The 102464-nt window shown below is 74.2% G+C and carries 103 protein-coding genes, 1 pseudogene and 1 riboswitch; of the genes and pseudogenes, 52 read left to right on the forward strand and 52 right to left on the reverse strand.

The window, feature by feature from the left end; genetic code table 11:
• Together RF647_RS15305 and RF647_RS15310 are read left to right on the forward strand one after the other, a co-directional pair.
• A partial coding sequence (locus tag RF647_RS15305; RefSeq protein WP_368812471.1) for a hypothetical protein occupies positions 1-361 on the forward strand: 361 nt, incomplete at its 5' end.
• 260 nt (positions 362-621) lie between these two features.
• Positions 622-960 carry a hypothetical protein gene (locus RF647_RS15310; protein ID WP_368812472.1) on the forward strand — a complete coding sequence of 113 codons (339 nt, stop codon included), beginning with the start codon at positions 622-624 and terminating at the stop codon, positions 958-960.
• Between the two features lie 75 nt (positions 961-1035).
• Here the strand turns inward: RF647_RS15310 and RF647_RS15315 are convergent, their stop codons facing one another.
• Complete coding sequence (locus RF647_RS15315; protein ID WP_368812473.1) at positions 1036-2274, reverse strand: acyl-CoA dehydrogenase family protein; 1239 nt, start codon at positions 2272-2274, stop codon at positions 1036-1038.
• Positions 2275-2324: 50 nt separating this feature from the next.
• Positions 2325-4451 (reverse strand): 3-hydroxyacyl-CoA dehydrogenase NAD-binding domain-containing protein, encoded by a 2127-nt coding sequence (locus RF647_RS15320; protein ID WP_368812474.1) that lies wholly within the window; start codon positions 4449-4451, stop codon positions 2325-2327.
• Positions 4452-4582: 131 nt separating this feature from the next.
• Between RF647_RS15320 and RF647_RS15325 the strand changes: the two genes are divergently transcribed.
• The gene (locus RF647_RS15325) at positions 4583-5128 is read left to right on the forward strand and encodes a GNAT family N-acetyltransferase (protein ID WP_368812475.1); all 546 of its coding nucleotides are present in this window, start codon (positions 4583-4585) and stop codon (positions 5126-5128) included.
• A gap of 1 nt (position 5129) precedes the next feature.
• Here RF647_RS15325 and RF647_RS15330 read toward each other — a convergent pair whose 3' ends face one another.
• From RF647_RS15330 to RF647_RS15365, 8 genes are all read right to left on the reverse strand, one after another.
• Positions 5130-5834, reverse strand: coding sequence for a TetR/AcrR family transcriptional regulator (locus tag RF647_RS15330; RefSeq protein ID WP_368812476.1), 705 nt, complete (start codon positions 5832-5834; stop codon positions 5130-5132).
• Positions 5835-5908: 74 nt separating this feature from the next.
• A complete protein-coding gene (locus RF647_RS15335; RefSeq protein WP_368812477.1) occupies positions 5909-6703 on the reverse strand; it encodes a MerR family transcriptional regulator in 795 nt (264 codons plus the stop codon).
• A 43-nt stretch (positions 6704-6746) separates the two neighbouring features.
• A complete protein-coding gene (locus tag RF647_RS15340; protein WP_368812478.1) occupies positions 6747-6920 on the reverse strand; it encodes a hypothetical protein in 174 nt (57 codons plus the stop codon).
• A gap of 5 nt (positions 6921-6925) precedes the next feature.
• Complete coding sequence (locus RF647_RS15345) at positions 6926-7795, reverse strand: SMP-30/gluconolactonase/LRE family protein (RefSeq protein WP_368812479.1); 870 nt, start codon at positions 7793-7795, stop codon at positions 6926-6928.
• Between the two features lies 1 nt (position 7796).
• The gene (locus RF647_RS15350) at positions 7797-8234 is read right to left on the reverse strand and encodes an acyl-CoA thioesterase (protein WP_368812480.1); all 438 of its coding nucleotides are present in this window, start codon (positions 8232-8234) and stop codon (positions 7797-7799) included.
• Between the two features lie 37 nt (positions 8235-8271).
• A complete protein-coding gene (locus tag RF647_RS15355; protein ID WP_368812481.1) occupies positions 8272-9105 on the reverse strand; it encodes a PhzF family phenazine biosynthesis protein in 834 nt (277 codons plus the stop codon).
• A 4-nt stretch (positions 9106-9109) separates the two neighbouring features.
• Positions 9110-9319, reverse strand: a complete 210-nt coding sequence (locus RF647_RS15360; protein WP_133410930.1) for a hypothetical protein — start codon at positions 9317-9319, stop codon at positions 9110-9112.
• Between the two features lie 58 nt (positions 9320-9377).
• Positions 9378-10016, reverse strand: coding sequence for a DNA-3-methyladenine glycosylase I (locus RF647_RS15365; RefSeq protein ID WP_368812482.1), 639 nt, complete (start codon positions 10014-10016; stop codon positions 9378-9380).
• A gap of 56 nt (positions 10017-10072) precedes the next feature.
• On the opposite strand from RF647_RS15365, the gene RF647_RS15370 reads away from it, so the two are divergent.
• A complete protein-coding gene (locus tag RF647_RS15370; protein ID WP_368812483.1) occupies positions 10073-11359 on the forward strand; it encodes an MFS transporter in 1287 nt (428 codons plus the stop codon).
• Here the strand turns inward: RF647_RS15370 and RF647_RS15375 are convergent.
• Positions 11288-12505: a sensor histidine kinase gene (locus RF647_RS15375; RefSeq protein WP_368812484.1), complete on the reverse strand. Its 1218-nt coding sequence runs from the start codon at positions 12503-12505 to the stop codon at positions 11288-11290. The two genes, RF647_RS15370 and RF647_RS15375, sit on opposite strands and share 72 nt — an antisense overlap.
• An 86-nt stretch (positions 12506-12591) precedes the next feature.
• Positions 12592-12777, reverse strand: a complete 186-nt coding sequence (locus tag RF647_RS15380) for a hypothetical protein (protein ID WP_368812485.1) — start codon at positions 12775-12777, stop codon at positions 12592-12594.
• Positions 12778-12958: 181 nt separating this feature from the next.
• Between RF647_RS15380 and RF647_RS15385 the strand changes: the two genes are divergently transcribed.
• Positions 12959-13654, forward strand: coding sequence for a response regulator (locus tag RF647_RS15385; RefSeq protein WP_368812486.1), 696 nt, complete (start codon positions 12959-12961; stop codon positions 13652-13654).
• On the opposite strand, the gene RF647_RS15390 is transcribed toward RF647_RS15385, so the two are convergent.
• From RF647_RS15390 to RF647_RS15420, 7 genes are all read right to left on the reverse strand, one after another.
• Positions 13618-14301 (reverse strand): ATP-binding cassette domain-containing protein, encoded by a 684-nt coding sequence (locus tag RF647_RS15390; RefSeq protein WP_368812487.1) that lies wholly within the window; start codon positions 14299-14301, stop codon positions 13618-13620. The two genes, RF647_RS15385 and RF647_RS15390, sit on opposite strands and share 37 nt — an antisense overlap.
• A complete protein-coding gene (locus tag RF647_RS15395) occupies positions 14271-15839 on the reverse strand; it encodes a hypothetical protein (protein WP_368812488.1) in 1569 nt (522 codons plus the stop codon). Before RF647_RS15395 ends, RF647_RS15390 begins: the two co-directional genes overlap by 31 nt.
• Positions 15836-16240: a hypothetical protein gene (locus RF647_RS15400; RefSeq protein ID WP_368812489.1), complete on the reverse strand. Its 405-nt coding sequence runs from the start codon at positions 16238-16240 to the stop codon at positions 15836-15838. The genes RF647_RS15395 and RF647_RS15400 overlap by 4 nt, the downstream gene beginning before the upstream one ends.
• An 87-nt stretch (positions 16241-16327) precedes the next feature.
• A complete protein-coding gene (locus RF647_RS15405; protein WP_368812490.1) occupies positions 16328-16900 on the reverse strand; it encodes a hypothetical protein in 573 nt (190 codons plus the stop codon).
• Between the two features lie 35 nt (positions 16901-16935).
• Positions 16936-17508, reverse strand: a complete 573-nt coding sequence (locus RF647_RS15410; protein WP_368812491.1) for a hypothetical protein — start codon at positions 17506-17508, stop codon at positions 16936-16938.
• Between the two features lie 39 nt (positions 17509-17547).
• Entirely contained in the window at positions 17548-17832 is a 285-nt protein-coding gene (locus tag RF647_RS15415; protein WP_368812492.1) for a hypothetical protein, read from the reverse strand.
• Between the two features lie 161 nt (positions 17833-17993).
• Complete coding sequence (locus RF647_RS15420) at positions 17994-18392, reverse strand: DUF4870 domain-containing protein (RefSeq protein WP_017834851.1); 399 nt, start codon at positions 18390-18392, stop codon at positions 17994-17996.
• Positions 18393-18640: 248 nt separating this feature from the next.
• On the opposite strand from RF647_RS15420, the gene RF647_RS15425 reads away from it, so the two are divergent.
• On the forward strand, positions 18641-19456 hold the full coding sequence (locus RF647_RS15425; RefSeq protein ID WP_368812493.1) for a lysophospholipid acyltransferase family protein: 816 nt from the start codon (positions 18641-18643) through the stop codon (positions 19454-19456).
• A 19-nt stretch (positions 19457-19475) separates the two neighbouring features.
• On the opposite strand, the gene RF647_RS15430 is transcribed toward RF647_RS15425, so the two are convergent.
• Positions 19476-20684 carry a PucR family transcriptional regulator gene (locus RF647_RS15430; RefSeq protein ID WP_368812494.1) on the reverse strand — a complete coding sequence of 403 codons (1209 nt, stop codon included), beginning with the start codon at positions 20682-20684 and terminating at the stop codon, positions 19476-19478.
• A 103-nt stretch (positions 20685-20787) separates the two neighbouring features.
• Between RF647_RS15430 and RF647_RS15435 the strand changes: the two genes are divergently transcribed.
• The 3 genes from RF647_RS15435 (at position 20788) to RF647_RS15445 (ending at position 24762) form a co-directional block, all read left to right on the forward strand.
• A complete protein-coding gene (locus RF647_RS15435) occupies positions 20788-21840 on the forward strand; it encodes a ferredoxin reductase (RefSeq protein ID WP_017834848.1) in 1053 nt (350 codons plus the stop codon).
• 53 nt (positions 21841-21893) lie between these two features.
• Entirely contained in the window at positions 21894-23009 is a 1116-nt protein-coding gene (locus RF647_RS15440; RefSeq protein ID WP_368812495.1) for a fatty acid desaturase, read from the forward strand.
• A 190-nt stretch (positions 23010-23199) separates the two neighbouring features.
• Positions 23200-24762, forward strand: coding sequence for an SDR family oxidoreductase (locus tag RF647_RS15445; protein WP_368812496.1), 1563 nt, complete (start codon positions 23200-23202; stop codon positions 24760-24762).
• On the opposite strand, the gene RF647_RS15450 is transcribed toward RF647_RS15445, so the two are convergent.
• The 4 genes from RF647_RS15450 to RF647_RS15465 form a co-directional block, all read right to left on the reverse strand.
• Positions 24728-25651 (reverse strand): sulfurtransferase, encoded by a 924-nt coding sequence (locus RF647_RS15450; protein ID WP_368812497.1) that lies wholly within the window; start codon positions 25649-25651, stop codon positions 24728-24730. The two genes, RF647_RS15445 and RF647_RS15450, sit on opposite strands and share 35 nt — an antisense overlap.
• Before the next feature lie 38 nt (positions 25652-25689).
• A complete protein-coding gene (locus RF647_RS15455; RefSeq protein WP_368812498.1) occupies positions 25690-26883 on the reverse strand; it encodes a cystathionine gamma-synthase in 1194 nt (397 codons plus the stop codon).
• Positions 26884-26891: 8 nt separating this feature from the next.
• Entirely contained in the window at positions 26892-28220 is a 1329-nt protein-coding gene (locus RF647_RS15460) for an O-acetylhomoserine aminocarboxypropyltransferase/cysteine synthase family protein (protein WP_368812499.1), read from the reverse strand.
• Between the two features lie 37 nt (positions 28221-28257).
• A riboswitch (SAM riboswitch) is annotated at positions 28258-28379 on the reverse strand.
• A 112-nt stretch (positions 28380-28491) separates the two neighbouring features.
• A complete protein-coding gene (locus RF647_RS15465; RefSeq protein WP_017834841.1) occupies positions 28492-28944 on the reverse strand; it encodes an Lrp/AsnC family transcriptional regulator in 453 nt (150 codons plus the stop codon).
• Between the two features lie 241 nt (positions 28945-29185).
• Here RF647_RS15465 and RF647_RS15470 point away from each other — a divergent pair, with 241 nt between their 5' ends.
• Genes RF647_RS15470 through RF647_RS15480 form a run of 3 tightly spaced genes read left to right on the forward strand, consistent with a single transcriptional unit; the run spans position 29186 to position 32942 of the window.
• Positions 29186-30361 (forward strand): thiamine pyrophosphate-dependent enzyme, encoded by a 1176-nt coding sequence (locus RF647_RS15470; RefSeq protein ID WP_368812500.1) that lies wholly within the window; start codon positions 29186-29188, stop codon positions 30359-30361.
• A complete protein-coding gene (locus RF647_RS15475) occupies positions 30358-31413 on the forward strand; it encodes an alpha-ketoacid dehydrogenase subunit beta (protein WP_368812501.1) in 1056 nt (351 codons plus the stop codon). The genes RF647_RS15470 and RF647_RS15475 overlap by 4 nt, the downstream gene beginning before the upstream one ends.
• Complete coding sequence (locus tag RF647_RS15480) at positions 31410-32942, forward strand: dihydrolipoamide acetyltransferase family protein (RefSeq protein ID WP_368812502.1); 1533 nt, start codon at positions 31410-31412, stop codon at positions 32940-32942. Before RF647_RS15475 ends, RF647_RS15480 begins: the two co-directional genes overlap by 4 nt.
• A 158-nt stretch (positions 32943-33100) precedes the next feature.
• Here RF647_RS15480 and RF647_RS15485 read toward each other — a convergent pair whose 3' ends face one another.
• The 3 genes from RF647_RS15485 to RF647_RS15495 form a co-directional block, all read right to left on the reverse strand.
• Complete coding sequence (locus tag RF647_RS15485; RefSeq protein WP_368812503.1) at positions 33101-34354, reverse strand: alpha-hydroxy acid oxidase; 1254 nt, start codon at positions 34352-34354, stop codon at positions 33101-33103.
• 78 nt (positions 34355-34432) lie between these two features.
• The gene (locus RF647_RS15490; RefSeq protein WP_368812504.1) at positions 34433-34594 is read right to left on the reverse strand and encodes a hypothetical protein; all 162 of its coding nucleotides are present in this window, start codon (positions 34592-34594) and stop codon (positions 34433-34435) included.
• A gap of 197 nt (positions 34595-34791) precedes the next feature.
• On the reverse strand, positions 34792-35985 hold the full coding sequence (locus RF647_RS15495; protein ID WP_368812505.1) for a glycosyltransferase: 1194 nt from the start codon (positions 35983-35985) through the stop codon (positions 34792-34794).
• 159 nt (positions 35986-36144) lie between these two features.
• Here RF647_RS15495 and RF647_RS15500 point away from each other — a divergent pair, with 159 nt between their 5' ends.
• Positions 36145-37011, forward strand: a complete 867-nt coding sequence (locus RF647_RS15500) for a UbiA family prenyltransferase (protein WP_368812506.1) — start codon at positions 36145-36147, stop codon at positions 37009-37011.
• The gene (locus RF647_RS15505) at positions 37008-38465 is read left to right on the forward strand and encodes a phytoene desaturase family protein (protein ID WP_368812507.1); all 1458 of its coding nucleotides are present in this window, start codon (positions 37008-37010) and stop codon (positions 38463-38465) included. Before RF647_RS15500 ends, RF647_RS15505 begins: the two co-directional genes overlap by 4 nt.
• Positions 38466-38472: 7 nt before the next feature.
• Here the strand turns inward: RF647_RS15505 and RF647_RS15510 are convergent, their stop codons facing one another.
• Genes RF647_RS15510 through RF647_RS15530 form a run of 5 tightly spaced genes read right to left on the reverse strand, consistent with a single transcriptional unit; the run spans position 38473 to position 44258 of the window.
• Positions 38473-39654, reverse strand: a complete 1182-nt coding sequence (locus RF647_RS15510; RefSeq protein WP_368812508.1) for a prenyltransferase — start codon at positions 39652-39654, stop codon at positions 38473-38475.
• Positions 39651-40007: a lycopene cyclase domain-containing protein gene (locus RF647_RS15515; protein WP_017834831.1), complete on the reverse strand. Its 357-nt coding sequence runs from the start codon at positions 40005-40007 to the stop codon at positions 39651-39653. The genes RF647_RS15510 and RF647_RS15515 overlap by 4 nt, the downstream gene beginning before the upstream one ends.
• A complete protein-coding gene (gene crtI, locus RF647_RS15520) occupies positions 40004-42490 on the reverse strand; it encodes a phytoene desaturase family protein (RefSeq protein WP_368812509.1) in 2487 nt (828 codons plus the stop codon). Before crtI ends, RF647_RS15515 begins: the two co-directional genes overlap by 4 nt.
• Complete coding sequence (locus RF647_RS15525; RefSeq protein WP_368812510.1) at positions 42487-43605, reverse strand: polyprenyl synthetase family protein; 1119 nt, start codon at positions 43603-43605, stop codon at positions 42487-42489. The genes crtI and RF647_RS15525 overlap by 4 nt, the downstream gene beginning before the upstream one ends.
• Before the next feature lie 47 nt (positions 43606-43652).
• A complete protein-coding gene (locus tag RF647_RS15530; RefSeq protein ID WP_368812511.1) occupies positions 43653-44258 on the reverse strand; it encodes a MarR family winged helix-turn-helix transcriptional regulator in 606 nt (201 codons plus the stop codon).
• Positions 44259-44296: 38 nt separating this feature from the next.
• On the opposite strand from RF647_RS15530, the gene RF647_RS15535 reads away from it, so the two are divergent.
• The 3 genes from RF647_RS15535 to RF647_RS15545 are packed head-to-tail and all read left to right on the forward strand — an operon-like array spanning position 44297 to position 46290.
• Complete coding sequence (locus RF647_RS15535; protein WP_368812512.1) at positions 44297-45100, forward strand: glycosyltransferase family A protein; 804 nt, start codon at positions 44297-44299, stop codon at positions 45098-45100.
• A complete protein-coding gene (locus RF647_RS15540) occupies positions 45097-45738 on the forward strand; it encodes a hypothetical protein (protein ID WP_368812513.1) in 642 nt (213 codons plus the stop codon). Before RF647_RS15535 ends, RF647_RS15540 begins: the two co-directional genes overlap by 4 nt.
• A 3-nt stretch (positions 45739-45741) precedes the next feature.
• Positions 45742-46290 (forward strand): TspO/MBR family protein, encoded by a 549-nt coding sequence (locus RF647_RS15545; protein WP_368812514.1) that lies wholly within the window; start codon positions 45742-45744, stop codon positions 46288-46290.
• Positions 46291-46315: 25 nt separating this feature from the next.
• Here RF647_RS15545 and RF647_RS15550 read toward each other — a convergent pair whose 3' ends face one another.
• The 3 genes from RF647_RS15550 to RF647_RS15560 form a co-directional block, all read right to left on the reverse strand.
• Positions 46316-48442 (reverse strand): S8 family serine peptidase, encoded by a 2127-nt coding sequence (locus RF647_RS15550; protein WP_368812515.1) that lies wholly within the window; start codon positions 48440-48442, stop codon positions 46316-46318.
• 238 nt (positions 48443-48680) lie between these two features.
• Positions 48681-50348: a S8 family serine peptidase gene (locus RF647_RS15555; RefSeq protein WP_368812516.1), complete on the reverse strand. Its 1668-nt coding sequence runs from the start codon at positions 50346-50348 to the stop codon at positions 48681-48683.
• A gap of 202 nt (positions 50349-50550) precedes the next feature.
• Positions 50551-50973: a hypothetical protein gene (locus tag RF647_RS15560; protein ID WP_368812517.1), complete on the reverse strand. Its 423-nt coding sequence runs from the start codon at positions 50971-50973 to the stop codon at positions 50551-50553.
• Between the two features lie 126 nt (positions 50974-51099).
• On the opposite strand from RF647_RS15560, the gene RF647_RS15565 reads away from it, so the two are divergent.
• From RF647_RS15565 to RF647_RS15575, 3 genes are all read left to right on the forward strand, one after another.
• Positions 51100-51711 (forward strand): malonic semialdehyde reductase, encoded by a 612-nt coding sequence (locus RF647_RS15565; protein WP_207307521.1) that lies wholly within the window; start codon positions 51100-51102, stop codon positions 51709-51711.
• Between the two features lie 93 nt (positions 51712-51804).
• On the forward strand, positions 51805-52977 hold the full coding sequence (locus tag RF647_RS15570; RefSeq protein ID WP_368812518.1) for a type III polyketide synthase: 1173 nt from the start codon (positions 51805-51807) through the stop codon (positions 52975-52977).
• A gap of 9 nt (positions 52978-52986) precedes the next feature.
• Positions 52987-54213, forward strand: a complete 1227-nt coding sequence (locus RF647_RS15575; protein ID WP_368812519.1) for an NAD(P)/FAD-dependent oxidoreductase — start codon at positions 52987-52989, stop codon at positions 54211-54213.
• Between the two features lie 114 nt (positions 54214-54327).
• On the opposite strand, the gene RF647_RS15580 is transcribed toward RF647_RS15575, so the two are convergent.
• The 10 genes from RF647_RS15580 to RF647_RS15625 all read right to left on the reverse strand — a co-directional run bounded on the left by RF647_RS15580 (position 54328) and on the right by RF647_RS15625 (position 64979).
• A complete protein-coding gene (locus RF647_RS15580; protein WP_368812520.1) occupies positions 54328-54642 on the reverse strand; it encodes a hypothetical protein in 315 nt (104 codons plus the stop codon).
• A gap of 200 nt (positions 54643-54842) precedes the next feature.
• On the reverse strand, positions 54843-56165 hold the full coding sequence (locus RF647_RS15585; RefSeq protein ID WP_368812521.1) for an MFS transporter: 1323 nt from the start codon (positions 56163-56165) through the stop codon (positions 54843-54845).
• Positions 56152-57786: an ATP-binding cassette domain-containing protein gene (locus RF647_RS15590; RefSeq protein WP_368812522.1), complete on the reverse strand. Its 1635-nt coding sequence runs from the start codon at positions 57784-57786 to the stop codon at positions 56152-56154. Before RF647_RS15590 ends, RF647_RS15585 begins: the two co-directional genes overlap by 14 nt.
• Positions 57779-58621 carry an ABC transporter permease gene (locus tag RF647_RS15595; protein ID WP_368812523.1) on the reverse strand — a complete coding sequence of 281 codons (843 nt, stop codon included), beginning with the start codon at positions 58619-58621 and terminating at the stop codon, positions 57779-57781. The genes RF647_RS15590 and RF647_RS15595 overlap by 8 nt, the downstream gene beginning before the upstream one ends.
• The gene (locus RF647_RS15600; RefSeq protein ID WP_368812524.1) at positions 58614-59555 is read right to left on the reverse strand and encodes an ABC transporter permease; all 942 of its coding nucleotides are present in this window, start codon (positions 59553-59555) and stop codon (positions 58614-58616) included. Before RF647_RS15600 ends, RF647_RS15595 begins: the two co-directional genes overlap by 8 nt.
• 43 nt (positions 59556-59598) lie before the next feature.
• Positions 59599-61146, reverse strand: coding sequence for an ABC transporter substrate-binding protein (locus RF647_RS15605; protein ID WP_368812525.1), 1548 nt, complete (start codon positions 61144-61146; stop codon positions 59599-59601).
• Between the two features lie 221 nt (positions 61147-61367).
• Positions 61368-62021, reverse strand: coding sequence for an alpha/beta fold hydrolase (locus RF647_RS15610; protein ID WP_368812565.1), 654 nt, complete (start codon positions 62019-62021; stop codon positions 61368-61370).
• 33 nt (positions 62022-62054) lie between these two features.
• Positions 62055-63278: a PLP-dependent aminotransferase family protein gene (locus RF647_RS15615; RefSeq protein ID WP_109243083.1), complete on the reverse strand. Its 1224-nt coding sequence runs from the start codon at positions 63276-63278 to the stop codon at positions 62055-62057.
• On the reverse strand, positions 63275-64342 hold the full coding sequence (speB, locus tag RF647_RS15620) for an agmatinase (protein WP_368812526.1): 1068 nt from the start codon (positions 64340-64342) through the stop codon (positions 63275-63277). Before speB ends, RF647_RS15615 begins: the two co-directional genes overlap by 4 nt.
• A gap of 70 nt (positions 64343-64412) precedes the next feature.
• Entirely contained in the window at positions 64413-64979 is a 567-nt protein-coding gene (locus RF647_RS15625) for a helix-turn-helix domain-containing protein (RefSeq protein ID WP_368812527.1), read from the reverse strand.
• Positions 64980-65155: 176 nt separating this feature from the next.
• On the opposite strand from RF647_RS15625, the gene RF647_RS15630 reads away from it, so the two are divergent.
• From RF647_RS15630 to RF647_RS15655, 6 genes are all read left to right on the forward strand, one after another.
• Positions 65156-66616, forward strand: coding sequence for a sodium:solute symporter (locus RF647_RS15630; protein WP_368812528.1), 1461 nt, complete (start codon positions 65156-65158; stop codon positions 66614-66616).
• Positions 66613-68109 (forward strand): cytosine permease, encoded by a 1497-nt coding sequence (locus tag RF647_RS15635; protein ID WP_368812529.1) that lies wholly within the window; start codon positions 66613-66615, stop codon positions 68107-68109. The genes RF647_RS15630 and RF647_RS15635 overlap by 4 nt, the downstream gene beginning before the upstream one ends.
• Positions 68096-68752: a cyclase family protein gene (locus RF647_RS15640; protein ID WP_368812530.1), complete on the forward strand. Its 657-nt coding sequence runs from the start codon at positions 68096-68098 to the stop codon at positions 68750-68752. The genes RF647_RS15635 and RF647_RS15640 overlap by 14 nt, the downstream gene beginning before the upstream one ends.
• 98 nt (positions 68753-68850) lie before the next feature.
• The gene (locus RF647_RS15645) at positions 68851-70272 is read left to right on the forward strand and encodes an NAD-dependent succinate-semialdehyde dehydrogenase (RefSeq protein ID WP_368812531.1); all 1422 of its coding nucleotides are present in this window, start codon (positions 68851-68853) and stop codon (positions 70270-70272) included.
• A 67-nt stretch (positions 70273-70339) separates the two neighbouring features.
• Positions 70340-71923: a thiamine pyrophosphate-binding protein gene (locus tag RF647_RS15650; protein ID WP_368812532.1), complete on the forward strand. Its 1584-nt coding sequence runs from the start codon at positions 70340-70342 to the stop codon at positions 71921-71923.
• 203 nt (positions 71924-72126) lie between these two features.
• Positions 72127-72669: a hypothetical protein gene (locus RF647_RS15655; protein ID WP_368812533.1), complete on the forward strand. Its 543-nt coding sequence runs from the start codon at positions 72127-72129 to the stop codon at positions 72667-72669.
• A 118-nt stretch (positions 72670-72787) separates the two neighbouring features.
• Here the strand turns inward: RF647_RS15655 and RF647_RS15660 are convergent, their stop codons facing one another.
• The gene (locus RF647_RS15660) at positions 72788-73606 is read right to left on the reverse strand and encodes a transporter substrate-binding domain-containing protein (protein WP_368812534.1); all 819 of its coding nucleotides are present in this window, start codon (positions 73604-73606) and stop codon (positions 72788-72790) included.
• Positions 73607-73887: 281 nt separating this feature from the next.
• Between RF647_RS15660 and urtA the strand changes: the two genes are divergently transcribed.
• From urtA to RF647_RS15755, 19 genes are all read left to right on the forward strand, one after another.
• Complete coding sequence (gene urtA, locus RF647_RS15665; RefSeq protein ID WP_368812535.1) at positions 73888-75144, forward strand: urea ABC transporter substrate-binding protein; 1257 nt, start codon at positions 73888-73890, stop codon at positions 75142-75144.
• A gap of 60 nt (positions 75145-75204) precedes the next feature.
• Positions 75205-76089 (forward strand): urea ABC transporter permease subunit UrtB, encoded by an 885-nt coding sequence (urtB, locus tag RF647_RS15670; RefSeq protein WP_368812536.1) that lies wholly within the window; start codon positions 75205-75207, stop codon positions 76087-76089.
• Complete coding sequence (gene urtC / locus RF647_RS15675) at positions 76086-77279, forward strand: urea ABC transporter permease subunit UrtC (protein ID WP_368812538.1); 1194 nt, start codon at positions 76086-76088, stop codon at positions 77277-77279. Before urtB ends, urtC begins: the two co-directional genes overlap by 4 nt.
• Positions 77276-78154: an urea ABC transporter ATP-binding protein UrtD gene (gene urtD, locus RF647_RS15680; protein ID WP_368812539.1), complete on the forward strand. Its 879-nt coding sequence runs from the start codon at positions 77276-77278 to the stop codon at positions 78152-78154. The genes urtC and urtD overlap by 4 nt, the downstream gene beginning before the upstream one ends.
• On the forward strand, positions 78154-78846 hold the full coding sequence (locus RF647_RS15685) for an ATP-binding cassette domain-containing protein (protein WP_368812540.1): 693 nt from the start codon (positions 78154-78156) through the stop codon (positions 78844-78846). The genes urtD and RF647_RS15685 overlap by 1 nt, the downstream gene beginning before the upstream one ends.
• Positions 78847-78988: 142 nt before the next feature.
• Positions 78989-79291, forward strand: a complete 303-nt coding sequence (locus RF647_RS15690; RefSeq protein WP_368812541.1) for an urease subunit gamma — start codon at positions 78989-78991, stop codon at positions 79289-79291.
• A gap of 31 nt (positions 79292-79322) precedes the next feature.
• A complete protein-coding gene (locus RF647_RS15695; protein WP_368812542.1) occupies positions 79323-79667 on the forward strand; it encodes an urease subunit beta in 345 nt (114 codons plus the stop codon).
• A complete protein-coding gene (gene ureC, locus RF647_RS15700) occupies positions 79664-81376 on the forward strand; it encodes an urease subunit alpha (protein WP_368812543.1) in 1713 nt (570 codons plus the stop codon). The genes RF647_RS15695 and ureC overlap by 4 nt, the downstream gene beginning before the upstream one ends.
• 62 nt (positions 81377-81438) lie before the next feature.
• Positions 81439-81927 (forward strand): urease accessory protein UreE, encoded by a 489-nt coding sequence (gene ureE / locus RF647_RS15705; protein WP_368812544.1) that lies wholly within the window; start codon positions 81439-81441, stop codon positions 81925-81927.
• Complete coding sequence (locus RF647_RS15710) at positions 81908-82630, forward strand: urease accessory protein UreF (protein ID WP_368812545.1); 723 nt, start codon at positions 81908-81910, stop codon at positions 82628-82630. Before ureE ends, RF647_RS15710 begins: the two co-directional genes overlap by 20 nt.
• Before the next feature lie 66 nt (positions 82631-82696).
• Positions 82697-83350 (forward strand): urease accessory protein UreG, encoded by a 654-nt coding sequence (gene ureG / locus RF647_RS15715; protein ID WP_368812546.1) that lies wholly within the window; start codon positions 82697-82699, stop codon positions 83348-83350.
• Positions 83347-84198: an urease accessory protein UreD gene (locus RF647_RS15720; RefSeq protein WP_368812547.1), complete on the forward strand. Its 852-nt coding sequence runs from the start codon at positions 83347-83349 to the stop codon at positions 84196-84198. Before ureG ends, RF647_RS15720 begins: the two co-directional genes overlap by 4 nt.
• A gap of 141 nt (positions 84199-84339) precedes the next feature.
• Positions 84340-84561 (forward strand): hypothetical protein, encoded by a 222-nt coding sequence (locus tag RF647_RS15725; protein ID WP_368812548.1) that lies wholly within the window; start codon positions 84340-84342, stop codon positions 84559-84561.
• 91 nt (positions 84562-84652) lie between these two features.
• Positions 84653-85600 (forward strand): alpha/beta hydrolase, encoded by a 948-nt coding sequence (locus RF647_RS15730; protein WP_368812549.1) that lies wholly within the window; start codon positions 84653-84655, stop codon positions 85598-85600.
• Positions 85601-85735: 135 nt separating this feature from the next.
• Complete coding sequence (locus RF647_RS15735) at positions 85736-86209, forward strand: hypothetical protein (protein WP_017834789.1); 474 nt, start codon at positions 85736-85738, stop codon at positions 86207-86209.
• Positions 86210-86314: 105 nt separating this feature from the next.
• Positions 86315-87757, forward strand: a complete 1443-nt coding sequence (locus RF647_RS15740; protein ID WP_368812550.1) for a histidine kinase — start codon at positions 86315-86317, stop codon at positions 87755-87757.
• Positions 87757-88461, forward strand: a complete 705-nt coding sequence (locus tag RF647_RS15745) for a LuxR C-terminal-related transcriptional regulator (RefSeq protein WP_368812551.1) — start codon at positions 87757-87759, stop codon at positions 88459-88461. Before RF647_RS15740 ends, RF647_RS15745 begins: the two co-directional genes overlap by 1 nt.
• On the forward strand, positions 88458-89348 hold the full coding sequence (locus RF647_RS15750) for a hypothetical protein (protein ID WP_368812552.1): 891 nt from the start codon (positions 88458-88460) through the stop codon (positions 89346-89348). The genes RF647_RS15745 and RF647_RS15750 overlap by 4 nt, the downstream gene beginning before the upstream one ends.
• A 69-nt stretch (positions 89349-89417) precedes the next feature.
• The gene (locus tag RF647_RS15755; RefSeq protein ID WP_368812553.1) at positions 89418-90758 is read left to right on the forward strand and encodes an MFS transporter; all 1341 of its coding nucleotides are present in this window, start codon (positions 89418-89420) and stop codon (positions 90756-90758) included.
• Positions 90759-90806: 48 nt separating this feature from the next.
• Here RF647_RS15755 and RF647_RS15760 read toward each other — a convergent pair whose 3' ends face one another.
• Positions 90807-91838: an NAD-dependent epimerase/dehydratase family protein gene (locus tag RF647_RS15760; protein ID WP_368812554.1), complete on the reverse strand. Its 1032-nt coding sequence runs from the start codon at positions 91836-91838 to the stop codon at positions 90807-90809.
• A gap of 27 nt (positions 91839-91865) precedes the next feature.
• A complete protein-coding gene (locus RF647_RS15765; RefSeq protein WP_368812555.1) occupies positions 91866-92129 on the reverse strand; it encodes a DUF3072 domain-containing protein in 264 nt (87 codons plus the stop codon).
• Between the two features lie 169 nt (positions 92130-92298).
• On the opposite strand from RF647_RS15765, the gene RF647_RS15770 reads away from it, so the two are divergent.
• On the forward strand, positions 92299-92835 hold the full coding sequence (locus RF647_RS15770) for a hypothetical protein (RefSeq protein WP_368812556.1): 537 nt from the start codon (positions 92299-92301) through the stop codon (positions 92833-92835).
• 4 nt (positions 92836-92839) lie between these two features.
• Positions 92840-93664, forward strand: coding sequence for a RibD family protein (locus RF647_RS15775; protein WP_368812557.1), 825 nt, complete (start codon positions 92840-92842; stop codon positions 93662-93664).
• Between the two features lie 13 nt (positions 93665-93677).
• Here the strand turns inward: RF647_RS15775 and pyk are convergent, their stop codons facing one another.
• The 4 genes from pyk to RF647_RS15795 all read right to left on the reverse strand — a co-directional run bounded on the left by pyk (position 93678) and on the right by RF647_RS15795 (position 96875).
• The gene (gene pyk / locus RF647_RS15780; protein ID WP_368812558.1) at positions 93678-95123 is read right to left on the reverse strand and encodes a pyruvate kinase; all 1446 of its coding nucleotides are present in this window, start codon (positions 95121-95123) and stop codon (positions 93678-93680) included.
• A 92-nt stretch (positions 95124-95215) separates the two neighbouring features.
• On the reverse strand, positions 95216-95683 hold the full coding sequence (locus RF647_RS15785) for a peroxiredoxin (protein WP_368812559.1): 468 nt from the start codon (positions 95681-95683) through the stop codon (positions 95216-95218).
• A gap of 72 nt (positions 95684-95755) precedes the next feature.
• A complete protein-coding gene (locus tag RF647_RS15790; RefSeq protein ID WP_368797222.1) occupies positions 95756-95941 on the reverse strand; it encodes a hypothetical protein in 186 nt (61 codons plus the stop codon).
• A gap of 151 nt (positions 95942-96092) precedes the next feature.
• Positions 96093-96875 carry an SDR family oxidoreductase gene (locus RF647_RS15795; protein ID WP_368812560.1) on the reverse strand — a complete coding sequence of 261 codons (783 nt, stop codon included), beginning with the start codon at positions 96873-96875 and terminating at the stop codon, positions 96093-96095.
• Positions 96876-97077: 202 nt separating this feature from the next.
• Between RF647_RS15795 and uraD the strand changes: the two genes are divergently transcribed.
• From uraD to RF647_RS15820, 5 genes and pseudogenes are all read left to right on the forward strand, one after another.
• Entirely contained in the window at positions 97078-97575 is a 498-nt protein-coding gene (uraD, locus tag RF647_RS15800; protein WP_368812561.1) for a 2-oxo-4-hydroxy-4-carboxy-5-ureidoimidazoline decarboxylase, read from the forward strand.
• Positions 97572-97898 carry a hydroxyisourate hydrolase gene (uraH, locus tag RF647_RS15805; RefSeq protein WP_368812562.1) on the forward strand — a complete coding sequence of 109 codons (327 nt, stop codon included), beginning with the start codon at positions 97572-97574 and terminating at the stop codon, positions 97896-97898. The genes uraD and uraH overlap by 4 nt, the downstream gene beginning before the upstream one ends.
• A gap of 79 nt (positions 97899-97977) precedes the next feature.
• Complete coding sequence (gene pucL, locus RF647_RS15810) at positions 97978-98889, forward strand: factor-independent urate hydroxylase (RefSeq protein ID WP_368812563.1); 912 nt, start codon at positions 97978-97980, stop codon at positions 98887-98889.
• A gap of 244 nt (positions 98890-99133) precedes the next feature.
• Positions 99134-100696: a nucleobase:cation symporter-2 family protein gene (locus RF647_RS15815; protein WP_368812564.1), complete on the forward strand. Its 1563-nt coding sequence runs from the start codon at positions 99134-99136 to the stop codon at positions 100694-100696.
• A 140-nt stretch (positions 100697-100836) separates the two neighbouring features.
• Positions 100837-102464 (forward strand): annotated as a pseudogene (locus tag RF647_RS15820) (pyruvate dehydrogenase (acetyl-transferring), homodimeric type); the annotation flags it as partial.

The raw sequence follows: 102464 nt of genomic DNA on the forward strand, positions 1-102464 counted from the left end.
AACCAATCAACCGAATAAAACATCCGGTATCAACAAACATGGCACACTATTGAGTTCTCAAACAACAGACCAGCAACCAGGCACCACACCCGGAAACCGTGTTGGAATTCTTTTTCGCTCGGTTCTCGCGATCTTTCGCTCTCCCCGCGGCGACCTCCTCAGCTTATCCCGATCTTCTCCGCTTTCCCAAATCGCTTTTCCGTCGCTCAGCGGCGTAAAAGTCCTTCGGGAGGAAAATTCGTGGATCTGCCGTATTCGGCGCCGTGGGCCGCAGCGATTTCTCGCTGCTGCCCGAAACAGCTCCACCAGCGTACCCGACCCGATCCCGGCCCACAAGCTGTCGGCCACCGCGCAGCGGTGATCGGCTTGATGGTTCGAGGGGGTTCGGTCCGCCGGATTCGGCGTTGCCGTCCGAGGCGATCTCTCGCGTCCCTTGCGGCGACTCGGAATACATTACACACGCCCCGCAGGACCGTCAAAACTCCGGAGGGCCGGGCGGATGCCTCCTCGTCACCGCTCCCAGCGCTCCCCCGTCCACCGGACGAGCCGGTGGCCGGAGCGGCGGGGACGCCAGTGCGTAGGCTGATGGCACATCGATGCCACGACCCGAAAGGACAGCAGATGAGCACCTCACCGGAAGAGCTGCCGGAGACCCCCGACACCTACGAGGGCGCCGCCGAGGTCGACCCCGAGCACTGGCGCGAGGATCCGCTGATCGAGGGTGCCGAGGCCGGCGCGCAGGACGAGCGCGTGGACCCCGAGCACCCCGAGGTCCCCTCGGAGCAGGAGCTCCGGGACGAGACGGCGGAGGCCCGCTACGAGGCGGGCGACGAGCAGGTCCCGCCCGAGGAGCCCCGCATGGGCGAGGCCATCGCGGACCTCGACGTCCCTGAGGACCCCGCGTTCGAGGACGAGGTCGACCCGAGCAACGACTCGTTCCACGGCGGCGCGGACCTCTGAGCCCCGCCGGACCGAGCACGACGGCGCCCCGGCCTCGACGGCCGGGGCGCCGTCGTCGGACGGAGCGCCGGGAGGTCAGGCGAACGCGGAGATGCCGGTGATCCCGCGTCCGATAATGAGGGCCTGCACGGTCTCGGTGCCCTCGTAGGTGTGCAGCGCCTCGATGTCCGCGAAGTGGCGGGCCACGCGGTTCTCGATGAGGATGCCGTTGCCGCCCAGGAGGTCACGGGCGTAGGCCGCGATCGAGCGGGCCGTGCGCGTGGAGGTGTACTTCGCCAGCGACGCCTGCTCGGCGGTGAGCCGGCCGGCCTCCTCCCGCTCGGTCATCCGTGCCACGAGGAGCTGGATCTGGGTGAGCTCGCTCAGCATCCGGGCCAGCCGCTCCTGCACGATCTGCGAGGCGGCCAGCGGGCGGCCGAACTGCACGCGCTGGGCCGCGTACTGCACGGCGGTCTCGTAGCAGGCCTGGGCGTGCCCCACCGCGCCCCACGCCACGCTGATGCGGGTCGCGAACAGCACGTCGGCGGTGTTCCTGAAGGACCGTGCCGCCGGCAGCGCGTTCTCCTCGGGCACGAAGACGTTCTCGAACCGGAGGTGCGCCTGGTGGATGGCCCGCAGGGCGAGCTTTCCGCGGATGGTCGTGCCGGTGTAGCCCTCGCTCTCCTGCGGGACCACGAAACCCCTGACCTGGCCGTCCTCGTCGGCGCGGGCCCACACCACGGTGATCCCGCCCATCGAACCGTTGCCGATCCACTTCTTCTCCCCGTTGAGCACCCAGCCGCCGTCCACCGGGGTGGCACGGGTCTCTAGGCTGACGGAGTCGGAGCCGTGGGTGGGCTCCGTGAGGGCGAACGCGCCGAGGAGCTCGCCCGTGGCCATCCGCGGCAGCCAGCGCTGCCGCTGCTCCTCGGAGCCGCACATGGCGATCGAGCGCATCGCGAGTCCGCCCTGGACGCCGGAGACGGTCGCGATGGACCCGTCGCCGCGGGAGAGCTCCATGCTGATCAATCCCGCGGCGGTCTTGGACATCTGCTCGTAGCCGTCGACGGCCACGCCGTCGCGCAGCAGGTCGAGCTCCCCGAGCCGGCGGACGAGGTCGAGGGAGTACTCCGAGCGGTCCCAGTGCTCGCCGATGACGGGCAGCAGGTCCTCCTGGACGAACCGGCGGGCGCGCATCCAGTGCCCCCGGTCGGTGTCGGAGACCGCGTCGAACGCGCCGGCGGCGTCGGTGTCGAGGGCCTTGTCGAGGACGTAGTCGGGCTCCACGGTGCCGGCGGGGAACAGGGTCGCGCCGGTCTCGGGGGTGGCGGTCATGGCTGGGTCCTTCGTTCTGTGGGCAGGTGGGAGGTCGGTCGGGGCCAGGGTCAGTCCTGGTGGAAGGGGCGGCCGAGGACGCGCTCGGAGGCGCCCGTGCGGTCGAGGTACGGGGTAATCCCGCCCAGGTGGAAGGGATAGTTGGCGCCGAGGACCATGCACAGGTCCACGTCCTCGGGCCCGGCGACGACGCCCTCGGCCAGCATCGCGCCGATCTCCTCGGCCAGGGCGTCCTGCACCCGCACGAGGAGCTCCTCCGCCGGGACGGGAGCGCCGGCGGGGTGCTCCGCCCGGGTCCGCTCGAGCAGCCGGGCGGCGTCGGCGGCGAGGTAGCCGTCGGCGCCCGTCTCCGGGGCCTGCTCGGTGGGGAGCACGTGGGTGAGGCCCGCCCCGACCACCGCGTCCATCCACGGGGACCGCGCGTAGCGCTCGGGGTAGGCCCGGTGCATGGTCTCGTCCACGTGGTGCAGCACTGCCGGACCCACGAAGTCGAGCAGCCGCAGCGGGGTCATGGGCAGGCCCATCGGATCGGGGGCGTGGTCGGCGGCCGCCACGTCCGTGCCCGCGTCGATCGCCTGGACGATCACGTCGAACAGCCGGGTCAGCACCCGGTTGACCACGAAGCCGGGGGCGTCCTGGACGCGCACCGCTGTGCGGCGCAGCGCCGCGGCGAGCTCGAAGGCGGTCGCGAGGGCCGCGTCGCCGGTCCGCCGCCCGGCGACGATCTCGAGGAGCGGGGTGACCTCCACGGGGTTGAAGACGTGGAAGCCGACCACCCGGTCGGGGTGCCGGAGGCCCTCCGCCATGGCGGTGACGGACAGGGAGCTCGTGTTGGTCGCGAGGATCGCGTCCGGGCGCACCACCTGCTCCCACTGGGCGAACACCTTCTTCTTCACGTCGAGGTCCTCGAAGACGGCCTCGATCACGAAGTCCGCGTCGGCGAGGTCCTCCGGCCCGCTCGCCCCCGTGACGAGGGCGCCGAGCTGCTCGGCCTGCTCCGCGCTGATCCGGCCCCTGGCCGCCTGGGCGGCGAAGCGCTCCCGGGTCCGGGCCACGCCGGCGGCGAGCCGCTCGTCGTCGAGGTCGGTCATGACCACGGGGATCCGGGCGCCGCTCGCGATGAGCGAGGCGAGCTGGCCGGCCATCAGGCCGGCGCCGATCACGGCGGCCTTGCGCAGGGGCACGGGTTCGGCGGCGGGCACGTCGGCGGCCTGCCGGGAGCGGGCCGAGACGAGCTCGAACGCGTAGAGGGAGGCCTTGGCCACGTCCCCGCGGACGAGCTCGGCGAAGGCGGCCACGGCCTTCGTCCCGTTCTCGGTGCGGGACTCCGTCCGGGCGTCGGCCACGAGGTCGATCGCCACGAGCGGTGCCGGCGCCGCGCCGTGCCAAGTGCGCTCGGCGCGGTCCCGGGCCTGGTCCACGGCGTCCTGCCACTCCTGCTCCCCGGTGCCGCCGGGTGTGCCCGCGCGGCGGCGGGTCCCCCCCGCGTCGAGCGCGTCGAGCGTGCCGGCCACCCACCGCTGCCAGGCGGTGTCCCACTCCCCGGTCCCCGGGGCGGCGTCGAGCACCACGTCCACGAGGCCGAGCTCGAGGGCCTCCGCCGCCCTGGTGTTCCGGCCCCGCAGGGAGTCGAACACGATGACGCGCAGCGCCGCGGCCGGGCCGATCAGGTGCGGGAGCAGGTGCACGCCGCCCCAGCCGGGGAAGAAGCCGAGCCGGCACTCCGGCAGTCCGAGCGGGCCGGTGCGGGGGTGGGCCGCACGGTAGTCCGTGTGCAGGGCGAGCTCGAGCCCGCCGCCCAGGGCCTGTCCCGTGAGCAGGGAGAAGGTGGGCACGCTCGCGTCGGCCAGGACGCCGAAGGCCTCGTGGCCGAGCCCCACGTACCGGTCGGAGACGCCGCTGAGCTGGGCGTGGCGGATCTCCTTGAGGTTGGCCCCCGCGCCGAAGGACCGGGCGTTGCCGGTGACCACGATGGCCTCGACCGCCGACTGGTCGATCGAGCCCAGGACGTCCCGGAGCTGCTCCAGGGCCGCGGAGCCCCAGATGATCAGCCCGCCCGGCGGGGTGGAGTCCAGCCGCACCAGGGCAACGGGGGCGGAGCGTCCGGGCAGAACCAGCTGCTCGACGTCCACCGCGACGGTGGACGGGAAGGACGGGGCGGGCGCGGCGGGTGCCATGGGCGGACTCCTGTCGAGTGGTGTGATCGTCACCACTCTGGCTGATACCGAGTCTCAGGTCAAGGGATTGAGTCTCAGTGCCGTGGTGCGGCGTGCGGTTCCGGGGCGTTCAGGCCGTATTCTGGCTGGTGATGATCGACGTGCTGCCCCCAGAGACCGAGCGCCTCGCGTTCCGCCGCTTCGACGGCGCGGACCTCGAGCCCATGCACTCCTACCAGAGCCGCGAGGACTACGCGCAGTACGCGTGGCGGGGCCCGCGCACGCGCGAGGAGTGCGAGCGCACCCTGGCCGAGAACAGCGGCCTGCGGCCGTGGGGGCGGGACGGCGACTCCGTCCGCTTCGCCGTCTCCCCCCGGGGCTCGCGGGAGCTCGTGGGCGAGATCGTGCTGACCCTCACGGACGCGGCGGCCGGGCAGGTCGAGATCGGCTGGGTGGTCCACCCCGACCACGCGGGCCGGGGCATCGCCTCCGAGGCAGCTCGCGCCGCGATCGAGTTCGCGTTCGCCGAGCTGGGCGCCCACCGGGTCTGCGCGAGCCTGGACGCCCTCAACGTGAGCTCCGCCAAGGTCTGCGAGCGCATCGGCATGCGCCTGGAGGCGACCCTGCGCGAGAGCCACCGCCAGCTGGGCGAGTGGCGCGACGAGCTGATCTACGCGATCCTCGCCGACGAGGTCTGAGTCACCGGCGCAGGGCGTCCCGCACGGACGCCAGGATCTCCTCCGTGTCCGCGCCGGGGTCCAGGACGGTGACGACGACGGCGGGGCGGGCCCCGGGCGCGGCGGCCGGCCGCGCCGCGCTGTCCTCGTAGCCGGAGACGAGCGTGTGCGCGAGGCGCTCGAGCTGCCCGGCCAGCTCGGCCGAGGGGTCGGTGTCCGGTGCGCGCAGCCAGGCCCGCAGGGCGGCGTTGTGCACCGCCACCGCGGCGGCGGACAGCGCCGTGGCCAGCGTGCTCCGCCCCGGCGAGTCGGGCAGCGCGGAGCGCAGGTAGCGCTGCAGGACCCGCTCGTAGCGGTGGGACGTGATGAGCTCCCGGTCCCGCAGCTGCGGGACCTGCCGGAGCAGAGCGTTGCGGGCCAGTGCCCGCTCGCGGTGGTCGAGGTGGTGGCGGAAGACCAGCAGCACGCCGTCCCGCAGCGCGACGGCCGGATCGGTGCCCGGCTCCTCCCCCGCCCGGGCCAGCTGCTGCTCGAGGCGCTCGAGGTTCGCGGCGTGGTCCGCGAAGACGATGTCCTCCTTGGACCCGTACTTGCGGAAGAACGTGGCCCGGCTGATGCCCGCGGCGAGCGCGAGCCGGTCCACGGTCGTGGCGTCCCAGCCCTGCTCCGCGAGCAGGCGGATCGAGCCGGTGACGACGTCCGGGGCCGCCCGGGGGGTCTCGGTCATGGGTGCCTCCTCGCTGACGATGGTAGTCCGGCGGCCTGCCGGACCGCCCGCACGCCCCGGGCGGCGAGGGGACCTCAGCCCGTGGCGCGGTCGGCGTTGGCGTGGATGGCGTCGCGGACGTACTGCGCCAGCCCGGGTTCCAGGTCCTCGTAGGTCTTCGTGAACCGCGGGTCGGCCACGTACATGTCCCCCAGGGCCCGGTGTAACTCGGGCGAGAGGTCGTAGAAGCGTTCGTGGATCCGGCGCCGGGCGGCCTCCGCGGCATCCATCGCCTCGGCCGAGTCCGCGGGGAGCCCCGCGCGCTTGACCGCGACGAAGCGCTCGTTGATCGCTGTGGTCTCGGCGGCGATCCGCCGCCAGTCCTCCCGGTCGTATCCGGCCGCGCGCCGACGGGACTGCGCCCACGCGTCGGTGCCGCCCCACCGGCGCTCGGCCTCGGCCGCGTACTCGTCGCTGAAGCCCTCGCCGAAGAGCTCGCGGCGCTCCTCCGGGGTCAGATCGATTCCGGTCATTTCCTTCTCCAGTGCTCGGTCGATCGCGGTGACGAGGTCGGCCAGCTCGGCCTGTCTCGCCAGGACGGACTCGCGCTGCCGGCGCAGGTGGACCAGCACGGAATCGGCGTCCGCCGCGGCCAGGAGCTCCTCGATGCGCCCGAGGGGGAAGCCGAGCCGGCGGTAGACCACCACGTGCCGCAGCCGGAGCAGGTCGTCCTCCGTGTAGAGGCGGTATCCGCCCGCGGAGCGTTCGCTCGGGCGCAGCAGGCCGACGTCGTCGTAGTGGTGCAGCGTGCGCACGGTGACGCCGAAGCGCTCCGCGACCTGTCCCACGCTGAGCTTCTCGTCCGCCGTCACGGGGCGCTGTCCGTCCATGTCCTCCACTCTGGGCCCTCCCTCCGCGTGAGGGTCAAGCCCGTCAGCGGCCGGCCCGGCCGCCGAAGAACGCGGCCCCGGCGGCGCACAGCACGGCGAGCACGGCGAAGGAGAGCGCCGAGGAGGTGCCCCCGCTGAGCAGGGAGCCCACGAGGGCCACGACCCACACGAGCACGAGCAGCCACAGCAGTCCGGCGGCGCGCCGGGGGTTCTCCACCGCGCTCAGTCCCCGAACGGCAGGACGGGCAGGCCGGGGACGTCGACCCGGACCGCGAACAGGGAGCCGGCGGCGGGGTCCTCGTCCGGGGCGAGGTTCTCCCGGGACGTGGTGATGTAGAGGATGCGCAGGTCTTCCCCGCCCAGGCAGCACGCGGTGGTCTGGCGCGCGCCGACCTCCACGACGGTGTCCAGGGCGCCGTCGGCCGTGTAGCGGTGCACCTGCCCGGCGCCGTGCAGCGCCACCCAGACCGCGCCCTCGGCGTCGACGGTCAGCCCGTCGGGGTGGACGTCCCCCTCCGCGAGCTCGGGCACCACGAAGGTGCGGCGCCCGCGCAGACCCCCGTCCGGGGACCAGTCGAAGACGTCGACCTTCCCGGTGGGCGTGTCGTTGTAGTAGGCCAGGGCGCCGTCCGGGGACCAGGCGATGCCGTTGGAGACGGTGACGCCCTCCAGGACAGACTCCCAGCGCAGGTCCGGGTGCACGCGCCAGAGCGTGGCCGCGCCCTCCGTCTGGTCCCAGGCCATGGAGCCGACGTAGAAGGAGCCGTCCGGGCCGGCCCCGCCCTCGTTCATCCGGACCGCCCCGGGCTCCCAGAGCTGCTCGGCCGGGTGGACGGTGCCGTCCGGGTCCTCGAGGGCCACGCCGGTCTCCAGCGCCAGCACCGCTCCCCCGGTCGCGCGCGGGCGCACGCAGGCCACGACGTCCCCGACGTGCTTGCGGAGCACCTCGCCGTCCGCGCCGAGGGACAGCACGTCCCCCGCGAGCATGTCGACCCACCGCAGCCCGCCCCAGGACTCCGACCAGCACGGCCCCTCGCCGTGGTAGGTGACTGAGTCGGTGATCCGCTCGGCGCGCAGCCGCCGCGCCCCCATCTCAGCGGCCCTTCCCGTGCACCGCGGGCAGCGCCGTGGTGGGGATCCGGTCCCGGTCGTAGGTGATCTCGGTGTAGCCGTGCGGGGCGGGCCGCCCCTCCCGGTCGAGGTTCACGAAGACGATCTTGTCGATGCTCAGGATGAGGTCCCGGGTGATCATGTTGCGCACCTGGGCGCGCATGGTCAGGGACGTGCGGCCGAACCCGGTGGCGGTCAGGCCCATCTCGATGATGTCGCCCTGCTCGGCGGAGCTCACGAAGTTGATCTCCGACATGTACTTCGTCACCGCCCGCTGGTTGCCGAGCTGGACGATGGCGTAGATCGCCGCCTCCTCGTCGATCCAGCGGAGCAGGCTGCCGCCGAACAGGGTGCCGTTGGCGTTGAGGTCCTCCGGCTTGACCCACTTGCGGGTGCGGAAGGTGATGTCCTGGGTGGTCATGCCCCCACGATACCGAGGGCGACCCCCGCACCGTCGGCTACAGCTCCACGGTCCCGCGGACCACCGGGCTGACCTGGCCGCCGACCCAGATGGTGTCCGCGTCCCGCTCCAGCAGCACGCGCCCGGTGCGCCCGAGCACGGTGCCCTGGGCGGCGACGTAGCGCTCCGGGGCCCACCCGTTGTCCGTCAGCCACCGGGCCAGGCCCGCGTTGAGGCTGCCCGTGACCGGGTCCTCCACGACCCAGTCCCCCACGAACGCCCGCACCTCGACCGCGCACTCGGTGCCCTCGGGGTGGGGGCCCACCACGCCGAGCTTGAGCCCGGCCATGGCGGACCAGTCCGCACGCACGCCCAGCACGGTCCCGGCGTCGGACACGCGCACCCCGATCCAGCCGGGGCCGTTGTCCAGCCAGGACACGTCGAGCAGCGCGGACGGGTCCAGCCGCAGGGACCGCGCCACGCGGTCCAGCAGCGCGGGCTCCGCCACGGGCTCGTAGCGCGTCAGCGGCGGGGCGGCGAACGAGAGCCGGCCCTCGCGGCGCCGGACGGTCACCAGCCCGACCCCGCACTCCTGGACGACGTCCGCTCCCGCGGGCTCCCCGCCGAGGGCGAGCCAGGCGGACGCCGTCCCGAGCGTGGGGTGACCCGCGAAGGGCAGCTCCCCGCCGGGGGTGAAGATCCGCACCCGGTAGTCGGCGCCGGGGACCGTGGGCTCGAGCAGGAACGTGGTCTCGGAGAGGTTGGTCCAGCGGGCGAAGCGCGCCATCGTGTCCTCGTCGAGGGCGTCGGCCCCGTGCACGACGGCGAGCGGGTTGCCGCCCAGCGGCGCCGGCGAGAAGACGTCCACCCAGCTGATCGCGTGGCTCGTCATGGTCTCAGAGCACCGGCCCGCGCGTGTTCCTCCGGGCGGGCCGGGACCGTCCCGTCCGCCGGGCGTCCCGGCCGGCGGGCCCGCCGGCGGTCCCGCCACGGGCCGCCGCCCGGTCCTCCCGCAGCCTCCGGACCACCAGGCCGACCAGGACGGAGCCCACGGTGCTCAGCACCAGGGGCAGCACCGCGCTGCGCTGCTCGCTGTTGTCGTACATGGCCGGGCCTCCTGCCGGAAGGCGACGCGGGGCGTCGTCGGGTTCGGTGCCAGGAATCCTACGCACCCTCCGGCGCCTCCGGCCACACCCCGGAGCTGCCCCGGCGGTGGCTGCCGAGCAGGTGGGTGTCGACGATCCCGACCGCCTCCATGAGCGCGTGCATCGTGGTTGGCCCCACGAAGCGGAAGCCGTGCGCCCGCAGGGCCCGGGACAGGGCCTCGGACTCCGGCGAGCGGGTCGGGACCTCCTCCGCCGTGCGCGGACGCGGGGTCCGTGCCGGGCGGAACGACCACACGAGCTCGGTCAGCCCGCCCTCGGCGCGCAGGGCCACGGTGGCGCGGGCGTTGCCGACGGCGGCCTCGATCTTGCCCCGGTGGCGCACGATCCCGGCGTCGCCCAGCAGGCGGTCGACGTCGGCCGGGCCGAAGCCCGCGACCGTGTCCGGGTCGAAGTCCGCGAAGGCCGCCCGGAAGGCGGGTCGCTTGCGCAGGATCGTGGCCCAGGACAGCCCGGACTGGAAGCCCTCGAGGCAGATCCGCTCGTAGAGCCCCCGCTCGTCCCGCACGGGGACGCCCCACTCGGTGTCGTAGTACTCGCGCAGGAGCGGGTCCGTGGCGGCCCAGACGGGGCGGGCGAGCCCGTCCTCGCCGAGGACGAGTCCGGTCGCGGGATCGGGCAGGGAGCTCATGCCGAGCATCGAACCACACCGAGGGGCTCCGACACACCCGGGACGAGTACCCCCAGGGGTATAGGATGGCGGTCATGCACCCGACGAACCCCGCCGTGGACCGGCGCGCCCTGCAGCGGAAGGTCGTCCGCGTCCTCGCCCTCGGCCAGATACTCGGCGGGCTGGGCGTCGGCGCCACCCTGGCCCTCGGCGCCCTCCTCGTCACCGAGGTCTCCGGCTCCTCCGCCTGGTCCGGCATGGCCGCGACCATGAACACCCTCGGCGCGGCCCTGCTCGCCGTCCCCCTCGCGCGGCTCGCCCAGGCCCGCGGCCGGCGGATCTCGCTGAGCACCGGGGCGTTCACCGCCATGGCGGGCGCGTCGATCACGATCGGCGCCGCCGTCCTCTCGAGCTTCCCCGTCCTGCTGCTGGGCCTGGCCCTGCTCGGCGCCGGCTCGGCGCTCAACCTCCAGTCCCGGTTCGCGGCGACCGACCTGGCCGCGGACGACACCCGCGCCCGGGACCTCTCCCTGGTCGTCTGGTCCACGACGATCGGCGCGGTGCTCGGCCCCAACCTCTTCGAGCCGGGTGAGCTGATCGGGCGGGCCCTGGGCCTGCCGGCGCTGACGGGCGGCTTCGTCATCGCCCTCGTGGCGCAGGCCTTCGGGGCCCTGGTCTACCTCACGGCGCTGCGGCCGGACCCCCTGCTGCTGGCCGTGGCCGACGGCGAGGCCGCGGGCAGGGGCAAGCCCTCCCCCGCGGGCGGGCTGGCGGTGCTGCGGTCCTCGTCGCCCGCCCGCCGTGCCGTGCTCACCGTGGCGCTGAGCCACGCCGTCATGGTGGCGCTCATGTCCATGACGCCCGTGCACCTGACCCTCCACGGGGCGTCGCTGAGCGTCGTGGGCCTGACCATCAGCCTGCACGTGGCCGGGATGTACGCCCTCGCCCCCGTGTTCGGCTGGCTCGCGGACCGGGCCGGGCGCCGCCCCACCGTCCTGCTCGGCCAGGCCCTGTTCGTGGCGTCCCTCGTGCTGTCCTGGTTCGGCTCGACGTCCACCGTGCTGGTGACGGTCAGCCTGGTCCTGCTCGGGCTCGGCTGGTCCGCCTCCACGGTCGCGGGCTCCACGCTCGTGGCCGAGGCCGTCCCGCCGGCCGAGCGGCCGAAGCTGCAGGGCGTCTCGGACCTGTTCATGAACCTCGCCGGCGCGACCGGCGGGGCGCTCGCCGGACCGGTGCTGGCGCTGATCGGCTTCGACGGGCTCAGCGCCGCCCTGCTCGTCCTCGTGGCGGTCGTGGTGGTCTCACACGGCGGCCGGGCCCAGCGGGATGCGGGCGCCGACGCGCCAGCCGCCGTCCGCCGGTCCCGCCGCTAGCTCCCCGCCGAGCAGATGGACGCGCTCGCGCAGACCGAGCAGCCCGTACCCCGAGGCCGGGAGGCCGGGCCCGGCGCCCGGCCCCGCGGCGTTGTGCACCTCGACCACGACGTCGGCCTCGTCGACCTGCACGGCCAGCACGCAGCTCGTCCGGGCGGGCGCGTGCTTCATGATGTTCGTCGCCCCCTCCTGGAGGACCCGCTGGACCGTGGGCCGCACCCCTTCCGGGATCCGCGCGAGGTCGCCCCGCGCCCGGGTGTCCGTGCGGAAGCCGACCTCCCGCAGCGCGGCCGCGACCTCCTCGAGGCCCCGGTCCGTGTCGACGGCCGCGGCGGCGCTGGAGTCCTGTGCGAGCCCGGCGCCCGGCTCCACGCGCATGATCCCCAGCAGCCGGCGCAGGTCCTTGAGGGCCGCGCGGGAGGAGTCGCCCACCACGTCCAGGGCCTCCTTCATGGTCTCCGGGTCCCGTGAGTAGGCCCCCGAGCGCGCCTGCATCGCGATGAGCGTGAGGTCGTGGGCGACGATGTCGTGCAGCTCCCGGGCCAGCTCGAGGCGCTGCTGCTCGAGGGCGTGCGCCGTGCGCTCCTGGCCCGCGGCGATCTCGACGCGGTCCAGCTCCTGCTGCGCGCTCAGGGCCCGCAGGACGAGACCGGGCAGGAGGAGGACCAGGGTCAGCGGCACGTAGCTCCAGAGGAACTGCGGGCCCACGACCGAGACGTTGACGGCCCACGAGGTCTGCCACACGAGGAAGGCCCCGACGGCCGCGGCCAGTCCGGGCAGGGCCGCCCCGTACGCGGTGAAGGCCAGGACCAGCGGGATCACGACCATGTAGCTGCCCGGGTTGGTCTGGGGGTGGAGCAGGACCAGCAGCGCGGCGAGCGGCAGCCACGTCCAGCTGGAGCGCAGCGCCAGGACGGCGACCGTGGCGGCTTCGAGGACCACGAGCAGCAGCTCGTAGTCCCGGCCCCCGAACCCCAGGCCCGGACCGGTCAGCACGAGCCGGACGGCGTCCAGGGCGCTCACCGTGATGAACAGCAGCAAGGCCACCCGCACCCACCGGTGCAGGGGGCGGGCCCGGGCGATCCCCTGCGGCAGGAGCGTGCCCAGGCCGGGCCGGCGGTCCTGCTGCGCTGCGCGGCGTGCCATGCGGTCCTTCCGATGCGGTGGCCCGGTGCTCCGGTCCACCTCGGAGGATAGCCGCGGGCGCCGGGCCCGTCCGGGAGCGCGCCGGATCAGCACCAGCGCAGGAAGAGGAACGAGCACCCGCGGCTCGTGTGCCCGTCCGGGCTGTCGGTGCCGGGATCGACCTTCAGGACCGGCGCCAGGGCGACCGGCGGCTCCGGGGCCGCGGCGGTGGGAACACCACCGGCGGTCAGCAGCACGGCGGCGAGCAGCGAGGCGGCGGAGAGCGTGTTCACGGGGGTCCTTCCGGCAGGGCGCCGCACCCGATCGGTGTGCGGTCGTGAACCATGGTCGCCGACGGGTGGGGTCCGCGGGGTCATCCGGGAGGATGGCCGGGGGTCATCCCTTGGGCGGACCCGTGCGCCGGGCGGCCCCGTCCCGCCGGCGCCGTGGCCCCTCTCCGCTACGGTGAGAGCCATGAACGAGCACGCGCCGGCGGCGAGCCCCGTCAAGGTCCTGATCGTCGACGACCAGCAGCTCATGCTCCGCGCCCTGCGCGTGTTCATCGACGCCGAGGAGGACCTCGTGGTCGTGGGCGAGGCCCGCAACGGCCGGGCGGCGGTCGAGCAGTGCCGCGCCCTGCGCCCGGACGTGGTGGTCATGGACCTGCAGATGCCGGTCCTGGACGGCATCGAGGCCACCCGTGCGATCACGCACGAGCACCCGGAGGTGAAGGTGCTGGCCGTGACCACGTTCCACTCGGAGGACTGGGTGATCCCCGCGCTCCGGGCCGGGGCGAGCGGCTACGTGGTCAAGGACTCCGAGCCCCACGAGATCGTGGGCGCCGTGCGCAGCGTGCTGGCCGGGGAGGCCGCGATCTCCCGGCGGGTGGCCGCCACCCTCGTCCGCAGCGTCGTCGCGGACCCGGAGCCGGCGGTGCCGCAGCCGGAGGACGTCGCCGCGGTGGAGGGGCTCTCGGCGCGGGAGCGCGAGGTCGTGGCCCTGCTCTGCGAGGGCCTCAGCAACCGCGAGATCGCCGCCGCGCTCTTCGTGTCCGAGCCGACCGTCAAGTCCCACCTCAGCCACATCCTCACGAAGATGGAGGTGCGGGACCGGGTGCAGGTCGTGATCAAGGCCTACCGCACCGGGCTGGTGACGATCCCCTCGTCCTGAGCCGCCCGCGGGTCCGCGCCGCCGGGGAGGGTCAGCACCGCGTCCGGCGCCAGCTGCGCGGGCGGGCGGTGGGCCACCACCAGGACCGCGCGCCGCGCCGCCCACTCCGTGAGCTCCTCGCAGAGCACCGTCGTGGACGCGCCGTCCAGTCCGTTGAACGGCTCGTCCAGGACGACGACGTCGAAGTCGCCGCTGGTGCACACGATCGTCCACAGCTTGCGCCGGTTGCCCGTGGACAGGTGCTCGGCGGCCTCGTCCAGCCACGGTCCGAGCCCGTGGCGCTCCGCGCGGCGCAGCCCCTCCTGCGGATCGGCGCCGCACCAGCCGCTCGCGAACACCACGTGGTCCCGTGCGGTCATCGTGGGGTAGAGCGCCGGTTCGGTGCGGCAGATCCGGCGCACCCGGGAGGCCTCCGGCGAGCGTGCGTCCACTCCGGCGAGCGTGACCGTGCCCGCGGTCTGCGGCAGGTGCCCGCTGAGGACCTCGACGAGCGTCGACTTGCCGGAGCCGTTGGGGCCCTGCAGCAGCGTCAGCCCGGGGGCTTCGATCCGCAGCGTGAGCCCCCGGTGGACAGGGCGCCCGGCGTCGAAGCCGGCGCTCACCGCCTCGACGTGGATCAGCGGTGGGTGAGGGAGCGGTGCAGGCATGTGAGGGCACCTCCGGCGAGGGTCAGGGCGAGCAGGGGGACGATCCACGGGTCGGTGGCGGGGAAGGTCAGCGGGACGGCCACGGGCGCGGCGGCGAGGACGACGGTGAGGACCCCCGTGAACGGGCTGTCCCCGCCCGTCCCCTCGACCGTGCGCGGCGGCGGCAGCAGGTGCTCCGCGACGGTCGCGGCCCACACCGCGCCCAGCACCACGGCCGCGGGCGCCGCGGACAGGGTCCCCGTCAGCACCCGGGCCGCGACGACGAGCAGCAGGGCCGGCAGCAGCAGCGGCAGGGTGAGCGCGGTGAGGTGCCCCAGCGCCACAGAGGAGCGGGACGCCCCGGACTCCACGGCGGTGCGCAGGTGGCGGCCGTAGCGGAAGGCGCCGATGTCCGAGCTCACGAGCTCCGCGAGAGCGAGGCCCGTCATGAGGGCGGCGAAGCCCAGGGTGGGCCGCAGCGCCGCCTCCCACACCGCGTCCGGCAGGGCGGGCAGCGGCGGCATCCGGAGACCGGCGGAGGTCGCCCCGAGCAGCGCCGCGGTCGCGGCGGCGACCGCGACGGTGATCCGCTGCTGGGCCCGCAGACGCCACCCGTGCGCCCGCTGGACGCCCAGCACCCGGGCGAACTGCAGGACCGCGGGACCGCTCAGGCGCGGCCGGCGCACCGGGGGCGCGGCGCGCCGGGCCGGGAAGGACACCGCCGCGAGGGCGCGGCGGCCGGCGACGGCACCGACCGCGCCGACGGCCGCGACCGCCGTGAGGCCTGCGAGGAGGACGGGTTCCGGCAGCCCCGGCGCGGGACCGGGTGCCGCGCCGGCCACCGGGGCGAGGGTGCCGGGGACGAGGGGGGTCAGCAGCAGCACCGCCCCGTGCGCCCCGGCCCCGGCCAGGACGGACGCCGCCGCGAGCACCGCGGGGAAGTGCCGGCGCCCGTTCTCGGGGCGGGCGGCGGAGCGCAGCGCCCCGGCGGCCGTCAGCGCGCCGAAGGCCACGGGCGTCCCCAGCAGCAGTGCCGTCCCCTCGGCCCCGGGCCCGTGCCCGGCCAGGACGGACCCGGCGAGCACCCCCAGGCCCGCGGCGCCCCACACGGCGCTCGCCACGGCCACGCGCGGGAGGGCGTGGACGACGAACACGTCCGCGGCCCGGACGTCGAGGCCCACGAAGAAGTCCCGCTGCGGGTGGTCGCTGACGCAGCTGCGGAACCGGCCGAGGGTCTCGCCCGCGAGGGCGCCGAGCCCGGCGTAGGCGCAGACCAGCACGAAGAGCCCGACCACGTCCGCGCCCGGCGCCAGCACCGCGGCCGCGCGCCCCGCGACGATCCCGGCCGCGAACGCCAGGAGCACGGCCCCTGCCGCGGCCCCGACCACGATGCGGCGGGCGGTGTCCACCGGCACGGACGTGCCCAGCGCCTGCAGCAGGTCCGCGATCCGCAGGTCCGCCAGGAGCCGGAGCCGGCGGCGGGCCGGCGGGGCGGGCGTCCGCCGCCGCACCGGGCCGGCCGACCCGCTCGTGGGGCTCGCGGTCGCGCTGGTCGTCACGAGAGCCTGCTGCGCGTCCCGGACCGCTCCCGGCGCAGCCCAAGCGCGTTGAACAGGAGCACGACCGTGCCCGCGAGGGCGACGACCACGCCCATGGTGCACAGCCAGCCCACGGGGAACCCGCTCAGCTGCTCGTCGAGGAAGGTCGCGTGGGCCGTCATGGCCAGGAACAGCAGCACGGCCGGCGCCACGGAGCGCGGGCGGGACAGCGGGGTCGCGGCGGCCACGAGCGGCAGGAGCACCCCGGCGACCGCCAGCCCGCCCACGAGGAGGGACCACAGTCCGACCGGGACGGTGCTGGTGCCCCGGCCCTGGAGGAGGATCGCGGTCAGGGCGGCGGCGCTCAGGACGGCCACGGTGACGAGGACCAGTCGGACGTGGTTCTGGGTGAGGGTCGGCACGGTGGGCACTCCTGGTGGTCGAGGATCTGATGAGCGGTGGGGGCGGGGCCGGCGGCGGGCTGGGGGGCGGCGGGAACGGCGGCCGGGTCACACCATGGCGACGAGCGCGGCGGTCGCGACGGCGACGACGACCACGAGCACCTGGCGGCCGGCGGCGCAGGACCTCCACCGGCCGCGGTAGAGCAGCGCCGCGGCGAGGGCGAGGACCAGCACCGCGGCGGCCTCCACGGGTCCCTCCGCCATCCGCCCGGTGGCCAGGGCCCAGCCCTGGGACAGCACCGTGAGGCCGCCGACCACCAGCGTGTAGAGCCCGATCCGCTGCCCGCCGCCGAGCGGCAGGCCCTGCGGGAGGAGTCTGCTCTCGAGGAGCCCGGCGAACCAGAGGTACAGGGCGAGGACCACGGCGAAGACCAGGACGCCGACGAGCACGGCGACGTTGACGGAGAGCCCGATCAGGGACGGGTCGACCCCCTGCAGCTCGTCGGTCACGGCCGCCGCGGCCTGGTCCTGCATCTGGTCGGTGGTCGCCGGCAGCCGCAGCAGCAGCAGCCCGAGCCCCACCGCCCAGAGGAGGGTCCGGACGGGCCGGGTGGTCGCTGGCAGCGGACGGGTGGCAGAGGTTTCGGCCCCGGGGTGGGCGGAGACGTGGAGGGTGGACATCGGGGTCCTTCCGGTAGCGGGGGGAACGGCGGTGCTCACCGCCGGGCGATGAGTGCCGCCTCGATCCCCGCGGCGGCGAGCAGGAGGGCGACGGCGAGGGCGAGGACGCCGAGGGAGGCCGGCAGCGCCGTGAGGTAGGGGCGCACCAGGCCGTTCCGGCGGGCGGTGAGGGCGGCGGTGAGGGGCAGCAGGCCCGCGGCCGCGGCCACGAGGCAGCCCAGGAACTCGAGCCCCGCGTACCACCCGGCCGCACCGGCGAGGGCGGCGGCGCCGACGTTGAGCACGCCGATCTTCGCCGTGGCCCCCACGTAGACCGACAGCAGCGCCAGGGACGTGCCGGTCAGCAGGCCGCCCGTGAGCACGCCGCTGTAGAGCAGGGCGGCGGCGCCGAGGTTGCGGACCACGATGGAGCCGAAGGACCCGTCGTGGTCCTGACCGGCGCCGGCCGTGTCCTGCAGGGTCGCGGGGACGCGGGAGATGCTCTCGTAGCCCACCAGGAACCCCGCCACGAAGAGCGCCGTGGCGGCCGCCGCCGCCCACCCGAGGGCGCGGCGCGCGGCGCGGGCGTCGCGGGGAGCAGTGCGGAGGTCCGTGGGCACGGTCTTCATGGCGGGGGTCCCGGCAGGGTCAGCGGAGCGGGCGGCGGCTCAGGCGATGGCCAGGTTGCGGGCCTTCTTGGACAGGTACCAGCGGATGGTGCCGACGACCGCGCCGCCGATGCCGAAGCCGAACATCGCGGCCACGAGGGTCAGTGCCCAGCCGCCGGCCTCGACCGCGGCCACGATCTGGCTCGCGGACGCGGCGGAGATGCCGAGGGAGCCGGCGACCCAGGCGATGCCGACACCGCCGAGGACGAGGCCGAGGGCGGCGATGGAGGCGGCGGCCGAGACGGGCAGGACCGTGCGGACGGAGGGGGTGCGGGGGGTGGTCATGAAGAGCTCCTCTGTTCCCGAGGTTTCTGTGGGGGGTGCATCATCCGGCGGGTTCCCCGGGTGATGGCTCAGAATCTACGAGAGCCGGGAGGCCTCGGCCATCGGCCGAAGGAATGGTTCCGGACCGGCCGAAGGATGCCGCCGGCCGGTCCGGAAGGACGTCACTGCAGCACCGGCAGCTGGAGCGGGTAGCGGTACACCTCGCCCTTGTTGGCCTTGAGCACGGCCAGGACGTGGCACACCACGAGCAGCACCGCGGCGAGGATCCACAGCACGATCGCCACGGGGATCAGGATCACGGTGAACAGGCACACCCACGCCACCACGTTGAGCAGCCACATGGACAGGTTGAAGTTGAACGACCCGGCGGAGGTGGCGCGCAGGAACGCGTTCTTGTCCCGGTGGACGAGCCAGACGACGAGGGGACCCACGAAGCCGAGCCACCCGACGGAGACCAGCGCGCCGATCAGTCCGGACAGGTGGGTGAGGACCGCGATGGTGCGGTCGTCCCCCTGCGCCCGGTACTGCGGACGGGGTGCTGACGGTGGAAGGTAGGACATGGGGTTCTCCTGGTGGGCAGTGGCGGAACCGGTCGCGGCACCCGGTGCCGCGGACGCCGGACCGGCGCGGTGCAGCCAGCGTATCGGGGCCGGGCCCGCGCCCGGTATGGGGGAAGACCGCACATGACGGCGGCGGATCCCCGCCGTCACGCACGTCAGCGACGACGACGCCGCGCCGCGCGCTGGTCTACGATTCTCGGCAGACCGTTCCCGGCCCGCCCCCGCGGGCCTCTTCCCGAGGGAGGCCCGTGGCTCCGCAGCTGCGCCCCAACAAGTACGCCTACCGGGCCATCGTGCTCGCCGGCCTCACCGCGGTGAAGCTCTTCCGCGTGCCCCTGCTGGCCTCGGGCGAGGAGCACCTGCCCACCGACCAGGTGGTGCGCGGCCTGCACCGGGAGGTCCGCCCGGGCCGGGGCGCCGTCGTGGCGGTGACCCACTTCGGCTACCTCGACTTCGTCTTCGCGCAGCTGGTGGTCTGGCGCCGGCTGCGGGCCCACTCCCGCTTCCTCATCACCCGCAAGCACACCGGCAGCGCCTTCGTCACGGCGGTGTGCCGGCTGTGCGACCACGTCGTCGTCGACCGCGCCGACGGCGCCCCGGCCTACGCCGAGGCCGTGGCGAAGCTGGCGCGCGGTGAGTTCCTCGCGGTGTTCCCGGAGGGCGGGGTCAGCCGCAGCTGGACCGTGCGCCCGCTGCGCACCGGCGCCGTGCGCATGGCCGCCGAGACCGGCGCCCCCGTCATCCCGGTGTCCGTGTGGGGCGGCCACCGGATGCTCACCCGGGGGCGCGGCCGGATCCGGCTGCGCGACGTGTGGCGCACGCCGGTGCGCGTGCACGTCGGCCCGGTGCTGCGCGTGGACCCCGACGAGGACGTCCGCGCCGCGAGCGCCCGGCTGCGCACGGTGCTGCAGGAGGGCATCGACCGGTGCATCGACAGCTACCCCGTGACCCCGGAGCCGGGTGCGTGGTGGATGCCGGCGCACCGGGGCGGGAGCGCGATCACGGTCCAGGAGCAGAGCGACGCCGACGCCCGGGAGCGGGAGGCCTACAAGCGCACCGGCTGAGCCCTGCCGGGGCACCGTCTCACCGGAAGCCGGCGCGCAGCACCAGCTCGAGCTGGAACCGGCTCCTGGGGTCGTTGAGGCGGTCCCCGAAGACCTCCCGGAGCTGGTTCACCCGGTAGCCCACCGTCTGCTCGTGGATGTTCAGCTCGGCGGCCATCGCCGCGCGCTGCCCGTGGTGCTCGAGCCAGCACAGCAGGGTCGCGGCCAGCCGCTCCCGCTGCCCGGCCTTGAGCTCGTCCAGCGGGGCCAGGCACTGCGCGGCGAGGTCCGCGACCACGCTTCGCTCGCTGTGCAGGACGAGTTCCATGAGGTGCTCCGAGACCCACAGCGGCCCGGCGTCGGCCGGCTCCTCCCGCTGCAGCAGGTCCCGGGTCAGCACGGCCAGGCGCAGGGACTCGGGGGCCGCGTACCAGGGCCGGCCCGGGCCGATCACCGCACCCCGCCCGGTGAGCGCACGCTCCAGCTCCCGGCGGCCGGTCGGCGAGGAGGGCTCGGGGACCACCGCCACCACGTCGCCGGGGCGGGACGTGAGCAGCGCCCGCTCCCCGAGGCGCGAGCGCAGCCCCACCCGCCGGTCGGCGGCCAGCGTCACCACGACCACCCGGTCGGGCACCGGCCACCCCGCGGCGGCGGCGGCCGTGCGGACCGCGTCCTCCACCACGTGGCCGCGGACGAGCATGTCCGCGAGCGCGTCCAGCAGACGATCCCGCTCCCCGGCACGCTCGGACTGCTCCATGGCATAGCCCTCGGCGCTGGCCGCGGAGAGCTCCTCGATGTAGGCGAAGACCGACTCCGCGAGGCCGATCAGCACGGACGCCTCGAACCCCGCGTCCATGGCCACGCGGGAGAGCGAGCGCAGCGTGGTGCGCGCCCCGGAGCGGTAGGCCGCGAAGAGGGCGTCCATCGGCCGGCCCTCCCGCACCTCGCCGCGGCCGAGCCCCTCGTAGACCCGCCGGTCGTCGCCCATCAGCGCCGGCTGCTGGGTGCCGGGCAGCTGCAGGAACCGGGTCAGGGCCACCTCGACCCCGCGCCGGATGCTGTCGCCGAACAGGCCCTCCAGCGGCCGGGCGTAGACCGGGACGTCGAGCCGCACGGCGTCCAGCAGCTCCTCCGTCACCGCGGGCAGGTGCGGGACCAAGAGGGGGGTCAGCGCCGGCGGCAGGGAGGTCCACGGCAGCTCCCGGTCCGCCCGCCGCCCCGGCTGCGCGTGCTCCGTCGTGTGGTCCACCCGCTCCACGATCCCCCGCTTTCATTCCGACACCACAATTTCTCTGCTGAAAGAGTACGCGACGGGACGAGAACTGCCGTCGGATTTGGGGCACAGTTATTACGTGCCCCAACTGCGACTGTTCACCCGCCTGGCCTCGGCCTTCACCACGCCCCGCTCCCCCGAGGACTTCCTGCGGCTCATCGACCCCCTGGCCAGCGCCCGCCAGCTGCGCGGCCTGGTGACCGCCGTGGTGCCCGAGACCGCGGACTCGGTGACGATCCGCTTCCGCCCCGGCCGCGGCTGGAACGCGCACGAGGCCGGCCAGTGGGCCCGCATCGGCGTGGAGATCGACGGCGTGCGGCACTGGCGCTCCTACTCCCTCAGCACGGGCGCCGGCCAGGACCCGGCGATCACGGTGACGGCGATGGGCAAGGTCTCCACCGCCCTCGTCCGCGGCACCCGGCCCGGCGACGTCCTGTTCCTCGCCCCGCCCGAGGGCGACTTCGTCCTCCCCGAGAGCCCGCGCCCGCTGCTGATGCTCACCGCCGGCAGCGGCCTGACGCCGGTCATGTCCATGATCCGCACCCTCGTGCCCCGCCGCCCGGACGCCGACCTCGTGCTCGTGCACTCCTCGCGCTCCCCGGAGGAGTCCCTGTTCCGCGAGGAGCTGCTGGAGCTCACCGACCAGTTCCCCGGCTTCCGTCTGGTCCAGTGGTTCACCGGGGAGCGCGGCCGCCGCCTCGACCTCGCGGCCACCGCCGACCTCGACACCGCGTGCCCCGACTGGCGCGACCGCGCCGCCTACGCCTGCGGCCCCGCCGACTTCCTCGACGCCGCCGAGGCGCTCTGGCAGCGGGAGGAGGGCGAGCTGCGGGTCGAGCGCTTCGCCGCCGTGGTCGCCCCCGGCTCCGGCGGGGAGGGCGGGCGCGTGACCTTCGAGAAGTCCGACAAGGAGGTCGAGGCCGACAGCGCCACGACGCTCCTGGCCGCCGGCGAGGACGCCGGTCTGATGATGCGCAGCGGCTGCCGCATGGGCATCTGCCACGCGTGCGTGACCCCGTTGCTCTCCGGGCAGGTCCGTGACACCCGCACCGGCGAGGTCCACGGCGAGCCCGGCCACCTCGTCCAGACCTGCGTGTCCACGGCCGCCGGTCCCGTCAGCCTCGACGCCTGACCCCGAAGCCTCCAGCACTCATTCCCCGACCCCGTTCCGAAAGGACCGACACCATGACGATCGTCACCCCCTTCCTGCTCGACTCGGGCCGCCCTACCGAGTCGGCCAAGCCCTCCGCCGCCGCCCACCTCTCCGACGAGCAGGTCGAGGAGCTGGGCCGCGAGCTCGACGCCCTCCGGGAGTCCGTGATCGCCACCCGCGGGGCGAAGGACGCGGCCTACATCCGCCGCGTCATCGCCACGCAGCGCTCCCTCGAGCTGGCCGGGCGCGCCACGCTGCTGTTCGCCAAGCACAAGCCCGCCTGGTTCGCCGGCACCGGCATGCTGACCGTCGCCAAGATCCTGGAGAACATGGAGATCGGCCACAACGTGCTGCACGGGCAGTGGGACTGGATGCGCGATCCCGACATCCACTCCACCACCTGGGAGTGGGACTTCGTGACCCCGTCCCGGGCGTGGCAGCACACCCACAACGACCTGCACCACACCTGGACCAACGTGGTCGGCAAGGACCGGGACGTCGGGTACACCATCCTGCGCATGGACGAGGACCAGGAGTGGAAGCCCTGGAACCTCGGCAACCCGGTGTACAACGCGCTGCTCGCCCCGGTCTTCGAGTGGGGGATCGCGATCTACGACCTCGAGCTCGACGAGTACCGCGAGGGCCGCAAGCCGAAGTCGGAGCTCCGGCGCAGCCTGAAGGCCCTCGGCGCGAAGTTCCTGAAGCAGGCCGCGAAGGACTACGTGGCCACCCCCGCCGCCGCGGCCCTGGCCGGCTCCGGGAAGCAGGCCCTGACCGCGACCCTGACCGCCAACGCCGTCCGCAACGTCTGGGCGCACGCCGTGATCTTCTGCGGCCACTTCCCCGCCGGGGCGGACACGTTCACCGAGGAGCAGATCGAGGGCGAGACCCGCGGCGACTGGTACGTGCGGCAGATGATCGGCTCGGCCAACATCTCCGGGTCGAGGCTGATGCACCTCATGACCGGCAACCTGTCCTTCCAGATCGAGCACCACCTGTTCCCGGACCTGCCCTCGAACCGCTACGCCGAGGTCGCCGTGAAGGTCCGCGAGATCTGCGCCCGCTACGAGCTGCCTTACACCACCGGCCCGCTGCCGAAGCAGGTCGCCTCCGCGTGGGCGAAGGTGTTCCGCCTGGCCCTGCCCTGATCCGTCCCCGCACGACGACGCGCGGAACGGCCGCGATGCTCCGGCACGCGGCCGTTCCGCGTGCCGGGACCCGGGCGGGAGCGCGTGCCGGGACGGAGCCCGCGGCACGGCCGGGACCGGGACCGGGGCCGGGCCGGGCTCCTGTCGGGCGGCGTTGGTAGGCTCGCCGGACCCGCACGAAAGGCAGGCCATGAGCTCTCCCCAGCGCGTCCTCATCACCGGTGCCACCGGTTACATCGGCGGGCGCCTGGTGCCCAGGATGCTGGAGGCCGGGCACACCGTGCGCGTCGCCGTCCGGTCCCCCGGCAAGCTGCGCGCCGTGCCGTGGCGGGACCGGGTGGAGGTCGCTGAGACGGACCTCAACGACCTCGACGGGATGACCGCCGCGTGCCAGGACGTGCACACCCTCTACTACCTGGTGCACTCCATGGGCGGCTCCCGGGAGTTCGAGGAGGAGGAGGCCGAGATGGCCCGGACCGTGGCCCGGGCCGCGGAGCGGGCCGGGGTGCGGCGCATCGTCTACCTCTCGGGGCTGCACCCCCAGGGCGTGGAGCTGTCCCAGCACATGCGCTCCCGGGTCCGGGTGGGCGAGATCCTGCTCGAGAGCTCCGTCCCGGCGGTGGTCCTCCAGGCCGGCGTGGTCATCGGCTCCGGCTCGGCGTCCTTCGAGATGATCCGCCACCTCGGCGACACCCTCCCGGTCATGCCGGCGCCGTCCTGGGTGACCAACAGCATCGAGCCCATCGCCGTCCGTGACGTGCTGTACTACCTGATCCACGCGATGGACCTGCCGGAGGGCCTCAACCGCACCTTCGACATCGGCTCCCGCGACGTCATGACCTACGCGGACGCCATGCGCCGCTACGCCCGGGTGGCCGGGCTGCGCCGGCGGGTGGTCTTCCACTTCCCCCTCCCCGCGCCCCGGCTGTCCGGGTTCTGGGTGGGCATGGTCACCCCGATCCCCCTGGGCCTGGCCGTGCCGCTCGTGCAGTCGCTGCAGCACGACGCCGTGTCGGGCGAGCACGACATCGACGACCACATCCCGCCGCCCCCCGAGGGGCTGGCCGGCTACCGCCGCGCCGTGGCGCTCGCGCTGAAGAGGATCGAGGACAACTCCGTGGAGACCACGTGGGACGTCCACTACAGCTCCTCCGAGGCGGCCGCGGACCCGCTGCCCTCGGACCCGGACTGGGCGGGGCGCACGGTGTTCGTGGACGAGCGCAGCCGCACGGGCCCGGCGCGGCCCGGGCAGGTGTGGCGGGTCGTCGAGTCCATCGGCGGGCGCAACGGCTGGTACTCGCTGCCCCTGGCGTGGCAGGTCCGCGGCGTCATGGACAAGCTCGTGGGCGGGGCCGGCCTGAACCGCGGCCGCCGCGACGCCACGGACCTGCAGGTGGGCGAGTACGTGGACTGGTGGCGCGTCGAGGCCATGGAGGAGGGGCACAAGCTGCTCCTGCACGCCGAGATGCGCGCCCCCGGCCGGGCGTGGCTCGAGCTGTCCGTGGAGCCCGAGGGCGAGGGCAGCCGGTACACGCAGCGGGCCATCTTCTTCCCGCGGGGCCTGCCGGGCCGGCTCTACTGGTGGGGCGTGTGGCCCTTCCACGGCTTCATCTTCCCGTCCATGGCCCGCAACATCCTCGCCACCGCCGCCGCGCTGGACGACCCCGCCCCCGGCGCCCCGGGAGAGTCGGACCAGGCCGACGAGGCCGCGGCGCGGGTCAGTCCTGCGGGGGAGACCCCGGCCCGCGGCTGACCCCCTCGGGGCCCGCCACGGGCCGGGGACCGGGGCGGCCCCACTCGCTCCAGGAGCCGTCGTAGACCGCGACGTCCTCGCGGCCGGCGAGGTGGGCGCCGAGCGCCAGGACGCACGCCGTGAGGCCCGAGCCGCAGCTGGTGACGATCCGCCGCCCCTCGGGCGCGGCCGCCGCGATCCGCTCCCGCAGCTGCGGCAGCGGCAGCAGCCGCCCCTGCCCGTCCTGCAGGTCGGTGTAGGGCAGGTTGACCGCCCCCGGCATGTGCCCGGGACGCAGGCCCGGCCGCGGCTCGGGCTCGGTGCCCGCGAACCGGCCGGTGGAGCGGGCGTCCAGGACGGTGGCGTCCGGGTCGGCCAGGGCGCGGGCGACGTCCTCCGCCCCGACGAAGCCGCCCGGACGGGGCGCGAGCTCGACGTCGCCGGGCTCGGCCGGCGGCGCGGCGTGCGCCCCCGTGGGCCGGCCCTCCGCGGCCCACGCCGGGAGACCGCCGTCGAGGACGGCGACCCGGTCGAAGCCCGCGGTCCGGAGCAGCCACCAGACGCGGGCGGACGCGAAGACGCCCTTGGCGTCGTAGGCCACGACCGTGCTCGTGCGCGAGATGCCGAGCGCCCGGGCCGCCGCGCTCAGCTGCTCCGCCGGGGGCGCCGTGTGCGGCAGGTCCGAGGACGGGTCCGAGAAGGCCCCGTCCAGGTCCAGGAGCACCGCCCCGGGGAGGGCCTCCTCGGTCCGGTTGAGCGTGGAGCTCGCGTCCACGAGCACCAGCCGGGGGTCCTGGAGATGCTCGGCCAGCCAGTGGGTGCTCACCACGGGCCCGGGGAGCGCGAGCGGGGCGTCGTCGTGCGGGGTGCTGCTGTGCGGGGTGCTGTGCTGCGGGGTGCCGGTGCTCATGCGCCCCAGGCTAGTGCGGTGGACCCCGGGACGCCGGGTCAGGAGGCGCCGGCGAGCGCGCGCTCGAGGTCCTCCAGCTGGTCCTCGACGTCCTCGATGCCCACCGAGAGCCGCACCAGGTCCACGGGCACGGCCAGCGCGGTGCCCTTCACGGAGGCGTGCGTCATCTCCGAGGGGTAGCAGATCAGGGACTCCACCCCGCCCAGGCTCACCGACAGCGAGTACAGCCGGGTGCCCGCCGCCACCGCCCGGGCGGCGGCCTCCCCGCCGGTCAGTCGGAAGGAGACCATGCCGCCGAACCCGCGCATCTGCGCGGCGGCGAGCGCGTGGCCGGGGTGTCCGGGCAGCCCGGGGTAGAGCACCTGCTCGACCTCGGGGCGCTCCAGGAGCCACTCGGCGATCCGCTGCGCGTTGTCCTGGTGGCGCTCCATCCGCAGGCTGAGGGTCTTGAGCCCGCGGGCGGCCAGGTAGCTGTCCTGGGGGCCCGCCACGGCGCCGGCGGCGAACTGCTGGAAGCCGACCGCCTCGGCGAGCGGGGCCTCGCGCCACTGGGCCGTGCCCACGACCACGGCGCCGCCGAGCACGTCGGAGTGCCCCCCGATGTACTTCGTGGTGGAGTGCACCACGGCGTGCGCGCCGAGCTCGAGGGGGGTCTGCAGGTACGGGGACGCGAAGGTGTTGTCGACGACGAGCAGCGCCCCGGCGTCCCGGGCCAGCTGCGCCCACGCCGCTACGTCGGCGATGCCGAGCAGCGGGTTGGACGGCGTCTCGAGCCACAGCACCTTCGTGGTGCCGGGGCGCACGGCCGCCCGGACGGCGTCGAGGTCCGTGATCTCCACGGGGGTGTGCCCGATGTCCCACGGGGCGAGGACCCGGGTGATCAGCCGGTTGGTGCCGCCGTAGCCGTCGGCGCCGAGCACGATGTGGTCGCCCGGGCGCAGCACGGCGCGCAGCAGGGCGTCCTCGGCGGCGATCCCCGAGGCGAACGCGAACCCCCGCTCGCCGCGCTCCAGGGCCGCGAGCTGCTCCTCGAAGCCGCTGCGGGTGGGGTTGGAGCCGCGGCTGTACTCGTGCCCGGCGCGCAGCACGTTGATCCCGTCCTGGGCGAACGTGGAGGTCTGGTAGATCGGCGGGATGACCGCCCCGGTCAGCGGGTCGGGCTCCTGGCCGGCGTGGACGGCGGTGGTCGTGAAGCCCCGGTGGCGGGTGCGGGTCTCGGTGGGGGACGTCATGGCGGGGCTCACTTCCGGGTGGTCTGGACGGCGGTGACGACGGTGTCGAGGGCCTGGCCGAGGTCGGCCACGAGGTCCTGGGGGGACTCGAGGCCGATGGACAGCCGGATCGTGGTCTCGGCGATCCCGCCGGCCCGGCGCTGCTCGGGGGTCAGGCGGCAGTGCGTCATGGCCGCCGGGTGGGCGACGAGGCTGCGGGTGTCCCCGATGTTGGCGACCAGCTTGAACAGCCGGAGTGCGTCGATGAACGGGCCCACGGCGCCGTCCGGGGCGGCGAGGTCGAAGGAGAACACGGAGCCGGTCCCGCGCGGGAAGTCCCGGGCCGCGATCCCGGCGCCGGGGTCCCCGGGCACGCCGGGGTGGTGGACGCGGGCGACGGCGGGGTGCCCGGCCAGGAACTCGGCCACCGCCAGCGCCGAGGCCGTGTGGCGGGCCACGCGCAGGTCGAGGGTCTCGGTGCCCTGCAGGATCTGGCTGGCGTTGAACGGGGAGAGCGTGGTGCCGAGGTCGTGCACGTACTTCGCCCGGACCAGGTGCAGGTAGGGGCTGGCGGCGGCGCACTTGTCGACGAGGCTGAGCCCGCCCCAGCGGGCGCGGGCCTGGGTGAACTGCGGCCACTTGTCCGGCCGGGCGGACCAGTCGAAGGTCCCGCCGTCCACGACCGCCCCGGCGAGCGCGTTGCCGTGCCCGCCCAGGAACTTGGTGGCCGAGTGCACCACGATGTCCGCGCCCTTCTCCAGCGGCCGGTACAGGGCCGGGGACGCGAGGGTGTTGTCGACGACGACGGGCACCCCGGCGGCCCGGGCGACGTCGGCGATCCCGGGCAGGTCCGGGAGGGTGGCCAGCGGGTTGCCGATGGACTCGAGCAGGAACGCGCGGGTGTCGGGGCGCACGGCCGCGGCCCACGCCCCCGGGGCGGTGGGGTCCACGAAGGAGACCTCGATGCCGTAGTCAGCGAAGGAGTCGGTGAGCAGGTCCACCGTGCCCCCGTAGAGCTTCTCGGATGCCACGAGGTGCTTCCCGGCGCCCTGGCCGAGCAGGGCCAGCAGTGCGACGGCCACGGCGGACTGGCCCGAGCCGGTCGCCACGGCGCCCGCGGCGCCCTCGAGGTCGCTGATCCGCTGCTCGAGCACGGCCACCGTGGGGTTGCCGGTGCGCGTGTAGGTGAAGCCCGCCCGGGTCTGGGCGAACATCTGCCGGGCCGCCTCGTAGTCCGGGAACTCGAAGGCCGCGGTCTGGTAGATCGGCACCGTCAGGGTGCGCTGGGTGACCTGGTCGTGGGTGCCGGCGTGGATCTGCCGGGTCGCGAGGTCGTGGTCGGTCACGGGGATGGACATGGCGCTGCTCCTGTGCCTTGCTCTTACCCGCACCGGTCATCCGCGCGGGCCCGGTGGGCACGTCGCGGAAGATGCAGGCCGCTTCCTCATCCGAACCACCCAATGAGCATGGGGTTGGTGCGTGACCAAGTCGGAGCTTGGCGGTCACGTCTCGTGAAGCTGGAACAACACTATGCGCAGAGGTAGTGGGTGTCCCTCCGCGACGGAAGATGACGACCGTGACGGTTCGTGACGCCGGCCGTGCGCGCCGGGCCCGGCGCGGGCCCTCGCGTCAGGCCCGGGTGTCGATGTCCTCGAAGATCAGGAACGTCTGGGTGTCCACCACACCGGGCAGCTGCTGGACGTGCTCGAAGATCACCTGCCGCAGGTGCACGGTGTCCACGGCCCGCACGAGGAGCATGACGTCGAAGTTCCCGCCCACCAGGGCGATGTGGTGCACGGCGGGGATCGCCTGGAGCTGGGCGCACAGCTCCCGCCAGGTGTTCTGCTGGAGCTTGAGCGTCACGTACGCGGAGGCCTGCAGACCCGCCCGGACCGGGTCGATCACGGTGCTGAAGCGCAGGATCACCCCCTCGTCCCGGAGCCGGTTGATCCGGGCGTAGGCGTGGGCGCGGGAGACGTGCACGGCCGCGGCGATCGCCGTCACGGACTGCCTCGCGTCCCGGGACAGCTCCGCGAGGATCTTCCGGTCGGTCTCGTCCAGCGGCACGGGGGTCGAGGGCACGGCGGGCTCCTTCGGGGCGGGTCGGGCGCGGGGCCCGGAACGTGTCGGACGAATGCGTGTGCTCCACGCCACACTAGAACATTTCGTCCACGCGCGGTGCACTGTCCGTCTCAGACTTCTGCATTTTCCCCGCTCTGTGGATACGAACCATGCCCGGTTCCCATACTGGGGAGACAGAGCCGCACCACCTTCCTGCCCTCCCCGGACCGCGGCCGCACCGGGGACCGACCGAGGGGACACCATGAGCCAGACCGTCGAGACCCCCGAGGACCCGATCCTCCGGGCCTCCCAGAGCTTCGGCATCACGCCGGAGCAGTACATGCTCCCGGCCCGCGGCGAGATCCGCATGGTCGACCCGGGCGGGCGGCTGCTCGCCCCAGAGGAGCAGGGCACCGGCCCCGGCCACGAGTACCCGCTGCCGGCCCCGGACGTCCTGCTGCGCGCCTACGAGAAGCTGGTGGTCGGGCGGCGGGTCAACGACCAGAACTCCGCGCTGGTCCGCCAGGGCCGGATGGCCGTCTACCCGTCCAGCCACGGCCAGGAGGCCTGCCAGGTGGCGGCCGCCCTGTGCCTCGGGGAGGGCGACTGGCTGTTCCCCACCTACCGGGACACCGTGGCGGTCATGACCAAGGGCGTGGACCCGATGCAGGTCATGGCGATCTTCCGCGGCGAGTGGCACAGCGGCTACGACCCGTACGAGCACTGCGTGGGCATCCAGTCGACCCCGCTCACCACCCAGCTGCTGCACGCGGTGGGCGTGGCCCACGCCGCCAAGCTGCGCGGCGAGAACACCGTGGTCCTGGCGATGTGCGGGGACGGCGCCACCAGCGAGGGCGACTTCCACGAGGCCCTGAACTTCGCGGCCGTGTTCAAGCTGCCGGTCGTGTTCTTCGTGCAGAACAACGGCTACGCGATCTCCGTGCCCCTGTCCCAGCAGTCCGCGGCCCCGAGCCTCGCCCACAAGGCGGTGGGCTACGGCATGGCCGGCGAGCGCGTGGACGGCAACGACCTCGTGGCGCTGCTCGCCACCCTGCGGCGCGCCGTGGACCTGGCCCGCTCCGAGTCCGAGCCCCTCCTCGTGGAGGCGCACACCTACCGCATGCAGGCGCACACCAACGCCGACGACGCCACCCGCTACCGGGACGACGCCGAGGTGCAGGAGTGGATCGCCAAGGACCCGGTGACCCGGATGCGCGCCTACCTCGGCGCCGATGGCGTGCTCGACGACGCGGCGGAGCAGCGCATCGCCGCCGCCGCCGAGGACGTCGCCACGGCCCTGCGCGACGGCATGAACGCCGACGTGGAGATCGACCCGCTCGAGCTGTTCCGCCACGTCCACACCGAGCAGACCCCGCAGCTCGCCGAGCAGGAGCAGTTCCTGGCCGCCGAGCTCGCCCGAGAGGAGACCGGACAGTGAGCACCCTGCACGCCCCCGCCCCGGCCGGCGAGGCCCCGGCGGCCAAGCCCGCCACCTTCGCCCAGGCGCTCAACACCGCCCTGGCCGACGCGCTGGCCGCCGACCCCGCCGTCGTCGTCTTCGGCGAGGACGTCGGCACCCTCGGCGGCGTCTTCCGCATCACCGACGGGCTGACGAAGCGCTTCGGCCGCACCCGGTGCTTCGACACCCCGCTGGCCGAGTCCGGGATCGCCGGCATGGCCGTGGGCATGGCGATGAACCGGATGCGCCCCGTCATCGAGATGCAGTTCGACGCCTTCGCCTACCCGGCCTTCGAGCAGGTCGCCTCGCACATCGCGAAGATGCACAACCGCACCCGCGGCGCCGTGCGCCTGCCGATCGTCATCCGGATCCCCTACGCCGGCGGCATCGGCGGCGTGGAGCACCACTGCGACTCCTCCGAGGCCTACTACGCCCACACCCCGGGCCTGAAGGTGTTCACCCCCGCCACGGTCGAGGACGCCTACCTCATGCTGCGCGAGGCGATCGACTCGGACGACCCCGTCGTGTTCTTCGAGCCCAAGAAGCTCTACTGGTCCAAGGCCCCCGTGGACCTGGCCGAGCTGAGGGAGCGCTACGAGAACGGGGCACCCGAGCGCCGGGAGGGCCGCGCCGTCGTCGCCCGCGCCGGCGAGGACGCCACGCTGCTGGCCTACGGGCCGTCCGTGCCGACCGCCGTGGCGGCCGCCGCGGCCGCCGCCGCCGAGGGGCGCTCGCTCGAGGTCGTGGACCTGCGCAGCATCGTCCCGTTCGACGACGAGACGGTCGCCGCGTCGGTGCGGAAGACCGGGCGCGTGGTGGTCGTGGCCGAGGCGCCGGGCTTCGCGTCCGTCGCGGCCGAGATCGTGGCCCGCGTCCAGGAGCGCTGCTTCCACTCCCTGGCCGCGCCCGTGCGTCGCGTGACCGGGTTCGACATCCCGTACCCGGCGCCCAAGCTCGAGGAGCACTACCTGCCCAGCGTCGACCGCATCCTCGACGCCGTGGACGACCTGCAGTGGGAGGACCGACCATGACCGTGAAGACGTTCACCCTGCCGGATCTCGGCGAGGGACTGACCGAGGCCGAGCTCGTGAGCTGGCTCGTCCAGGTGGGCGACACCGTCGCCGTGGACCAGCCGATCGCCGAGGTGGAGACCGCCAAGTCCGCCGTGGAGGTGCCCTGCCCCTTCGCCGGGACCGTGCACCAGCTGCACGGCGCCTCGGGGCAGACCCTCGACGTCGGCGCACCGCTGATCTCCGTCGACACCGGGGACCGGGCCGGGACGCCCGCCCCGCAGGGCGGCGGCCCCAAGGGCGGGCAGTCCTACCGGGAGGAGGAGCGCGCCGGGGCGGACCCCGCGGCGGCCGCCGAGGCCTCCGCGGTCGCCGCGGCCTCCGACGACGAGGCCGGATCGGGCAGCGTGCTCATCGGCTACGGCACGCCCGCCGGCGGCACGGCCGGACGCCGGCGCCGGCCGAAGCGGACCGGTGCCACCGGCCCGGCCGCCGGCTCCGCCGCCCGGCCGGTCCCCGAGCCCGCGCAGGCGGCGGAGCAGACCGCGGCCCAGGCGGCGCAGGCCGCGGGCGCCGCCCACGACGCGATGGCCTCGGCCCCGCGCCTGGCGCCCACGGTCGTCTCGCCGATCGTGCGCAAGCTGGCCAAGGACCGCGGGGTCGACATCTCCACCGTGCGCGGCTCGGGCCCCGGCGGGCTCATCCTGCGCCGGGACGTGGTGACCGCGGCGGCCGCCACCGCCGCACCGGCCGCGCGGGAGAGCACGGCCCCGTCGTCGTCGGCCCCCGCCCCGGTGCCGTCCACCACCGCGGCCCCGTCCGCCGTGGACGCCCGCACGGGGCTCGGGGTCGCGGAGCGGGTCCCGGTCTCCGGGATCCGCAAGGTCATCGGGCAGGCCATGACCCGCTCCCGCGCCGAGATCCCCGAGGCCACCGTCTGGGTGGACGTGGACGCCACGAGGCTCGTGGAGCTGCGCGCCGAGCTCAAGGCCCAGGACCCCGCGACCGCCCCGGGGCTCATGGCCCTGATCGCGCGGTTCGTGCTCGCCGGCCTGGCCCGCCACCCCGAGCTCGCCACCCGGATCGAGACCCGCGAGGACGGCAGCCAGGAGATCGTGCGCTTCGACGGCGTGAACCTCGGCTTCGCGGCGCAGACCGACCGCGGGCTCGTGGTGCCGAACATCCGCGGCGCGCACACCCTGAGCGCCCGCGGGCTCGACGCCGAGCTCCGGCGACTCACCGAGCTCGCCCGCTCCGGCAAGGCCGGGCCCGCCGAGCTGTCCGGCTCCACGTTCACCCTCAACAACTACGGGGTGTTCGGCACGGACGGGGCCGCGGCGATCATCAACCACCCGGAGGTCGCGATCCTCGGGATCGGCCGGATCATCGACCGCCCATGGGTGGTCGACGGGCAGCTGGCCGTCCGCAAGGTCACCCAGCTCTCCCTCGCCTTCGACCACCGGGTGTGCGACGGCGGGACCGCCGGCGGCTTCCTGCGCATGGTGGCCGACGCGGTGGAGAACCCGGTGTCGGTGCTCGCGGACCTGTAGCGGCCCGCGGGCCCGCCGCCCGCCAGGAGTCGCGTCCGGCGCCACCCCCATCGCGAGGAGTCGCGTTCGGCCGGTATCGCCGTCACATGTCGACAGAACGCGACTCCTCGGCCGGTGGCGGAGACAGAACGCGGCCCCTCGGTGCCGGGGCCGGTGGCTCAGCGCCGGTCGGCCGGGGCGTCCCGGCAGGAGGGGTCGGGGTGGTGGCGGGCACCGAGCAGGTGCGGGCCCAGGTCGGCGACCGTCCCGGCGCCCATCAGCTGCATGCTGATCCGCACCTCCTCGGCCAGCAGCTCGATCGCCCGCTCCACCCCCTGCTGCCCGCCGGCCATCAGCCCGTAGAGGTAGGCCCGGCCGATGAGCACGAAGTCCGCTCCGGCGCACAGGGCGGTGATCACGTCGGCGCCGCTCATCACCCCGGAGTCGAGGATCAGCTCGACTCCCTCCCCCACCTCGTCCCGCACCTCGGGCAGCGCGTTCAGCGAGGCGGGGGCGCGGTCCAGCTGGCGGCCGCCGTGGTTGGAGACCACCAGCCCGTCGGCCCCCGCGGCCAGGGACTGCCGGGCGTCGTCCCGGGTCAGCACCCCCTTCACGAAGAGCTTCCCCGGCCACACGGAGCGGATCCACTCGAGGTCCGCGTAGGACAGGGTCGGGTCGAACATCGAGTTCGTGATGGTGGGCAGGTCGGCGCTCGTGCTCGAGAGGGACGCGAACTTCAGGGAGTCCGTGGTGAGGAAGTTCAACCACCACTCGGGCCGGTAGGAGGCGTCGGCCACCGTCCGCAGCGTGAGCCTGGGCGGGATGACCATGCCGTTGCGCACGTCCCGCAGCCGCTGGCCCGCCACCGGGGTGTCCACGGTGACGAGCAGGGTGCCGTAGCCGTGGGCCGCGGCGCGCTCCAGCAGGTCCCGGGACCGGTCCCGGTCCTTCCACAGGTACAGCTGGAACCAGCGGGTCGCGTCCGGTCCGGCCGCGGCGACCTCCTCCAGCGAGCGGGTCCCCATGGTGGACAGCGTGAAGGGGATGCCGGCCCCCTCCGCCGCGCGGACTCCCCCGATCTCACCCTCGGCGTGCATGAAGCGGGTGAAGCCGGTCGGGGCGATCCCGAACGGCAGCGCGGACCGCGCCCCGGCGATCGGCGTGGACAGCTCGGGAGCCGCGATGCCGTGCAGGATCCGGGGCAGCAGCTCGACCGCGTCGAACGCCTCCCGCGAGCGCCGGCGGGTCAGTTCGCGCTGGGCGGCGCCGTCCGCGTAGTCGAAGGCCGGGCGCGGGGTGCGGCGGCGGGCGATCCGGCGCAGGTCCCAGAGGTCCGCGGCCCGGGCGAGCCGAGCCGCGCGGCGGTCGAGGGCGGGGGTCTCGAACTGCAGGAGCGGGCGCAGCTCGGACCACTGGGGCAGACGCCGTTCCACGGCGGACCTCCTGACGGTCGGGGTGTTCCCGACCACACTACGTCGGAGGCCCCGACGACGCCTTGGGCGGTGCGCCGTTCAGTCGGTCTCGGGGCCCGCGCAGTACGGGCACTCCTGCTCGACGTCGGCCCAGCTGTGCCGCCCGCCCCGGAGGAGCGGTGCCGCCGACCCGCGGCCGGCGGCGTCGTCCGGGCGGGAGGAGGTCAGGGGGGAACGGGGCGGGAGCAGGTCGACGGTCATGGTGCAGTCCTCCGGGAGGGTGGTGGCGGGCGGGGCGTCGCCCGGTCCCTCCAGTATCGAGGGCGTCATCCGTGCGGAAAAGCGATGTTTTCCCATGCTGATCCGTCAGCCCCGCTGATGATTCCTCCCGGGGTCGCTGGCCCGGTCACGAGATCCCGGGGACGTGCCCCGGGGTGTCCCCGGGAGGCGGCTCGCGCTCAGAGGCCGGTGAGGACGTCGAGGGCGGTGTCCAGCCCCTGCTCCTCCCGGACCGCGCGCCCCACGCGCTGCGCCTGCTCCCGGCGGGCGAGGGCGTCGCCCACGGCGGGGACCAGGGCCTCCGGGGCCAGCTTCCGGCGCGGGATCGGGGCCGCGGCGATGCCGAGCCGGTGCAGCTGCCGGCCCCAGAAGGGCTGGTCGACGAGGAAGGGCACCACCACGGACGGGACGCCCGCACGGGCCACCGTGTGCACGGTCCCGGCCCCGCCGTGGTGGACCGCCACCGCGGCGTCCGGGAGCAGGGCGCCCAGCGGGGCGGCCGGCACCACCAGCACGTCCTCGCCGCGGCGGTCCGGCGGCAGGGCCAGACCGCCCCAGCCCGTGACCAGGAGGGTCCGCAGCCCGTGGGCGCGCGCGCTGTCCACGACCGTCCTCCCCCGCGCGGACGGGTCCCCGGCCGCCATGGACCCGAAGGTCGCCACCAGGCACGGCCCGCCCCGGACGAACTCGGCCACCGCCGGGTCCGGGGCGGGGGCGGCCGCGCCGAGGTGCCAGGCACCGGTCAGATGCACCCGGGCCGGCCAGTCGGCGGGCCGGGACAGCAGCTGCGGGCTGATCCCCATCAGCGTGGCGCGGGAGGGTGCGGGGTGCCGGGGCGCCCGGCCGCCGGGCAGCTGCCGGCACGCGTGCTCGACGTCCCGCCGGAACAGCCGGGCGCCGCCGCGCGGCACCGCGTAGGTCGCCCGGTTGAACCGCCCGAGGTCCTTCGAGACCGTGGGCCCGCCCGGTGCGGAGAACTCCCGGGTGGGCGTCGCCACGGGCACGAACTCGGCCAGCGCGCGGGGGACGCCGAGGGCGTCCGCCACGGCCGGCGCGGTGAGGATCAGCGGGTGGTGCAGGACCAGGTCCGGGTCGAACGCCAGGGTCTCGCGCACCGCCGCGGAGAACATCCGCCGCATCCCGGGGCGGACCTCCGCGCGGACGTGGTGCACCGTCGCCCGCGGCGAGGCCCCGGGGGCGTCCATCAGCCGGTGGAAGTCCACGTCCAGGCCGACGGTGTCGATCCCGGCCAGGTCCACCCCGGAGTTCTCCGGCACCCCCAGCCGGACCCGGTGGCCCTGTGCGGCGGCGTGCCGGGCCAGGGCCGCGAAGGGCTCCACGTCGCCGCGGGTTCCGGAGGTCAGCAGCATCATGCGCACCCCCACAGTCTGCCCCGCGGCGGGACGGCGCACGAACGGACCGGCGGAGCGCCCGGCGGCCCCGGGACCGCCGCCGCACCGGCCCCGGAACCGACGTAGTGTGGGGTGCACCCGGACCCCCGGGTCACCTGACGTCCGAGGAGGTGCGCCGCCGTGCCCCAGGCCGGATTCGCCCCCGCGCTCCAGCGGATCGTGCACATCTCGCGACCGGTCCTCTGGATCAACGCCCTGGGCACCGGCGTGGTGGGCATGTGGCTGGCGGGCTCGCTCTGGCAGTGGGAGGCGCTGCCGCTGCTGCTGTGGCTCACCCTCCCCTTCAACCTGCTGATCTACGGCGTCAACGACGTCTTCGACCAGGACACCGACGCCCTCAACCCCCGCAAGGGATCGCTCGAGGGAGCCCTCATCCGGTCCGAGGAGGTGCGCACGATCCTGACCGCGGTGCTCGTCACCAACGTGCCGTTCGTCGTCTGGTTCGCCGTGGCCCTGCCCCCGGCCGCGCTGGGCTGGATCGCGCTGTACGTCCTGGTCTTCGTGTTCTACTCGGCCCCTCCCCTGCGCTTCAAGGCCCGTGCGTACCTCGACTCCCTGAGCAACGCCGCCTACGCGCTGCCGCTGGTCTTCGTCACCCACGCGCTCGGGGCGACCCCCGTGTGGCCCGCGGCGCTCGGCCTGATGGCCTGGAGCGTGGCCAAGCACGCGTTCGACGCCGTCCAGGACATCGAGGAGGACCGCGCGGTGGCCATCACGACGACGGCGGTCCGGCTGGGACCGCGCGGGACGGCCCTGTGGAGCGGCGGCTGGTGGGCCGCGTCCACGCTGGGCTTCGCGCTGGTCAGCCTCCCGGTGGCCGCGGTCAACGCGCTCATCGCCGGGTGGCTCGTGGTCTCCCTCCTGCGGGACCCGAGGCCGGAGACCGGGCACCGGCTGTACCGGTACTCGATCGCCTTCCCCTACGTCGCCGGCGCCGTGGCCGGCGTGCAGCTGACGGTGGCGCTGTTCTTCGGGCTGTACCCGTGAGCCGCGTCGTCGTCGTCGGCGGTGGGATCGGGGGGCTGACCTCGGCCGTCCTGCTCGGCCACGCCGGTCACCGCGTCACCCTCCTCGAGGCCGCCGACCACCTCGGCGGCAAGAGCCGCCGCCTCGAGACCGAGGGGCAGCGCCTGGACACCGGACCGTCCCTCTTCACCTTCCCTGGGGTGTGGGAGGAGCTCCTCCGCCGCCTGGACCTGCTGCGGGACGCCGGCACCGCGGGAGCCGGTGCGCCGAGGGCCGAGGAGACCGCCGGGCTGGAGCTGGAGCGCCTGCCCGCGGTCGGCACGTACTACTACCGCGGCACCCGGTGCGAGCTGCCCGTCCCGCCCGGGCACCCCTGGCACGCGGCCTGGACCCGCTTCGAGGCCGAGCACGGCGTGCTCGGACCGGACATCACCCGGCTGCTGACCACCGACGTGCTGGACCGGGCGGCCTATCCCGCGCTGGGCCGGCTCGGGAAGCTGTACGGGCGCCGGCTCACGACCCGTGACTACCTCGACAGCCTCACCTGGATGCCGGAGGGCCTTCGCGAGGTCATCGCCATCCACACTCTCAACGCCGGTGTCGGCCCGGCACGGACCCCGGCCCTGTACGCGAGCATGCCCGCCGTCATGGCGCGCGACGGCGTCTGGATCCCCCGGGGCGGCGTCTACGAGCTCGTCGAGGCGCTCCGGCGCCTCGCCGTGGACGCCGGGGTCGGGCTCCGCACCGGGGAGCCGGTGACCTCCGTCGCCCGCCGGCGCGTCCTGACCGCCCGGGGCGCGTACCCGGCCGACGCCGTCGTGAGCGGGCTCGACGCCCACCGGCTGGACGGGCTGCTCGCCGGGCGCGCGCCCCGGGCACCGCGCCGGCTCAGCTGCTCGGCGATCGCGGTCTACGCCGTGCTCGACCACGAGCTGCCCGAGGGGACGCCCCGGCACGGCGTGATCATGCCCGACCGGCCCGCCGACCTCTACGCCGACCTGGAGGCCGGGACCGAGCCCGAGCAGACCATGGCCTTCGCCAACCACTACCCGGCGCACGCGGGCCACCCCAACAGCGCGGCCACGCTCGCCCTGCTGCTGACCGCGCCGGCCAACGGGAAGTCCTACACCCTCGAGGACCCGTTCGTCGCGCGCGAGCTCGAGCGCACGGCGCGGGTGCTCGGGCTGCCCGGACCGATCACGGACCGCTTCCGGAGCGCGGAGATCCTGGACCCCGCGTACTTCGCCACGCACGGCTCGGCAGGAGGGGCGCTCTACGGCGCCGTGCGTCCCGCGTGGCGCAGCGGCCCGTTCCACGCCCCGGCCCACACGAGTCCGCTGCGGCCGTGGCTGTGGCGGGTGGGCGCCTCCGTGCACCCGGGCGGCGGGCTGCCCGCGGTGCTGGGCGGCGCCATGATCTCGACCGGGAAGCTCCTGGAGCGCCTCGCACGGGCCGAGGGCCGTCGGCCCGGCTGAGAACCGGTCAGCGGGCGAGCTCCCACGCCCAGAGCAGCAGCAGCGTCGCGAGGAACCCGGTGAGGTAGTTCAGCCACAGGAACCGCCGCCAGCCCCGGTTGGCGCGCTCGCAGCCGGCGTCCGTGATGGTCAGGAACGGCACGAGGTTGGCGAGGTAGGGCAGCACCAGGAGGGACGCGACCGGCCCGGGCCAGGGGGCGAGCAGCAGGAGCACCCCGGCGGCGAGGTAGAGGACCGCGGAGGCCCACACCGTGGGGCGGGCGCCCAGGACGGTGGCGATCGAGCTCAGCCCGCCCTCCCGGTCCGCCTGGACGTCCTGCACGGCCCCGAACGCCTGCGAGGCCATCGACCACAGGAAGAACCCGGCGCACAGGGCCCCGAGGCCCCCCGACCAGTCCGCTCCGGCGAGCACGAGGCCGTAGACCGCCGGGGACACGAAGTGGGTGGCGGAGGTCGCCGAGTCCAGGAACGGGACCTCCTTGAAGCGCAGCCCCTTCAGGCTGTAGGCCGCCACCGCGAACAGGCTGACCACGAGCACCCCCGCCGCGGCGGCCCCGCCCGCCAGGAACAGGTACGCCAGGAACGGCAGCGCCGTCAGCACCGAGCCCACGAGGACCGTCCGGTGCTCGGAGCGGTCCACGAGCGCGCCCTCGACACCGCCCTTGCGGGGGTTGCGGAGGTCGGACTCGTAGTCGAAGACGTCGTTGATCCCGTACATCAGGAGGTTGTACGGGAAGAGGAAGAACAGCGTCCCCACCACCAGGGGCAGGTCCACCCGGCCCGTGGTCAGGACATAGGCCGCCGCGAAGGGGTAGGCGGTGTTGACCCAGGAGACCGGCCGGGAGGTGGCCACGAGGGTGCGCACGGTGGCGGTGAGCCGGCCGCGCTCGGCCAGCCCCCACCACAGCGAGGGCAGCAGCAGCAGCGCGGCGAGCGGGTACGCGAAGTCCTCGACCGGCACGAGGCCGATCCGCAGCTCCGTGATGTGCCCGGCCCCGTAGTCGAAGAACCCGGCGGCGATCATGAGGTTGTCGAACACGACCGTCAGCAGCGCGAGCACGGCGAAGGAGATCCCGAGCACGGCCAGGGCCCGGCGCCGCGGCGGCGCCGGGGAGGGCCGGCGGACCAGCAGGGTGGCCGGGGTCAGGGCCAGCGCGAGGAAGACGGGGATGACAAGGGCGTAGGTCACGGGGCGTCCGCTCCTCCGCGGGCCGGACCGGCCGCGGCGGAGCGGCGCGCCAGCGCCTTCTCCGTGAGCCGGACGAGGTTCATCGTCAGGTAGCAGAGGAACACGAGGAACACGACCTCCTCGACGGGGATCTGCGGGGCGACCATCCAGCCGGTCGCCCACGCGCTGCGGCTGTGCAGGAAGATCCCGAGGCTGATCCCGGCGACATCCCAGGCGAGGAAGAACACCAGGCCCGCGAGCAGCACGAGGGCCGCCCGGCGGGGGTCCTGGGCGAAGAACAGTCGCTCCCGCACGTCGAGGAGCACCATCCCGGCCAGGCTGAGGAGCAGGAAGCCGAGGTACACGAAGCTCATCCGCGCGGCACCAGGGGTTCTGCCAGCGGTCCGGTGGAGGTGTCCCCGCGCAGGTCCTTGAGCAGGATCTCCGCGCTGATCAGGCACATCGGCAGGCCGATGCCGGGGATCGTCGAGGCCCCGCAGTAGTGCAGGCCGGCGACCTTCCGGCTGCGGTTGGCGCCCCGGAAGAACGCGGACTGCTTGAGCACGTGAGCGGGACCGAGCACGTTGCCGCGCCAGGAGTTGAAGTCCCGCCGGAAGTCCTCCGGGCCCACGGTGTGGCGCACCACCACGCGCTCCCGCAGGTCCGGCACACCGGCCCACGCCGCGACCTGGTCGATCACCCGGTCCGCGACGGCCTCGACCCGCGGGGAGCCGGTGCCGTCCGGTCCGCCCGCGCCCAGCGCGGGGTCGGCGGGGACCGGGATCAGCACGAAGAGGTTCTCGTGCCCGTCCGGGGCCACGCCGGGGTCGGTCGCCGAGGGCTTGCAGACGTAGACGGACGCGGGGTCAGGGACGCTCGTGGGCTCCTCGAAGATCGCCCGGAAGTTCGTGTCCCAGTCCTCGCTGAAGAACAGGCTGTGGTGCGGGAGCTCGGGCAGCTCCCCGCGGACCCCGAGCATCACGAGCACCGCGCCGGGGCCGGTCTGGCGCCGGTCCCAGTACCGCCGCGGGTAGCTCTGCAGCTCGCGCGGGAGCAGCGCGGTCTCGGTGTGGTGCAGGTCCGCGGCCGAGACGACGACGTCCGCCGCCAGCTCGTGCTCCGCCCCGTCCGCGTCCCGCCACACGACGCCGGTGGCCCGGACGGGGCCGTCGGCGGCCGGGGAGGTGCTGATCCGCACCACGTCCGCGCCCGTCCGGATCCGTGCCCCGTGGGCGACGGCGAGCCGCTCGACGGCCTCGATGACCCGGCGGAACCCGCCCTGCGGGTACTGGACGGAGTCCGTGAGGTCCATGTGGCTCATGAGGTGGTACAGCGACGGCGTCATCCGGGGCGCGCTGGCCAGGAAGACGGCCGGGTAGCCGAGCACCTGCCGCAGGCGCGTGTCCTGCACGGTGCCGGCGGCGAAGTCGTGCAGCGAGCCGGTGAGGTGTCGGGCGAGCTCGGGCAGGCCCCGCACGACCGGCCGGGTGAGCAGCGGCGTGAACGAGGCGTAGGAGGTGTAGAGGAAGTGGTCGACGGCCAGCTGGTAGGTCCGCTTCGCGGAGGCCAGGTACGCCCGGATCCGCTCGCCCGCGCCGGGCTCCACCGACTCGAACAGCGCCACGGTGTCCTCGAGGTCCGAGCGGATGTCGATGGGCCGCTCGTAGCGCTCGCCCCAGACCCGGTAGGCGGGGTCCAGGCGGAGCAGCTCGAGCTCCTGGGCGGCGCTGGAGCCCATGAGCCGGAAGAAGTGGTCGAAGACCTCCGGCATGAGGTACCAGGAGGGCCCGGTGTCGAAGCGGAAGCCGTCCCGCTCGAGCCGCCCGGCGCGCCCGCCCGTCGTGCTCCCGCGCTCCAGGACGGTCACGTCCCAGCCGTCCTTCGCGAGCAGGCCCGCGGCGGCGAGCCCGGCGATCCCGGCTCCCACCACCACGGCGTGCCGCCCCCGGGGCCCGGTGGGGCGGCGGCGGGTGCGCGCCCTGACCACGGCGGCCGCGGCGAGCGCGGCCTTGCGGGGGTTCGGCACGCGGATGCGGGAGCTCAGCAGCTCCCGGGCAGGGGTGGCGCGGATCCGCACGGACAGCTCCCGGAACAGGTCGTGGGCGGCGAGGACGGCGGCGCGGGAGGATCCGGGGAGGTCGTCGACGACCGCGCGGGCGGCCGCGAGGTCGGCGTCGATGTCGTCGAGGAGGCGGTTCTTCTCGGTCTCGGAGAACTCCCCGGGCTCCACGCCGGGGAAGTACACGCGGCCGAGCTCCCCGTAGTCCTCGGCCAGGTCGCGCAGGAAGTTGACCTTCTGGAACGCCGCGCCCAGGCGGCGGGCCCCCGCCACGAGCTGCGCGCGGCGCCGCTCGGGCACGGTGCGGCCGGCCAGGAAGACCTGCAGGCACATCAGCCCCACGACCTCGGCCGAGCCGTACACGTACTCGTCGAGGGAGTCGGCGCTGTGCCGGTCCTCGCTGAGGTCGGCGCGCATGGACGCGAAGAACGGACGCACGAGGTCGGGGCCGATCCCCGCGTGGCGCGCGGTGCGGGCGAAGGCGTGCACCACGAGGTTGCTGCTGAAGCCGCGCTCGATCGCCCCGTACGTCTCGTCCTCGAGGCCGTCCAGCAGCTCCCGCGAGCCCCGGGGCGGGACACCGGCGCCGGCGCTGGCGCCGTCGACGATCTCGTCGGCGATCCGCACCAGGGCGTAGACGGCGTAGACGTGCGGGCGGATCTCCGGGCCCAGCAGCCGGCAGGCGAGGCCGAAGGACGTGGAGTAGCGGCGGATGACGGTCGCGGCGGCCTGCTGGGCGGTGTCGTCGTACCGGGCGGCGGCCTCGGCCGGTGACCCGGTGTGCTGGGCGGCGGTCACCGGATGCGCTCCGTGGCCCCGGCCACGATGCGGCGCAGGTCCTCCTCGAGGCCGGCGGGCAGCCCCGCGGCGTCGAGCAGGGCGCGGGCCTCGGCCGCGCACCCGGCGACCATGTCCTCGACCTCCTGCCGCGCCCCGCACTGCTCGAGCAGGTCGCGGGCGCGCAGGGCGTGCTCGCTGCTGATCTCGTGGCGGCCCAGGATCGCGTCGAGCTCCTCGCCGGCGGGCGTGCGCTGGGCGGCGGCCACGAGCATGGTCCGCTTGCCCTCCCGCAGGTCGCTGACCGCGGACTTGCCCGTGGCCTCCGGGTCGCCGAAGACGCCGAGCAGGTCGTCCACGAGCTGGTAGGCGGTGCCCACGGTCCGGCCGAGGCGCCCGAGCACCTCCACGTCCCGGTCGGGGGCCCCGCCGAGCACTCCCCCGGCCTGCAGAGGGGTCTCGAAGGAGTAGACCGCGGTCTTCAGGCACGTGGCCGCGAGGATCTGCTCGCGGCCGGGACGGGCCCCGGGCAGGGTGTGGTCGACGTCGAGCAGCTCGCCCGCGGCCGAGGAGAACAGGGCGGCGTCGAGCAGGTCGAGGACCCGGGGCAGCCGCTCGGGCGAGAGCCCGGAGCGGGCCACGAGCCGGTACGCGCCGGCCAGGGCGAGGTCCCCGGCGATGACGCCCACGCTCGCGCCGTACTGGCGCGCCTGGTCCGGCCCCGAGCCGGACGCGAACGCCCGGGAGGCCGCGGCGGCGTTGATGGTGGGCTGGTGCCGGCGCAGCTCGTCCTGGTCGATGACGTCGTCGTGCACGATGAGGGCGGTGTGCAGCAGCTCGAACGCCGCCCCGACGGACTCGACCACGGGGTCCGGCTCGGGCGCGGGATAGGCGCCGGCCGTGAGACGCACGAGGTGCGGACGGATCTGCTTGCCGCCGGAGCTGAGCCGGGCGACCTCGCCCCACAGCCGGGCGAAGCCGGGGTCCACGGCCTCGGCGCGGCCGGTGGCCTCGGCGAGGAAGTCCTCCAGGACGGGAACCCGGGCAGGCTCTCGCCCCCCACCGTGCCCGGTCCGCGTCCCGGTGCCCGGACGAGCGCTCGAGAAGGCCGATTCGCGCGAGAAGACCGTCACCATTCCCCCATTCCACCACAGTCCTTCGAAAATCGAATCAATTGTCCGTGTCACGCCGTGCGCGGAGCCGCCCCGGGGCCCTGCGGAGCCGCCGCGGGCGGGGTCCCCCCGGTCGCCGCCCCGTCCTCGGGCGCGCCCTCCCCCGCCAGGTGGCCGGCCCGGCGGACCGCCTCGGTGAGCTCGGGCAGGCGCCGCCGCAGGACGTCGATCTCCTCGTCGCTGCAGTCGTCGAGCACCGCCAGGACCTCCTCGCCCATGGCCGAGAACATCTGGCGGCCGGAGCGGTAGGCGTGCTCGGTGGCCTGCAGGCTGACCTCCCGCCGGTCGCGGGGGTCGACCGCGCGCACCAGGTGCCCCGCGGAGACCAGGCGCTTGATCACCGTGGTGGTCGCCGAGCCGCTGAGCACGAGCCGGCGGGCGATGTCCCCGGCGCGGATCGGGCGGCCGTCGCGGTTGGCCTGCATGACCTCGTTGAGGGCGTGGACGTCCTTGTGCGCCAGCCCGAAGCGGCGGCGGACCTGGTCCGCGTACCGCTCGGCCTCGGTGCTGAACTGCTGCAGCAGGAAGAGCACGTCGAATCCGCGCCGCCCCCGGTGCGCGCTGCCTCCCGGCGCTGCGGCGCCGGACGTGCTGATCGTGCCCTCGTCGGACTGCATGTGCCGATTCTAGGGCGCGGGCGCGAGAGAATGGGGCCATGACGGAGAGCAGAGACCCGACCGGACCGGACCTCCCGCCCCCGGGGGCCCCCGGTGCGCCCACGGTGTCCGTGGTCGTGCCGGCCCGTGACGACGCCGTGCACCTCGCGCGCTGCCTGCGGCTGCTCGCCGCGCAGACCCGGCCGCCGGACGAGGTCGTGGTGGTGGACAACGCCTCGAGCGACGGCACCGCGGACGTGGCCCGCGCCGCCGGGGCCCGCGTGGTGTTCGAGCCCGCGCCGGGCATCCCGCCCGCCGCGGCAGCCGGCTACGACGCCGCCCGGGGGGACGTGGTGGTCCGCTGCGACGCGGACACCGTCCCCGGCCCGGAGTGGATCGCCGGGCTGCTCACTGCCCTCGCGTCCCGCCCGGACGTGGTCGCCGTGGCCGGCCCGGGCCGCTTCCACGGCCTGCCGCCCGGCCTCGACCGGCTGCTCTCCGCCCTCTACATCGGCCTGTACGTGTTCAGCACGGCCGCCGCGCTGGCCCACCCTCCCCTGTTCGGAACCAACATGGCGATGCGCCGCTCCTGGTGGCTCGAGGTCCGGGACGGCGTCCACCGGCACGACCCGGAGCTGCACGACGACTTCGACCTCAGCTTCCGGCTGGCCCCCGCGCACCGGATCCTCTTCCGGCCCGGCCTGTCCGTGGGCATGTCGCCCCGGGCGCTGCGGGGCGGGCGCCCCGCCGTCCGCCGGCTGGCGCGCGCCTTCCGGACGATCCGGCTCAACTGGGCCGACGAGCGCCCGTGGGAGCGGTGGCAGGCGCGCCTGGGGCACCGGCTGCCGGGGGGCCGCGCATGAGCCGGCTCGCCCTGGTGGTGCGGTGGCTCGGCCCGCTCTCCGTGCTGCTCACCGCCCTGTTCTTCGACGCCGTGGGCGCCTCCGTGATGATGCTCGTGTGCCTGGCCATCACCATCACGTGGCGGGCCCGGCTGCCGGCGGCCCTGGAGATCACCACGGACCTGACGTTGCTGGTCGCGGCCTGGAGCTCCGTGTTCCTGCTCTACGAGAGGTACGACCACTGGGACCTGGTCGTCCACTTCGCGGCCACCGCGGTGCTGGCCGAGCTGACGTTCCGCGCCCTCGAGCGCTGGTCGCGGCTCTCGTCCCCCGGCTCGGTCTCTCACGTGGTCCTGGTCAGCTCCCTGGGCGTGGCACTGGCCCTCGTGTGGGAGTACCTCGAGTTCGCCGGCTACTACCTCGTGGACCCTCAGGTGAACGTGGGCTACCTGGACACCATGGGCGATCTGGCCGCCGGCCACGCCGGGGCGGTGGTCGCCGGGATCCTGGGCACCTGGGCCCGGCAGCGGGCGGACGCCTCCGGCGGCACCCGGCGGGACGGGGGCGCCGCCGGCCCACCGGACCCCACCGGCCCCCGGGACGCCGTCGGGAGGTGGCACGCCACCGAGGACCCGGACACCACCGAGACGAGGGACTGACCCATGTTCTGGACGAACCTGCTCGAGACCAGCGCGCAGACGGGGGCGGCCGCCGCAGCCGGCACCGCGGCCTCCGCCGGGGTGGACAGCCCCTGGTACCGGGACCTGCGGAAGCCGGGGCTGCAACCGCCGGCCGCCGTGTTCCCGGTCGTGTGGACCGTGCTCTACGCGGATCTCGCGGTGACCTCCGCGGTCGTGCTCACCGAGCTGCAGCGGCAGACCCGCCCGGGCGCGCACCGCCGCGGCCCGCGGATGCGGACGATCCGGCGTCCGGGGTGCACCCCGTCCGTGGCGGCACGGCGCGAGCGCGGCTACCGCCGGGCGCTCGCGCTGAACCTCGCCCTCAACGCGGGGTGGAGCTGGGTCTTCTTCACGAAGCACGACACCGGCCTGGCCACGGTCACGGCCGCGGCGCTGACGGCCAGCACCGCCGATCTCGCGCGCCGGGCGGCGCAGGCACGGCCCCTGCACGGCGCCGCCCTGCTCCCCTACGCCGGCTGGTGCGGCTTCGCCACGGTCCTGAGCGCCCGCATCCACCAGCTCAACTCCTGAGCGGGTCCGGGCGGCCCGGGCCCGCTCAGCGGGCGGAGACCGTGATCGCGCCGTGGCGGTAGCCGATCGATCCGCCCTGGAAGTGCTGGACGACCGTGTCCCCGGAGCGCTGCTCCGGGGACACCGGGTAGCCCAGGCGGCCGTGCTCGCCCCGGAGGTCGGCGTGGGCCCGCCCGATCGCCCCGCGCACGGGCTGCGCGCCGGTCGCGGGCGACCACAGGATCCTGCCCCGCTCGAAGGACTGGTGCGCCCCGCCGGCCGGGCCGCGGTGCTCGCCGCCCAGCGGGTGCCCCAGCAGACCCGTCTCCGCGCCGAGGGCCGCCCAGCGCGCGCCGACGGCGCCGTGCACGGGGGCCGCACCGGTCCCGGCGCTCCAGACGACCGTGCCCCGCTGGAAGAGCTGGTGTACGCCGCCGGCGCCGTTGCCGCGCTCCCCGGTCCGGGGATAGCCGAGGAGGCCGTTCACGCCGCCGGCCCGGTTCCAGGCGCTGCGCACACCGCCGTGCACCCACCGGGCGCCCGAGTCCGCGCTCCAGTAGACGGCTCCGCGCTCGAACTCCTGGTAGCAGCCGTCCTGGGCGAGGCCGCACCGTTCGTGCGAGCGCGGTGCCCCGGTGGAGGCGCCGATCCGGGCGTGGAGGGCGCCGATGGCGCCCTGGGTGCGGTAGCCCTCCTGGAGCGTGGCCCGGGCGACGGCGGCCCTGGGGTGCACGAGCCCGGCGCCGCAACCGCCCGGGCAGGACCCGGGCAGGGGCCGGGCCGTGGCGGCCAGGACCTCCTTGACCTGGGCCGGGGAGAGGGACGGGTCCGTCTCGCGGACCAGCGCCACGACCCCCGCGACCGTGGGGCTGGCCATCGAGGTGCCGTACTTGTAGGAGTAGGTGCCGCCGCCGGGGCGGGCGCTCCCGGTGTCGGCGGTGGACAATATCTGCCGGAAGGGGTCCCCGCCCGGGGCGGCCAGCGTGACCCGGCCCCAGTTGGAGTACCCGGCGCGGGCGCCCTGGGCGGTGCTGGCGGCCACGGTGATCACCCCCCGGCAGTTGGCCGGGGACTCCATCCTGGCGTCGCGGTCGTGGTTGCCCGCCGCCACGACCACGCTCGCCCCGCGGGACAGGGCCCGGTCGATCCCGTCCTGCAGGGCGGCCGGGCACGTGCTGGAGAGGAAGCCCAGGCTGAGGTTCACCACGGTCGCCGGGTGGGGGTTCGCCGGGACGGCGTCGACGTCGTCGCCGGCGGCCCAGGCGATGGCCACGGCGATGTCGGACACGTACCCGTCCCCGCAGGCCCCGAGGGCGCGCACCGGCAGGAGCGTCGCGCCGTGGGCGACACCGGCCACACCGGTGCCGTTGTTGCCCCGCGCCGCCGCGATGCCCGCCGTGTGCGTGCCGTGCCAGGAGGAGGAGCGGGCGGCGGAGCCGGATCCGCACTCGCCGGGACCGGCGTGGTCCCCCTCGTCCTGCGGGTCCGGGTCCCAGCCGTCCCCGTCGCGGGAGTGGCCCGGCTGCACGCCCCCGGCGTGCAGGGAGACGAAGTCGTGGCCCGGTGCCACGTTGGCGTCCAGGTCGGGGTGGGACGTGATCCCGGTGTCCACGACCGCGATGGTCTGGCCCCTGCCGGTCGCCCGGTCCCAGGCGCTGGGCAGGTCGAGGCCCGCCGCGGCGGGCTGGAGATTCCACTGCGACGTCGCGTAGTACGGGTCGTCGGGCACCGCGGCGATGCTCGCGAGATGGTCCGGCTCGGCGTACTCGACGGCCGGGTCCTCCTCGAGGGCGCCGGTCAGGGTCTCGAGCTGTTCCGCGTCGAGGAGCCCGTCCGCCGCCACGACCCGGGCCGAGTCCACGGTCCGGCTGATCTCGTCCAGCAGGGGCGCCGCCGCCGGCTCGCCCGCCGCCGCGCCCCCGGGCGCGATCCGCTCCGCGGCCTTCGCGTACACGCGCTCGCGGGCCCGCGGGGCGGGTTCCGCGCCGTCCTTGAACTTCACGATCACCCGGTCGGTCGCGCCGGGGCTCCCGGCCCCCTCCGTCGCGGGCGCGGGCGCCGGTGCGGCGGGCACGGTGGCTTCGGCCGGGGGCCGGGCCGCCGCGGGGGCCGCGGCGCCGGCCAGGATCAGGACCAGGGCGGCCGCCAGGGCGCGGCCGTGGAAGGACGTCATGGACTCTCCAGCCGGTGGGGGGTACAGCGCGCAGCGGGGGGAGCTGCGGCGCGCCGACCACGGGAAGCGGGGAGTCGGCGCCGCTGCGCTCAGCGTACGGAGCGTTTGCTCGTGTTACCGAATGGGAAGATCCATGCTTTTCACTGGACTTTGAGGTCGTCCCGGAGGAACGGCCCGGGGACGACGACGGCGCCGCCCACCCCGAGCGGGTGGACGGCACCGGAGGGCGGGCCGGGGGTCAGCCGGCGGCGGGGATCGCCCACCACTGGGCCGGGAGGACCTGCTGCCAGCGGGCCCCGAGGCCGGCGTTCCAGACGATCCAGCCGTTGGCGAACTCCTGGAAGCACGGCGTGCCGCCCAGAGCGCACAGCTCCCGGGAGCGGGCCTCGCCGGTGGTCGCGCCGATCTTCCGGTGCAGCGCCCCGATGCCGCCCGCGGTGCTGAACGGCTCGCCGCCCTGCACCGCGACCAGCGCGGAGACCGGGTCGACGATGCCGGCGCCGCAGCCGGGCGCGCACCCGCCGGGGGCCTGCCGGGCCGTCGAGGTCAGGGCGTCCTGGAGACCCGCCACGCCCAGCCCCGGAGCGAGCTCCCGGAGCAGCGCCACGGTGCCGGCGACCGCCGGGGCCGCCATGGACGTGCCGTTGCGCTCCGTGTACGTGGGCGCACCGAGGCCCTGGGCCCCGGCGTTGCCGGTCGAGAGGATCTGCGCGTAGGGGTCCCCGCCCGGGGCCGCGACCGTGACCGAGCCGAAGTTGGAGTAGGGGGCCAGGGCGCCCGAGACGTCCGTCGCGGCGACCGAGATCACGCCGGCGCAGTTGGCCGGCGCGGACTGCGCGGCGTCCACGGCCTGGTTGCCCGCGGCCACGACCACGGGGATCCCGCGGTTCACGGCCTCGCTGATCGCGGACTGCAGCACCGCCGGGCACTCCCCCGGCACGCCGAGGCTGAGGTTGATGACCGTCGCGGGGTTCGGGTTGGCGGCGGCGCCCGCCACCGGGGCGCCGGCGGCCCACAGGACGCCGGCGGCGACGTCGGTGATGTACCCCTGGCTGCAGGCGCCCACGGCGCGCACGGGCAGGATCCTCGCGTCCGGGGCCACCCCCGCGACGCCCAGTCCGTTGTTCGCGTCGGCCGCGGCGATGCCGGCCGTGTGGGTGCCGTGCCAGGTGGAGCTCGGGGGCATGGGGCTGTTGGGGCACAGCACGGCGTCGGGGTAGTCGCCCATGTCCGTCGGGTCGGCGTCCCACCCGTCGCCGTCCCGGCCGTTCTGGACCGTGGAGACGAAGTCGTAGCCGGGCAGGACGTTGGCGTCCAGGTCGGGGTGGGCGGTGATGCCGGTGTCCACGATGGCAATGGTCTGCCCGGCGCCGGTGGCCCGGTCCCACGCGAGGGGCATGCCCAGTCCGGCCGGGTCGTCCCACAGGCTCCACTGCAGCGCGGCGTAGGACGGGTCGTTCGGCACGGCGGTGGTGGTCGCCAGGAGGTCCGGTTCCGCGTACTCCACGGCGGGGTTCTGCTCCAGGGCGGTGGTCAGCGCCTCGAGCTCGGCGCCGGCCAGCATCCCGTCGGTCCGCACCACCTGGGCGCCGTCCGCGGTGGCCGCGGTCTCCACGAGCCCGGCGCCCCCGGACCGGCCGGCGGCCTGCGCGTACACGACGTCGCGGGAGTCCTCGGGGGCGGCGCCGTCCCGGAACTTCACGACGACGCGGTCGGTCGCCACCGAGGTTGCCGAGTCGGCACCGGGGGCGATACCGGGAGCGGCAACGGTGGCCTCCGGGACCGGCTGGACGGTCTGCGCCGCAGGTGCGGCGGCCCCGGTCGCCGCCGCGGCAGAGCCCAGCGGGACGAGGGCGAGGGCGGCCGCGAGCGCGAGGGAAGCGGTGGTGCTGCGGGTGGTGGTCAAGGATTCCTCCGGCCGTCGGGACGGGAGGCGGCATGGTGCGCACAGCCCACCCCCCGATGGACTGGAGCGAGAACGATCCCCCTGCGGAAACGGAGCCCCCACTCCTGTGCTCCGCCCAGCGTAGGGAGGGTGTGCGTGTGTGACCGAATGCGAACCCCGCGGACCGGGGCCCGGAGGTCGCCCCGGTCCGGGCGGCGGGCGCTCAGCCCGCCCGGGCGATGCGCAGGGCTCCGGCGATCAGGGAGACCTGCAGGGGGAGCCGCACGAGCGTCACGGCCCGCCGCGCCGGGGAGCCGCGGCGGGCCCGCCAGGCCATGGTGACGTTGCCCGGCCACACGCCCACGAACAGGGCGGCCGCGGCCCAGCCGCCGGCGCGGCGGGTGCCGGGACGGAGCAGCAGCGCCCCGACGCCGATCTCCGCCGCCCCGGAGCCCAGCGTCCAGGCACGGGGCGAGCCTGGCAGGGACCGCGGGATCAGCTCGTCGAAGAGCGCGGGCCGGACGAGGTGGAGCACGCCCGTCCCGCACAGGGCCGCGCCCAGGCGCAGGGCGCCTGCCGCCGCGGCGCCGGACCGGACCGCGCGGCGGTCCGCGCCGGACAGGAGCTGCAGGGGACGGAGAGGCATGGGGCCAGGGTACCCAGCGGGAGGCGCCGCGACGTGACGGACGGCACACGATGTCCCCGGCATAGACCCGCACCCCTCTTTGTTGACATGTACATCAAAATGACCGTGCCTCCGAAAGGACACCCCGTGGCCCCCGAGACCCTGCAGGACCAGCTCACGCTCGACGCCCTCGCCGCCGACCTCCTCTTCCGCGAGGCCCGCACGGCCTCGGAGTTCCTCGACGAGCCCGTGGCCGACGAGCAGCTCCGGGCGGCCTTCGAGCTCGCCAGGATGGGCCCCACCGCCATGAACATCCAGCCGCTGCGCGTGACGTGGATCCGCTCCGCGGAGGCCCGGGAGCGTCTGCTCCCCCACATGGCCGAGGGCAACCGGGCGAAGACCGCCGCCGCGCCCGCCGTCGCGGTGCTCAGCTACGACGTGGACTGGCACGAGCACCTGCCCGTCGTCTTCCCGCCCGCCGCCGGCAACCAGGAGATGTTCGCGGGCAACGAGGAGCTGCGCGCGCAGATGGGCCGGGACAACGCCCACCTGCAGGCCGGGTACTTCGTGCTCGCCGTGCGCGCCGTCGGCCTCGCGGCGGGCCCCATGGGCGGTTTCGACGCCCCCGGGGTGGACGCCGAGTTCCACGCGGGGACGAGCCTGCGCGCGCTGATGGTCGTGAACATCGGCGCCCCCGCCGCCCCGCGCCACGACCGGCTGCCGCGCCTGGACTTCGACGCCGCGACCCGCACTGTCTGAGGCGGCCCCGGGCGGACCCGCCGGCCGCGGGTCCGCCCGGCCCCCGCGCGCCCTCCGTGGCACCTGTCGGCCCGAGGACGGATACTGGACGGGATGACGCCCGCACTCCTGTCCCTCGGCACGGCCCTCCCGCCGCACGTGCTCGAGCAGACCGACGCCCAGGACCTCTACCAGGCCCAGCCCGGCACCGACCGGCTCAACGCCCGGCTGCTGCGCACGGTGTTCGGCGCCTCCGGGGTCCAGCGCCGGCACACGGTGCTGTCCGAGCTGGTCGAGGACGGCGCCCGCGCCGGATCCCCGTACATCACCGAGGACGGCCGGTTCCTGACCCCCCTCACCGGCGTCCGGAACCGGACCTACGTGGAGCAGGCCCCCGCGCTCTTCGCCGAGGCCGCGCGGGACGCCCTCGCCCGCTGCCCCGGGCTCGACCCCGCGACCGTCACCGACGTGGTGACCGTCTCCTGCACCGGCTTCTTCGCCCCGGGCCCCGACTACCAGCTGGTCCGGGACCTCGGCCTCGACCCGGCCGTCCGCCGTGCGCACATCGGCTTCATGGGCTGCCACGGCGGGCTGATCGGGCTGCGCCAGGCCGCGGCCATCGCCACGGCGGACCCGGACGCCGTCGTCCTGCTCGTGGCCGTGGAGCTGTGCACGCTGCACCTGCGCCCGGCCCGGGACCCGGACGCCATCCGGGGGGCCGCGCTCTTCGCCGACGGCGCCGCGGCGGCCGTGGTCAGCGCGCGGACGGCCGAGGGCGTCACCCCGCTGCTCGAGCTCGACCGGTTCCGCACCCTCGTGATCCCGGACGGCGAGGACGCCATGGCCTGGACCATCGGCGACGCCGGGTTCGAGATGATCCTCGGCGCCGCGGTGCCCCAGGTCCTCGAGGACAACATCCACACCGCCCTCGCCGCGCTGCTGGACGGGCCGGAGGGGTCCGTCGACCGGGACCGCATCACCGACTGGGCCCTCCACCCCGGCGGCCGCGGCATCCTCGACAAGCTCGAGGACACCCTGGGGCTGCCGCCCGAGGCGCTGCGGGAGTCCCGCGACGTGCTCGCCACGCGCGGCAACATGAGCAGCGTGACCGTCCTGCACGTCCTGCGCCAGGTGATCGACGCGGCCCCAGCGGACGAGACCCGCACCGTCTGCGCCCTGGCGTTCGGGCCGGGCCTGACCGTAGAGTCGGCGCTGTTCACGATCCCCGCCCGGGCCGCGGCACCGGCCGCGGAGCTCGATCCCGCCGCGGCCGTCCCGATCCGCTAGGAGGTTCCCGTGGACCACGACGTCGTCGTCGTCGGCGCCGGGCTCGCCGGCCTGCAGTGCGCCCACCTGCTCGAACGGCACGGACTGGACGTGGTGGTGCTGGAGGCCTCCGACGGCGTCGGGGGCCGGATCCGCACCGACACGGTCGACGGCTTCCGCTGCGACCGCGGGTTCCAGGTGCTCAACCCCGCCTACACCGAGCTGCGGCGCAGCGTGGACGTCGCGGCGCTGGGAATCCAGAAGTTCGACGCCGCGGCCGGGGTCCGCCGCGGCGACGGCATCGACGTCCTCGCCGATCCGCGGCGCGTCCCGTCCTGGCTGCCGGGAACGCTGCGCAGCCCGCTCGTGGAGCTGCGCCGGCTGCCCGCCCTGGCGGCCTGGCTCGCCCCGGGGCTGGACCCCCGCGCGCGGCGCCAGGAGCAGCGGGACCGGGCCTGGCACGAGTCGTTCGACGCCGCCGGGGTGCGGGGACCGCTGCGGGACCTGGTGCTCGAGCCCTTCCTGGCCGGCGTGATCCTCGAGGACGAGGGCCGCACCTCGGCGGCCTTCGTGCGCGAGCTCGTCGGCTGGTTCCTGCTCGGCACGCCGGGCCTTCCGACCGGGGGCATGGGCACCCTCCCGGCCTGGATCCACGACGGGCTCCGGGCCCCGGCCGTCCTCGGCACCCGTGTGGACGTGGTCCAGCGCACCGGGAACGGGTGGACCGTGGGCGCCGGCGACGCCGCCTGGCGGGCGCCCACCGTGGTCGTGGCCACCGAGGGCCCCGCGGCAGCCCGACTCCTGGACCTTCCGGACACCCTCATGAAGGGCGAGGCGACCTGGTGGTTCGCGGCGGAGGCCGCGCCCTCGGAGCTCGGGTGCCTGGTCCTGCCGGGCGAGTCGACCGGCCCGCTCGTCGACACGGCCGTGGTCAGCAACGCCGCCCCCAGCTACGCCCCGGACGGCCGGGCGCTGATCCAGGCGACGGCCCTCCTGCCGCGGGGCGCCGACCTCCCCGCCGAGGCCGACGTCCGCCGGCAGCTGGGCACGATCTGGTCCGCCGACGCCGCCGCCTGGGACCTGCTGACCGTGCACGAGGTGCGCCGGGCGCTGCCGGAGCAGCCGCCCGGGCTCGTGGCCGACCGGCCCGCCGCCCTCGGCGACGGCCTGTACGTGTGCGGCGACCACCGCACCGGCGGCTCGACCCAGGGCGCCCTGCGCTCCGGGCGCCGCGCGGCCGAGGCCCTGCTGGCCTGAGCCCGCACCCCGCCGGAGCCGCAGGCGCCCCCGGGGGAGGACCCCGCGGGCGGGCTCGCCCCGTGGCCGGCGGACGGGCCCGCTGGTTGCCGGGGTGGCCCCGGCCGCGCCGGGTCAGTCGTCGTAGGTGTCGGCGAGCCGGCGGCGCTGGTGCTCCCGGCGGCTGTAGGTGGCCTCGCGGATGGCCTCGTCGCTGTCGAAGTTCGAGCCCAGGGCGCCGGCCAGGGCGGCCAGCAGCCGGCAGGCCTTGCGGGAGAAGTGGTCGGCGCCCAGGCCCGGCAGCGAGACCAGCGCCGCGGCGTCGGCCGCGCCGACCTCGCAGAGCAGCGGTTCCCCGTCGTCGACGCGCGGCAGGTCCTCGGCCACCCGGCGGGCCACCTTCTCCGGCAGCCCCGGATCAGCGAGAACCCCTACGGTCAGTGACTGCACATGGCCTCCCCGAGCGCACGGCACGTGGTGCCGCGGCCTCGGAGGCTGCCCCGCGGAGCAGCTCGACGTCGTCCCCCGAGCTTATCCATCGGCAGACCGACGACCGGACGAAACCGGTGGCGCGCCGGTGCGCGCGGGGCCCGCCGCCGTTGCGGAGCCCCGTCCCCTGCCGAGGAGCAGGGTCCGTGGCCGGTGGGCCGTCAGCGGGTTCGTCGAGCCGGTGCCGTGGTGGAGGGCGCGTCGGCGGGCCCGGCGGTGCCGTGGCCGCGGAGCACGGCCGGCAGGGCCGCGGCGGCCAGGAGCGCGAGCACGACCAGAGGCACCCAGGGGGCGCCGGGCCACCAGTGGTGCCGGTCGGTGAGATCGAGCAGCTGCCCGAGCACGGCGTTGCCGGCCAGCACGGTGATGCCGCCGCAGGTGGCGGCCAGCCCGTAGTAGGCGCCCCGCCCCGAGGTGGGTCCGTGCGCCGGGACGAACGACGGGATCAGGGACAGGATCGTGGGGGTGAGGAGCATGTGGCCCAGGATCAGGACGGCGACGGCGCCCAGCAGCGGCGCCATCGAGCCGGTGGCGGTCCCGGGGTGCATCGAGGTCAGGGCGACCAGGGTGAACGCGCCGGCTTCGAGCACGAAGCCGACTGCCAGGGCGGCGCCGGGGCCCATGCGCAGACCGGCGGCGGAGACCGGCAGCTGCAGCAGCAGGGTCAGGACCGAGGCGAGCAGGAACAGCGCGCCGAGCCAGGCACCGTCGAGGCCTCGCCGGCCCAGCTCGACGGGCACGGCGAAGTAGAGCTGGTGGTAGGCCAGCATGTTCATCCCGGCCAGTGCGCAGAACGTCACGAAGCGCCGGTCGCGCAGGCAGGCCCACCGGGGGCCGGCCGCGGAGGGCGCCGCGGCGGGCGTCCCGGCTGCTCGGTCCGGCTGATGGTGGGCCGGTTCGGCCGGGAGCAGGTACCAGAGCAGGACCGTCACCGCGGTGAACACCCCGATCCCCAGGAACAGGGCCGCGTCGAATCCCCAGCCCAGGAGGAACGACCCCAGCACCGGGCCCAGGACGGCGCCGATCTCTCCGGTGATCGCCAGCCACACGAACACCGACCGCCGGCGGCCGGTCCGGCGGTCCGGGCCCTGCGACCCCGCCGGCTGGTCGGCGTGGGAGAGCCGGGACTCCAGGGCGGGTGAGAACAGGGCGCCCCCGGCACCGGTGAGCACCGCGCCCAGGAGGAACAGGGCGAAGTCGGACGCCGCCGCCAGCGTGGCGTAGCCGACGATGCGCACCAGGCAGCCGGTGAGGACGGCCCGGCGGGCACCCCACCGGTCGGCCAGCATGCCGCCGAGCAGGAACATGCCCTGCTGGCTGAAGGTCCGGGCTCCCAGCACCAGTCCGATGGCCGCGGCACCCAGGCCGTACTCGGCGCCCATGGCTCCGGCCAGGAAGGGCACCACGGCGTAGAAGCCGAGGTTGAACACCAGCTGCGCGCCCAGGAGGGTGCGCGTCTCGGTCCGGTGATCATGGAAGGACATCGAGGTGCTCCTCGGACAGGCGGTGGGTGTCCAGGATCGCGCACACCTGGGGCAGTGCCGCCGCCACCAGCTGCCTGCTGTGCTCGTGGCGTGGTCGGGCGAAGAGCTCGGAGGTCTCCGCGAGCTCGACCAGGCGGCCCTGGAAGAGCACCGCGACCCGGTGGCTCATGTAGCGGACGACGCTCAGGTCGTGGGAGATCATCACGAGGGACAGGCGCCGGTCCCGGTGCAGGCGCAGCAGCAGGTCCAGGACGGTGCGCTGGGTCACCGCGTCCAGGGCCGAGGTGGCCTCGTCGCAGATGAGCACCGCCGGTTCCAGCAGCAGTGCTCTGGCGATGGTGAGCCGCTGCAGCTGGCCTCCGGAGCACTGGCCGGGACGCCTGTCCAGCAGCTCCGGCTCCAGCCCCACCTCCCGCACGACCTCGTGGATGCTCGCACGCCGTTGCTCCGGCGTGCCGTTCCGGTGCCGCAGGAGGGGGGCCTCGAGGCTGGTGCCCAACGGCATGCGGGGATCGAAGGAGTCGTGCGGGTCCTGGAAGACGAGCTGCACGTGCGAGGCCGCCGCGCCGGAGCCGGCACGGTCGGCGGCCGGGGTGCTGGTGATCCGCCCGCTGTCCGGTGCCTCGAGTCCGACGATCAACCGGGCGAGCGTGCTCTTGCCGGAGCCCGACTGCCCCAGCACCCCAAGGATCTCGCCCTCCCGCAGGTCGAGGGACACCCGGTCCACCGCGGGACGGGCATCCCGCCGCTTCGGCCCGAAGCGCTTGGTGAGGTCGTCCAGCACCACGACGGGGCGCGCCCCGCCGATGGCGGGCGGAGTCCCGGTGGGGGTGAGGGCAGATGCCTCCAGGAGGGCCTTCGTGCACGTGCTCCGCGGATCGTTGAGCACGGTGCCGGCCGGTCCGGACTCCTGCACGCGCCCGGCGTCGAGCACCACGACCCGGTCGGCGTAGGCGGACACGGTGGCCAGGTTGTGGGTGATGTAGAGGACCCCCAGCCCGCGGTCGCGCCGTTCGCGGTCGATCAGCTCCAGGATCTGCCGCTCGAGCACCGTGTCCAGGGCTGACGTCGGCTCGTCGGCCAGCAGCAGTCCGGGGCGGCCGGCCAGGGCCAGGGCCACCATGGCCCGTTGGGCCATGCCGCCCGAGAGCTGGTGGGGACGTGCCCGGGCGCACCACCGGGGGTCCTCGAACCCCACTTCGGCCAGCAGTTCCAGCGTTCGTGCACGAGCCTGCGTGCCGCGGAGGCCGGCATGGAGCGTCAGCGGTTCCCGCAGATGATCGCCGACGGTCCGGCGGGGGTTGAACATGCGCTGAGGCTGCTGGTAGAGCATGCCGATCCGGCCGCCGCGCACACGGTTCAGCTCCGCTTCGCCGGCCCGGGCGAGGTCGGTGTCACCCAGCCGGATCGTCCCGGCGTCGCGGTGCACCTGCGGGGGCAGCAGGCCCAGGACGGACATGGCCGTCAGGGTCTTGCCCGACCCGGAGGCGCCCACCAGCGCCACGAACTCCCCCGGAGCCACGGTGAGGTCGACGCCGGACAGGAGGGGACGGCCACCGGCGCCGTCCGCGCCCGGCCGGTGGCTGAGGTGCAGGCCCTCGACGACCAGGCGCTCAGACATCGCGTTCCGTCCGCGACGATGCCGGCAGCAGCATGCGGGTGCTGCTCATGTGCGCCAGCCGTTGGCCGATCAGTGTCACGCACAGCGCAACGGTGAAGACCACCAGGCCCGGGGCGAGGATCGTCACCGGCGCCCGGACGGCGTACGGCTGGGCCGCGGCCAGCATCGCCCCCCAGTCCGACTGCGGCGGCTGCACCCCCAGCCCCAGGTAGGACAGGGCGCCGACGGTGATCAGGAACTGGCCGAACCGCAGCGCGGCCTGCCCGAGCAGGGGCCCGGACAGGTGCGGCAGGATGTGCCGGAGGACGACGAAGGACGGCGAGCACCCCAGGACACGCGCGGCCTCGACGAAGCCGCGGGCCGAGACGTCGTAGGCCAGTGCCCGGGCCAGCCGCGCGAAGGGCGTCCAGCCGGTCACCGTCAGGGCCAGGAGCAGGGACAGGGGGCCGGGGCCCAGCACGGCGACCAGGAACAGGGCCACCACCATCTCCGGCAGCGCCAGCAGGACGTCGTTGGTCCGGGTGAGCAGCTCGTCCACCCACCCCCGCCGGCGGGCGCTCAGCACCCCGATCCCCGTGCCGATCACAGCGGTCAGCACGGTGGCCACGGCGGCGGTCACCAGGGAGAACCGGCCGCCGTCGAGCAGCCGGCTCAGGGTGTCCCGGCCCAGGTGGTCCGTTCCCAGCCAGTGCGCCGGGCCGGGCGGGGCGAGCCGTGCCGTGAGGTCCTGGGCTGCCGGCGGGTACGGTGCGATCCAGGGCGAGAACACCACGGACAGCACGATCAGGGTCAGGAGCGCCGCCGCCGCCCAGACCAGGACGGGCCGGTCACGCATGACGCCCCCTGATCCGGGGGTTGAGGATGCCGTGCACCAGATCCGCCGCGGTCGTCAGGACGACCGCCAGTCCCACGACCACCACCACGCCGCCCTGGGCGAGGGGGATGTCGCTGTTGCGGACGGCGTCGAACAGCAGCCTCCCCATGCCCGGGATCGCGAAGACGACCTCCACGATGACGGACCCGCCCAGCAGACCGGCGAACCACACGGCCACCAGCGTGGTCAGGGGCAGCAGACCGTTGGGGAGCACGTGGCGCCAGACCGCCTGCGGGTAGCTGAGTCCCCGGGCCCGGGCCGCGACGACGTGCTCGGCGCCCAGCGCCTCGAGCATCCCTTCGCGCACCGCCGAGGTGAAGTAGCTGATGGGGCGCAGGGCCAGGACCGCCACCGGCAGGACCGCGGACGCGGGACCCTCCCAGCCGGCGGAGGGCAGCAAGGACAACTGCAGCGCGAAGACCAGCACGAGCATCGGGGCCAGCCAGTACTCGGGCATCGCGATGAAGGCCTGGGTGACCGTGGTGATCAGCCGGTCGGCCGGGCGCCCCTCCTGCAGGGCGGCCACGGTCCCCAGCACCACGGACACCGCGGCCGCCACGCCGAGGGTCACGACCACCAGGCTCAGGGTGATCCACAGGGCGGGCAGCACCTGCTCGATCACCGGGGTCCGGCTGGCGTAGGACAGGCCCAGATCGCCGCCGGCGAGCCGGCCGAGCCAGCGCAGGTACTGCACCGCGAGGGGGTCCTGGAGTCCCAGCTCGAGCGCCAGCCCCTGGGCGGCGGCGTCGTCGACCACCTCCCCCGCCACCCGCGACCGGATGATCTTGCGCACCGGGTCCCCCGGGGTGATGTAGGGGATGAGGAAGACCACGAAGGACGCCAGCAGAACGGTGCCCCCCAGGGTCGCCGTCCTCCTGGCGAGGAACGCCGTCATCGAGGCCCCCGCGCTCGCGGGGCTCTGCAGCTGCCGGTCGTGCTCACGAGCCGGACTTCGTCGTCTCCGCGCGCAGCACGTACCGGGACAGCGGGTCCTGGACGTAGTTCTGCAGGTCGGTGCGGACCGCGTCGATGGCCTGCTCGTTGACCAGCCAGACGTTCACGGCCTGCTCCTCGAGGATCTGTCCTGCCTGGGCATAGAGCTCGTAGCGCTGCTCGGCGTCGGCGGTCCCGGCGGCCCGGGCGATGAGCGCGTCGTAGTCCTCGTCGCAGAAGTGGCTGAGGTTGTAGCTGCCCTCGCACGTGTAGTCGGCGGTGAGGAACCCGATCGGGTCGGCGATGTCGATCAGGCGGTTGCGCTGGCTGAGCACCATGTCGTAGTCCCCGGACAGCAGGTCCGGCTCCACCGCGGCGTACTCCTTGGTCGTGATGGTGACGGGGACGCCGACGCTCTCCAGGTTCTCCTGGATGACGGTCGCCACGTCGGCGAACTCGGCCCGCTCCACGATCGCGATGATCTCCAGCGGCCGCTCGGCGGTGTAGCCGGCGGCGGCCAGGAGCTCCTTCGCCGCCGCCACGTCCTGCTGCGGCGTCTCGGCCCCCTCGCCCGCCCAGGGCTCGGACGAGGCGAAGGGCCCGGTGCTCGGCAGGGCCGCGCCCTCGTAGACGCTGCCGGCCAGGGCGTCCAGATCCAGCGCGGAGCGGACGGCCTTGCGGAAGTCGACGTCGTCGAACGGCGCCCTGCCGTTGTTCATGTACAGCGTCGCGGTCCGCGGGGACTCGGCCTTGAGGACCTCGACGCCGGGATCGGCCTCCAGCGCGGACAGGTTGGCGACGGGGATGGACAGGGAGACGTCGGCCTCGCCGGTCTGCACCTGCGTCGCCCGCGTCGCCCCGTCCGTGATGAACCGCACCTCGGCCCCGGCGAGCTGCACCGGGCCGCCCCAGTAGTCCTCGTTCCGGTCCAGGGTCAGTGACTGCTTGGGCTGCTCCGAGACCGGGGTGAACGGCCCGGTGCAGTGTCCGAACGGGTCCACCGTCCCGCCCTCGAAGGCGGCGGGGGCCAGCACGCCGGTGTTGACACTGGCCAGCCGGTAGGGAACCAGGGGGCTCTCCTCCGGAGTGGTCACCCGCACCGTGCGCTCGTCGACGGCCTCGACGCCGCTGACGACGGCCGGGCTGAAGGCCCGGGCCGGGACCTCCGCGTCCAGGACGTCCTGGAGCGAGGTCACCACCGCGTCGGCGGTGAGCTGGGTGCCGTCCTGGAACTGCACGCCGTCCCGCAGGGTGAAGTCCCACTCCGTGGGCGAGACCTGGCTCCACTCCGTGGCCAGGGCCGGGACGATCTCCCCCTGGGCCTCGTCGTAGCGGGTCAGGGTCTCCAGGCAACCGGACAGCGACAGGATGTACGCGGCGTCGCTCTCGAGGGCCCAGTCGGCCACCGGTGCACGGAAGTTGTCCACCACGATCCGCTGACCGGGGTCCGCCGTCTGCTCGCTCCCTCCGTCCCCACCGCTGAAGCCGCACCCCGACAACGTGAGAACGGCGACGACACCCGTCGATGCCGATACCCGGAAAACTGCGCGCACAGAACCACCTCAGGTCGACGTCCCTGGACAGAGCGCCCGCCGAGGACATGTGAATGATCGGGGGATCCCCCGGAGGAGAGGTTAGGCTACCCTCAGTCTGCGGTCCACTCGGCGGACCGGGATCGTCACGAACGGGACCGGATTCGGCGTCCGCCACGGATGTGCCGGCGCTCCGTCGGGGCCGTCCTCCCGATGGCGACGCCCTCGTCGGGCCCGTTCCGTCAGGATCCCGTCCGGCGCCGTCTCGGGGCGAAGGCGGCCGGCTTGTCGGCGGCGTGGAAGTCGGTGATCAGGCGCGCGCACAGCTGCGGCTTCTCGACCAGCACGCCGTGGGAGGCGTGCGGGACCACGGCCAGCGCCCCGCGGGGCAGGGCGCGGTACGCGGCCACGGCGTGCTCGAGCCGCACCTCGTCGTCGTCGCCGACGAGCACCAGGACGGGGAGGTCGAGGCCCGCCAGGTCCGCGTCCGTGAAGACCGGCACCTCCTCGTGCATCTGCCGCAGCTTCGCCGCGACCTCGCCGTAGTGCTCGCGCCCGTCGGGGGAGACCTCCGCGTAGGCGTCGACCATGAAGGCCGGCACCTCCGCCTCGCCCGCCAGGACGCCGGGCTCCCACCCGTCGCGGTGGTGCACTCCCGCCGCCAGCACCAGGTCCCGGACCAGGTCGGGACGGCGCAGCGCCACGGTCAGGGCGACGACGGCGCCGTCGCTGTACCCCAGCAGGTGCATCGGGGCACCGGCGTCCTCCTCGAGGAAGGCGATCGTGTCCTCGGCCATCGCCGCGTAGGAGAGCGGGCCCTCCCGGTCGGGGGTGCGGCCGTGCGCGCGCTGATCGGGGGTGATCACCCGGTACCGGCCGGCCAGTTCCGCGACCAGCGGGCCCGGGGGGCGGCGCCGCGGCCCAGCAGGTCAGTCGCGCAGCATCTCCCCCACCCGCCGGACCCCCTCGGTGATGTCCTCCGGCGAGGCCGCGGAGTAGGCGAGGCGCAGGCTCGTGGAGGCGCGCCCGTCCGCGTAGCAGGCGCCGCCGGGCACCAGCACCACGCCGTGCCCGATGGCCCGGCCCAGGAGGTCCCCGTGGTCGAGGGCCGGGTCCAGGTCCAGCCACGTGAAGAAGCCGCCGGCGGGACGCGTCCAGCGCACCCCCTCGGGCATGAACCGCTCGAGGGCGGTCATCATGGCGGCGCAGCGCGCCCGGTACAGGTCCACCGCCCGGTCCAGGGCGGGCCGCCAGTGCTCACTGGCCACGTACTCGGCGGCGAGCTCCTGGCCGAGCACGGACGGGTGGATGGTCACGGCCTCGGCCGCGATCTGCAGCCGGGCCCGCACCGCCGGCGCCGCCGCGATCCAGCCGACCCGCAGCCCGGGCGAGAAGATCTTGGAGAAGCTGCCCAGGTGGATCACGGTGCCGGGGTCCAGCGAGTACAAGGACGGGAGCCGGTGGGCGCGGTCGAAGCCGAGCAGCGCGTACGGATCGTCCTCGAGGATGAGCACGCCGCGCTCGGCGCAGACCTCCACGAGCCGGCGGCGCCGCTCCTCGGTGAGGGTCACCCCGGTGGGGTTGTGGAAGTTCGGGATGGTGTAGACGAACTTCACGCTCCGGCCGGCGGCCCGCAGCCCGTCGATCCGCCCGGCGACCGCCTCGGGGTCCAGTCCGTCGTCGTCGACGTCCACGTGGGCGACCTCGACCTCGTAGCTGCCGAACACGCCGAGAGCCCCCACGTAGGTGGGGCCCTCGGCCACGACCACGTCCCCCGGGTCGCAGAACAGCTTGGTCACGAGGTCGAGACCCGCCTGGGACCCGGCGGTGATCTGGATCGTGTCGGGCGTGGTCTCCGCGCCCTGCAGGCGCATGAGCTCCACGACCAGCCCGGGCAGGCGCCCGATCCCGGCCCCGGAGCCGTACTGGAGCACCTCGGGGCCGCGCTCGGCGAGGATCCGCGCCGACATCGCGGCCACGACGTCGTGCGGGAGCACGCTCATGTCCGGGTTGCCGCCGGCCAGGGAGATGATCCCGGGGCGCATCGCGATCTCGAACACGGCCCGGACCGGGGAGGGCCGGAACTCCTCGGAGCGGTGGGCGAACAGCGAGGTGTGGTCGGGCCGGGGGGTCACGGCCGCGCCCCCGGTCACCGATCCTCCCCCGCCGGGCCCTGCGCCGGGACGGCGTCCCCGTAGATGTGGCCGGCCAGCCCGTAGGCGGGTCCGCCCGGCGCCGCGCCGGGTCCCAGTGCGAGGAGGCTGATGAGCTCGTAGGCCACGTGGGCGGCCGCTACTCCGGTGATCTCGGCGTGGTCGTAGGCCGGGGCCACCTCGACGACGTCGCAGCCGACCACGTTCTTCCCGCGCAGCCCGCGCAGGATCTCGAGCACCTCCCGGCTGGTCATGCCGCCGGCCTCGGGGGTCCCGGTGCCGGGGGCGTGGGCCGGGTCCAGCACGTCGATGTCCAGTGAGACGTAGAGCGGGCGGTCACCGACGCGCTCCCGCAGGTGCGCGACGACGGCGTCCACCCCCAGCCGCATGACGTCGGCGGAGGAGACGATGCCGAAGCCGAAGCGGGCGTCGTCGTCGAGGTCCTCGGTGCCGTAGAGCGGCCCGCGGGTGCCGACGTGGCACACGGCGTCCGTGTCGAGCAGGCCCTCCTCGAACGCCCGGCGGAAGGGGGTGCCGTGGGTGTACTCGGCGCCGAAGTAGGTGTCCCAGGTGTCCAGGTGGGCGTCGAAGTGCAGCAGCGCGACCTCGCCGTGGCGCGCGTGGGCGGCGCGCAGCAGCGGCAGGGCGATGGTGTGGTCGCCGCCGATCGCCACGAGCCGGGTGTTCTCGCCCATGAGCTCCTTGGCCTGGGCCTCGATGGAGGCGATCGCCTCGGGGATGTCGAAGGGGTTGGCCACGATGTCCCCGGCGTCGGCGACCTGCGCCCCGGCGAACGGCGAGACGTTCTGCGCGGGGTTGTAGGGGCGCAGCAGGCGCGAGGACTCCCGGACGTGGTTGGCCCCGAACCGGGCGCCGGGCCGGTAGGAGACGCCGGCGTCGAACGGCACGCCCACCACCGCGATGTCCGTGTGCTCGACCTCGTCCGTGCGCGGCAGGCGGGCGAACGTGCCCAGACCGGCCCAGCGCGGGGTCAGGGCGGCGTTGACGGGTCCGACGACGGGGGTGCCGTCCGGGGTGGTGCCGGTGATGCGCTCGGGGTTCATGGTGTGCGGTCCTCTCGGTGGATGCTGACAGGGGTGCTGGCGGGGGCGGCGGACGGGCCGGGCGGGGGGCTCACGAGCCGAGGATCCACAGCAGCACGGCGTCCTCGGTGCCGGGGTTCTCCCAGGTGTGCGGTTCGGAGCCGGGGAAGGTGACGGTGTCCCCGGCCGCCAGGTCGAAGGTGCGGTCCGGGACGTGGAGCCGGAACCGGCCGCTGATCAGGTGCAGCACCTCGGTCTCGCAGTCCATGCTGTACATCGCGTCCTCGCCCCGGCCCCCGGCGGCCACGCGGGCCCGGATGACCTGGACCTGGCGCTGGGCCGACGGCGTGACGAGCTGCTCCTCGATGCCCTCGCCGCCGAGGTCGATGTGCGGGGCGTCCTGGAGCCGGACCAGCTCCACGTCGGCGGGCCCGGCGAAGAGCGCGCCCACGTCGATCCGCAGCACCTGGCACATCCGCACCAGGGAGTCCACGGACGGGGAGGTGATGTCCCGCTCCACCCGGCTGACGAAGCCCTTGGTGAGGCCCGCGGCGGAGGCGAGCTGGTCGATGGTCATGTGGCTGCGCCGCCGGTGGTTGCGCAGCCGCGACCCGACGGCGGCGGTGTGCCCGGAGCTCTCGATGGGCAGTGCTTTCACGACGACGCCTCCTCCCGGACGGTTTTACCCGCCCGTCACGACCCGGACCCGTTCCCAAAACATGATCTGCATCATACTATGTGGGACAACTTTTGTTTCTTGTAGAGCAACCCCGTTCCGGGGAGGCTCCCGATCGACCCCGTGGGCGCCCGCGCCCCGAGGAAGCAGCGACACCCATGAACGTGCTGATCATCGTGCTGTACCTGGTCGCCATGGTGGCGGTCGGGCTCTGGGCCAGCCGCCGGGCCCACGACGCCGAGGACTACCGGGTGGCCGGCCGCCGCCTGGGCCCCGGCTTCTACACCGGGACGATGGCCGCGGTGGTCCTCGGCGGCGCGTCCACCGTGGGCGGGGTGGGTCTCGGCTACACCTACGGCATCTCCGGGATGTGGCTGGTGGTGGCGATCGCCACCGGCCTGGCCGCGCTGAGCCTGTTCTTCGCCGGCCGCATCCAGTCCCTCAAGGTGTTCACCGTCTCCCAGATGCTGCAGCTGCGCTACGGCGAGCGCGGCGGGGCCAAGGCGTCCTCGTTCGTGATGCTGGCCTACACCGTGATGCTCTCGGTGACCTCCACCTCCGCGTACGCCGCGATCTTCTCGGTCCTCTTCCCGCTCGACCGGTCGTGGGCGATCCTGCTCGGCGGCGTGGTGGTCGTGGCGTACTCCGTGCTCGGCGGGATGTGGTCGATCACGCTCACCGACATGATGCAGTTCGTGTTCATGACGGTCGGCATCTTCCTGGTCCTCCTGCCGTTCTCCCTCTCCGCGGCGGGCGACTGGACCGGGCTCGAGGACCGGCTGGACGCCACGTTCTTCACCTGGGACGGCATGGGCACGCAGGCGATCATCACCCAGTTCGTGGTCTACGGCTTCGGCATGCTGATCGGCCAGGACATCTGGCAGCGCGTTTTCACCGCCCGCTCCCCGCAGGTCGCCCGCTGGGGCGGGCTCGCCTCCGCGGCCTACGTGGCGCTCTACGGCGTGGCCGGGGCCGTCATCGGGATGACGGCCGCCGCCGTGGCCCCGGACCTCGCCTCCCCGGACGACGCGTTCGCCACGATGGCGCAGCAGTACGTCCCGGCCGGGCTCGGCGGGATCGTGCTCGCCGCCGGGGTCGCCGCCATGATGTCCACGGCCTCGGGCGCGCTCATCGCCGCGGCCACGGTGGCCCGCGTCGACGTCGTGCCGACCCTGAGGTCCCTGCTCACCCGGCACGCGGCCCCCGCCCCGGAGGACACCGCCGAGGCGCTGCGCGGGGACCGGATCTACGTGCTCGTCTTCGGCGTGGTGATCACGGTGATCTCGATCTTCGTCTCGGACACCGTCACCGCCCTGACCATCGCCTACGACATCCTGGTGGGCGGCCTGCTCGTCGCGATCCTCGGCGGGCTCCTGTGGCGGCGGGGCACGAGCCTCGGCGCGGCCCTGTCCATGCTCGTCGGGTCCGTGGTGACCGTGGCATCCATGGCGGTCTTCGGCGTGCTGGCCAACGCCCCCATCTACCTGGGACTGGCGAGCTCCGCGCTGGTCTACGTGGTGGTCTCGCTGCTGTCCCGCCCCACGCACGCCGGGGTGTTGCGGCAGTGGAACGAGCGCCTCGCGGGCACCGGCGCCGACCGCGCGGAGGCCCGCCCGTGAGCGCCTGGTCCCGGCTCTCGGACCACCTGGACGAGAACTCCGAGGGCTACGGCCCGCTGCGCGGCACGCTGGGCGCGGGCCGGATCGGGATGATCTGGCTCGCGGCGAACCTGGTGGTGACCACCCTGCTGACGGGGACACTGTTCGTGCCCGGGGTGTCCTGGCCCACGGCCCTGGCCATGATCGTCCTGGGCACGCTGATCGGCGGGGCGGTGCTGGTGCTCGTGGGGAACATGGGCACCCGCACCGGTCTCGCCACCATGTCCCTGACCAAGGGCTCCTTCGGCCTGCGCGGGTCCTTCCTGCCGGTGGCCGCGAACGTGGTCATCCTCATGGGCTGGAGCTGGGTGCAGGCGATGCTCGCCGGCGTCACCGTGAACTTCCTCGTGGCGCAGGCGACCGGCTACTCGAACCCGGTGCTGTTCTCGGTGCTCTGCCAGGCGCTGGTCGTGGCGCTGGCCGTCCTCGGCCACGAGGGCATCGCCCGGGTGGAGCCGTGGCTGGCGGTGGTGATCCTGGGCATCATGGCCTGGGTCTTCACGGTGGCGTTCACGTCCTACCCGGTGGCCGACTTCGCCGCCCTGCCCGTGGACCCCGGGGCGGGCTGGTCCTCCATCGCGGTCCTCGACGTCGTCATCGCCACGGCCATCTCCTGGACCGTGCTCTCCGCGGAGTTCAACCGGCTCGCGCGCCGGCAGTCCGCGGGCATGATCGGCTCCGGCACGGGGTACGTCCTGTCCACGGTCGCGGCCATGAGCCTGGGGGCCACCGCCGTCGCCTACGTGGTGCTCGACGGCGGGGAGGCGGTCGGGTTCGACCCGACGGTGCTCGTCGCCGCCTTCGGCGCGCCCCTGGCGGTGGTGGTCTTCCTGTCGGTGATGGCCACCAACACCATGGTCGTCTACGGCATGGTCTCCTCGGTGGTGAACCTCACGCCCTCGCGGAAGCTGCGGTTCCTGCCCGCGGCGCTCGTGCTGGGGGCCGTGTCGGTCCTCGGGTCCACCCGGCTGGGCCTGCTGGACCAGTTCACCGAGTTCCTGGTGCTGATCGGCTCGCTGTTCATCCCCGTCTTCGCGATCATGCTGGTGGACTACTACGTGGTCCAGCGCGGCGCCTACGCGGCGGACATCCTGCGCGGGCGCGGCGGCCGGTACTGGTACCGGGGCGGGGTCAACCCCGCCGCCGTGGCGGTGTGGGTCGTCGGCGCGGTCTGCTCGCTGGTGCTCACCTACGTGCTGCCGAGCCCCGTGGGCGCGACCATTCCCACGTTCGTCCTCTCCGCGGCGCTCTACCTGCTCTGGGCCCTGGCCGCGAAGCGGATCGTGCCGGGCCGGCCGGTCCAGCGCCACCTCGCCGAGGCGGGGAGGACCGGGGCGGACGGGACCGGGGCGGGGGACGGGGCCGCCGCGCCCGAGCGGACCGGCGGCCCCTGCACGGTCGGCACTGTCGGCGCGGCCGGCGGGCCGGAGGAGGCCGCCGATGCGCCTCGTTGACCTGAGCCACCCCGTGGAGGCCGGCATGCAGGTCTTCCCGGGGGACCCGGCCGTGGACTCCCGGCTCGCGGCGTCCGTCCCGCGGGACGGCTTCCAGGTGGCCGAGCTGCACCTGGGCACGCACAGCGGCACGCACGTGGACGCCCCGCTCCACACCGTGGACGGCGGCTCGCCCGTGGACGAGCTCGACCTGGCCCGCCTGGTGGGACCGGCGCGCATCGTGCACGTGCCGGACCTCCGGGAGCACGAGGTGATCCGCTGGGCGCACGTCCGCGCGCAGCTGGAGGACGTGCGGGCCGGCACGATCGTGCTGTTCCGCACCGACTGGTCCCGGCACTTCGGCACCCCGCACTACCTGGCGCACCCGGTGCTGGACGTGGAGATCGCCGAGCGCCTGCTGTCCGAGGGCGTGCACGTGCTCGGCACGGACACCCTCAACCCGGACCGCACCCCGGACGCCGGCGCGAGCGGCCCGCCCGAGCTGCCGGTGCACGCGGCGGTCCTCGGGGCGGGCGGGGCGATCGTCGAGAACCTGACGAACCTGCACGCCGTCGACTGGCGGGACCCGCTGGTGAGCGTCCTACCGCTGCGGCTGCGCGGACTGGACGGCTCCCCGGTGCGGGCGGTGGCGATGCAGCCGTGAGCCCCGCGCCGCCCCTGCCCGGTCCCCGCCCCGTGACCACGGCGCCACCGACGACGACGACGACGACGACACCCGATCACTCCCGAGGAGACCCCGCCATGACCGCTGACGCACCATCCACCGCCCCGTCCTCCTACCGATCCGTCAACCCGGCGACCGGCCAGGTCCTGGCCGAGCACCCGACCGCCACCGACGCCCAGGTCCAGGAGGCCCTGGCCGGCGCCGACGCCGCGTTCCGCGCCTGGCGAACCCTGCCGATCCAGGAGCGGGCGGCCGTCGTCGCCCGCGTCGGGGAGCTGTTCACCGAGCGGGCCGAGGAGCTGGCCACGATCATCACGGAAGAGATGGGCAAGCCGCTGGCCGAGGCCCGGGACGAGGTCGAGTTCTGCACGGAGATCTTCGCCTACTTCGCCGAGCAGGGCCCGGCCCTGGCCGCCGACCAGCCCATCACGGCCTCCGGCGGCGGCCGGGCGGTGGTCCAGAAGCGCCCCGTGGGGGTGCTGCTCGGGATCATGCCGTGGAACTATCCCTACTACCAGGTGGCCCGCTTCGCCGCCCCCAACCTGGTGCTGGGCAACACGATCCTGCTCAAGCACGCCGAGTCCTGCCCCCGGGCGGCCCTGGCCCTCCAGCAGCTCATGGACGACGCCGGGGTGCCGGCCGGCGCCTACGCCAACGTCTTCGCGAGCCACGACCAGGTCGCGGACATCATCGCCGACCCGCGGGTCCAGGGGGTGTCCCTGACCGGCTCCGAGCGGGCCGGGGCGAAGGTCGCCGAGATCGCCGGGCGGAACCTGAAGAAGGTCGTCCTCGAGCTCGGCGGCTCCGACCCCTACGTGGTGCTGGACACCGACGACGTGCAGGAGTCCGCCCGCGCGGCCTTCGCCACCCGCATGGGCAACACGGGCCAGGCGTGCAACTCCAACAAGCGGATGATCGTCATGGCGGACCTCTACGACGAGTTCGTGGCCGAGCTGACCCGCCAGGCCGAGGCGCTGACCCCGGGCGACCCGGCCGAGGCCGCCCCCGGGACCTTCGCCCCCCTGTCCTCCCGGGCCGCGGCCGAGGGGCTGGCCCGCCAGATCCGGGCCGCCGTGGACGCCGGCGCCACCCTGCACGCCGGCGGGCGGCTGCTCGAGGGCCCGGGCGCGTACCTGGAGCCGACCGTGCTCACCGGGATCACCCCGGGAATGGCCGCCCACCACGAGGAGCTCTTCGGCCCCGTGGCCGTGGTCTACAAGGTGGGCAGCGACGAAGAGGCCCTGGCACTGGCCAACGACACCCCGTACGGGCTGGGCGGGGCCGTCTTCAGCACCGACCCCGACCGGGCGCGCCGGCTCGCCGAGGGCCTGGACGCGGGCATGGCCGCCGTCAACGCCGCCGAGGCCGAGGGCGCCGAGATGCCCTTCGGCGGGGTCAAGCGCTCCGGCTACGGCCGGGAGCTGGGACCGCTGGGCATGGACGAGTTCGTCAACAAGCGCCTGCTCTACGTCGAGGACCGACCCGCCGCCGAGGACTGATCCGCCGGCGCCCCCACCGCACGAGACCCCTACCGCACCACCCGCCCCACCCCTTGGAGGACCGCTCATGACCGCCCGCAGGACCACCGCCCGTGCCGTGCTGGAGACGCTCCGGGGCTACGGCGTCGACACCGTCTTCGGCATCCCCGGGACCCACTCGCTCGAGTTCTACCGCCCGCTGCGCGAGCTGGGCATCCGGGCGGTCACCACCCGCCACGAGCAGGGCGCCGCGTACGGCGCCGACGGGTGGAGCCAGGTCTCCGGGCTGCCGGGCGTCGTCATCACCACGTCCGGGCCGGGCCTGCTCAACTCGCTGTCCGGGGCGGCCACGGCCTACGCCGAGTCCCGCCCGATGATCATCCTGTCCCCCGGCCGTCCGGTGGGCCACGACTTCCGGGACATCGGCTCGCTGCACGAGACGAAGAACCCGTCCGCGGCCGTGGACGCGATCGTCGGCCGCAGCCGCCGGGTCACCAGCGGGGCTGAGGCCGTGACCATGGTCCACGACGCCTTCCGGGACTTCGCCCACTCCCGCCCCCGGCCGGTGCACATCGAGATCCCGCTGGACGTCCTGGAGGCGGAGCTCGACTACACCGACCGGCAGGTGGCCCCGCGCCGGCTCGGAGCCCCGCAGCCGGCCCCGGTCGACGACGTGCGCCGCGCCGCCGAGGTGCTGCGGGACGCCGAGCACCCTGTCATCCTCGCGGGCGGCGGCTCGCTGGCCGCCGGCGCGCGGCTGCTCGAGCTCGCCGAGCTGCTCGAGGCGCCGGTCATCACCACGACCAACGGCAAGGGCGCGATCCCCGAGCGGCACCGCCTCTCGCTGGGCGCCGACCTGCGCCTGTCCACCGCGCACGAGTTCCTGCGCTCCGCCGACGCCCTGCTGGTGATCGGCTCGAAGGTCGGTGAGGCCGAGCTGTGGGGCGGGGAGATCACGCCGCGGGGCCCGGTCGTGCGCGTGGACATCATGCGGGACCAGATGCTGTGCAACCTGGACCCGGACATCGAGCTGCCCGGCCACTCCGCGGCCGTGGTCCCGCAGCTCCTCGAGGCGATCGGCCCGCTCGCCCCGCGCCCCCCGCGCGATCTCACCGAGGTGTTCGCCCGGCTCGACGACGAGGGCCGCCGCACCGCGCCCGAGCTCGCGGCGCTCAACGAGACGATCATGGCGGTGGTGCCCGAGGACACGATCATCGGCGGCGACTCCTCCCAGGTCACCTATCTGGGCTCCACCACGTTCTTCCGCGCCCAGCTCCCCCACTCCCTGCTCTACATGGGGACCTACGCGACCCTGGGCTACGGCCTGCCCGCCTCGATCGGGGCGAAGCTCGCCGCCCCGCACCGGCCCGTGCTGTGCCTCGTGGGCGACGGCGCCCTGATGTTCTCGATCCAGGAGCTGATGACCGCCGTGGAGCTCGGCGTGGACCTGCCCATCGTGTGCGTGGACAACGGCGGCTACGGTGAGATCCGGCAGAACATGACCGACCGGGACATCGACCCGCTCGCCGTGGACCTGCGGCAACCGGACTGGCCGGCGCTCGCGGAGGCCTTCGGCGCGGTCGGGCTCGAGGCCACCCCGGAGAACCTCGCCGAGAAGGTCGTCGAGGCGCTCGCGGTGGAGGGACCGAGCCTCGTGCACCTCCGCATCTGAGTCGTCCGGCCGGCGCGTCACGCGAGGGTCACGACTTGCGCAGAGTGCTCGGGAAGGGCCTGGGGAAGATCCGCAGAGTCCGGCGTCATGCCTTGTGAGCCTTCGAGAAGCCTGCCTACGGTGCAGGGGCACGCAGCCGGATCCCGGTGCCTCACCGCAGATGCGCCGACCCGGTGACCATGGCCAACACCAGGAGGCACATCATGAGAACGCGTGAACCCCACACCACCCGCAAGGCTGTCGTGAGCCTGCTCGCCGCCGCCGCGCTGGGACTCGCCGGTTGCGGCAACGACGAGCTTGAGACGGGCACCGACGTCGAGGACATCCAGGAGAGCGAGGTCATGGAGTCCTCTCCGGCGCCGCAGGAGGGCGAGGAGACGCCCGCGGACGTCGTCGCTCCCTACAGCGGCGCCTACAACCGGGACTTCTCCGACGACCGGGCGCTCTACGAGGGCCAGGAGGTGACCCTCACCGGCGAGGTCGACGACGTCGTCTCGCCGAACGCCCTGCAGCTCTCGGACCCGGACGACGTGGAGCTGGGCTCGCTGCTCGTGCTCCACGACGCCGATCTGCCGGAGCTGCAGGACGGCGCCCTGGTCGAGCTCACCGGCACGCTCCAGGCGTCGCTGGACGTGGCCGCCGCAGAGGAGGATCTCGGTGCCGACCTCGGCGACGAGCTCGCCGACATGGAGGGCGAGTCCTACGTCCGGGCCACGGACGTCACCGTGACCCAGCAGGAGGAGTGATCCAGCACCAGGACTGAAGCACCCCGCCGCACCGCGGCACCGAGGGGTCGTGCCTGCCGGGGCGTGCTGAGCGCTCCGGCAGGCACGACCCCTCTCGGTTCCGGCGGGAACGGCCGGCTCAGCGCGGGACCTGGTCCTCCGGCAGCTCCGCCACGGGGGCGAGGACCACGTCCTCGACCTTCCGGTCCAGGTCCGTGCAGCGCCGCCGGGCGGACGCGAGCTGCTCGAGCGTCGGGACGACCCCGGTGACCGGGACCACGAAGCCCTCCACGTGGAAGGCGTGGCCCTCGTCGCGGACCCGCACGCCCACGTCCTGCGCCCACGGCTGCTGGCGCAGCACCGTCTCCACCTCCTGAGGGGGTGCGGCGCGGCGTCGTCGTCCGTGGTGGCCAGGCCGGTCATCCAGTCCGCCTTGTTCATGTCGGCGTCGGCGAAGAGCACCTTGTCGTGCAGCTCCTCCGCGAGCTTCGTCCTCATCCGGCCGAGGACGACCGGCGGGATGCTCGTGGCCACCATCCATGGGCCACCCCGCCCACACGGGGGTGCCGAGGATGTCGAGCACCCCGATCGGCGGCCGGTCGCGGGTCAGGGCTGCGTGCTTGTCCCAGGGGGACGTGTCGGTGAGGCCCGCGACGACGACGTCGAGGTCACCGCTCTCGAGCGAGCGGATAAGGTCGCTCTCGGCGCCGGGGTACCGCACGGCCTCCGCGTCGATCCGCTCGGCGGACTCCTCGACCAGCTCGACCTCGACCCCGGAGGGCCGGCCGCTGTCGGCGACCTCCGTCCAGGGCGGGCGCTCCGAGATCCCGACCTGCAGCTCACCGCCGCGCACCCGGTCGAGAGTGCCCTCCGGGTCCTTCGGGAACCCGGAGCCGCACCCCGTGACCAGGACCGCGAGCAGCGCCGCCACCGCGAGCGGGGCCACCGAGCGGGACATCGCCTCACGACCTTTCCGAGCACCGGAGCGGTCCCGCCGGACCGCGCTCTCCACCGGTCCCGAACGTGCGGAGCCCGTCGGACGGGGACGGCGCGGGCCGGTCGACACACGGTCGACACACGGTCGACATCGGACACGGCGTCCGAAACTGCTGGGAAACCTCTGAGCCGCACCCCGGAAATCCCGGCTGGCTAGCGTCGCTCCCATCCCGGCGGATCGGGTCCTGCCCGCAGGACCACCGCCCGACACCCAGCGACTCCTCCCCCGGAAAGCAGGACGGCATGACGGTCCCCGCACGGCGCGCTCTGATCCCGGCCCTCGTGGCCGCCACGCTCCTCACGGGGTGCGGCGCGAAGTACGACCCGCAGCCGAGCGCGCAGGCGGCCCAGGCGCCGTCGAGCTCGTGCGTGGACACCTCCGGGGACAGCGTGAAGGTGGGGCTGCTCAACTCCCTCTCGGGCACGATGGCCGTGAGCGAGACGACCGTCAACCGGTCCCTGAACCTGGCGATCGAGGAGATCAACGCCGACGGCGGGGTGCTCGGCAAGGAGCTGGACCCCGTCACCGAGGACGGCGCGAGCGAGCCGACGGTGTTCGCGGAGAAGGCGGCCAAGCTGATTCGGCAGGACTGCGTGGCCGCGGTGTTCGGCGGCTGGACCTCCGCGAGCCGCAAGGCCATGCTCCCGGTCTTCGAGGCCCAGGACTCCCTACTGTTCTACCCGGTTCAGTACGAGGGGCTCGAGGCCTCCCCCAACATCTTCTACACCGGGGCCACCACCAACCAGCAGATCGTCCCGGCCCTCGACCACCTGCGGGAGCAGGGGCACCGGCGGATCTTCCTGGTGGGCAGCGACTACGTCTTCCCCCGCACGGCGAACCGGATCATCAACGCCTACGCCGCGGCCCACGGCATGGAGGTGGTGGGCGAGGAGTACGTGCCGATGGGCTCGACCGAGTTCTCGACCATCGTCAACAAGCTCCTGGCCTCGGACGCCGACGCCGTGTTCAACACCCTCAACGGCGACTCCAACGTGGCGTTCTTCCGCCAGTACACCTCCGTCGGCCTCGAGGCCGGCGAGGTGCCCGTGGTCTCCGTGTCGGTCGCGGAGGAGGAGGTCCCCGGCATCGGCGTGGAGAACGTCGCCGGCCAGCTGACCTCCTGGAACTACTACCAGACCGTCGACACCCCCGAGAACGAGCGGTTCGTGCGGGCGTTCCAGGACCGGTACGGCGCCGGGCGGGTGACGAGCGACCCCATGGAGGCCGCCTACACGTCCGTGCACCTGTGGCGGGCGATGGTCGAGAAGGCCGGGTCCTTCGACGTCGACGCCGTGCGCGAGGCCGCCGACGGGACCGTGGTCGAGGCCCCCGAGGGCACCGTCGAGGTGGACGGGGAGACCCAGCACGTCACCAAGACCCCGCGCATCGGCCGGATCCGCGAGGACGGGCTGATCGAGACGGTCGAGGAGGCCGCCGAGCCCGTGGTCCCCGATCCGTTCCTGACCGGCTACGACTGGGCCGACGGTATCTCCGGCTGAACCGCCCCGCCACCCCCGGCACCGCCCCCGAAGCCCCGCAGACCGAGAGAAGAGCCGTCCATGGAAGTCATCGTCAGCCAGCTGTCCGCCGGGCTCAGCCTCGGCTCCATCCTCCTCCTCGCGGCCGTGGGGCTGTCCCTGACCTTCGGGCAGATGGGCGTCATCAACATGGCCCACGGCGAGTTCATCATGGCCGGCGCGTACACCGCGTTCACGGTCCAGCAGGTGCTCGGCCACGCCGGGGTCTCCCTGCTGCTGTCGATCCCGATCGCGTTCCTCGTGGGCGGGACCCTCGGCCTGCTGATCGAGGGGTTGCTGCTGCGGCGGATGTACCACCGGCCGCTAGACACGCTGCTCGTCACCTTCGGGGTGTCCCTGGTCCTCCAGCAGGTGGCCCGGGACGTCTTCGGCGCGCCCAGCGTGGACGTGCGGCTGCCCGAGCTGCTGCAGGGCCCCGTGGAGGTCCTGGGCGTCCCGGTCCCGGCGTCCCGCGTGTTCCTGCTGGCCCTGGCCGTCGTCGTGGTCGCCGCCCTCGCGCTCGTGCTCCACCGCACCTCCCTGGGCCGCCGGATCCGCGCCGTGGTGCTCAGCCGCGACCTCGCCGAGGTCAGCGGGATCTCCTCCCGGCGCACCGACCAGCTGACGTTCTTCATCGGCTCCGGGCTCGCCGGCGTGGCCGGGGTGGCGCTGACCCTCGTGGGCTCCACGAGCCCCACCCTTGGCACCACCTACATCGTGGACGCCTTCCTCGTGGTCGTCGCCGGCGGCATCGGCCAGATCCGCGGGGCGGTGCTCGCCGCGGCGGGCCTGGGCGTGCTCCAGGCCTTCGTCGAGTACTCCACGACCGCCTCGATCGCCAAGGTCCTGGTGCTGGTGGCCGTGGTCGCCTTCCTGCAGCTGCGCCCCCAGGGGATCTTCAGCGTCCGAACGAGAGGTCTGGCATGAGCACCACCAGCGCACCCCGTCCCGCCGCCGCGTGGCGCGACCGGCTCACCGGCCCCCGGGGGGCCGCCGCCGGGCTGGCCCTCGGCGCGCTCCTGCTGCTCGTCCTGGCCCCCCTGACCCTCGGCGGGTTCGGCCTGGGCCTGCTCGGCAAGTACCTGTGCATCGCCATGGTGGCCGTGGGCATCGGCCTGGCCTGGGGCCGCGGCGGGATGCTCACCATGGGCCAGGGCCTGTTCTTCGGCCTCGGCGCCTACATCATGGCCATGCACCTGCAGCTCGCGGACACCCGGCTGCTCGGCGAGCAGGTCCCCGAGTTCATGCGGCAGAACGGCGTCACCGAGCTGCCCGCCGTGTGGGCCGTGTTCGCCCACCCGGTGGCCGCCGTGCTCGGCGTGGTCCTGGTGCCGGCGGCGGTGGCCGCGGCCCTGGGCCTGGCGATCTTCACCCGGCGGGTCAAGGGCGCCTACTTCGCGATCCTGTCCCAGGCCCTCGCCGCGGCCTTCGCGGTCTGGCTGATCGGGCAGCCCGTCCTCACCAACGGCTCCAACGGGCTGAGCAGCTTCCGCTCCCTGTTCGGCTACGACCTCGCCGACCCGCGCAATCAGCTGCTCCTCTACCTCGTCACCGCGGCGCTGCTCCTGGCCATGGTGGCCCTCACCTGGCAGCTCCACCGCAGCCGGTGGGGCGAGCTGCTCGTGGCGGTGCGGGACCAGGAGGAGCGCGTGCGCTTCCTCGGCCGAGACCCTGCCCTCGTGAAGACCGCCGCCTACGTCCTGGCCGCGGTGATGGCCGGGATCGGCGGGGCGCTGTTCGTCCCCGTGGTGGGGATCGTCTCCCCCGCCGACGTCGGGGTGATCCCGTCCATCGCGTTCCTCATCGGAGTGGCCGTCGGCGGCCGCGCGACCCTGCTCGGGCCCGTGCTCGGCTCGATCGCCGTGTCCTTCGCCGAGACGTCCCTGGCCTCCGCGTTCCCGTCCTTCTGGGTGTACCTCCAGGGCCTGCTCTTCGTGCTGGTGGTCGGGTTCCTGCCCGGCGGCATCGCCTCGCTGCCCGGTGTGCTCCGGCGTCGTCGCCGCGCCCCCGCGACCGCCCCCGGCGACGGCGCCGGCCGCGGCCCCGGAGGGGCCACCACCCCCGACGACCCCGTCCCCACCCCGGCAGCGGCCCTGGCCGCGGAGGAGGCCCGATGAACGCCGCCGCACGCCCCGAGATGCTGTCCGCGCGCCGCCCCGAGTGGAGGAGCTCCCTGCTGGGCCGCACCCCGCCGCAGCCCGGCGGGCTGCGCACGGGCCGCCCCTCCTATCTCGAGATCACGGACCTCACCGTGTCCTTCGGGAGCTTCACGGCCGTGGACGGCGTGGACCTCGTGGTCAACCAGGGCGACCTGCGCTTCCTCATCGGCCCCAACGGCGCCGGGAAGACCACCCTCATCGACGCCGTGACCGGGCTCGTCCCGGCGCGCGGGTCGATCGACCACGACGGCCACCAGCTGGTGGGCCGCAGGACGCACCGGATCACCCGGCTGGGCGTGGGCCGCACCTTCCAGACCGCGAGCGTCTTCGAGCAGCTCACGGTCCTGCAGAACCTCGACATCGCCGCGGCGGCCGGCCGCCCGCCCCACTCCCTGCTCGCCGCCCGGCGGTCCGTGTCCCGGGAGGTGGAGGAGGCCCTCGAGATCATCAACCTCTCCGCCCTGCGGGACGTCCCGGCCGGGGTGCTGGCCCACGGGCAGAAGCAGTGGCTCGAGATCGGGATGCTGCTCGTGCAGAAGGCGCAGGTGCTGCTGCTCGACGAGCCCGTGGCCGGGATGAGCCACGAGGAGCGGGAGCAGACCGGTGAGCTGCTGCGCCGGATCGGCGGCGACCGGATCACGATCGTGGTGGAGCACGACATGGAGTTCCTGCGCCGCTACGCCACCTCCGTCACCGTGATGGCCGACGGCCGGGTGATCAGCGAGGGCTCCGTGGCCCACGTGCAGGCCGACCCGCGGGTCCAGGAGATCTACCTGGGCACCGCCGCCACCGCCGCCGCCACCGCGGCCGACCCCCGGGAAGGGGACTCCTGATGCTCGAGCTCCAGGACGTGCACACCGGCTACGGCCGCACCGAGGTGGTCCACGGCGTGGACCTCGCCGTCGGCGGGGACGCCGTGGTCGCCCTCCTCGGCCACAACGGGGCGGGCAAGACCACGCTGCTGCGGGCGGTCGTGGGCCTCAACAGGGTGACCTCCGGCCGGATCCTGCTCGACGGCGAGGACATCACCGGGCTCAGCGGGCACGCCCGGGTCCGCCGCGGCATGGCCTACGTCCCGCAGGGCCAGCGCTCCTTCGGCGGGCTCAGCGTCCGGGAGAACCTCCAGGTGGTGGCCGACGGCCGGCGGAACGGGCGGGCCGCCGTCGACCGGTCCCTGGCGATGTTCCCGGCGCTCGAGGGACTGCTCGAGCGCCGGGCCGGACTGCTCTCGGGCGGGCAGCGCCAGCAGCTGGCGATCGCCCGCGCCCTTATCACCGAGCCGTCCCTGCTGATCCTCGACGAGCCCACCGAGGGCATCCAGCCGTCCGTGGTCCAGGAGATCGAGCAGAAGATCCTGCAGCTGGCCGCCGGCACCGGGATCCGGGTGCTGCTGGTGGAGCAGCGGATCGGCTTCGCGCTGGGCTCGGCCACGGACTGGTACGTCCTGGACTCCGGGCGGGTCAGCGCCTCCGGCCGCGCCGGGGAGCGGGCCGAGGAGCACGCCCGGGCGGCGCTCGCCCTCTGAGCCGGCGCGGGCGCACGCGCCGGGGCACGTGCCCGAGCGCCCCCGCCCCGGCACGTGCCGGAAACACCCGGTGAACCTCGCCGAAACACGGAGCCCCTACCGTGACGACTGTCCCTGAGCACCCGCCGTCCCGAGGAGAGCCGTGCACCTGACACCCCGTGAGCAGGAGAAGCTGCTGGTCGTCGTGGCCGGCGACCTCGCCCGGCGGCGCCGGGACCGGGGGCTGCGGCTCAACCACCCGGAGGCGGTCGCCCTGATCACCGCCGAGCTGCTGGAGGGCGCCCGGGACGGCCGGACCGTGGCCGACCTCATGTCCTGGGGCTCCACGATCCTGGCCCGGGCGGACGTCATGGAGGGCGTGCCGGAGATGGTCCACTCCGTCCAGGTCGAGGCGACCTTCCCGGACGGCACCAAGCTCGTCACCGTCCACGACCCCATCCGCTGACCCGCCCGCCCCCGGCACCGAAGGAGCGCCCGTGATCCCCGGAGAGTACGTCCTGCGGCCCGAGCCCGTCGTGATCAACGCCGGCCGGCCCACCACGGAGCTGGACGTGGTCAACCGCGGTGACCGCCCCGTGCAAGTGGGCTCGCACTTCCACTTCGCCGAGGCCAACCCCGGCCTCGAGTTCGACCGGACGGCGGCCCACGGCTTCCGCCTGGACGTCCCCGCCGGCACCGCGGTGCGCTTCGAGCCCGGCGACCGCAAGCGCGTCCGGCTCGTCGCCCTGGCGGGGCGCCGCGAGGTCCACGGCCTCGCGAACCGGGTCAACGGGCCCCTCGACGCCCCCGGCGCGGACGCCCCCGGGAAGGATCAGGCATGAGCCACGAGATGTCCCGCGCCCAGTACACGAGCCTCTACGGGCCCACCACCGGGGACCTGGTGCGCCTGGCGGACACCGAGCTGTTCCTCGAGGTGGAGCACGACCGCACGGTCCCCGGGGACGAGGTGGTCTTCGGCGGGGGCAAGGTGATCCGGGACGGCATGGGCCACAACGGACGGCTGACCCGGGACGACGGCGTGGTGGACACCGTGGTCACCAATGCCGTGGTGCTCGACGCCTCCGGGATCTACAAGGCGGACGTCGGCATCCGGGACGGGCACATCAGTGGCATCGGCAAGGCCGGCAACCCGGACATCATGGACGGCGTCGACATCCTAATCGGCGCCTCCACCGAGGTGATCGCCGGCGAGGGCCGGATCCTCACCGCGGGCGGGATCGACTCCCACATCCACTTCATCGGCGCCGACCAGATCGGCACGGCCCTGTCCTCCGGGATCACCACGATGTTCGGCGGCGGCACGGGCCCCGCCGAGGGCTCCAACGCCACCACGATCACGCCCGGCGCGTGGCACCTCGCCCGGATGTTCCGGGCCCTCGACGGCTACCCGATGAACTTCGGGCTGCTCGGGAAGGGCCACGCAAGCGCCGCCGAGCCCCTCGCGGAGCAGATCCGCGCCGGCGCCGTGGGGCTCAAGATCCACGAGGACTGGGGCGCCACCACGGCAGCGATCGACACGGCCCTGGGCGTGGCCGACGAGTTCGACGTGCAGGTGGCCATCCACACCGACACCCTCAACGAGTGCGGGTTCCTCGAGGACACGGTGGCCGCGATCGGCGGGCGGGTCATCCACACGTTCCACACCGAGGGCGCCGGCGGCGGCCACGCCCCGGACATCATCCGCATCGCGGCGCTGCCCCACGTGCTGCCGTCCTCGACGAACCCCACGCTGCCCTTCACCCGGAACACGGCGGAGGAGCACCTGGACATGCTCATGGTCTGCCACCACCTCAACCCGGACATCCCGGAGGACGTGGCGTTCGCGGACTCCCGGATCCGGCCCGAGACGATCGCCGCCGAGGACGTCCTGCACGACCTCGGGGTGTTCTCCATGACCTCCTCCGACTCCCAGGCCATGGGCCGCGTGGGCGAGGTGGTGCTGCGCACGTGGCAGCTGGCCGACCAGATGAAGCGGCGCACCGGGCCCCTGCCCGAGGAGACGAGCCGCGGGGACAACGCCCGGCTGAAGCGCTACGTAGCCAAGTACACGATCAACCCGGCGGTCGCGCACGGCATCGCCGACGTGGTGGGCTCGGTCGAACCGGGCAAGTTCGCCGACCTCGTGCTGTGGGACCCGGTGTTCTTCGGGGTCAAGCCCCACGCCGTGCTCAAGGGCGGGCAGATCGTGCACTCGCTCATGGGCGACCCCAACGCCTCGATCCCCACCCCGCAGCCGCAGCTGATGCGGGACGCGTTCGGCGCGAAGGGCACCGCCCCGCACGCCAACTCCATCACCTTCATGTCCCGCGCCGCCGTCGAGGCGGGCGTCGGCGAGCGGCTGGGCCTGCGCAAGCGGGTGCTGCCCGTGGGCGGGATCCGCGGCCTGACCAAGCAGGACATGCGGCACAACCACGCCACCCCGGAGATCGAGGTGGACCCGCAGACCTACGAGGTCCGCGTGGACGGCGAGATCGCCACGTGCGAGCCCGCCGAGGAGCTGGCCATGGCCCAGCGCTACTTCCTGTTCTGACCCTTCCACCGGCCCCGCACTTCCCGAAGCATTCCGAATGCATCCCGAGAGGACCCGCACCCGTGATCGTCGAAGCCGTCCTCGGCAACCTGGCCGAGCTCACCGAGCCGGAGCGCGCCGGCCTGCACCTGGAGCGGGTCGCGCTCTCCGGGCCCGAGCTGCGCAAGCGCGTCCAGCGGGTCGTGACCGACCACGGGACCGAGGTGGGGATCCGGCTGAGCTCGCGGCGGGAGCTCAGGAACGGCGACATCCTGCACCGGGACGGCCACAACGCCGTGGTCGTCTCGACCCTGCCCACCGACGTCCTGGTCGTCGCGCCCGCCACGATCGAGCAGATGGGCTTCGTGGCCCACTCCCTGGGCAACCGGCACCTGCCCGCCCAGTTCCTCGGCCCCGCGGCCGACGTCGCGGAGCTGCCCGGCCACGACGGGGTCATGGTGCTCCAGTACGACCACACGGCCGAGGCCTTCCTGCGGGACGCCGGGGTGCGCTTCGCGCGCGTCGAGCGGCAGATGGAGGTCCCCTTCCGCCATGCCGAGCACACCCACTGAGCACTCCCCCGCGGGCGCCGCCGGATCGCTCGCCGGGACGCTCGCCGTGCTGCAGCTGGCCGACTCCGCCCTGCCCACCGGGGCGTTCGCCCACTCCCTGGGGCTCGAGACCTACGTGGACGACGGCACGGTCCACGACGAGCCGAGCTTCCTGGCCTGGGTCCGGCACTGCCTGCACCACCAGGTGGTGCCGTCGGAGGGATGGGCGGTGCGCGCGGTCGCCACGGCGTCCGACGACGACACCGTGTGGCGCGCCGACGACCTGCTGGCCGCCCAGGCCCTGCCCGTCCAGGTGCGGGACGCCGCGACCGCGATGGGCCGGCGGATGACCGGCATCGGCGCCGAGAACTTCCCCTCCCCCCGGCTGCTGGTCTACGCGCAGCGACAGCGCGCCGGGACGAGCCGCGGCAGTCCCGCGGTGGCCTTCGCGCTCGTGGGCGCCGGCCTGGGCGTGGCCTGGGAGCAGCTCGCCGGCGCGTACCTCTTCTCGACCGTGACCTCCCTGACCCAGAACGCCGTGCGCGGCATCCCCATCGGCCAGAACGCGGGCCAGCGCGTGCTGCGCGCCCTGCACGAGGACGTCGCCCGCGGCGTCGAGCGGATCGGGTCCATGGCCGACCACCAGGCCGGGGCGACCAGCCCCGGCCTGGAGATCGCCCAGATGCGCCACGCCTGGCAGCGAGCCCGCATGTTCATGTCCTGACCCACCACCGCACCGACCGCACCGACCGCACCGACCGCACCGACCGCACCGACCCAGGAGCTCACCATGACCACCGTCTCCCCCGCCCCCTCCGCGCCGACCGGCCGCGGCCCCGTGCGCATCGGCGTGGGCGGGCCCGTGGGCGCCGGCAAGACCCAGCTCGTGGAGCGGGTCACCCGGGCGCTGATCCACGAGGTCTCGATGGCCGCGATCACCAACGACATCTACACGATCGAGGACGCGAAGATCCTGGCCCGCAACGGCGTGCTGCCGCTGGACCGGATCGTGGGCATCGAGACCGGCGGCTGCCCGCACACCGCGATCCGCGAGGACACCTCGATGAACGAGGCCGCGATCGAGAAGCTGTGCGCCCAGCACCCGGACCTGCAGGTCGTGTTCGTCGAGTCCGGCGGGGACAACCTCTCCGCCACGTTCAGCCCGGAGCTGGTCGACTTCTCCATCTACGTCATCGACGTGGCCCAGGGCGAGAAGATCCCCCGCAAGGCCGGGCAGGGCATGATCAAGTCCGACCTGTTCGTCATCAACAAGACCGACCTCGCCCCGCACGTCGGCGCCGACCTCGACGTCATGGCCGCGGACTCCGCCGTGTTCCGCAAGGACCGGCCGTTCTGCTTCACCAACCTCCGGACCGACGAGGGCCTCGAGCGGATCCTCGCGTGGATCCGGCACGACGTGCTGATGCTGGACATGGTTCCGTGACCGCCGTCGCGGCGGCCTCCGCTCCGACGGGCCGGCTCGAGCTGGTCCTGGTGCCCCGCGGGGACCGGACCGTGGCGGCCCACCAGTTCCACGCCGGCGCCCTGCGCGTGCTGCGCCCGCACCACCTGGACGGGTCGGGGCAGCCGTGCTTCGTCGTCGTCAATCCCGGCGGCGGGTACCTCGGCGGGGACCGCTACGAGCTGGACGTCACGGTCGGGGCCGCCGGCACCGCTCTCGTCACCACCCAGTCCGCGACCAAGGTCTACCGCACCCCGGCCGCCCCCGCCCGCCAGGACGTGCGCTTCGAGCTCGGCCCCGGCGCGGTCCTCGAGTACCTGCCGGACCAGCTCATCGCCTACGAGGACGCCGACTACGTGCAGTCCACGACCGTGACGATGGACCCCTCGGCCTGCCTCGTGGCGGGCGAGGTAGTCACCCCCGGGTGGGCGCCGGACGGCACCGTCTTCCGCTACCGCGGCGTGGTGCTGCGCACCGAGGTGCTGATGGGCGGGCGCACGGTGGTCCTCGACAACCTCCGCCTGCGCCCGGGGGAGGACGCCGTGGCCGAGCTCGGCTTCCTGGAGGGCCGCACGCACCTCGGCTCCCTGCTGGTCGTGGACCCCCGGGCGGACCGGGAGCTGGTGGAGGAGGTCCACGACCTGCTCGCCGCGGCCGAGACCCGGGTGCCGGGGCTGCGGTGCGGGGTCTCCGAACTGCCGGTGCCCGGCCTCGTGGTCCGCGCCCTGGGCCCCGGCTCCGCGGAGCTGACGCACCTGCTCCTGGACGTCTCGGCGCTGCTGCGCGCGCGGTGGACGGGGCAGCCGCGCGTGGCCCTGCGGAAGTACTGATTCCCACCGGCCCTCCCTCCGGGCTCGGGGCGCCCCCAAGACCGAGGAGAGGACATGGGACGTCAACCCGCCGGAAACGCCGCGGCCACATGCCGGGACGAGGATAGGGGGACCGGGCGCACGAGACGGAAGGGGCTCCCCATGACCGCGAGCAACAGATGGATCCTGGGCCTGGCCCGGGTCCGGCCGGGTGACCGGATCGAGGCCTGGGAGCACCGGCAGCCCCGCTTCACCGGCACGGTCAGCGAGGTGGTCCCGCAGCTGGGGATCGCCTGGGTCCTCGAGGACCGCACGGGACTCCGGCGGCTGGTCTCGATCCGGGGCCACCGGCTGCGCCGGTCCGGGCTGGTGACCGCGGCCTGACCGCCCGGGACCCTGGCATCGGCGCCGGAACGCGCGCACGATGGACCCCACGGGCGGGCACCAGGGCCCGCCGCGGCCGGTGGAGGACACGATGCCAGAGGCTCTCACGTTCGACTCGGGCGGCGTCCCGTGCGCCGCCACGCTGTACCGCCCGACGCCGGCCGGCGCCGCGGCGCCCTGCGTGGTCATGGGCCACGGCTTCACCGGCACCCAGGACCAGCTGACCGAGCACGCCGCCGGCCTCGCGGAGCACGGCCTGGCCGTGCTGACCTTCGACTACCGGCGGTTCGGCCGCAGCGGCGGCGCACCCCGGCAGATCGTGGACGCCGCGGAGCAGCTCGAGGACTGGCGCGCGGCCGTGCGCCTGGCCCGCTCCCTGCCCGGCCTCGACCCGGCCCGCACCGCGCTGTGGGGCAGCTCGCTGTCCGGCGGGCACGTCCTGCGGCTGGCCTCCGAGGACCGGCGGACCCGGGCCGTGGTCGCCCAGGTGCCGGAGTTCGGCAAGGGCTCCGAGAGCACGGCCGGCGAGATCCGGGCCAAGAAGCGGCAGGAGCACATCCCGCTCGGGCTGCTCCTGCGGACCACCGTCCGGCTGCTGTCCGCCGCGGTCCGCGACGAGCTGCGGGGACGGCGCGGGCTCCCCCCGCGCTGCATCCCGGTGTTCGCGCTCCCCGGGGACGTGGGCGCGATCATCGACCCGGACAGCGACCGGTACCTGGAGCACGCCGTGGAGACCGGCCCCACCTGGCGCAACGAGTTCGCGCCCCGGCTGCTCCTCCACCCTCCCGTGTACCTGCCGGGCACCGCCGAACGGGTGCGGGCGCCGCTGCTCGTGTGCGTCGCGGAGCAGGACACCGAGACGGATCCGCGGCGGGCCGCGCAGATCGCCCGGGCGGCGCCGCGGGGCGAGGTCGTGACGTACCCGGTGGGGCACTTCGCGGTCTACGAGGACCCCGTGCGCTCGCGCGTGCTCGAGGACCAGGCCCGGTTCCTGGTCCGCCACCTCCGCCCCGGGGCGGAGCCGGCCGGCGGCCGCTGACGGTTCGCTCGCCCGGAGCGGCCGAGGCTCCGTCTGCCGGGGGAGGCCCCGGGGCGGGCCGCGCCGATAGCGTGCTGGGAGCGGCCCCGGCGACGGACGCGGGCCGGCCGCGCCGACCTCCCCGGAAGGACCCCGATGATCGACGCCCTGCAGGAATTCACCTCCTCCCTGCCGCCGCTGCTCCAGTGGCTGGGGGTGGTGGTGGCAGGAGCGATCCCGTTCGTCGAGTCCTACTTCGGGTCCGTCGTCGGCGTCCTGGCCGGCCTCGACCCGGCGATCGCCGTCGGGGCCGCCGTCGTCGGCAACGTCGCCTCCATGCTGGCGCTGGTCCTGGGCGCGCACGGCCTCCGCCGCAGGTTCGCCGGCGACCCCCGGGAGCCCTCGCCCCGGCAGCAGAGACTGCGCCGGGCCTTCGACAAGTACGGTGTGGCCGGTGTGAGCCTGCTCGGCCAGACCATCCTGCCCAGCCAGATCACGGCCACCGCCATGGTCTCCTTCGGCGCGGACCGCAACGCCGTCATCCGGTGGCAGATCGTCTCCATCGTCCTGTGGGGCGTCGCCTTCGGCACCCTCGCGGCCATGGGCGTCGGCCTGCTGGACGCCGGCTGAGCCGCGCCGGCGCCCGGAGCGCCGGGCCGGGGTGCGGAAAACCGCAGGCGCACCAGGTGGAGAACGTCGCTGTGGCGACGACCCCCGCGACCGTAGCGTGAGGGCATGAGCACACCGCACGAGACCCGACCCCTTCCACCCGTACCGTGGGGCAGCCCCGGCACCGATCCCGGCACCGGGAGCCCCGGCGACGCCCCCGGCACCGGTCGTGGGACCCCGGACGACGCCCCCCGCCCCGCGGGCGGTTCCCGGCCCGCGGGGCCCGCCGCCGGGGCCCGGTCCCGGGAGTGGGGACCGTGGTCCCCCAGGACCCTGTTCTTCGGCACCACCGACCTCGTGGTGGACGCCGCGCTCGGCACGCTGTGGCTGACGGCCCTCGTCTCCCTGGTCTCCGCCGGTTTCGCCTCGCTCGCCGCCCTGGTGGGCGTGGTCCTGCTCGTGGCCGCGATCTACGCGGTCCGCGGGATCGAGTGGGTCGAGCGCCGCCGCACGCAGGCGGCGTTCGGGCTGCACCTGCCCGCCCCGCGCCGGCGCCGCTCTCCCCGCACCGACGGCTGGCGGATCGTCCACCAGTGGTGGCTGGACGTCTCCGACGCCGCGTTCTGGACGGGACTGCTGCACCTGCTCCTCACCACGGTCCTGGGCTGGGTCGCCGTGGCGGCCCTGGCCGGCACCGGCGCCGCCGTCGCCCTGGCCTTCGCGCCGCTCTACGCGGCGCCGAACAACCCGCTCTGGCCCTCCGAGGTGGTCGGGACGTGGCCGGACTGGGCCGTGGTCCTGACCGGGATCACCCTGGCCCTCCTCGGGCTGCTCGTCGTGGTCCTCGCCGTGGCCGCGCACCGGGGCCTGTCCCGGCTGCTGCTCCGGGTGGACGAGGCGGCGGAGCTGCGCCGCCGGGCCGCCGAGGCCGCGGCCGCCCGCGAGACCGCCGTCCGCGGCGCCCGCACCGAGCGCTCCCGGATCGAACGGGACCTGCACGACGGCGTGCAGCCCCAGCTCGTGTCCGTGGCCATGAACCTGTCGATGGCCCAGCGCCGGATCGACCACGACCCCGCCGGGGCCAAAGACCTCATCGGGGAGGCGCACGCCACCACCAAGGCCGCGATCGCCGAGCTGCGCCGCCTGGCCCGGGGCTTCCACCCGGCGGTCCTGGAGGACCGTGGCCTCGACGCCGCCCTCTCCGCCGTGGCCGCCCAGTCCCCCGTCCCGGTCGCCGTGGACGTGCGGGTGCCGCGGCTGGCGCCGGAGACCGAGGCCGCCGTGTACTTCGCGGTCTCCGAGGGCATCGCCAACATCGTCAAGCACGCCCAGGCCGGCGCCGCGTCGGTGCGGGTGGGCCTCGAGACCGATCCCGCGGGGGGCACCCGCGTGGTCGCCCGGATCGCCGACGACGGCCGCGGCGGCGCCGTGGTGGTCCCGGGCGGCGGCCTGTCCGGGATCGCCGACCGGATCCGCTCCGCGGGCGGGCACTTCTTCCTCGACTCCCCCGCGGGCGGGCCGACCGAGCTGACCGTCGAGCTGCCGGTCGCCCGGGGGGCGGGATCCTGATGCGCATCGTCATCGCCGAGGACGCCGTCCTCCTGCGCGCGGGCCTCGTCCGCCTGCTCACCGAGGCCGGCCACGAGGTGGTCGCCGACGTCGACACCGCGGAGGACCTGCTCCGGGCCGTCGAGGAGCACGAGCCGGACTTCGCCCTCGTGGACGTGCGGCTGCCGCCGACGTTCACGGACGAGGGCATCCGCGCCGCCGTCCTCGTCCGCTCCCAGCACCCGCGGATCGCGGTGCTCGTGCTCTCGCAGTACGTCGAGGAGCGCTACGCCTCGGAGCTCATCGCGTCCCGCCGGGACGGGCTGGGGTACCTGCTCAAGGACCGGGTCGCGGACGTCGACCAGTTCCTCGAGTCCGTGGAGACCGTGGGTGCGGGCGGCACCGTCCTGGACCCGGAGGTCGTCTCCCAGCTGCTCGTGCGCTCGCGGCACCGCCAGGACCTGGAGCTCCTCTCCCCGCGGGAGCACGAGGTGCTCGGGCTCATGGCCCAGGGGCTCTCCAACGCCTCGGTCGCCGCGAACCTCTTCCTCACCGAGTCCTCGGTGGAGAAGCACATCCGCTCCGTGTTCACCAAGCTGGGCCTCGCCCACGAGGACGGCGGCAACCGCCGCGTCCGCGCGGTCCTGCGCTACCTCGGCTACCCCGACCCCGGGCCCGGCCACACCCCGTCCGCCCACCCGTCCCACCAGGAGCACCGGCCATGAGCACCCACCCCGAGCACCCCGCCGCCCAGGACGTCCTCAGCGACAACGAACGCACGGCCTGGCTCATCCCCACCGCCGTGCTCGGCGGCATCGGCGCCCTCCTCCTGCTGGGCGCCGGCGGCGCGACCGCTGCCGCGTCCCTGTCCGTCCAGGAGCACCGGGTGGACACCACCGTGACCGAGTCCGTGGACACGGTCGTGGTTGACGGCCGGTCGGCGGTCGTCGAGGTCGTGACGGCCGACGTCCCCGACCTGCGGGTGGAGTCCGTGTACGCCGGGTTCCGGCTCGAGAGCGCCCCCGAGCCCCGGGTCGAGGACGGCAGGCTGAGCATCGACGCCCTCCCGTTGCGCTCCTGGCCGGGCGCCGGCAGCGGGATGCACGTGCGGATCACCGTCCCCGCCGGGGACGAGCCCGTGGACCTGCGGCTCTCCGGGGACGCCGGCGCCCTGAGCGTCGAGGGCGACTTCGGCGACGTCCGGCTCGACACGGAGGCCGGCGTCATCGGGGCGAGCGGCAGCGCCCGCACCCTGTGGGCGTCCTCCGAGGTCGGCGCCGTGGACCTCGACGGGATCCGGGTGCGCGAGGACCTGGACGTGCACACCGAGGTCGGGGCCACCGAGGTCCGGCTCGTCGGCGAGGCCCCGCGGCGCGTGGCCGTCACCACCCGGGCGGGGGCCGTCGAGGCCGCGGTCCCGGACGCCGACTGGTGGACCCCCGCGGTGGCCGGCGCGGACGACCGCGACCCCGAGGACCTGACGGCGGCCACGGTCTGCACCGCCGTCCCCGACGACCGCCCCTGCCTGTACGTGGCCTCGGCCGTGGGCGCGGCGGAGATCACCTACGGCGGCCGGTCCGTCACCCCTGGCAGCGGGGCGTCCGCGCGGTAGACTGGACCCTGTTGTCCGGGTCGGGCGCACCGGGAGGGGGGACGGTGCGCACATCCTCCGAGGACCCCTGTGAACCCTCTGACCACCCCTTCAACGGCCGAGCGCGCGGCCCGCGTGCCCGCCGCCCCGGCCCCCGCCGCGGAGCACCCCGCGGCCGCCCCGCACGACACCGGCCGCCGGACGACGCCCTCGTCCGGCGGCCGGTACGCCCGGCTCGTGCAGCTCGCCGGGCGCGACTTCCTGCCGATCGCCTTCGCGGCCCGCCTGCCCCTGGCCATGCTCACCGTCGGGGCGCTCACCCTCGCCACCGCCGTCAGCGGCTCCTACGTCGTCGGAGGGCTGGCCGCCGGCGCCGTCGGGGTCGGCTCGGCGCTGGGCGGGCCCCTGATGGGCCACCTCGCCGACCGCCTGGGCCAGCGGTCCGTGCTGCTGGTCTCCGCCCTCGCCCACGCCGTGGCCATCGCGCTGCTGCTGGTCACCGCCTACGCCCCCGCGGGCCCGGACGCCCCGGCCGTGCCGCTGCTCGTCGGCGCGTCCCTGCTCGTGGGCGCCACCTGCCCCCAGGTCGGCCCGCTGGCCCGGGTGCGGTGGCGCGGCCTGGTCGGCGGGAACCGGCGCGAGCTGGACACCGCCCTGTCCTACGAGTCCACCGCCGACGAGCTGACCTTCGTGCTCGGCCCGGCCCTGGTGGGTGTTCTGGCCTCCCTGGTCGCCCCCTGGTCCTCCTTCGTCCTCGCGGCCGCCCTGACCCTCACCATGGTCACGACCTTCGCCGTGCACCCCACGCGCCTGGCGGTCCCGGCCGTCTCACGGGAGGACCGGCGCCGGGCGGCGGCCCGTCCCGTCACCGGCCGCGAACGGCTCCTCGTGCTGCTCCCCGTCCTGGGGATGGTGGCCATGGGCGCGTTCTTCGGCGCCGTGCAGAACGGTCTCAACGCCTTCGGCGGCGAGTTCGGCATCCAGAGCGCGACCGGTCTGCTCTACGCCGTGCTCGGCATCAGCTCGGCGGCCGCGGCCCTGTCGGTGGCGTGGTGGCCGCAGCGCTTCCCGCCCGCCTCCCGCTGGCTGGTCAGCTCCGGCGCCATGGCCGCCCTGAGCCTGCTGTTCCTGCTGCCGAGCGGGATCGGGTCCATGCTCGTGGTGCTGCTGCTCGCCGGCCTGCCGCTGGGGCCCGCCATGGTCACGATCTACACCATCGGCGGGGACGTCGCCCGGCCGGAGCGGCTGGGCACCGTCATGACGATGCTCGCGAGCGGCGTGGTCCTCGGCTCCGCCGTGGGCGCGGCGTCGGCCGGTCTCCTGGCCGAGACCGCCGGGCACCGGGGCGCGTTCGCCGCCGCGGTCGGCGCGGCCTGCGCCATGGTCCTGATCAGCGCGGTGCTGGCCGTGCTCCGGCACCGGGACCGCTGACCCGCGGGACGTCCGGCACCACGGACCCGTCCGGCGGGACCGGCGCGGTCAGACCAGCGGCGACCGTGGCCGGTGCTCCCTGTTGCCCAGGCCCTCCCGGCCGTCCAGATGGTCGACGAGCTCCCGCAGCGCCTCGAGCGAGCTCACGGTCTCCGACCAGCCGGTGACCTCGCGGATCCGCGTGGTGTCCATGATCGGCACGGCGCCGGCGAGGTCGATCCAGCCGGGGTCGGTGGGCTGCAGCCGCAGCCGGTAGGTGATCGCCACGAGCGCGCGGACCAGGGCCGGCGGCACGGGCAGCACGCGCCGGGCGCCGAGCACCTGCGCCACGCCGTCCGCGCCGAGCACCGGCTCGGCGGCGACGTTGAACGCCCCGCCGGCCCGGTGCTGGATGACCCGCCAGAACGCGTCCGCGACGTCGTCGGTGTGCAGCGTCTGGAAGCGGAACTTCTCGGGGAACGGCAGCACAGGCAGGCGCAACCGGGCGATGAGCTTCCTGGGCACGAGGGCGCCGAAGAAGTAGTCCCCGATCTCGGGGGCGGCGTCCGCCTGGAACAGGAAGCCGGGCCGCAGCCGGGTCACCACGATCCCGGGGTGGGCCTCCTCGAACCGGTTGAGCAGCGCCTCCGTCTCGGCCTTCTGCACGTTGTAGTGCGAGGTCTCGACCCCGCCGACCGGCCAGGACTCGTCCACGGCCCGGTCCTTGGGGCCGGGGCTGTAGGCGCCGAGCGAGGAGGGGTAGACGATCTGGGGCACGCCGGCGAGCACCACGGCGTCGAGCACGTGGACGAGGCCGTCCACGTTCGTCTCGTGCATCAGCGCGAAGTCCCGGTTCGGGCGGATGAGCCACACGAGGTGGATCACGGCGTCCGCGCCGGCCATGATCTCCGCCAGCGCCGCGGTGGACTCCTTCGCGGCGACGTCGACGGTGTGCCACTCCACGCCGTCGTAGGGCTCCCCGCCCCGCTCGGGCCCCTCGCGGGAGACCCCGACGATGCGGGTGACCTCCGGCGCGGCGTGCAGCCGGCGGAGCACCGCGGTGCCCACGTTGCCCGTGGCTCCCAGGACGACGATCTTCACGATGCTCCCCCTCCGCCGGTGCAGGACCTACTGGTCCTGGACCCTGCCGCTCTCGCCCTGCAGGCGGTCGATGTGCTTGGACGCCTCGGCCTTGGTGAGGTCCGCCGGCAGCTCCTCGCCGGCCTCGCGGGCCAGGGTGTCGAGGTAGCTGCGCTGCGCGCTGGTCATCGGCTCCTCGCCGGTGGCCCACTCGTCCGGGTCGCGGTCGAGCCCGCTGCCCGGCTCGGGGCTGGAGGCACCGATGGTCTGCTGCTCGTCGGGGTCCGGAAATCCGCTCGCGTTCTCAGTCATGCGCCCCATGATAGTCACATCCCTTATGGTCTCCGCCCCGCCGGCAGCCCGGCATTCCGTGCCGCCGCACCGCTCCTGCCGCGACGGGGACGGAGTCAGTAGGCTGGTGGCCCCGGGGAGATCCGTGCTGGGCCCCGGCGACGCCCTTCCCACGAGCGAGGAGAAGCAGATGAGCGAGCAGCCGTCCACCGGCCCGAACGGCGCCGCGGGCGCCGGAGTCCGGTCCGACAAGCTCGAGGCCTACATGCTCGGGCACTACATGGGGGCCCTCTCCGGGGTGCGGCTCTTCGACGAGGCGGCCACCACGTGGGCCGGCACCCCCTACGAGGGCCGGTTCGCGGCGTTCGTCGACGAGATCAAGGACGACATCGGCCGCCTCGAGGCGATGATCGACCGCCTGGGCTCCGGCCGGCGCACGGTGGCCAAGGGGCTCGGGACCGTCACCGGCATCGCCTCCCGGCTCAATCCGCTGAGCCGGATCCGGGAGCGGACCGGCATCGCCGCCCACGGTGAGCTCGAGATGCTGCAGTCCCTGGTGGTCGCCAAGCGCAGCATGTGGGCCACGCTCCTGGAGCTCGCCCCCGCCGAGCCGCGCCTCGACGCCGAGGAGCTGAGGACCCTCGAGGCCGGAGCCGCCGACCAGTACGATCGCCTGCGGGCCATCGCCGCGGAGACGGCACGGGACCGGTTCCTCGCCCGGGACTGATCCCGTGACCGACAGCTCCGCGCCCCCCGGCACCGGGGCCGCCCCACCGCCCGCGGACGACGACTCCTCCGGCCCGGCCACCCCGGACGCCTCCCCCGCCGCCTGGAAGGCGCTGCTCGCCGGCCGGACCGGCCCCGCGCCGCCGCCGGGAGCGGAGCTCGCCGAACGCTACGGACCGCTCGTGGCGCACCGGGGCCCCCTCGTCCTCGCCCAGCTGGGACAGAGCCTGGACGGGTTCATCGCCTCGCGCACCGGGCACGCCGAGTTCGTGACCGGCCCGGAGGACCGGGAGCACCTGCACCGGTTGCGGGCGCTCGTGGAGGCCGTGGTCGTGGGCGTCGGCACCGTGGTCGCCGACGACTGCCGACTGACCGTCCGCGCCGTGCCCGGCCCCCATCCCACCCGGGTGGTCCTGGACCCCTCGGCGCGCACCCCGCTGACCTCGGCCGTGCTCACGGACGGCGCCGCGCCCACGCTGTGGGTCGTGGGCGAGGACGCGGACGCGCCCGCGGCGCCGGCACCGCACGTCGCGGTGCTGCGGGTGCCCGTGGGCGAGCACGGGCTGGCACCCCGGGCCGTGCTCGAGGCGCTGGCCCGGCGGGGCCTGCGGCGGGTGCTGGTGGAGGGCGGCGGACGCACCGTCTCCGGGTTCCTCGCGGCCGGGACGCTGCACCGTCTCTACCTCACCACCGCGCCCATGCTCATCGGGGACGGGGTGCCCGGCATCCGGTTCCCCGGCGCGGACCACCTCTCCGGGGCACTGCGCGCCCCGGTGCGCCGCTTCGTGCTCGGTGACGACCTCTGCACCGAGCTGACCTTCCGGGCCTGAGCGCTCGATGAGCTCAGGCCCCCGGCAACGGATCGGCAGGGTGGCCGGACCCGTCCCCGATCCGGTGCAGTCTGATGAGGTTGGTGGATCCGGGCACCCCGGGAGGCGAGCCGGCCGACATGACCACCAGGTCGGCCGGCGCGGCCAGCTCCATCCCCAGCAGCGCGGTGTCGATGTGGGCGGCCATGGCCTCGGTGTGCGCCGGCGCCGGGGCGAGAACGGGGTGCACACCCCAGGCCAGCGTGAGCTGGTTGCGGACGTCCGGGGCAGGGGTGAACGCGTAGACCGGCCGGAGCGGGCGCAGCCGGGAGAGCCGGCGGGCGGAGTCCCCGGTCTGCGTGAAGGTGCAGATGGAGTGCGCCCCGAGCTGTTCGGCGATCGCCACCGCGCCCAGGGTGATGGCCCCACCGCGGGTCCGGGGTGCGCTGCCCAGGGGCGGGATGCGCTCCAGTCCGTGGGACTCGGTGGAGGTGATGATGCGGGCCATCGTCTGCACCGCGAGCACCGGGTGGGCGCCCACACTGGTCTCCCCGGAGAGCATGACCGCGTCGGCGCCGTCGAGCACCGCGTTGGCGCAGTCGGAGGCCTCGGCCCGGGTGGGGCGGGGGCTGTCGATCATCGACTCGAGCAACGGGGTGGCGACGATCACGGGCTTGGCCCAGCGCCGGGCGAGCTCGATGGCGCGCTTCTGCACGATCGGGACCTGCTCCAGCGGCAGCTCCACGCCCAGGTCACCGCGGGCCACCATGAGGGCGTCGAACGCGTCGATGATCTCGTGCAGGGAGTCCACCGCCTGCGGCTTCTCGATCTTGGCGATCACCGGGACCCGCCGACTCTCCTCGTCCATGATCTCGTGGACGCGGTCGGCGTCGGAGGCGTCGCGGACGAAGGACAGGGCGATGAAGTCGACTCCGCGGCGCAGGGCCCAGCGCAGGTCGTCCTCGTCCTTGTCCGACAGCGCCGGAACGTCGACCGGGATCCCGGGCAGGTTGATGCCCTTGTTGTCCGACACCACCCCGGGCACCGTCACCTCGGTGACCACCTCGTGCTCGGTGACCTCGACGGCCCGCAGGGCGACCTTGCCGTCGTCGATCAGCAGCGCGTCCCCGGCGCGGACGTCCCGGGGCAGGCCCGCGAAGGTGGTGGAGCAGAGCTCACGGGTTCCCGCGACGTCCCGGACGGTGATGGTGAACCGGTCGCCGACGGCCCGGTGGTGGGGGCCGTCGCGGAACCGGCCCAGCCGGATCTTCGGTCCTTGCAGATCCGCCATGACGCCCACCTCGCGGCCCAGCTCGGCGGCGGCCGCCCGGATGTCGAGGTAGGTGGTGTCGTGGACCCGGTGGTCGCCGTGGCTCATGTTCAGCCGTGCCACATCGACCCCGGCCGCCAGAAGGGCCCGGGTCCGATCACGACCGGCCACGGCCGGGCCGAAGGTGGCAACGATCTTCGCTCGTCTCATGGAACGTCCTGTCGTCGACACGAGGGGAGGACGAAGGGACCCGGCAGCTCGGCGCGCTCGTCGTCGCAAAGCTCCTTCCGGGCCGGTGCGGCTCAGCCGCCCAGCCGGTCCCGCAGACTCTTGACGTGACCCTCGGCCTGGACGTTGTACTCCGCGGAGCTCACGGTGCCGTCCTGCTCGATGACGAAGGTCGAGCGGAGCGGGCCGGTCCGGGTCTCCCCGTTGACCGTCTTCTCCCCCCAGGCACTCCATGCCCGGGCGGCCTGACCGTCGGGATCGGAGAGCAGCCGGTAGGGAAGGTGGTACTCCTCGGCGAATCGGGACAGGGTCTCGGGGTCGTCCCCGGAGACCCCGAGCACGGTGTAGCCCAGGTACTGGAGCGAGGCGAGGTTGTCCCGGAAGTCGCACGCCTCCGAGGTGCAGCCGGGGGTGAAGGCCTTGGGATAGAAGTAGACGATCACCTTGTGGTCGCGCAGCTCGGAGAGCCGAACCTGCTGTCCTTCGTGGTCGGTCAGTGCGAGGTCGGGGGCCTGCCGGCCGGTCCGGATCTGCTGGGTCATGGGTTCTCCTCAAGGGGTGGATCGGTGAAGCGAGCCGGCGCGCTGGTCTGCTCCGGCTCCTGGAAGACGTGGTTACGGGAGGCGTCGAGCGGCCACGCGGCCCACCATCGCGCCCACGCAGGCCGAGGACACCGCGAGCGCCCACAGCGGTGCGGTCCGCCGGTGCCGGTGCAGCGGGCGGCTGAGGTCCGGGTCGCAGTCGATGGCGGTGTAGTCGAAGAAGATCGCTGGTGCGGGTGACGGCGCGGTGTGGTTCACGGGTTCCTCCAGAATTCGTACTATGGAATTAAGTTTCCACAATATGAAATTAGTACCCCTTGGGGCGCTCGTCAAGAGGGATCGCGAGAACGGGTGCCTCCTCGGAGGCAGCGTCGCGGAGACCCCCGGCGCGGAGTGCGGCACCGATCCGTCAGCCGCGGCCGGTGAACGGCATCCCCGAGGCGGTCAGCACGAGCGAGTTCACCGTGGCGGAGGCGGGCAGCTCGGCCATCATCAGCACCGCTCGCCCCACCTCCTCGACGGGGAAGCTCGGCTCCGGTCGCAGCGTACCGTCGGCCTGCAGGGCGCCGCCGTCCGTGCCCAGGCCCGTCAGCAGCTCCGTGGCCGCGTTGCCGATGTCGATCTGCCCGCAGGTGATGCCGTAGGGGCGCCCGTCCAGGTCCAGGGACCGGGTGAGGCCGGTGACGGCGTGCTTGCTCGCGGTGTAGGCCGCGGACAGGGGCCGGGGCGCGTGCGCGGAGATCGAGCCGTTGTTGATGATCCGCCCACCTCGGGGCTGCTGCCGCTTCATGACCCGGACGGCCTGTGCCGAGCACAGGAACGTCCCGGTCAGGTTGACCTGCAGGGTGCGCTGCCACTCCCCGGGATCGATCTCGTCCGCCCCGCCGCGGGGCCCGAAGGTGCCCGCGTTGTTGAACAGCACGTCGATCCGCCCGGTCAGCCGCTCGATCTCCTGGAAGGCCGAGGCCACGCTCTCGGCGTCGGCAACATCCACCGGGACGATCCGGGCACCGGGTGCACCCTCGGCGGTCTCCACCAGGGCGGCACGCCGCCGGCCGGCGAGCACCACCACCCACCCGGCCGCCAGGAAGGCGCGCGCCACCGCGCGGCCGATCCCCGAACCGGCCCCCGTCACCACGACCACCCTCTCCTCCGCACCCGGACCGCCGTGCCGATCCCCTGCTCCATCCATAACGTTCCCTCCGTACTCCCTTGGCATGGCCGCAACCCTCCTGCCCCGCAGTGAAACCGAAGTTTCAAGCCCGGCACCTCTCTGCAAAAAATCAGTAACACGAGGATGAAACTATTGACTTCCAGCTTGTGAGCCAGTTCACTATACATAGTGAAAGTTTTCTTCCACATTACGGAATACAGAGAGGTGACAGGCACACTCCATGAAGCTCACCGCGTTCAACTCCCTCAACAGGACCCAGGCGGCCGAGGTCGTCCGTCCGGCGCTCGACATCCCGCGCTGGGTGGAGGCCGTGGTCGACGCCCGGCCCTACGCCCACCATGATGCCCTGCTCAGCACGGCCCGGACGGCCGCGAAACCGTTCAGTGCCGAGGAGATCGAGAGAGCCCTGTCCCACCACCCTCGCATCGGCGAGCGGGCCGAGGGCGACCACGCGGAGGCCGGGCTGTCGCGAGCGGAGCAGTCCGCGGTCGACCCCACGGACACCGACGTCCAGCAGCGCCTGCGCGAGGGCAACCTCGCCTACGAGGAGCGTTTCGGCCAGGTGTTCCTCATCCGCGCCGCCGGGCGCACCCCCGAGGAGATCCTCGACCAGCTCTCCGCCCGCATGGACAACGACCCCGGGACGGAGCAGGCCGTGGTCGCCGACCAGCTGCGCCAGATCGCCCTCCTCCGACTCGAAGGACTCGTCACCCCATGAGCTACGTCACCGCCCACGTCCTCGACTCCGTCACCGGCACCCCCGCCCAGGGGATCGCCGTGGCCCTCGAGGCCGCCGACGGCACCCCCATCGCGACAGCCGAGACCAACGCCGACGGACGCGTGCCCGAACTGGGCCCAGAGACCCTGGAATCCGGCGACTACCGGATCACCTTCGCCACGGGGCAGTACTTCGCCGGCCGGAACCAGCCGACGTTCTACCCGTTCGTGACGGTGAACTTCACGGTGCAGGCCGAGGAGAGGCACTACCACGTGCCGCTCCTGCTGAGCCCGTTCGCCTTTTCCACCTACCGGGGCAGTTGACCCAGGAGTTGACGGGCCCGCCCGTCTTCGACCGCCCCGAGCAGCAGAGAGCACTTCTCACACTCCAAGGAGAATCGTCATGACCGACGTCACCACCCGGACGGCCACGGACACCGTCGTCCTGGGCAAGAACCAGTACGGCAAGGCCGAGAACCACGTCGTGCGCGTCGACCGCGCCACCGACCGGCACGAGATCCGTGATCTCGTCGTCACCTCGCAGCTGCGCGGCGACCTCGAGGCCGTGCACACGGAGGGCGACAACGCCCACTGCGTGCCGACCGACACGCAGAAGAACACCGTCTTCGCCTTCGCGCAACAGTACGGGATCGAGTCGCCCGAGCAGCTCCTGCTCAAGCTCGCCGACCACTTCACCGGCGAGTTCGAGTGGATCACCGGAGGCCGCTGGGCCGCCCAGGAGTACGCCTGGAACCGGATCGACGACCACGACCACTGCTTCGTGCAGAACAAGGACGAGGTGCGCACCGCGGTGGTCGTGGCCGAGGGCGGGTCCCGCACCGTCATCTCCGGATTCAAGGACCTCACGGTCCTGAAGTCGACCGAGTCCGGCTTCGCGGGCTATCCCAAGGACAAGTACACGACGCTGCCCGAGACCGAGGACCGCATCATGTCCACGGACGTGGCCACCCGCTGGCGGTACAACACCACCGACGTGGACTACGACGCCGTCTACGCGGACGTCAAGAAGATCATCCTGACCAAGTTCACCGACCACTACTCCCGGGCGCTGCAGGAGACCCTCTACCTCATGGGCAAGGCCGTCATCGAGGCCCACCCGGAGATCGACGAGATCAAGTTCTCCTGCCCGAACAAGCACCACTTCGTCTACGACCTCGGGTTCTGCGACCTGCCGAACAACAACGAGACACACTACGCGGCGGACCGTCCGTTCGGGCTGATCGAGGCCACCATCCAGCGCAAGGGCGCGCCCGAGAACGAGCAGGCCTGGATGGGCATCGCCGGCTTCTGCTGAGCTGCGCTCCACCCGGCGCCGCCCACGGCGGCGCCACCGGGGTCCGTCGTCGCCGGCCGTGCACGACGACGACGGGCCCTGGCCACACCCTCCTGCGGCCGGCGCGACCGCCGCCCGCCCGTCCGGCACTCCTGCCGCGACCACCGCGCACCGCGCACCTCTCTTCACCTCCTCGCTCCGCCCCGGTCCTGCCCCTTCGCCGGCCCCGGGCCTCTCCCGTCACCAGGATCCCTAGGAGAACACCATGGCCAGGTCACGCACCGCCGAGCCGCCCAGCACCCGCACCCGACCCCGTCCGGAGGACGAGTACCTCGGGGTGGGCAGCAGCCTCGGCTACGGACTGCAGCACGTGCTCACCATGTACGGCGGCATCATCGCACCCCCGCTCATCATCGGCGGCGTCGCCGGGGTGACCCCGCAGGAGCAGGGCCTGCTCATCGCGGCCTGCCTCTTCGTGGGCGGACTCGCCACAGTCCTGCAGTCCTTCGGCATCAAGTTCTTCGGCTCCCAGCTGCCTCTCGTGCAGGGCACCTCCTTCGCCTCCGTCGCCACCATGACCGCGATCGCCCAGGGCGACGGCGGCATCCAGGCCGTCTTCGGCGCGGTGATCGCCTCCGCGGTCCTCGGCTTCCTCATCACACCCTTCTTCGCCAGCATCGTGCGCTTCTTCCCACCGGTCGTCACGGGCGTGGTGATCACCGCGATCGGGCTGACGCTGTTCCCGGTGGCCGCCCGCTGGGCCATGGGCGGCAATGCCCAGTCCCCCGAGTACGGCTCGGTCGGCAACCTCGGACTGGCCGGGGCGACCCTGCTGATCATCCTGCTGCTGTCCAAGGTGGGCAGCGCCGTCATCTCCCGGCTGTCCATCCTCATCGGGCTCGTGCTGGGCACGGTGCTCGCCGCGGTCCTCGGCAAGGCCGACTTCAGCCAGGTCGCCGAGGGCAACATCTTCGCGTTCCCGGAGCCGCTGGCCTTCGGGCCCCCGGTCTTCGAGGTGGCCGCCATCCTCTCCATGTTCATCGTGGTGCTGGTGATCCTCACCGAGACCACCGCCGACATCATCGCCGTGGGCGAGATCGTCGACACGAAGGTCGACAAGAAGCGCATCGCCGACGGTCTGCGTGCCGACATGGCGGCTTCGGCGGTCGCCCCGCTCTTCAACGGCTTCACCCAGAGCGCCTTCGCCCAGAACGTCGGGCTCGTGGCGATCACCGGGGTCAAGAGCCGCTTCGTGGTCACGGCCGGCGGCGTGATCCTGGTGGTCCTGGGTCTGCTGCCCGTCCTCGGCCGGGTCGTCGCGGCGGTGCCGCCGCCCGTGCTGGGTGGGGCCGGCATCGTGCTCTTCGGCAGCGTGGCCGCCTCCGGCATCCGCACCCTGGCCAAGGTGGACTACAAGAACGGCGCCAACCTGATCATCGTGGCCACCTCCATCGGCTTCGGCATGCTGCCGATCGCCGTCCCGGAGATCTACGCGAACTTCCCGGGCTGGTTCGAGACCATCTTCCACTCCGGCATCAGCTCCGCCGCCGTGATGGCGGTGCTGCTGAACCTGCTCTACAACGAGTTCCGCGCCGGCAATCCGGCGCGGGGCACAGGCTCCGTGTTCGCCAACGCCCCGGTGCGCGCCGTGCGCTACGAGAGCCTGGAGCACCTGCAGGACCACCTGCAGGAGGGCGACACCGTCAAGGACGGCAAGCTCGTGGACTGCGAGGGCAACCCGGTCCCCGTGGTCACCGCCGCCGGCGAGATCATCGACACCAGGGTCTGCAAGCCCCAGGACGGCCCCGGCGGCTCGTCCGCGCACTGACCCGCCGGCGAACCTCCACCGGTCTTCTGCGGCGCCGGGGATCCCGGCGCCGCAGGAGGCCGGTCGGACATGTCTCTCCTCCACCCCTGACTTTCTCCACCCATGACCACTGAGAAAGAGTTGACGTGACCCCTGAGCACATGGTTGAACACCGCAACCGGCCGACCCCCGACGCCCCGGACAGCACATCGGCCGCAGCCGCGCAGTGGCTGGGTTCGTTCGAGGACCTCATCGAGAAGCAGGTGCGGGAGCGGACGCAGTACCTCCTGCAGTCGTCGGCACCACGACCCGGGTCCGGGGTCTCGGCCGCCTCGACGGTCACCACGGACTACGTCAACACGATCCCCGTGGACCAGGAGCCGGAGTTCCCGGGCGACGAGGAGATCGAGCGCACCTACCGCCGCTGGGTGCGCTGGAACGCCGCCGTGATGGTGCACCGGGCCCAGCGTCCCGAGATCGGCGTGGGCGGTCACATCTCCACCTACGCCGGCGCGGCCACCCTCTACGAGGTCGGCTTCAACCACTTCTTCCGCGGCCCCGACCATCCCGGCGGCGGGGACCAGGTCTTCTTCCAGGGCCACGCCTCCCCGGGCATGTACGCCCGGGCGTTCCTGGAGGGCCGGCTCACCGAGGAGCAGCTGGACGGCTTCCGGCAGGAGAAGTCCAAGGGCAGCGATGGCATCCCGTCCTACCCGCACCCCCGCTCCATGCCCGACTTCTGGCAGTTCCCGACCGTGTCCATGGGCATCGGCCCGATGAACGCGATCTACCAGGCGCAGTTCAACCGCTACCTGCACCACCGCGGGATCAAGGACACCTCCGAGCAGCACGTGTGGGCGTTCCTGGGCGACGGCGAGATGGACGAGCCGGAGTCGCGCGGCCTGCTGCAGCTGGCCGCCAACGACAAGCTCGACAACCTCACGTTCGTCGTCAACTGCAACCTGCAGCGCCTGGACGGGCCGGTGCGCGGCAACGGCAAGATCGTCCAGGAGCTCGAGGCCTTCTTCCGCGGCGCCGGCTGGAACGTGGTCAAGGTGCTGTGGGGACGGGAGTGGGACCCCCTGCTGGCGGCCGACACGAACGGCGAGCTGGTACGGGTCATGAACGAGACCCTCGACGGGGACTACCAGACCTTCAAGGCGGAGTCCGGCGGGTTCGTCCGTGACCACTTCTTCGGCCGGTCCACCACGACCAAGGAGCTCGTCGCGGACATGACCGACGACGAGATCTGGGCCCTCAAGCGCGGCGGCCACGACTACCGCAAGGTTTATGCCGCCTACCGGGCGGCCGCCGAGTTCCGGGGCAAGCCCACGGTGGTGCTCGCGATGACGGTGAAGGGCTACGGTCTGGGCGCCTCCTTCGAGGCGCGCAACGCGACCCACCAGATGAAGAAGCTGACCATGGAGGACCTCAAGGCCTTCCGCGACCACCTGCGCATCCCGATCACCGACGAGCAGATCGCCGACGACCTCTACGGCGCGCCCTACTACCACCCCGGCCCCGACGCCCCGGAGATCCGGTACCTGTTGGAGCGCCGGAGGGAGCTCGGTGGAGGCCTGCCGACGCGCCGGGCCCGGCACGCGCCTGTGGCGCTGCCCGGGGACGACGCCTACCGGTCCGCGAAGAAGGGCTCGGGCAAGCAGATGGCGGCCACCACCATGGCCTTCGTGCGCGTCCTCAGGGATCTCATGCGGGCCAAGGAGTTCGGCCACCGGATCGTGCCCATCGTCCCCGACGAGGCCCGCACCTTCGGCATGGACTCGTTCTT

It is taken from the genome of Kocuria sp. CPCC 205263 (genome assembly GCF_040981075.1).
GTDB classification, from domain to species: Bacteria; Actinomycetota; Actinomycetes; order Actinomycetales; family Micrococcaceae; genus Kocuria; species Kocuria rosea.

Bases quoted from the DNA above. Each gene is read 5' to 3' on its own strand.
- RF647_RS15600 (WP_368812524.1), bottom strand. From the start codon at position 59,555: ATGACGGCGTTCCTCGCCAGGAGGACGGCGACCCTGGGGGGCACCGTT.
- RF647_RS15315 (WP_368812473.1), bottom strand. From the start codon at position 2,274: ATGACCGCCACCCCCGAGACCGGCGCGACCCTGTTCCCCGCCGGCACC.
- RF647_RS15550 (WP_368812515.1), bottom strand. From the start codon at position 48,442: ATGACGTCCTTCCACGGCCGCGCCCTGGCGGCCGCCCTGGTCCTGATC.
- ureC (WP_368812543.1), top strand. From the start codon at position 79,664: ATGAGCCACGAGATGTCCCGCGCCCAGTACACGAGCCTCTACGGGCCC.
- RF647_RS15785 (WP_368812559.1), bottom strand. From the start codon at position 95,683: ATGACCCAGCAGATCCGGACCGGCCGGCAGGCCCCCGACCTCGCACTG.
- pucL (WP_368812563.1), top strand. From the start codon at position 97,978: ATGACCGACGTCACCACCCGGACGGCCACGGACACCGTCGTCCTGGGC.
- RF647_RS15595 (WP_368812523.1), bottom strand. From the start codon at position 58,621: ATGCGTGACCGGCCCGTCCTGGTCTGGGCGGCGGCGGCGCTCCTGACC.
- RF647_RS15405 (WP_368812490.1), bottom strand. From the start codon at position 16,900: ATGTCCACCCTCCACGTCTCCGCCCACCCCGGGGCCGAAACCTCTGCC.
- RF647_RS15440 (WP_368812495.1), top strand. From the start codon at position 21,894: ATGACGATCGTCACCCCCTTCCTGCTCGACTCGGGCCGCCCTACCGAG.
- RF647_RS15330 (WP_368812476.1), bottom strand. From the start codon at position 5,834: ATGACCGAGACCCCCCGGGCGGCCCCGGACGTCGTCACCGGCTCGATC.
- RF647_RS15320 (WP_368812474.1), bottom strand. From the start codon at position 4,451: ATGGCACCCGCCGCGCCCGCCCCGTCCTTCCCGTCCACCGTCGCGGTG.
- RF647_RS15450 (WP_368812497.1), bottom strand. From the start codon at position 25,651: ATGAGCACCGGCACCCCGCAGCACAGCACCCCGCACAGCAGCACCCCG.
- RF647_RS15365 (WP_368812482.1), bottom strand. From the start codon at position 10,016: ATGCTCGGCATGAGCTCCCTGCCCGATCCCGCGACCGGACTCGTCCTC.
- RF647_RS15530 (WP_368812511.1), bottom strand. From the start codon at position 44,258: ATGCAGTCCGACGAGGGCACGATCAGCACGTCCGGCGCCGCAGCGCCG.
- RF647_RS15650 (WP_368812532.1), top strand. From the start codon at position 70,340: ATGACCGCCCGCAGGACCACCGCCCGTGCCGTGCTGGAGACGCTCCGG.
- RF647_RS15390 (WP_368812487.1), bottom strand. From the start codon at position 14,301: ATGCCTGCACCGCTCCCTCACCCACCGCTGATCCACGTCGAGGCGGTG.
- RF647_RS15415 (WP_368812492.1), bottom strand. From the start codon at position 17,832: ATGACCACCCCCCGCACCCCCTCCGTCCGCACGGTCCTGCCCGTCTCG.
- uraH (WP_368812562.1), top strand. From the start codon at position 97,572: ATGAGCTACGTCACCGCCCACGTCCTCGACTCCGTCACCGGCACCCCC.
- RF647_RS15540 (WP_368812513.1), top strand. From the start codon at position 45,097: ATGAGCCGGCTCGCCCTGGTGGTGCGGTGGCTCGGCCCGCTCTCCGTG.
- urtB (WP_368812536.1), top strand. From the start codon at position 75,205: ATGGAAGTCATCGTCAGCCAGCTGTCCGCCGGGCTCAGCCTCGGCTCC.
- RF647_RS15710 (WP_368812545.1), top strand. From the start codon at position 81,908: ATGCCGAGCACACCCACTGAGCACTCCCCCGCGGGCGCCGCCGGATCG.
- RF647_RS15375 (WP_368812484.1), bottom strand. From the start codon at position 12,505: ATGGCACGCCGCGCAGCGCAGCAGGACCGCCGGCCCGGCCTGGGCACG.
- speB (WP_368812526.1), bottom strand. From the start codon at position 64,342: ATGAACCCCGAGCGCATCACCGGCACCACCCCGGACGGCACCCCCGTC.
- RF647_RS15460 (WP_368812499.1), bottom strand. From the start codon at position 28,220: ATGTCCATCCCCGTGACCGACCACGACCTCGCGACCCGGCAGATCCAC.
- RF647_RS15655 (WP_368812533.1), top strand. From the start codon at position 72,127: ATGAGAACGCGTGAACCCCACACCACCCGCAAGGCTGTCGTGAGCCTG.
- RF647_RS15545 (WP_368812514.1), top strand. From the start codon at position 45,742: ATGTTCTGGACGAACCTGCTCGAGACCAGCGCGCAGACGGGGGCGGCC.
- RF647_RS15765 (WP_368812555.1), bottom strand. From the start codon at position 92,129: ATGACTGAGAACGCGAGCGGATTTCCGGACCCCGACGAGCAGCAGACC.
- RF647_RS15770 (WP_368812556.1), top strand. From the start codon at position 92,299: ATGAGCGAGCAGCCGTCCACCGGCCCGAACGGCGCCGCGGGCGCCGGA.
- RF647_RS15480 (WP_368812502.1), top strand. From the start codon at position 31,410: ATGACCGTGAAGACGTTCACCCTGCCGGATCTCGGCGAGGGACTGACC.
- RF647_RS15515 (WP_017834831.1), bottom strand. From the start codon at position 40,007: ATGAGCTTCGTGTACCTCGGCTTCCTGCTCCTCAGCCTGGCCGGGATG.
- RF647_RS15525 (WP_368812510.1), bottom strand. From the start codon at position 43,605: ATGGTGACGGTCTTCTCGCGCGAATCGGCCTTCTCGAGCGCTCGTCCG.
- RF647_RS15750 (WP_368812552.1), top strand. From the start codon at position 88,458: ATGAGCACCCACCCCGAGCACCCCGCCGCCCAGGACGTCCTCAGCGAC.
- RF647_RS15420 (WP_017834851.1), bottom strand. From the start codon at position 18,392: ATGTCCTACCTTCCACCGTCAGCACCCCGTCCGCAGTACCGGGCGCAG.
- RF647_RS15310 (WP_368812472.1), top strand. From the start codon at position 622: ATGAGCACCTCACCGGAAGAGCTGCCGGAGACCCCCGACACCTACGAG.
- RF647_RS15630 (WP_368812528.1), top strand. From the start codon at position 65,156: ATGAACGTGCTGATCATCGTGCTGTACCTGGTCGCCATGGTGGCGGTC.
- RF647_RS15335 (WP_368812477.1), bottom strand. From the start codon at position 6,703: ATGGACGGACAGCGCCCCGTGACGGCGGACGAGAAGCTCAGCGTGGGA.
- RF647_RS15645 (WP_368812531.1), top strand. From the start codon at position 68,851: ATGACCGCTGACGCACCATCCACCGCCCCGTCCTCCTACCGATCCGTC.
- RF647_RS15745 (WP_368812551.1), top strand. From the start codon at position 87,757: ATGCGCATCGTCATCGCCGAGGACGCCGTCCTCCTGCGCGCGGGCCTC.
- pyk (WP_368812558.1), bottom strand. From the start codon at position 95,123: ATGAGACGAGCGAAGATCGTTGCCACCTTCGGCCCGGCCGTGGCCGGT.
- RF647_RS15495 (WP_368812505.1), bottom strand. From the start codon at position 35,985: ATGATGCTGCTGACCTCCGGAACCCGCGGCGACGTGGAGCCCTTCGCG.
- uraD (WP_368812561.1), top strand. From the start codon at position 97,078: ATGAAGCTCACCGCGTTCAACTCCCTCAACAGGACCCAGGCGGCCGAG.
- RF647_RS15795 (WP_368812560.1), bottom strand. From the start codon at position 96,875: ATGGATGGAGCAGGGGATCGGCACGGCGGTCCGGGTGCGGAGGAGAGG.
- RF647_RS15350 (WP_368812480.1), bottom strand. From the start codon at position 8,234: ATGACCACCCAGGACATCACCTTCCGCACCCGCAAGTGGGTCAAGCCG.
- RF647_RS15455 (WP_368812498.1), bottom strand. From the start codon at position 26,883: ATGACGTCCCCCACCGAGACCCGCACCCGCCACCGGGGCTTCACGACC.
- RF647_RS15535 (WP_368812512.1), top strand. From the start codon at position 44,297: ATGACGGAGAGCAGAGACCCGACCGGACCGGACCTCCCGCCCCCGGGG.
- RF647_RS15470 (WP_368812500.1), top strand. From the start codon at position 29,186: ATGAGCCAGACCGTCGAGACCCCCGAGGACCCGATCCTCCGGGCCTCC.
- urtD (WP_368812539.1), top strand. From the start codon at position 77,276: ATGAACGCCGCCGCACGCCCCGAGATGCTGTCCGCGCGCCGCCCCGAG.
- RF647_RS15735 (WP_017834789.1), top strand. From the start codon at position 85,736: ATGATCGACGCCCTGCAGGAATTCACCTCCTCCCTGCCGCCGCTGCTC.
- RF647_RS15410 (WP_368812491.1), bottom strand. From the start codon at position 17,508: ATGAAGACCGTGCCCACGGACCTCCGCACTGCTCCCCGCGACGCCCGC.
- urtC (WP_368812538.1), top strand. From the start codon at position 76,086: ATGAGCACCACCAGCGCACCCCGTCCCGCCGCCGCGTGGCGCGACCGG.
- RF647_RS15325 (WP_368812475.1), top strand. From the start codon at position 4,583: ATGATCGACGTGCTGCCCCCAGAGACCGAGCGCCTCGCGTTCCGCCGC.
- RF647_RS15360 (WP_133410930.1), bottom strand. From the start codon at position 9,319: ATGTACGACAACAGCGAGCAGCGCAGCGCGGTGCTGCCCCTGGTGCTG.
- RF647_RS15640 (WP_368812530.1), top strand. From the start codon at position 68,096: ATGCGCCTCGTTGACCTGAGCCACCCCGTGGAGGCCGGCATGCAGGTC.
- RF647_RS15815 (WP_368812564.1), top strand. From the start codon at position 99,134: ATGGCCAGGTCACGCACCGCCGAGCCGCCCAGCACCCGCACCCGACCC.
- RF647_RS15660 (WP_368812534.1), bottom strand. From the start codon at position 73,606: ATGTCCCGCTCGGTGGCCCCGCTCGCGGTGGCGGCGCTGCTCGCGGTC.
- RF647_RS15585 (WP_368812521.1), bottom strand. From the start codon at position 56,165: ATGTCCTTCCATGATCACCGGACCGAGACGCGCACCCTCCTGGGCGCG.
- ureG (WP_368812546.1), top strand. From the start codon at position 82,697: ATGACCACCGTCTCCCCCGCCCCCTCCGCGCCGACCGGCCGCGGCCCC.
- RF647_RS15730 (WP_368812549.1), top strand. From the start codon at position 84,653: ATGCCAGAGGCTCTCACGTTCGACTCGGGCGGCGTCCCGTGCGCCGCC.
- RF647_RS15740 (WP_368812550.1), top strand. From the start codon at position 86,315: ATGAGCACACCGCACGAGACCCGACCCCTTCCACCCGTACCGTGGGGC.
- RF647_RS15355 (WP_368812481.1), bottom strand. From the start codon at position 9,105: ATGACGAGCCACGCGATCAGCTGGGTGGACGTCTTCTCGCCGGCGCCG.
- RF647_RS15370 (WP_368812483.1), top strand. From the start codon at position 10,073: ATGGCGGTCATGCACCCGACGAACCCCGCCGTGGACCGGCGCGCCCTG.
- RF647_RS15725 (WP_368812548.1), top strand. From the start codon at position 84,340: ATGACCGCGAGCAACAGATGGATCCTGGGCCTGGCCCGGGTCCGGCCG.
- RF647_RS15490 (WP_368812504.1), bottom strand. From the start codon at position 34,594: ATGACCGTCGACCTGCTCCCGCCCCGTTCCCCCCTGACCTCCTCCCGC.
- urtA (WP_368812535.1), top strand. From the start codon at position 73,888: ATGACGGTCCCCGCACGGCGCGCTCTGATCCCGGCCCTCGTGGCCGCC.
- RF647_RS15385 (WP_368812486.1), top strand. From the start codon at position 12,959: ATGAACGAGCACGCGCCGGCGGCGAGCCCCGTCAAGGTCCTGATCGTC.
- RF647_RS15345 (WP_368812479.1), bottom strand. From the start codon at position 7,795: ATGGGGGCGCGGCGGCTGCGCGCCGAGCGGATCACCGACTCAGTCACC.
- RF647_RS15560 (WP_368812517.1), bottom strand. From the start codon at position 50,973: ATGCCTCTCCGTCCCCTGCAGCTCCTGTCCGGCGCGGACCGCCGCGCG.
- RF647_RS15445 (WP_368812496.1), top strand. From the start codon at position 23,200: ATGAGCTCTCCCCAGCGCGTCCTCATCACCGGTGCCACCGGTTACATC.
- RF647_RS15590 (WP_368812522.1), bottom strand. From the start codon at position 57,786: ATGTCTGAGCGCCTGGTCGTCGAGGGCCTGCACCTCAGCCACCGGCCG.
- RF647_RS15685 (WP_368812540.1), top strand. From the start codon at position 78,154: ATGCTCGAGCTCCAGGACGTGCACACCGGCTACGGCCGCACCGAGGTG.
- RF647_RS15570 (WP_368812518.1), top strand. From the start codon at position 51,805: ATGACGCCCGCACTCCTGTCCCTCGGCACGGCCCTCCCGCCGCACGTG.